The sequence below is a fragment of the Methylocella silvestris genome (genome assembly GCF_002891535.1).
Classification (GTDB): Bacteria; Pseudomonadota; Alphaproteobacteria; order Rhizobiales; family Beijerinckiaceae; genus Methylocapsa; species Methylocapsa silvestris_A.
The window spans coordinates 1-84492 of sequence record NZ_PDZR01000021.1 but is presented as its reverse complement, the minus strand read 5'-3'; the positions used below and the strand labels follow the sequence as shown (position 1 = coordinate 84492).

At 63.5% G+C, this 84492-nt stretch carries 80 protein-coding genes and 2 tRNA genes; 52 read left to right on the top strand and 30 right to left on the bottom strand.

Going from position 1 to position 84492, the window contains the following annotated elements:
• Positions 1-1464 (top strand): alpha/beta hydrolase (locus CR492_RS16085; RefSeq protein WP_102844748.1); only part of this gene is annotated, 1464 nt, incomplete at its 5' end.
• 102 nt (positions 1465-1566) lie between these two features.
• On the opposite strand, the gene CR492_RS16080 is transcribed toward CR492_RS16085, so the two are convergent.
• Positions 1567-2115, bottom strand: coding sequence for a DUF1269 domain-containing protein (locus CR492_RS16080; protein ID WP_102844747.1), 549 nt, complete (start codon positions 2113-2115; stop codon positions 1567-1569).
• Positions 2116-2224: 109 nt separating this feature from the next.
• Here CR492_RS16080 and CR492_RS16075 point away from each other — a divergent pair, with 109 nt between their 5' ends.
• The 3 genes from CR492_RS16075 (at position 2225) to CR492_RS16065 (ending at position 6043) form a co-directional block, all read left to right on the top strand.
• Complete coding sequence (locus CR492_RS16075) at positions 2225-3262, top strand: AI-2E family transporter (protein ID WP_102844746.1); 1038 nt, start codon at positions 2225-2227, stop codon at positions 3260-3262.
• A gap of 146 nt (positions 3263-3408) precedes the next feature.
• A complete protein-coding gene (locus CR492_RS16070) occupies positions 3409-4449 on the top strand; it encodes a patatin-like phospholipase family protein (protein ID WP_102844745.1) in 1041 nt (346 codons plus the stop codon).
• Between the two features lie 244 nt (positions 4450-4693).
• Entirely contained in the window at positions 4694-6043 is a 1350-nt protein-coding gene (locus CR492_RS16065; protein ID WP_102844744.1) for a hypothetical protein, read from the top strand.
• Positions 6044-6320: 277 nt separating this feature from the next.
• Here CR492_RS16065 and CR492_RS16055 read toward each other — a convergent pair whose 3' ends face one another.
• Positions 6321-9386: an efflux RND transporter permease subunit gene (locus tag CR492_RS16055; protein WP_102844742.1), complete on the bottom strand. Its 3066-nt coding sequence runs from the start codon at positions 9384-9386 to the stop codon at positions 6321-6323.
• On the bottom strand, positions 9383-10477 hold the full coding sequence (locus tag CR492_RS16050) for an efflux RND transporter periplasmic adaptor subunit (RefSeq protein ID WP_102844741.1): 1095 nt from the start codon (positions 10475-10477) through the stop codon (positions 9383-9385). The genes CR492_RS16055 and CR492_RS16050 overlap by 4 nt, the downstream gene beginning before the upstream one ends.
• Before the next feature lie 416 nt (positions 10478-10893).
• Here CR492_RS16050 and gltS point away from each other — a divergent pair, with 416 nt between their 5' ends.
• Positions 10894-12090 carry a sodium/glutamate symporter gene (gene gltS / locus CR492_RS16045; protein ID WP_102844740.1) on the top strand — a complete coding sequence of 399 codons (1197 nt, stop codon included), beginning with the start codon at positions 10894-10896 and terminating at the stop codon, positions 12088-12090.
• An 883-nt stretch (positions 12091-12973) separates the two neighbouring features.
• On the opposite strand, the gene CR492_RS16040 is transcribed toward gltS, so the two are convergent.
• Both CR492_RS16040 and CR492_RS16035 read right to left on the bottom strand, forming a co-directional pair.
• Positions 12974-13049: transfer RNA gene (locus tag CR492_RS16040), tRNA-Lys, on the bottom strand.
• A gap of 81 nt (positions 13050-13130) precedes the next feature.
• Positions 13131-13367 (bottom strand): DUF1467 family protein, encoded by a 237-nt coding sequence (locus CR492_RS16035; protein WP_102844757.1) that lies wholly within the window; start codon positions 13365-13367, stop codon positions 13131-13133.
• Positions 13368-13669: 302 nt separating this feature from the next.
• Between CR492_RS16035 and CR492_RS16030 the strand changes: the two genes are divergently transcribed.
• On the top strand, positions 13670-14257 hold the full coding sequence (locus tag CR492_RS16030; protein ID WP_102844739.1) for a L,D-transpeptidase: 588 nt from the start codon (positions 13670-13672) through the stop codon (positions 14255-14257).
• Positions 14258-14280: 23 nt separating this feature from the next.
• Here CR492_RS16030 and CR492_RS16025 read toward each other — a convergent pair whose 3' ends face one another.
• Positions 14281-14679, bottom strand: coding sequence for a gamma-butyrobetaine hydroxylase-like domain-containing protein (locus tag CR492_RS16025; RefSeq protein ID WP_102844738.1), 399 nt, complete (start codon positions 14677-14679; stop codon positions 14281-14283).
• A 67-nt stretch (positions 14680-14746) separates the two neighbouring features.
• Between CR492_RS16025 and moaA the strand changes: the two genes are divergently transcribed.
• The 8 genes from moaA (at position 14747) to CR492_RS15990 (ending at position 22181) form a co-directional block, all read left to right on the top strand.
• Positions 14747-15790, top strand: coding sequence for a GTP 3',8-cyclase MoaA (moaA, locus tag CR492_RS16020; protein WP_102844737.1), 1044 nt, complete (start codon positions 14747-14749; stop codon positions 15788-15790).
• Between the two features lie 312 nt (positions 15791-16102).
• Positions 16103-16315: a cold-shock protein gene (locus CR492_RS16015; RefSeq protein WP_012590095.1), complete on the top strand. Its 213-nt coding sequence runs from the start codon at positions 16103-16105 to the stop codon at positions 16313-16315.
• A gap of 262 nt (positions 16316-16577) precedes the next feature.
• Complete coding sequence (locus CR492_RS21385; RefSeq protein WP_280951549.1) at positions 16578-16709, top strand: hypothetical protein; 132 nt, start codon at positions 16578-16580, stop codon at positions 16707-16709.
• 147 nt (positions 16710-16856) lie between these two features.
• On the top strand, positions 16857-17162 hold the full coding sequence (locus tag CR492_RS16010) for a hypothetical protein (RefSeq protein WP_102844736.1): 306 nt from the start codon (positions 16857-16859) through the stop codon (positions 17160-17162).
• A gap of 52 nt (positions 17163-17214) precedes the next feature.
• Positions 17215-18159: a class I mannose-6-phosphate isomerase gene (locus CR492_RS16005; protein ID WP_102844735.1), complete on the top strand. Its 945-nt coding sequence runs from the start codon at positions 17215-17217 to the stop codon at positions 18157-18159.
• Positions 18156-20522, top strand: a complete 2367-nt coding sequence (locus CR492_RS16000; protein ID WP_102844734.1) for a glycosyltransferase family 4 protein — start codon at positions 18156-18158, stop codon at positions 20520-20522. The genes CR492_RS16005 and CR492_RS16000 overlap by 4 nt, the downstream gene beginning before the upstream one ends.
• Entirely contained in the window at positions 20473-21774 is a 1302-nt protein-coding gene (locus tag CR492_RS15995; RefSeq protein WP_102844733.1) for a glycoside hydrolase family 130 protein, read from the top strand. The genes CR492_RS16000 and CR492_RS15995 overlap by 50 nt, the downstream gene beginning before the upstream one ends.
• A 242-nt stretch (positions 21775-22016) precedes the next feature.
• The gene (locus tag CR492_RS15990) at positions 22017-22181 is read left to right on the top strand and encodes a DUF3309 family protein (protein WP_102844732.1); all 165 of its coding nucleotides are present in this window, start codon (positions 22017-22019) and stop codon (positions 22179-22181) included.
• 114 nt (positions 22182-22295) lie between these two features.
• Here CR492_RS15990 and CR492_RS15985 read toward each other — a convergent pair whose 3' ends face one another.
• The 4 genes from CR492_RS15985 to apbC all read right to left on the bottom strand — a co-directional run bounded on the left by CR492_RS15985 (position 22296) and on the right by apbC (position 25129).
• Positions 22296-23372, bottom strand: coding sequence for a sensor histidine kinase (locus CR492_RS15985; RefSeq protein ID WP_102844731.1), 1077 nt, complete (start codon positions 23370-23372; stop codon positions 22296-22298).
• 163 nt (positions 23373-23535) lie between these two features.
• The gene (locus CR492_RS20855) at positions 23536-23682 is read right to left on the bottom strand and encodes a hypothetical protein (RefSeq protein ID WP_180982579.1); all 147 of its coding nucleotides are present in this window, start codon (positions 23680-23682) and stop codon (positions 23536-23538) included.
• A gap of 29 nt (positions 23683-23711) precedes the next feature.
• Complete coding sequence (locus CR492_RS15975) at positions 23712-24005, bottom strand: GlsB/YeaQ/YmgE family stress response membrane protein (protein WP_102844729.1); 294 nt, start codon at positions 24003-24005, stop codon at positions 23712-23714.
• Positions 24006-24034: 29 nt separating this feature from the next.
• Positions 24035-25129: an iron-sulfur cluster carrier protein ApbC gene (gene apbC, locus CR492_RS15970; protein WP_102844728.1), complete on the bottom strand. Its 1095-nt coding sequence runs from the start codon at positions 25127-25129 to the stop codon at positions 24035-24037.
• Between the two features lie 83 nt (positions 25130-25212).
• On the opposite strand from apbC, the gene CR492_RS15960 reads away from it, so the two are divergent.
• From CR492_RS15960 to CR492_RS15945, 4 genes are all read left to right on the top strand, one after another.
• Complete coding sequence (locus tag CR492_RS15960) at positions 25213-26187, top strand: transporter substrate-binding domain-containing protein (protein WP_348626728.1); 975 nt, start codon at positions 25213-25215, stop codon at positions 26185-26187.
• A 191-nt stretch (positions 26188-26378) separates the two neighbouring features.
• On the top strand, positions 26379-27245 hold the full coding sequence (locus CR492_RS15955) for an NAD(P)-dependent oxidoreductase (RefSeq protein WP_102844725.1): 867 nt from the start codon (positions 26379-26381) through the stop codon (positions 27243-27245).
• A 142-nt stretch (positions 27246-27387) separates the two neighbouring features.
• Positions 27388-27678, top strand: coding sequence for a GlsB/YeaQ/YmgE family stress response membrane protein (locus CR492_RS15950; RefSeq protein WP_102844724.1), 291 nt, complete (start codon positions 27388-27390; stop codon positions 27676-27678).
• 264 nt (positions 27679-27942) lie between these two features.
• A complete protein-coding gene (locus CR492_RS15945) occupies positions 27943-28137 on the top strand; it encodes a hypothetical protein (protein ID WP_102844723.1) in 195 nt (64 codons plus the stop codon).
• Positions 28138-28320: 183 nt separating this feature from the next.
• Here CR492_RS15945 and CR492_RS15940 read toward each other — a convergent pair whose 3' ends face one another.
• The 4 genes from CR492_RS15940 to CR492_RS15925 all read right to left on the bottom strand — a co-directional run bounded on the left by CR492_RS15940 (position 28321) and on the right by CR492_RS15925 (position 35271).
• Complete coding sequence (locus CR492_RS15940; RefSeq protein WP_102844722.1) at positions 28321-31755, bottom strand: error-prone DNA polymerase; 3435 nt, start codon at positions 31753-31755, stop codon at positions 28321-28323.
• Positions 31752-33419 (bottom strand): Y-family DNA polymerase, encoded by a 1668-nt coding sequence (locus CR492_RS15935; protein WP_245412122.1) that lies wholly within the window; start codon positions 33417-33419, stop codon positions 31752-31754. The genes CR492_RS15940 and CR492_RS15935 overlap by 4 nt, the downstream gene beginning before the upstream one ends.
• The gene (locus CR492_RS15930) at positions 33304-34245 is read right to left on the bottom strand and encodes a hypothetical protein (RefSeq protein ID WP_102844721.1); all 942 of its coding nucleotides are present in this window, start codon (positions 34243-34245) and stop codon (positions 33304-33306) included. Before CR492_RS15930 ends, CR492_RS15935 begins: the two co-directional genes overlap by 116 nt.
• Before the next feature lie 180 nt (positions 34246-34425).
• Entirely contained in the window at positions 34426-35271 is an 846-nt protein-coding gene (locus CR492_RS15925; RefSeq protein ID WP_102844720.1) for a hypothetical protein, read from the bottom strand.
• A gap of 360 nt (positions 35272-35631) precedes the next feature.
• On the opposite strand from CR492_RS15925, the gene CR492_RS15920 reads away from it, so the two are divergent.
• Positions 35632-36867 (top strand): alpha/beta hydrolase, encoded by a 1236-nt coding sequence (locus CR492_RS15920; protein ID WP_102844755.1) that lies wholly within the window; start codon positions 35632-35634, stop codon positions 36865-36867.
• Positions 36868-37319: 452 nt separating this feature from the next.
• Entirely contained in the window at positions 37320-37622 is a 303-nt protein-coding gene (locus CR492_RS15915; protein WP_102844719.1) for a hypothetical protein, read from the top strand.
• A gap of 310 nt (positions 37623-37932) precedes the next feature.
• On the opposite strand, the gene CR492_RS15910 is transcribed toward CR492_RS15915, so the two are convergent.
• A complete protein-coding gene (locus CR492_RS15910) occupies positions 37933-38721 on the bottom strand; it encodes a phosphoadenylyl-sulfate reductase (protein ID WP_102844754.1) in 789 nt (262 codons plus the stop codon).
• Between the two features lie 237 nt (positions 38722-38958).
• Between CR492_RS15910 and cysT the strand changes: the two genes are divergently transcribed.
• From cysT to CR492_RS15875, 7 genes are all read left to right on the top strand, one after another.
• Positions 38959-39831, top strand: a complete 873-nt coding sequence (gene cysT / locus CR492_RS15905) for a sulfate ABC transporter permease subunit CysT (RefSeq protein ID WP_102844718.1) — start codon at positions 38959-38961, stop codon at positions 39829-39831.
• On the top strand, positions 39824-40750 hold the full coding sequence (gene cysW, locus CR492_RS15900) for a sulfate ABC transporter permease subunit CysW (RefSeq protein ID WP_245412121.1): 927 nt from the start codon (positions 39824-39826) through the stop codon (positions 40748-40750). The genes cysT and cysW overlap by 8 nt, the downstream gene beginning before the upstream one ends.
• Positions 40751-40807: 57 nt before the next feature.
• A complete protein-coding gene (locus tag CR492_RS15895) occupies positions 40808-41899 on the top strand; it encodes a sulfate/molybdate ABC transporter ATP-binding protein (protein ID WP_102844717.1) in 1092 nt (363 codons plus the stop codon).
• A 114-nt stretch (positions 41900-42013) separates the two neighbouring features.
• On the top strand, positions 42014-42667 hold the full coding sequence (locus CR492_RS15890; RefSeq protein WP_102844716.1) for a DedA family protein: 654 nt from the start codon (positions 42014-42016) through the stop codon (positions 42665-42667).
• Between the two features lie 35 nt (positions 42668-42702).
• Entirely contained in the window at positions 42703-43320 is a 618-nt protein-coding gene (locus CR492_RS15885) for a DedA family protein (protein WP_102844715.1), read from the top strand.
• A 65-nt stretch (positions 43321-43385) separates the two neighbouring features.
• Positions 43386-43673 carry a hypothetical protein gene (locus tag CR492_RS15880; RefSeq protein WP_102844714.1) on the top strand — a complete coding sequence of 96 codons (288 nt, stop codon included), beginning with the start codon at positions 43386-43388 and terminating at the stop codon, positions 43671-43673.
• 84 nt (positions 43674-43757) lie between these two features.
• Positions 43758-44666, top strand: a complete 909-nt coding sequence (locus CR492_RS15875) for an MBL fold metallo-hydrolase (RefSeq protein WP_102844713.1) — start codon at positions 43758-43760, stop codon at positions 44664-44666.
• 8 nt (positions 44667-44674) lie between these two features.
• On the opposite strand, the gene CR492_RS15870 is transcribed toward CR492_RS15875, so the two are convergent.
• From CR492_RS15870 to CR492_RS15860, 3 genes are all read right to left on the bottom strand, one after another.
• Entirely contained in the window at positions 44675-45448 is a 774-nt protein-coding gene (locus tag CR492_RS15870; protein ID WP_102844712.1) for a DUF1499 domain-containing protein, read from the bottom strand.
• 97 nt (positions 45449-45545) lie between these two features.
• A complete protein-coding gene (locus CR492_RS15865; RefSeq protein WP_102844711.1) occupies positions 45546-46514 on the bottom strand; it encodes a DnaJ C-terminal domain-containing protein in 969 nt (322 codons plus the stop codon).
• Positions 46515-46685: 171 nt separating this feature from the next.
• Positions 46686-47138, bottom strand: a complete 453-nt coding sequence (locus tag CR492_RS15860; RefSeq protein ID WP_245412120.1) for an RT0821/Lpp0805 family surface protein — start codon at positions 47136-47138, stop codon at positions 46686-46688.
• Between the two features lie 230 nt (positions 47139-47368).
• Here CR492_RS15860 and pdxH point away from each other — a divergent pair, with 230 nt between their 5' ends.
• From pdxH to CR492_RS15835, 5 genes are all read left to right on the top strand, one after another.
• The gene (pdxH, locus tag CR492_RS15855) at positions 47369-47983 is read left to right on the top strand and encodes a pyridoxamine 5'-phosphate oxidase (protein ID WP_102844710.1); all 615 of its coding nucleotides are present in this window, start codon (positions 47369-47371) and stop codon (positions 47981-47983) included.
• Positions 47980-48462 carry an NUDIX hydrolase gene (locus CR492_RS15850; RefSeq protein ID WP_102844709.1) on the top strand — a complete coding sequence of 161 codons (483 nt, stop codon included), beginning with the start codon at positions 47980-47982 and terminating at the stop codon, positions 48460-48462. Before pdxH ends, CR492_RS15850 begins: the two co-directional genes overlap by 4 nt.
• Positions 48463-48534: 72 nt before the next feature.
• Entirely contained in the window at positions 48535-49164 is a 630-nt protein-coding gene (locus CR492_RS15845; RefSeq protein ID WP_245412119.1) for a TIGR02301 family protein, read from the top strand.
• Between the two features lie 37 nt (positions 49165-49201).
• Positions 49202-50188, top strand: coding sequence for a P1 family peptidase (locus CR492_RS15840; RefSeq protein WP_102844707.1), 987 nt, complete (start codon positions 49202-49204; stop codon positions 50186-50188).
• A 31-nt stretch (positions 50189-50219) separates the two neighbouring features.
• Positions 50220-51221, top strand: a complete 1002-nt coding sequence (locus tag CR492_RS15835; protein WP_102844706.1) for a c-type cytochrome — start codon at positions 50220-50222, stop codon at positions 51219-51221.
• 221 nt (positions 51222-51442) lie between these two features.
• Here the strand turns inward: CR492_RS15835 and CR492_RS15830 are convergent, their stop codons facing one another.
• A complete protein-coding gene (locus tag CR492_RS15830; protein WP_180982578.1) occupies positions 51443-52771 on the bottom strand; it encodes a neprosin family prolyl endopeptidase in 1329 nt (442 codons plus the stop codon).
• A gap of 244 nt (positions 52772-53015) precedes the next feature.
• A complete protein-coding gene (locus CR492_RS15825; RefSeq protein WP_102844704.1) occupies positions 53016-53384 on the bottom strand; it encodes a zinc ribbon domain-containing protein in 369 nt (122 codons plus the stop codon).
• Between the two features lie 143 nt (positions 53385-53527).
• Between CR492_RS15825 and purB the strand changes: the two genes are divergently transcribed.
• The 4 genes from purB (at position 53528) to CR492_RS15805 (ending at position 57092) form a co-directional block, all read left to right on the top strand.
• Positions 53528-54835 carry an adenylosuccinate lyase gene (gene purB, locus CR492_RS15820; protein ID WP_102844703.1) on the top strand — a complete coding sequence of 436 codons (1308 nt, stop codon included), beginning with the start codon at positions 53528-53530 and terminating at the stop codon, positions 54833-54835.
• A gap of 47 nt (positions 54836-54882) precedes the next feature.
• Complete coding sequence (locus tag CR492_RS15815) at positions 54883-55536, top strand: hypothetical protein (protein WP_102844702.1); 654 nt, start codon at positions 54883-54885, stop codon at positions 55534-55536.
• A 3-nt stretch (positions 55537-55539) separates the two neighbouring features.
• Positions 55540-56091, top strand: a complete 552-nt coding sequence (locus tag CR492_RS15810) for an RBBP9/YdeN family alpha/beta hydrolase (RefSeq protein ID WP_102844701.1) — start codon at positions 55540-55542, stop codon at positions 56089-56091.
• A gap of 101 nt (positions 56092-56192) precedes the next feature.
• The gene (locus CR492_RS15805; protein WP_146030303.1) at positions 56193-57092 is read left to right on the top strand and encodes a hypothetical protein; all 900 of its coding nucleotides are present in this window, start codon (positions 56193-56195) and stop codon (positions 57090-57092) included.
• A 4-nt stretch (positions 57093-57096) separates the two neighbouring features.
• Here the strand turns inward: CR492_RS15805 and CR492_RS15800 are convergent, their stop codons facing one another.
• Entirely contained in the window at positions 57097-58425 is a 1329-nt protein-coding gene (locus CR492_RS15800) for a dihydroorotase (protein WP_102844699.1), read from the bottom strand.
• An 86-nt stretch (positions 58426-58511) separates the two neighbouring features.
• Between CR492_RS15800 and CR492_RS15795 the strand changes: the two genes are divergently transcribed.
• The 9 genes from CR492_RS15795 (at position 58512) to CR492_RS15755 (ending at position 65877) form a co-directional block, all read left to right on the top strand.
• Complete coding sequence (locus tag CR492_RS15795; protein WP_102844698.1) at positions 58512-59351, top strand: YgfZ/GcvT domain-containing protein; 840 nt, start codon at positions 58512-58514, stop codon at positions 59349-59351.
• Positions 59348-59944, top strand: coding sequence for a DNA-3-methyladenine glycosylase I (locus tag CR492_RS15790; RefSeq protein ID WP_102844697.1), 597 nt, complete (start codon positions 59348-59350; stop codon positions 59942-59944). The genes CR492_RS15795 and CR492_RS15790 overlap by 4 nt, the downstream gene beginning before the upstream one ends.
• The gene (locus tag CR492_RS15785; RefSeq protein ID WP_245412118.1) at positions 59917-60600 is read left to right on the top strand and encodes a phosphohydrolase; all 684 of its coding nucleotides are present in this window, start codon (positions 59917-59919) and stop codon (positions 60598-60600) included. Before CR492_RS15790 ends, CR492_RS15785 begins: the two co-directional genes overlap by 28 nt.
• A 110-nt stretch (positions 60601-60710) precedes the next feature.
• Positions 60711-61223 carry a tyrosine phosphatase family protein gene (locus CR492_RS15780; protein WP_102844695.1) on the top strand — a complete coding sequence of 171 codons (513 nt, stop codon included), beginning with the start codon at positions 60711-60713 and terminating at the stop codon, positions 61221-61223.
• 96 nt (positions 61224-61319) lie between these two features.
• Positions 61320-61577, top strand: a complete 258-nt coding sequence (locus CR492_RS15775; protein ID WP_102844694.1) for an exodeoxyribonuclease VII small subunit — start codon at positions 61320-61322, stop codon at positions 61575-61577.
• 93 nt (positions 61578-61670) lie between these two features.
• The gene (locus CR492_RS15770; RefSeq protein WP_146030302.1) at positions 61671-62204 is read left to right on the top strand and encodes a hypothetical protein; all 534 of its coding nucleotides are present in this window, start codon (positions 61671-61673) and stop codon (positions 62202-62204) included.
• A gap of 67 nt (positions 62205-62271) precedes the next feature.
• Positions 62272-62961 (top strand): fumarylacetoacetate hydrolase family protein, encoded by a 690-nt coding sequence (locus CR492_RS15765; RefSeq protein ID WP_102844692.1) that lies wholly within the window; start codon positions 62272-62274, stop codon positions 62959-62961.
• A gap of 301 nt (positions 62962-63262) precedes the next feature.
• Entirely contained in the window at positions 63263-65347 is a 2085-nt protein-coding gene (locus CR492_RS15760; RefSeq protein WP_102844691.1) for a hypothetical protein, read from the top strand.
• A gap of 119 nt (positions 65348-65466) precedes the next feature.
• Entirely contained in the window at positions 65467-65877 is a 411-nt protein-coding gene (locus CR492_RS15755) for a hypothetical protein (protein ID WP_146030301.1), read from the top strand.
• A 31-nt stretch (positions 65878-65908) separates the two neighbouring features.
• Here the strand turns inward: CR492_RS15755 and glyS are convergent, their stop codons facing one another.
• Entirely contained in the window at positions 65909-68095 is a 2187-nt protein-coding gene (gene glyS / locus CR492_RS15750) for a glycine--tRNA ligase subunit beta (RefSeq protein WP_102844689.1), read from the bottom strand.
• Between the two features lie 179 nt (positions 68096-68274).
• On the opposite strand from glyS, the gene CR492_RS15745 reads away from it, so the two are divergent.
• Positions 68275-68844 (top strand): hypothetical protein, encoded by a 570-nt coding sequence (locus CR492_RS15745; RefSeq protein WP_180982577.1) that lies wholly within the window; start codon positions 68275-68277, stop codon positions 68842-68844.
• Positions 68845-68853: 9 nt separating this feature from the next.
• On the opposite strand, the gene CR492_RS15740 is transcribed toward CR492_RS15745, so the two are convergent.
• Positions 68854-69801: a glycine--tRNA ligase subunit alpha gene (locus CR492_RS15740; protein WP_102844688.1), complete on the bottom strand. Its 948-nt coding sequence runs from the start codon at positions 69799-69801 to the stop codon at positions 68854-68856.
• A gap of 309 nt (positions 69802-70110) precedes the next feature.
• Here CR492_RS15740 and CR492_RS15735 point away from each other — a divergent pair, with 309 nt between their 5' ends.
• The gene (locus CR492_RS15735; RefSeq protein ID WP_102844687.1) at positions 70111-70392 is read left to right on the top strand and encodes a hypothetical protein; all 282 of its coding nucleotides are present in this window, start codon (positions 70111-70113) and stop codon (positions 70390-70392) included.
• 12 nt (positions 70393-70404) lie between these two features.
• Here CR492_RS15735 and CR492_RS15730 read toward each other — a convergent pair whose 3' ends face one another.
• Positions 70405-71178: a tRNA1(Val) (adenine(37)-N6)-methyltransferase gene (locus tag CR492_RS15730; RefSeq protein WP_102844686.1), complete on the bottom strand. Its 774-nt coding sequence runs from the start codon at positions 71176-71178 to the stop codon at positions 70405-70407.
• Positions 71171-71395, bottom strand: a complete 225-nt coding sequence (locus CR492_RS15725; RefSeq protein ID WP_102844685.1) for a DUF2007 domain-containing protein — start codon at positions 71393-71395, stop codon at positions 71171-71173. Before CR492_RS15725 ends, CR492_RS15730 begins: the two co-directional genes overlap by 8 nt.
• 153 nt (positions 71396-71548) lie before the next feature.
• Between CR492_RS15725 and CR492_RS15720 the strand changes: the two genes are divergently transcribed.
• From CR492_RS15720 to CR492_RS15700, 5 genes are all read left to right on the top strand, one after another.
• Positions 71549-72562 carry a polyprenyl synthetase family protein gene (locus tag CR492_RS15720; RefSeq protein ID WP_102844684.1) on the top strand — a complete coding sequence of 338 codons (1014 nt, stop codon included), beginning with the start codon at positions 71549-71551 and terminating at the stop codon, positions 72560-72562.
• A gap of 116 nt (positions 72563-72678) precedes the next feature.
• Positions 72679-73983 (top strand): cell wall hydrolase, encoded by a 1305-nt coding sequence (locus tag CR492_RS15715; protein ID WP_245412117.1) that lies wholly within the window; start codon positions 72679-72681, stop codon positions 73981-73983.
• A gap of 247 nt (positions 73984-74230) precedes the next feature.
• A complete protein-coding gene (locus CR492_RS15710; protein WP_245412116.1) occupies positions 74231-76138 on the top strand; it encodes a tetratricopeptide repeat protein in 1908 nt (635 codons plus the stop codon).
• A gap of 117 nt (positions 76139-76255) precedes the next feature.
• A complete protein-coding gene (locus tag CR492_RS15705) occupies positions 76256-77131 on the top strand; it encodes a 4-(cytidine 5'-diphospho)-2-C-methyl-D-erythritol kinase (protein ID WP_102844683.1) in 876 nt (291 codons plus the stop codon).
• Positions 77132-77248: 117 nt separating this feature from the next.
• Positions 77249-77322: transfer RNA gene (locus CR492_RS15700), tRNA-Gly, on the top strand.
• Positions 77323-77391: 69 nt separating this feature from the next.
• On the opposite strand, the gene CR492_RS15695 is transcribed toward CR492_RS15700, so the two are convergent.
• The 5 genes from CR492_RS15695 to zwf all read right to left on the bottom strand — a co-directional run bounded on the left by CR492_RS15695 (position 77392) and on the right by zwf (position 82756).
• Positions 77392-77661 carry a hypothetical protein gene (locus tag CR492_RS15695; RefSeq protein ID WP_146030300.1) on the bottom strand — a complete coding sequence of 90 codons (270 nt, stop codon included), beginning with the start codon at positions 77659-77661 and terminating at the stop codon, positions 77392-77394.
• A gap of 204 nt (positions 77662-77865) precedes the next feature.
• The gene (locus tag CR492_RS15690; RefSeq protein ID WP_245412115.1) at positions 77866-78531 is read right to left on the bottom strand and encodes a class II aldolase/adducin family protein; all 666 of its coding nucleotides are present in this window, start codon (positions 78529-78531) and stop codon (positions 77866-77868) included.
• 84 nt (positions 78532-78615) lie between these two features.
• Complete coding sequence (gene eda, locus CR492_RS15685; protein ID WP_102844680.1) at positions 78616-79260, bottom strand: bifunctional 4-hydroxy-2-oxoglutarate aldolase/2-dehydro-3-deoxy-phosphogluconate aldolase; 645 nt, start codon at positions 79258-79260, stop codon at positions 78616-78618.
• 88 nt (positions 79261-79348) lie between these two features.
• Positions 79349-81160, bottom strand: a complete 1812-nt coding sequence (gene edd, locus CR492_RS15680) for a phosphogluconate dehydratase (RefSeq protein WP_102844679.1) — start codon at positions 81158-81160, stop codon at positions 79349-79351.
• A gap of 123 nt (positions 81161-81283) precedes the next feature.
• Positions 81284-82756 (bottom strand): glucose-6-phosphate dehydrogenase, encoded by a 1473-nt coding sequence (zwf, locus tag CR492_RS15675; protein ID WP_102844678.1) that lies wholly within the window; start codon positions 82754-82756, stop codon positions 81284-81286.
• Positions 82757-84492 lie beyond the last annotated feature (1736 nt).

Sequence of the window (84492 nt, the reverse complement as noted above, 5' to 3'; positions counted from 1 at the left end):
ATGCCCGCCCGCTTCCTTAAATTTGCAAAACGCGCCGCGCTCGTCCTGACCATCATTGTGGCGACGCTGCTCGGCGTGCGGATCTATCAGGTCGAACGCGGGCCGGCGCTCAAACTCTGGCACACCCACGCGCCACATGAGATGGACGCCACGGCGCTCGATCATGCCGATTGGGCGCAATATCTGAAGGCGGAAGAAAAAATCTTCGCCGACGTGCGCCGGGAGGTGACCGACAAGCTCGATCCGCAGGACGATGTTCCGGTCAACCGCTATTTCGACGCCAGCCCGGTCTATCCGGGGCGCTTTGCGCAGGATTGGAACAGATCCTATGAGCTGGAGCCTGACGGCGCCGCGGCCGGCGCCGTCGTGCTGCTGCACGGGCTGACCGACTCGCCCTACAGCCTGCGCCACATCGCGCGGGCCTATCGCGATCATGGCTATGTGGCGGTGGCGATCCGCCTACCCGCGCATGGCACGACGCCAGCCGCCCTTGCGGATGTCGACTGGCCGGACTGGCTGGCGGCGACGCGCCTCGCCGTCCGGGAGGCGCGCTCGCGAATCGGCCCCTCGCTTCCGCTTCATATTGTGGGATTTTCCAACGGCGGCGCGCTCGCGCTGAAATACGCCCTTGACGCCATCGAGGATCCCAAGCTGACGCGGCCCGATCGGCTGGTGCTGATCTCGCCGATGGTCGGCATCACCCGCTTTGCCCGCTTTGCCGGACTGGCGGGACTTCCGGCCATTCTCCCGGCCTTCGCGAAGGCGGCGTGGCTCGGCATCGTGCCCGAATTCAATCCGTTCAAATACAACTCATTCCCGGTGAACGGCGCGCGCCAATCCTATTTGCTGACGCAGGCGCTGCAGCAGGAGATCGCGCGCCTCGCCGGCAGGGACCGCCTCGACGCGCTGGCGCCGATCCTGACCTTTCAATCCGTGATCGACTTTACCGTTTCGACGCGCGCGATCATCACATCCCTTTACGCGCAGCTGCCGCAGGGCGGTCACGAACTCGTGCTGTTCGATCTGAACCGCAGCGCCAAATTCGGGCAATTGCTTCGGCTCGCCTCCGATAATGCGCTGCAGCGCGTGATGCCGCCGGCGCCGCGCCGTTTCAGGACGGCTGTCATAACAAACGCCAATCCCAATACCAGCGAAGTCGTCGAGCAGGCGACCGAGGCGGGGGCGACGAATGGACAAACCCGTGCGCTGGGCCTTTCCTTCCCGCCGGGCGTGTTCTCACTCTCGCATGTCGCGCTGCCGTTTCCGCTGACGGATTCGCTCTATGGATTGCAGCCGGATCTCAGCGAGGATTTTGGCGTCAACCTCGGCGCGATCGCGCCGCGCGGGGAGCGGGGCGCGCTGATCGTCAGCCTCGACTCGCTGCTGCGCATGTCGTCGAACCCGTTCTTCCCTTATATGCTGGCGCGAATCGAGGAAGGATTTGGACCGCGACGCGCCCGATAGGGCTGCTGCCATGAGAAGCGCGCGGCCCGCACGAGCGGGACGAACGCCTCTGCTCTTTTACGCATCAATCCTGGCGGATGCGCGCCCGACGCTGCTACAGCTTTAAGACGCAGCGCCGCTCGGGGCCGGGGCGGCCTCGCTCGGCGCGGAGGCGCCGCCGCTGGCGATATGGCCGGCGAGCGCATTGCGCAGGCTCTGTTCCTTGCTCTCGTCGAGCGAGGTTTTCAGAACCACGCCGCCGTAACCCTGGATCGCGGCGACCACCTTGTCGGCGGTCATGCTCTCGATCAGGACGAACAGCGCGGCGTTGCCGGGCTGGATGCTCTCGGCCAGCTCCTTCATGAATTTATCATTGATGCCGACGTCGGTCAGCGCGCCGCCGAGCGCGCCGCTCGCCGCGCCAATCGCCGCGCCGAGCAGCGGATTAAGGAAGAGCACGCCGACGAGAAGTCCCCAGAAACTGCCGGATACGGCGCCGGCGGCGGTCGTGTTGATCACCTGATGCAGCTTGATCTGGCCATCCTCGGATTTGGTGGCGATCACAGCGTCCCCAAGCTTGATCAGATACTCTTTTTGAAGCTCGAAGAGCTCCTTGCGCACCTGTTCGGCCTTTTCTTCTGTCGGATAGACAATGACGACGAGATCGGACATTGAGTTTCTTCCCTTGGACGCCCTTACCGGCGCGGAGCGGCACCATGCGCCGCGATGCCCCGATTTTCAAGACGGGGGCGTCAAACAACCGAAGGAGCCTGTTGACGGCATGGACAGCAGCGTAACCCGCGTCGCCTCGGCGATGATCATCGCTTTTCTTGTCATCGGCGCGTTATATTTTGCCGATGCAGTGTTTGAACCCGTCGCTTTCGCGCTGTTTTTCATAGCCATCGTCTGGCCGCTGCAGAAGACCCTCGAAACGAAGATCCCCAGCGGGCTGGCGCTGATTGTCACGGTTCTCGTAACCCTTGTCGTCGTCATCAAGCTGACCTCCATGATCGCCTGGAGCGGCAGCCAGATCGGTCATTGGCTGAGCGTCAATTTCGATCGGCTCCAGGCGCTGTATTTCGCCTATGCGAAATGGCTCGAAGAGCATGACATTTACATCGCGACAGTGATCGCCGACCGGTTCAACGTTCTCTGGCTGCTGCGCCTGTTTCAGACCGTCGCCTTGCGCCTCAACAGCCTCATTGGTTTCTCGCTGCTGATCTTTATTTTTCTCGCGATGGGATTGCTGGAGGCGGAGGCCTTTTCCAAGAATCTGCGCGCCGTGGGCGGCGAGACGGGCGAAAGGCTAATCGCCGCCGGCAAGGCGACAGCGCGAAAATTCCGCCGCTACATGCTCGTGCGCACGGCGGCGAGCATTCTCACCGGCCTGATCGTGTGGGGCTTTGCGACGCTGGTCGGCCTCGAGCTTGCCGCCGCCTGGGGCGTCATCTCCTTTGCGCTGAACTATATTCCCTTCATCGGGCCGCTGATTGCGACCGTGCTGCCGACACTGTTTGGTTTTGCGCAGACGGGGTCGTGGGAGACGGCGGTTTTCATCCTCGTCGCGCTGACCGTCGTGCAATTCCTGATCGGCAGCTATTTCGAACCCCTGTTCACGGCCAAGACATTGTCGATCTCGCCCTTCGTCGTGATCTTCGCGGTCTTCTTGTGGGGCTTCATCTGGGGCCTGCCCGGAACCTTCATCGGAGTTCCCATTCTGATCGCCTGCCTTACGGTCTGCGAACAGTTTGCTTCGAGCCGCTGGCTCGCCGTTCTTTTGTCCGGTAAAGTTAAGGATGACGCGCCGGCGGCCGGCTGAGTTTCCGCCCCGTGGAACGCAAGGCGCAGGCGCGCGACACTGTGTAGACATTTCGGGCAAGAGAGCCAAAGCGACCACGGCCCTAGCCGCCCCAGCCGAAACGATCAGCCAGCGGCCCGTCTCCGCCAACCCCAAAGGCCCTGTCGATGGAACAAGCACCCACCACAATCGAGCGCGAGCCGATCCTTGTCGATCTGGCCCTGCAGGGCGGCGGCTCGCACGGCGCCTTTACCTGGGGGGTGCTCGATCGCCTGCTCGAAGAGCCCTGGCTTGAAATTGACGGCATCTCCGGCACCTCGGCCGGCGCGATGAACGCCGCCGTCCTGGTCGACGGACACGCCAAGGGCGGCGCGCCGGCCGCGCGCGAGGCGCTTGACGCGTTCTGGCGCGCGGTCGCCGAAGCCGCGCGCTTCAGCCCGCTGCGCCGTGGCCCGATCGACGTGTTGCTTGGCCGCTGGACGATGGAGTTTTCGCCCTTTTATGCGGGCGCCGAACTGATGTCGCGCATGTTTTCGCCCTACACCTTGAATCCCCAAGGGGCCAATCCGCTGCGCGACATTCTCGCCAAAGTGATCGATTTCGAGCGGCTCGCGCATTCGCCAATCAATCTCTTCGTCACCGCCACCAATGTGCGGACCGGGCGAGGCAAGGTCTTCAAGAACACCGCCGTCACGCCGGACGTCCTGCTCGCCTCGGCCTGTCTGCCGACGATGTTTCAGGCAATCGAGATCGACGGCGAATACTATTGGGACGGCGGCTATTCCGGCAATCCGACCATCACGCCGCTGATCCGCGAATGTAAATCGCAGGATACCATCCTCGTGCCGATCAATCCGGTCGAGCGCGAAGGCGTGCCGCGCACGACGACCGAGATCATGAACCGTCTGAACGAGGTGTCCTTCAACGCCGTCACCTTGAAGGAACTGCGCATGATGGCCCTCTTGCGGCGCGTCGCCGATCCCGGAAACAGTGAGGGCGCGCTATGGGCCAATATGCGCGTCCATATGATCAAGAACGAGATCATGACCAAGCTCGGCGCATCCTCGAAACTCAATGCGGAATGGGCGTTCCTCTCGCTTCTGCGCGACGAGGGACGCAAGGCGGCGCAGAATTTTCTCGACGAGCACGCAATGGATCTCGGGGCCCGCTCGAGCATGGATCTCGACGCGCTGCTGGAAGGCGTGTGAACGGGCGTTGTCGAACCTTGCGGCAGCTCCGCGAACTCCCGATTTTTCGTCGGCTCCCGGCAAATGAATCATTCGTTCGATCGCCGCAATTATCGACGACCCTCGCCGTCTTCTCCGGCGCGAATAATTACTATTAAATGTAACCAGTCATCAGATAATAATTATTGCAAAAGCTGGCTCGAGGCGTAAGCTTGACGGCGCAGCGCCGCCATCCAAGGCAAGCGCGCCGGGCCAGGGGAAAACAATGGACGCTCATCACCAGAATGGCGAAGCGTCCGCGCGATGGATTCGCCCCACCATGCTGTTGCTCTTTGCCGTCGCCGCCATCGTCACGATTTTTATCGGCGCCGCAAAAGCAGAATCGACGAAGTTCCGTTTCAATGATCTCAACACAACAATTTTCGGCCCCGCTTACGCCGATATTCTGGTCAAGGGCGAGAATTTCCTGACCTGCAAGCCGCCCGTCGGCCGCGCCTTCTCCTATGCCTTGTGTTATTTCTCAGGCCCCATGATCGGCTCGGCCGGTAATCCGCCGCTCCCGTGCAAACTGGCGAAGGACGGCAAGACGGCCGACTGCACATGCTATGGCCTCACCACCGAGCAATATCCGCCGATGGTGCCCTATTTCATCGATATCAACGCGATCCTTAACCTCGATCTCTATTTATCGACCGTCGCGGTCTGCGGCCATGACGGTGAGGCTTGCAACCCGCGCGAATTCATTCAAAATCAGACGCTATGGAACAGCGCCCCCGCCTGTACGGCGGCCAACAATAATGTGGTGATCCCCACCGCGCAGCTGATCTCCGTGTATACGCCCGTCAAGAACGCCGACTATGGCGGCGGGACGACAACCTGCAGCGCGGGCAAATATGCCGGATGCATGACGGCGCCATGTTACGAGACCGGGAAAGTTGATAGCGCGGGCAACAAGCTCGTCAGTTGCAAATGCCCCGTCTACGACGGCCCGTTCGAGATCGGCCAGGCCAACAGGCCCTGCGACGCCAACGTCCTGACGCCATGGAGCGCAAAGGACAAGGGACCTTATATATGGTCGGCCTCGCATAACCCGGCCCTCAACCCCGATCCCCCGGTCGACGGTTGTCTCGCCGACGCGCCGGGCGACAAGGGCTGTCCGCTCTATTCGGCAAGCACCGAATATCCGGTCGGCAAGGGAAGCGCGTTATGCAAGACCGTCTGTGAAAGCTACAAGACAGGCGTCCGCGAGAACACCAAGACCTTGTGGTCAAAGGGTCTTCAGGTCGCCTATAGCTGCGACTCCACGATTTGCACGACGCTGGGAATTGGACAAACCGGAGCCTCCACCGCCAAGCCGGCGCAGAAAGCGGCGCTTCTGAAGAAGGCGTGCGGCGGCCTCGCGCAACAGAGCGGCCTTGAGGCAATAATGGCCCTTGAGCAAATCAACAAATGCAGCTGCTGCGCCAGCCAGGTCTGCGGCTGCGCCAATCCGGGCACGGATATCAACGCCCGCACGCAGGCCGAAATCGCGCGGCTGAACGCCGAACAGGAGCAGCTGTCGATCACGCCGCAGTGTGAGATCAACGACACTTTGTGCGGCGCGCAGAAGCGGTAGGCGCGTTGACTTCGCGACTTGGGCAATTCTGATCGCGCCACGCCGAAAGCGGAACAGATCCGTCCGAGGCTGGCTCATTTTGAGCGCTCGGCGCGGCGATGCCCCTCTCCGCAAGAGAACAGCGCCACATTCATGCGTCGCGGCCCGCGCGGCGCATGGCCCGGAGACGACAAATCCAATCGCGTCGGCAGATTCGGGCGAACACATGCAGTCGCCTAACAGAGTTGGCGCGCATGTGATTTTGGACCGGCGACAATCCAACCGCCGGACACGAGGATCAAGCCGGAATCGGCTCCTTCACTTCGGCGGTCTCCTTGGCGCCATACAGCGTGATGTAGAACACCGGCAGCACAAGCAGCGTCAGCATCGTCGCGACAAACAACCCGCCCATGATGGCGAAGGCCATCGGCCCCCAAAACACCGTCGGCGCAATCGGTATCATGCCGAGAACGGTCGAGATCGCCGTCAGCATGATCGGCCGGAAACGCGACAGCGCCGCCTCGATGACGGCGTTCCAGATGTCGCGGCCCTGCGCCCGCTCCGTCTCGATCTGGTCGATCAGAATGACCGCATTGCGGGCGATCATGCCAACCAGCGCCAGAATGCCGAGAATTGCGACGAAGCCCAGCGGCCGGTTCGCCGCAAATAGGGCGAAGACAATGCCGATCAGGCCAAATGGCACGATCGCAACCACCAGGAACATCCGCCCAAAACTTTGCAGCTGCGCCATCAGGAAGAACAGCATCAGGATCGCCGCGAGCGGCAGCATGGCGAAGACCGAGGCCTGCGAGGCGGCGCTTTCCTCGACCGTGCCGCCGGTCGTGATTCGATATTGATCGGGCAGGCTTGCGCGCAGCTTGTCGATCGCCGGCGCCAACGCCGCAACGGCCGTCTCAGGCAAAGCGCCCTTGGCGGTCTCCGCCTGCACCGTCAGGGTCGGGATGCGGTCGCGCCGCCACAGAAGCGGCAGCTCCTGCTCGAAATCAAAGCTTGCGACCTGGCTCAGCGGCACGGTGCGTCCCCCCGCGACCGGCAGCTGCATGGCGCGCAGCGTGGACAGCGAAATCCGCTGTTCGTCGGTCGCTCTTGCAACGACATTGACGAGATAAATGTCGTCGCGCACCTGCGTGATCGGCAGGCCCGTCATCACCGCGTTGAGCGAACTCGCCAACGCCTGCGAACTGAGGCCGAGAAGACGCGCCTGATCCTGATCGATCTTGATGCGAACCTTGCGCGCGGGCTCCATCCAGTCGAAATTGACGTCGCGCACCGTCGCATTGCCGCCCATGACCTCGGCAAGCTTGAGGGCGATCTCGCGCACCTTGCCCGTGTCCGGCCCGCTGACCCGATATTGCACCGGCCAGCCGACCGGCGGTCCGAGTTCGAGCGGCGACACGCGGGCGACGACGCTTGGCAGCTGTTCGGCCAGCTCCTTTTCGAGCTTCGCCTGCAAGCGTTCGCGCGCGGCGACATCCTTGGCGACGACCACCGCCTGCGAGAAGAAATCATTGGCCAGCTGCACATTCAGCGGAAGATAGAAGCGGATCGCGCCACGGCCGACATAGGTGCTCCAGCTCGCAACGTCCGGATCCTCATTCAGCATGGCGTCGAGCTTCGCCGAGGCCGCCTCGCTGGCGTAGATTGAGGCGTTTTGCGGCAAGGTCAGATCGACGACGAGCTCCGGCCGGTCGGACGCTGGAAAGAACTGCCGTGGCACATAGGGCAGCACGATCAACGCCGCTATGAGGCAGCCGATCGCCGCGGCGATCGAGATCCAGCGCATCCGCATCATGCCGACAAGGACCGAGCGGAACAGCCGTAGCACGATATTGGGTTTTGCCGGCTCGGCTCCGGCGGCGGGCGCCTTCAAGAGCCAGACGCCAAGCAGCGGCGCGAATAGCACGGCGACGAACCAGGAGACGATCAGGGCGATCGCCACCACGGCGAAGATCGAGAATGTATATTCGCCGGCGGCGCTGCGGGCGAAGCCGATCGGCACGAAGCCGGCGATCGTGACGAAGGTGCCTGTCAGCATCGGGAAAGCCAATGCCTTGTAGGCGAAGCTCGCCGCCTTCTCCTTGCTGTCGCCGAGCGCCAGCCGCGTCGTCATGGCGTCGATCGTCGTCATCGCGTCATCGACGAGAAGGCTCAGCGAAATGATCAACGCGCCAAGCGAGATGCGTTGCAAATCGATGTGCAGAAACTCCATGATCGGAAAGACGATCGCGATCGTCAGCGGAATCGTCAGGGCGACGATCGCGCCGGGCCGCAGGCCAAGACTGAGCACGCTGATCGCCATGATGATGGCGACGGCCTGCCAGAGCGATTCCATGAATTCGCCGATCGCCGTCGTCACCACCTGCGGCTGATCCGACACCAGCGCCGCCTCGACGCCGATCGGCAGTTCGGCCACGGCTTTGTTGAGTTCGCTCCTGACATTGGCGCCGAGCGCGAGGATGTCGCCGCCATCGCGCATGGCGATAGCGAGTCCGATCGCCGGCTTGCCGTCGACCCGGAACAATGGCTGCGGCGGATCGGAATAGCCGCGCCGGACTTCGGCGATGTCGCGCAGCCGGATCAGCCGCCCGTTCGACAGGAAATTGACGTTGAGAATATCGTCCTCGGACCGGAACGCGCCGGAGACGCGCAGCGACAGTTTTTCGTCGCCCGTCTGGATCGATCCTGCCGGGCTCACCGCATTTTGCGCCTGCAGTGCGGCGAGCAGCGCCGCGCGGTCGATGCCGAGCCCGGCGAGTTGCTGGGTCGAGAATTCAACGAAGATCTGCTCGTCCTGCGCGCCGATGATCTCGATCTTCGAGACGTCCTTGACGTGCAGCAGCTTCGAGCGGACGTCTTCGACATAGTCGCGCAATTCGCGATGGGTGAAGCCGTCGGCGGTGAAGCCGTAGATGATGCCGAATGTGTCGCCGAAATCATCGTTGAAGCCGGGTCCGACCACGCCCTGCGGCAGCGTGGGGCGGATGTCGCCGACGTTCTTGCGCACCTGATACCAGATGTCCGGCACCTCCTTCGCCGTCGTGCTGCCTTTCAGCGTGACGAAGATGGTGGTGAGGCCCGCCGTCGTATAGCTGCGCAGAAAGTCGAGGCCGCGCGTCTCCTGCAGCTTGCGTTCGATCCGCTCGGTGACCTGCTTGACCGTGTCGTCAAGCGTCGCGCCGGGCCAGGCGGCCTGCACGATCATGGTGCGGAAGGTGAAGGGCGGATCCTCGCCGCGCCCCAGCCTGTAAAAGGAGAGCAGCCCGGCCGCCGTGAAGCCGACCATCAGGAAGATGATGAAAGAGCGGCTTTTCAGCGCCCATTCGGACAGATTGGGACCGGTCATGAGCGCGATCCGAGAATGCGCACGACCTGGCCGGGATGAAGCGCCTGCACGCCGGCGGTGACGACAACGTCGCCGTCGTCAAGCCCCTCGGAAACCAGCACGGAGCCCGGATCGAAGCGCGCGATCTCGACATTGCGCAGGGCGACCGTGGAACTTTTCGGATCGACGATCCACACGGCCGGCTGATTGTTGATTTTCGTCAGAGCGCTCGCCGGGATCTTGACGCCGGAGGTCCCTTCGAGCTGCACACGGCCGGTGACGGTCGCGCCAAGACGCATCGCGGGCGGCGAATCAATCAGTCCGACCCGCACGCGAAAGGTGCGCGTCACCGGATCGGCCTGAGGATCAACCGTGCGCACGCGCCCTTGCGCTTGCGTCGACGGATCATCCGTCAGATTGACCGCGATCTGGGCGTTCGCCGGCACGGAGCGCAGGAGATTGGCAGGAACGTCGAACACCGCATCGCGGCCGTCCTCGCGGGCGACCTGGAAGATGGTTTGGCCCGGTTGGACGACCTCGCCGGCCTCCGCGAGCCGCGCCGTGACCGATCCTGTCACATTGGCGCGAAGCTCCGTAAAGCCTAGCCGGTCTTCGGCCATTTGCAGCTGCGCCTGCGCGTCATCCACCGCCGATTGCGACGTGCGCAATTCCTGCTCGGCCTGATCGAACAGAACCCGCGTCGTGAAGCCGCGCTGCAGCAGCGTATTCTGGCGGTCAAAATTATTGCGCGCCTGAACGAGCCGTCCCTCGGCAGCCGAAAGGGCCGCCCTTGCCGAGCGCAGCGCATTTTCTTCATTCACCGGGTCGAGCTTGGCCAGCACCTTGTCTGGCGTCACCGCATCGCCGACGCCAACGGAACGCTCGATCATGCGCCCGCCGGTCCGAAACGCCAGCGCGGCCTCGTTTTCGGCGAGAATCTGGCCCGTGAGCTTGGCCGTTTCGCCGGCCTCGCTTCTTTCCGCGGTCACCGTGCGGACGGCGCGCGGCAGCGGCTCATGCGCCTCTTGCTGTTCCTTGCAGCCCGCAAGCAGCAGGGCAGCCGCGGCCAGGAAAGCAAAGCGAGGCCTTGCTGAAGAGGTGGTCGCGCGCATGGGTCACCTTGGAATTCTTGACGGAGCTTCGCCGGATGGCGGCGTCGTCGCCGGAAACGCCCGCTTATACAATCCCGCGCCGCAGCTGCCATCGGCAATTCATATTAAATCTGTGCGGAACATCCGCGAGCTGCCGCCAGCGCGCGTGCGCAGCCACATTGGTCAATGGACGTAGATCTTTGACAGACAATGAAAAATCAGGAAAAGCAGTCTTCAATCGAGCGTTTCGCCATCGCTCCGCGAGAGCTGTCATCCATGTTCAATTTCTCTCAATCTGCCCGCTTGCCGCTATACACGCGAAAAGCTTTGCCTTACATGCCGGACGCCCCATTTCTACGCTCTCCTGCTGGCGCGATGATCCAGCTACCTGCGCCGGGCGCCCTCCTTCTCCCCTCCCGCAAGACGACTGAGGTCCGATGAGAGTTATTGAAGCCTCAGGGCTCCTCACCTTCACCCTCGCGATCGTCGTGTTCTTTATCGGCGCCGGCCTCAATCATTTGATCGCGCCGCTGCGCCGCTGGAACATCCCCGAAGCGGTGACGGGCGGACTGACGGCCGCGCTCGCGACGCTCGTCGCCTATCGGATTTTCGGCGTCGAAATCCATTTCAGTCTCGACGCGCGCGACCTGCTGCTCTTGTATTTCTTCACCGGCATCGGCCTCAACGCCAAGCTTGGCGATCTTGTCGCCGGCGGGCGCCCGCTTCTCGTGCTGCTGGCGGTGACGCTCGTCTATCTGGTGATTCAGAATTTGATCGCGGCGGGCGCGGCCCGTGCGCTCGGCCTCCCCGAGGGAATTACGGTGCTGCTCGGCTCGGCCTCGCTGATCGGCGGCCATGGCACGACCATCGCCTGGGCGCCCCTGATCTCCGAGCGTTTCGGGCTCGCCAACGCCATGGAGATCGGCGTCGCCTCGGCGACGCTCGGCCTTGTCATCGCCAGCCTTATCGGCGGCCCGGTCGCCGGCCTCCTGATCGCGCGCTACAAGCTTGTCGGCCCGATGAACGAGGCGCCCTCCGTCGGCCTGCCCGACGATACGAAAATTGACGACCTCAACCACGTCAATCTGCTGCGGACGATTCTCGTTCTCAACATCGTGATATTGATCGGCTTCCTGGCGCATGAAGCGCTGGTCGAATGGGGCGTGCGCATGCCGCGCTTCGTGGTTTGCCTGCTGATTGCAATCTTGTTCACGAACACGATCCCGCGGCTCATGCCGCGTCTCGACTGGCCCTCGCGCGGCCGCTCGCTTGCGCTGATCTCCGACCTTTCCCTGAACGTCTTCCTCGTGATGTCCCTGATGAGCATGCAGCTCTGGACGCTCGGCGGCCTTGGCCCGGCGCTCGTCGCCGTGCTGGCCGCGCAGACGATCGTGGCGGTGATCTATATGTTGTTCGTCGTCTTCCCGGCGATGGGGCGCAATTATGAGGCGGCGGTCATCGCGGCGGGATTTGGCGGCATCAGCCTCGGCGCGACGCCGACCGCCATCGCCAATATGACGGCGATCACCAAAGTTCACGGCGCGGCGCCGACCGCCTTTATCATCCTGCCGCTGGTGTCGGCCTTTTTCATCGACATCGCCAATGCGGGCGCGATCGGCTTTCTGGTGCGTTAACTGCGGAGTCGCAGGCGGGCTGGCGTTTCGGCTCGATGCGGGCGTTCGCCAATTGTAGCCGAACGGGAGTCGGGAGTTGGTCGCCCAACTCCCGCTCGGTAATGGGACGGTGCTATTCGAAGAAATAACACCGCGCCCTCGTAACAGGCGCCATAGCGGCGGGCGCGCTTTTCAGAGGACAATGCGCGTTCAGGTCTTTTTGAGGCTTCGCCGCGGTCGACCAAAGGCCGAACGCAATACCCGTCTCAAAATAGAGCCAGAAAAAGAACGACATGCAATGCACCAAGATATAATATTCTAAATTATTTCATAGAAATATTTAGCATAATAATAAGTAACGTCATCAAATAATATCATATAATATATTGCTTACGACTCCAAATTTACTACAAAGGCAACGCGTCATGATCCCAATATTTACATAACTTTATCTAAGCTAATTGGTTCATTATTATTTCGTCCACGCTGACTTTTATTTAAAACTTGCTGAGAGGAAGATTTACGCCCGCGTAAGTTGTATTTTACACTATATCGCGTCAAGACAGCGCTCAACCTTGCGTCCCGTGGTCTGGACCGACGCCGATCGGCCCGGACGTCATCAACAGGTTGTAGGGGCGTCGCGGGGCGCGGAACGAAAAGAAGCCGGACAAATGGTCCGGCTTTCCAAGTCGCTTTGGGTAGGAATTAGCCGCAGCCCGCGCACCGATGGGAGGAACGTCGCAGCGCTGCCAGCTGAGCCAAGGTGACAGGTACCCCCCACCCTAGCTATAGCCCATACCGACTAACAGAACCTGGCGGACTGCAAGATTTGTTGCGTTAAACGTCGGCGGAGACGCCATACGCGGCGGCAAACACGCAGCTGACGCTCATGCATTGATTTATCTGGTGAGCGCGATGGGACTCGAACCCATGACCCTCTGATTAAAAGTCAGATGCTCTACCAACTGAGCTACGCGCTCCCTTGAGGAAGCACGCGTCAAGTAACCTTATCGGTCCCAAGCGTCAATAGAACGCGCGTTAATCGTGGCGAAACCGCGGTCTCAGGCGTTGACGAAATGTGCGAAGACCACCAACGCGGCGAAAGCGGCCGCGGCGATCACCGTCGTCCAGAGCGCCTTGGCGAGCAGCCGCGGCGCGACAGGAGCGCCGGGATCCGTGCCCTCGACAATTTCTCCGGCTTCGCTCTGCGAGGTGACGCCAAAGGGCAGCACGGCGAACAGAACGACAAACCAGGTCACGAAAAAAATCGCGATCGAAAGTGGCGTGGAGAAAGGCATGGCCCGGTCCCGGCAAGGGAATTTGAGACGGCCGCGGCTTCGGCTGCCGGGCCTTGCGCTTCCCATCCTGGCCGTTGCGGCCGAAACGGAGCTTTCGCGGCGCCGATCATAGCCCGCCGGCCGGCGTCGGGCAATCCGCATGGATGTTGCCGCGCGGTCACGGCGCTCGGGAAAAGAGGCAGGCCCCGCTGGCGGCGGCGACGGGCGTATTGCCTCGCGCCGCATTGACCGGAATATGGCGAGAATGCAGCGGCCGTCCCGCTTGTTTCGCTTCACGCGCTGATTTTTAGGATTCCCGATCGATGCATGGTCGCCTCGCAGCCATTGCCGGCGGATTGCTGGTGATTGCCCTCCCCTGCTGTCCCGCAACGCTTCGCGCCAATGAATCTCAACCCTCTGCCTCGACTGACGGCCACGACCCGGGCGAACTCGTGGCGCGTCCCCGACCGACCGCCCCGGCGCGGGAGCTCGTGCGCTATGAGGGAAGCGATACGCCGGGCGCCGTCGTCGTTTCGACGCAGGAACGGCGCCTTTATTACATTCTTCCCGGCAACCAGGCGATGCGATATGGGGTTGGCGTCGGTCGTCCGGGCTTCGCCTGGACGGGAGCGAAGACCATCGCCATGAAGAAGGAATGGCCGTCGTGGCGCCCGCCCGCGCAAATGCTGCGCCGGCGTCCCGACCTGCCGCGTTTCATGGAAGGCGGCCCCAGCAATCCGCTCGGCGCCCGCGCCATGTATCTCGGCGGCAGCCTCTATCGCATTCATGGCTCGAACGAACCGCAGACGATTGGACATGCGGTGTCGTCCGGCTGCATCCGCATGACCAATGACGACGTCGTCGATCTCTATGATCGCGTCCGGGTCGGAACGAAGGTCATCGTTCGATAGGGCGGCGCAAGGGGCGTTTGGCCTCAGGCCTGGCCGGGACGATCGCGATCGAGGCCCTTGGCCTTGAGCTCGGCTTCGTAAAGCGCCCATTTTTCCGAAAAATGAGCGCCGAGATCGAAGAGGTAATCCCAGGTGAAGATGCCGGTCGTGTGCATGTCGTCGAAGCTGAGGCGCACGCCATAGGATCCGACCGGATCGACGCCGATGACGGCGCAATCGCGCTTGCCGCCAATCGTGACGCGATCCTTGGCGCTATGACCCTGCACCTCCGCGCTTGGGCTCATCACGCGCAAATATTCGGCGCCGAGCGCATATTCGCCGCCGGTCTCGAAACGGACGTAAAGGATGCGGCCCTTCTCCCTGAGCCGCAATTCGCTTGGCCAATGACCCGACACTTTGACCCCTTTGGAAAGTTTTTTCATGCAACCGACTGACGGAGCTTTATATATGTTCCAGTCTGTCCGATTTCTCTTCAGCGCAAGCGTCTAGATGTCCGTTTTTACACCGATCGCCAAAGCCCCCGAAGCGTCCTCTCGATCGCCGCTCGTCGATCCGTTCGGGCGCATGATTTCCTATGTGCGCGTTTCCGTGACCGACCGCTGCGACATGCGCTGCGTCTATTGCATGTCGGAAGACATGAATTTTCTGCCGAAGCGCGACGTTCTCACCTTCGAGGAGCTGGACCGCCTGTGCTCGGCATTCGTCGCGCGCGGCGTGCGCCGGCTGCGCATCACGGGCGGCGAACCGCTGGTGCGGCGGGGCGTGATGGGTTTCTTCCGCTCCCTGTCCCGCCATCTCGAGTCCGGCGCTCTCGAAGAATTGACGCTCACCACGAACGGCTCGCAACTCGCCGGCTACGCCGCCGATCTCGCCGCCGCGGGCGTGCGGCGCCTCAATCTGTCGCTCGATACGCTCGATCCGGCAAAGTTCAAAAGCATTACGCGGTGGGGCGATTTCGCGCAGGTTTTGCGCGGCGCCGACGCCGCCCAGGACGCCGGCATCGCCCTGAAGATCAATATGGTCGCACTGGCGGGCGTCAATGACGATGAGATCCCGCGCATGCTGGAATGGGCGCATCGGCGCGGCGCCGATCTCACCCTGATCGAGGTGATGCCTCTCGGCAAGATTGAAGCGGAGCGCACGCATCAGTTTCTGCCTCTGAGTGCGGTCGAGCGGCGGCTGTCGGAGCTCTACACGCTGCTGCCGACCGACCATCGCACCGGCGGCCCGGCCCGTTATGTTCGCGTCGCAGAAACCGGCGGGCGCCTTGGCTTCATCACGCCGCACACTCATAATTTCTGCGAGAGCTGCAACCGGGTGCGCGTTACCTGCACCGGAACGCTGTATATGTGCCTCGGGCAGGAAGACGCGGCCGATCTCCGCGCGCCGCTGCGCGCCTCGCCGTCCGATGAATTGCTGAATGAGACGATCGCGGCGGCGATTGCGCGCAAACCCAAGGGGCATGATTTCATTATCAACCGTCGCAGCGCGAAACCGGCCGTGACGCGGCATATGAGCGTCACCGGGGGGTAGGAAGCTGCGCCATTTCCCCAGCCAGCCCGCCCTCCTGTGCTCGATTATCTCGGCGGGAAATATTTTCTCGGCAGCTAAATCCAAAAATTAGCGCGCTTTCTGAACCTATATCTCTTCTTTCAAATAAAAAAAGACATCGTGCTTGTAAATTTATAGCTGCGGGATCATATTAGGTAAATCGATCGACGGCCTGATACTTGGCCCTGAATGGGTCAAATCGGAGCCTCGCTGATAATTCTCAACCGAACATTCAGTTTTCGATTGCCCGCGCGAGCGGGTACACTTTATCTCTGTTTATGAAAGAGTTTCCTTGTGACTACGGGAACCGTTAAATGGTTTAACTCCCAGAAGGGCTTCGGCTTTATCGCGCCGGACGATGGCGGCAATGACGCCTTTGTTCACATCAGCGCCGTCGAGCGCGCGGGCATTGGCGATCTGCAAGAAGGCCAGAAAGTTGGCTTCGAGCTCGTCGCCGACCGCAAAAGCGGAAAAATGTCCGCGGACAATCTCAAGCTTCTGGGCTGAATGCGGCGCGCGGCCCTGGTTCGCCAGGTCCGCCGGACAAGCATCACCCCGCAATGGCGACCACGGATGCACTGGTCGGCGCGCGGGTGATCGGGGCGGCATGCCCACCCGATGAGGCGCCGGAGCGTTTTTTGACCGGATGATTCCATTCAGGTCGAAATAGGCTCTGGCCGCTTTGCTGGCCCCGCGCCTCACCAGGGCGGCGGGGCTTTTTGTTTGCCGACCCGTGGACAGCGGGGCGGATTTCTCTTGGGAGGGACGCATGGCGAAAGAGCAAAAGCGCAGCAATCGCGAGATTCGAAAGCCGAAAAAGGCGAAGGAAGCCGTCGCAGTTTCGCCTCTGCTGGCCAAAGGCATGACGGCTTCGATCGGACTTCCCAAGAAAAAGGGGTAAAGGGCGCATTCCCGCCGTCGAAACGGCGATCCTGCTCAGGCGCCGGCCGGCCGCAACCGGCGGGAGCGCGCCTCCCCCGTGCTCGCGCCAAACCGGAATATCTGGCGCGCGACTGGTCGTGCGCAGTTCTGAGAAAGGCGCCCGAACATGCTGTATCTTGGCGGCCTAAGCGGCGCCGGCGTTCTGACCTATGGCGGCGCGACAGCCGGTCCCGCCGAATATGATTTTGACGGATTTATGACGAAGAACGGCCAGGTCGCCGGCTCGGGTGAAATCCGCATGTCTTCGGAAGCGTTGCGCGGAGCATTCGGCCGCAAGGACCTGCAGCTACGCACCGCGGACGGCCGTGTTCTGAACCTCCTGTTTTCCGACAAGCAGCTGCGTTCGCAGGGCAACGCCGCTCACGTAGACGTCGCTGGCGAATTGCCGCCCGCCTCCAATTGGCCGCGCTGACGTCTCGGACGCTGCATGGCGCCGATCTGAGCCGACGCATCAGGAGAACATCATGACGATCGAATATGCGTCCGCTCGGATTGTTCATAAGCCCTGGGGCAGCACCGATCTGCGGCCGTGGAGCAAAATTCACGACGATAAAGCGGTCGGCGAACTGTGGTTTCAGCGCGCCAACCTGAACGCGCCCGATCCGGCGCTGCTTCTCAAACTCCTGTTTACCAAGGAGCCGCTGTCGATCCAGGTCCATCCGGATGACGCCTTCGCGCAATCGATCGGCCTCGCCAACGGCAAAAGCGAGGCCTGGTATATTCTCTCGGCCGCCCCCGGAGCAAAAGTCGCCATCGGGCTGAAGCGGCCGGTCAAGCCCGCGCAATTGCGCAGCGCGATCGAGGACGGCTCGATAGCGGGGCTCATTCAATGGCGCCGCGTCGCGGCCGACGAGATCGTTTTCGTTCCGGCCGGCGCCATTCACGCCATCGGAGCGGGGCTGGTGATTGCGGAAATTCAGCAAAGAAGCGAGGCCACATTCCGCCTGTTCGATTACGGCCGGGGCCGGGAGCTTCATTTGAACAATGCGGTGGCCGCCGCACATACGGGCCCGGCAGACCCTCAGCCCGCTCAAGAGCGCCTGTCCGACGCCCGCACGCTGCTCATATCCAGCCCGCATTTCATCGTCGAACGAATCGTTTTGGCGCCGAAATCGAGTTGGGATCTGCATGCGGAGAGCGAGGCATGGCTCTTCGCCGTCAAGGGCGACGCGCAGATCGGGCCAGTCAAGGCGATCGCCGGCGAAGCTGCTTTCATCGAGGAAGACGATGCCGAGATAAGGGTTGGCGCCAACGGCTTTACCGGCCTGTTGGCCTATCCAGGCCCGAAGCCGATCGGCGACATTCTGCACAATCTGACCGACAAGAGCGCCCTTGCCGCGGTTCGCGACGTTTCGCGGCCGCGCCAACCAGCCTTGCGTCCATCCAACGGGACGGGGGCGCGGCCATGACCCGCCTCAGTCGCGTCGCCTTTATCGGCAATTCGCTTCCGCGCCGCTGCGGCATCGCCACCTTCACGAATGATTTGCAGCGCGCGATCGCGTCCTCATTCCCGGATTTGAAGACACAGATCGTCGCCATGAACGATCGCGGTCATTCCTACGACTATCCGCCTGTCGTCGGCTTTGAGGTCAATGACGACAAGACGGACGACTACATCCGCGCCGCGGTCTTCCTGAATGCCGGCCAGTTCGATGTGGCGTCTCTCCAGCATGAATTCGGCATCTACGGCGACGAAGCGGGCAAGCGCGTCATGACGCTGCTGGCTCCTCTGACCATGCCGGTCGTGACAACGCTTCATACAATTCTGGCCGCGCCGACGCCGCTGCAACGCGGCGTCATGGATCGGATCATCGCGTCATCGGCAAAGCTCGTCGTCATGGCCGAGAAAGGCCGGGAGTTGCTCCGCGACGTCTACCAGGCGCCTGCGGACAAGATCGAGCTGATACCGCACGGGATCCCCGACGTCGCCTTTGCCCAGCCGGATCAGGCGAAGATCAAATTTGGCTTCGGCGGCAAAGCCGTCATTTTAACGTTTGGTCTGCTTTCCCCCAACAAGGGCGTCGAGGTGATGATCGACGCCATGCCCTGCGTCCTGAAAAGCTGCCCCGACGCCGTCTATGTCGTTCTTGGCGCGACGCATCCAAATCTTGTCCGCGACCACGGCGAAGTCTACCGCGAGAGCCTCATTGAACGCGCCCTGGCGCTTGGCGTCGAGGACCATGTCGTATTTCTCGACCAGTTCGTCGATCAATCGACGCTGCTCGAATTCATCTCGATGTGCGACGTCTATGTCACGCCCTATCTCAACGAGGCGCAGATGACGTCTGGCACATTGGCCAACAGCTTCGGGCTCGGAAAGGCGGTCGTTTCGACGCCCTACTGGCATGCGCGCGAGCTGCTCGCCGACGGTCGCGGGCTTCTCGTTCCATTCGGCGACGCCGGCGCGACTGGCAGCGCCGTAGCGGGATTGCTAACCGACGATGCGCGCCGGCAGGCCATGCGCAAGCGAGCCTATTCAAGCAGCCGATCGATGACATGGGAACGAACCGCGGAACGTTACGTCGAAGTGTTCAATTCCGCCCGCAAGGCGGATCGTCCGAAAATCGTCCTCCTGCCTGAACGCAGCGCGATCGAGCGCGAAGCTCAGCCGCACCCGGAGATGCAACTTAGCCATTTTCTCTCGATGTGCGACGATACCGGGCTGTTCCAGCATGCGGTCTTCGATGTGCCGGACCGCCTCCACGGCTATTGCGTCGACGACAATGCCCGCGCGCTGCTGGTGGCCTGCGCGCTCAATGCGCCGGGCGAGCGGCGTTTGCCGGAAGCATTGACGTCACGTTTCGCCGCTTTCGTGCAACACGCCTGGAATCCCGACACGAAGATGTTTCGCAATTTTATGAGCTTCGATCGGCGCTGGCTTGAAGACCGCGGCTCAGAGGATAGCCACGGCCGCACGCTTTGGTCTTTGGGGGAGTGCGCGCGAAGCGACGCCAGCCCGTCGCGCCGGCGTTGGGCTGCCGCCTTGTTCATGGAGGCGCTGCCGACCGTCGTCAGCTTCCGATCGCCCCGCGCCTGGGGCTTTGCCTTGCTCGGCCTCGAGGCCTATTGCGCCGTCGCACGGAATCCGACCGCGCTACGCATCCAGGGCGCCCTCGCTGACAGGCTGATGTCCATCATGTCATTAACGGAAACGGACGATTGGGTCTGGTTCGAAGATGGCCTTGCCTACGACAATGCACGCTTGTCGCAGGCGCTGATCGTCACCGGGCGTTCGATGGGCGCGCCTTCCTATGTCAAGGCTGGCCTCAGATCCTTGCGCTGGCTCATGACAATCCAGACGACGCCCGCGGGCGTGTTCAGACCGGTCGGTTCGAACAGTTTTGGCGACAAGCGCAAGCCGCCGAAGGCGTTCGATCAACAGCCGCTCGAAGCCGCAGCGACGATCTCGGCCTGTCTTGCGGCGTGGCGCGCGGATGGCGATCCCGAATGGACGGCCGGCGCGGCGCGAGCCTTCGCCTGGTTTCTTGGCCGCAATGATCTGTCCGCCGCTTTGGTCGACGTGGACACGGGGAGTTGCCGCGACGGCCTGCACCCTGACCGCCCGAACGAGAACAGGGGCGGCGAGTCTGTGGTATCCTACCTTCTCAGCCTCGCGGAAATCCGCCAGCTCGCCCGACTTAACGGGGATCGCGTCAAGCCTGCGCCGCTTCTGCCCTCTTCGTCGAAACTCGCCGAAATCTCTCAAACAAACCGAGGGCGCTTTGTCACAAGCCAAATTCCTCAATCGGCAGGCGCTGTATCTACGCCCTGACCCCGCGCGGGTGGTCGTGCGGCCGTTCAAGCCGGCGACCGAGCCGCGCGATCTCAATCCCACCGACAAGACGCGCGCCAACCATATCGTCGAACGCGTGCTGGCCCTCGATCTCGACACGGCCGCTCACCAGCTCGACGATGTCCTCGAGAATTTCAACGGCCGCCATCGCAACCTATTGGAAACTTTTGAAGCGCGAGCGGACGAAATGGAAGACGCATTCAGCGCGCATTCCACTTTCAGCAAGATACAGCGCCAACTGGTTGGAGCCTATTTTCTGCACGAATATTCCTTCGAGGCGGCCGCCTTATTCAACCCCAGCATCGTGTTGCATCCAGATCAGTCCGGGGCGCCGGAGGGCGGCAGCCGCTTTATCCTCAGCCTCCGCGGGGTAGGAGAAGGGCATATTTCGTCGCTGACGTTTCGATCGGGAACCATTGCGGCCGATGGCGCCGTGAGCGTCGATCCGCCAGCGCGGCTCGCATCAATTCCAAAAGTGACGAAGCGGATCCCGGGACCCTATGGCGATCGCGTTGACGTGATTTTCAAGCCGAACGAAGACATCAGCGAACGGGTTATCTTTCCGATTACCGAAACGCAGACGAACGGCATCGAAGACGCGCGCTTCGTTGAGTTCTTCGATGACGGAAAGAAGACATTTTACGCGACCTATACGGCCTATAGCGGCGCGGCGATAAGATCCGAATTACTGGAGACCTCGGACTTCGTATCGTTCCGGCTGTCACCTCTTAAGGGCTCCGCCGCGCGCAACAAGGGCATGGCCCTGTTCCCGAGGAAGATCAACGGCAAATACGCCATGATCGGGCGGCAGGATAATGAGAATCTCTACCTCATCTATTCGGACGATCTATACGCATGGGACGGCGGCCAGCCCTTTCTGAAGCCCCGGTTCCCCTGGGAATTTGTGCAGATCGGCAATTGCGGATCTCCGATCGAGCTTGACGAGGGCTGGCTGCTGTTGACCCACGGCGTTGGCCCGGTCCGAAAATATTCGATCGGCGCAGTCCTTCTTGATCGAAACGATCCCTCCAAGGTGTTGGCGCGTTCGCGCGAGCCGCTGGTCAGGCCCGATCCCTCCGAGCGTGAAGGCTACGTCCCCAACGTTGTCTATACATGCGGCGCAATACGTCACCACGATCAGATCATCCTGCCCTACGCGATCTCCGACACGTTCTCCAATTTCGCAACGATCAAGATTGCCGCCTTGCTGAAGACCCTGGACGGATCGTGATCTTCGGCCGGCTGTCGGTTCGTTCGCAGATTCTGAGGGGCGCGGAGCCCCAGCGCGTGGGATCAACTCGCGGCCGGCGTCCAGGCGAGTCTGGCCAGGGCGCCGTCGTGTCGGGAAATCCGGATAGTGGCGTGAGGCCTGTAGGCAAAAACCGCTGCTGAAGATGGATCGGAGATGGCGTCAGCGAGGAGATAGATGCTAATGTAGGGCGCACCGACGCCCTTGCTTGAAAGGCTAGCATCATGTCGCTCGGACTCATCCTCGTTATCATTCTCATTATCTTTTTGCTCGGCGGGTTCAGCGGCCGCTTCGGCGGCTACGGATACGGCTTCGGCAACGGCGGCGTTGGCGTCATCGGTATCATACTGATTATCGTCGTCGTTTTGCTTCTCACGGGGCGGCTTTAAGCCCGCTCCGCCCGCGTGGCTTCGCCTCCGCCGTTTAGGCCAGACGCCATTCCTCCGGCGCGGCAGCGCCGGCAGGACATTGGCGTGCGGAGGGCCTAGCAAAGTCGCCTACCTTCACGGCGCCGGCGCCGGACGCGACGTGAAAGTTGCGCGCGTGATTGATGCGCTCGTGCCGGTTGCGTCACTGACCACTGCAAATTTAGCGTCGAGTTGGTGAGTAAGAGCGCTGACGATGGCGGTTCCAAGCCCGCTATCGGCGCCGCGCGCCGTGCTCAGGCCTTTGCCAACCCCATTGTCTGCGACGGTCAGTTTCCAGTCCGAGCCTTTGATTTCATACGTCACAAGGACCCGCGCATCGACTTTATCAACGGGGAAGGCGTATTTAATCGCGTTGATTAAAAGTTCAGTCACGATCAGGCCGATACTGACCGCATTGGCCGAATCAATGGTGCCCTCATCCGCCTCCACCTTAACCTCGATGGGCTGATCGTCGCCGACCATGGAAGCCGCCAGACTGCCGCACAGCGTCGACAGATAGGAACTCACCTCGATCTCGCGCACGCCACTCGACGCATGGAGGTGTTTTTGCACCGCCGCGATCGACATGACGCGTTGATGCGCGTCCTGAAGATGCACCCGCGTTTCCTCGGACGTCACGGCGCGCGCCTTCAGAAGAAGTATGCTCGCGATCATCTGCAGGCTGTTGGCGACGCGATGCTCCATTTCCTCGAGAAGAACCTGTTTCTGCTGCAACAGCTCCTGGGTCTGCTCGAGAAGCTCCTCCTTCTCGCGTTCGTGCGCGCGCCGGGTCGTTATATCTGTGAAGGACAGCAGGATCGTCGCGTTGGCGCTGTCGCTGGAAAGCACCCTTCGCGCGCTCAGCACCAGGGTTTTACGGCCGAGGTTGGCAAAGTCGTGCGTGATCTCGAAGTCGTTCATTGTGGCGCGTTCGGGAAGAATTGTTTCCAAAAGCAGCCGAAGCTCGGGAAAGCCCCACTCGCCTTCGCCTAACCCGTAAAGCGGGCGGCCCAGGGTCCCCTCGGGATCAACTTGAAAAGTCTGGTAAAAAGCGCGGGTCGCTCCCACCACGCACAAGTGATCGTCGAGCACGACGAACGGCTCGGGGATTGTATCGATAATCGCTTGCGCAAGCGTCGGCGCGCCTGCCGAATTTTGAATTGAGTCGGCCATGGTATGAGCAACACTCGTCCTATTTGGCCTTCCGCGGACGGTTTGCGAGGGCGTGCGTACGCCGCATAACAAGCCTTCGACTAGATGACACGTGAGATTTTACCATACTCGCGCATCCTTCGCCGCCCCATTCTTCTGGCGATCGCAACCCGGGGCAATTGTTTCAATCAAAAGAGCGCGCCATGACCTGCAAAAAGAGACTGAGCGCGACAAGGCCAAGCCCCAGGCGCAAGGGACCTTTCAAGATCATTGCCGATCCTGTGATCCCGAGGACGCCCGAAATGAGATCGACCGCCGTCGAGAACGTCACGGCCCGGCTCTTCAACCCGTCGCCTTTTGCTACCAGCGTCGGCCCCACCGCCCCCGCCAGCCGCCTCCGCCGCGCAGGAGGCTGATAATGAGCAACAATATCAACGCGCCAATCGTGGCGTTAACAATTGCGGCGACAATGCCAGCGCCAAGATGGATCTTGAGCTGAGGCAGCAGCCAGCTGCCGATGAAGGCGCCGACGATGCCTATGATGAGATCGCCGATGACCCCGAATCCAGCGCCGCGGGCGATTTGACCCGCCAGCCAGCCAGCGACGACGCCAACCACCAATATAACCAGGAGACTTTCAGTCGACATATGCATGTTCGCTTTCTCCAGGTCCGATTAAAGGGTTACTCGATGATGATTTTCGGCGCGACCCGGGCCGCCCCTTTTTCCAGCTTGGCCTTGATTTGCGCTGCAAGCTCCCGGTAGACCTTGGCGTGGGCGCCCGCCGGATCGCTGACGACGATCGGGCGCCCTGCGTCCGATTGTTCGCGAATGTCCATGTGCAGAGGCACTTCGCCGAGAAAGGGCACGCCATAGCGCTCGGCCTCGCGCCGCGCGCCGCCGTGGCCGAAAATGTCCGACCGGCCGCCACAGTGCGGACAGACGAAATAGCTCATGTTCTCGACAATGCCGAGGATCGCGACGTCAACCTTGTTGAACATGGCGACGCCGCGCCGCGCGTCGATCAAAGCGAGATCCTGCGGCGTTGAAACGATCACCGCGCCGGCGAGCGCGACCGATTGCGCCATGGTCAGCTGCGCGTCCCCCGTGCCGGGCGGCATGTCGACAACGAGACAGTCGAGTTCGCCCCAGGCGACGTCGCGCAGCATTTGCTGCAGCGCGCCCATGACCATCGGCCCGCGCCAGATCATCGCCTCCTCGTCGCCGACGAGAAAGCCGATCGACATCGCCTTGACGCCATAGGCTTCCAGCGGAATGAGCGTGCGGCCCTCGCTGCGCGGCTTGTCCTTGAGGCCAAGCAGCCGGGGCAAGGACGGCCCATAGATGTCGGCGTCGAGAATGCCGATCCGCCAACCGAGGTCTTTGAGGCTCAGCGCCAGATTGACGGCGGTGGTCGATTTTCCGACCCCGCCCTTGCCGGAGGCGACGGCGATGATATTGGCGACGCCCGGAATCGCCAGATTGCGGCCGGCCTGCGGTTTCGCGGCAGCGGGCGGCGGCGGCCGCTGCTCTTTTCGGTCCGCGGTGAGGCTGACAAGCGCGCTCGATACCCCGCGTAGCCCGCGCAGCGCGGTCTCCGCAGCGACCCGCATCGGCTCCATCGCGGCGGAGCGCTGCGGGTCAATCGAAATCGAGACGTAAACCTTGCCGTCGCGGATCGATACGCCGGAGATCGCGCCCGATTGCGCCAGGGGGGTCTTGCCGTCCGGCCCAAGGACCGCCTCAAGCGCGGTGAGGACGTCTTGCTCACTGGCCATATGCCGCATCGACTCCGTTGCTAGGCGGCGGCGCCAAGGGCCGCCGAAGCATTTTTCTATAGGCGAATGAACGGGTCCGTTCAATCTGGCGCCTCAGTGAAGTAGAAGAATTCCAGACTGGCGCTGGACAGCTGCGGCCTTCCTGCCGCATATATCGCCGCGCTCCAAAGCTGCTTGACCAATGCGCCGCATGGGGCGGCCATCGATTTGTCCGGAGAGACGCCCTGTCTGCAAGCGACCGCCGCCCCTGCCCGGCCGCGCCTGGTCTCGCCGCCCTCGTTCGCTGTCTTGCGGCGATTGCGTGCGTCGTCTTCCTGGCCCCGCCGCTGCGGGCGCAAGCGCCGCAACAAGTTCCGCCGAAGGAACTCGTCATCGCCAGCGAGGGCGCCCGGCCGCCCTATAATTATCTCGATTCCAACAATGAACTCGCCGGCTTCGAGATCGACCTCGGCCGCCTTCTCTGCGCGCGGATGAAGCTGCAGTGCCGTTTCGTGACGCAGGACTGGGACGGCCTCACGCCGGGGCTGCTCAATCGTCAGTATGACGCGATCATGGCGGCGATGGAGATCACCGACGAGGCGAAAGAAAAGATCGCCTTCTCGAAACCCTATATCCGCATGCCGTCGGCTTTCGTCGCCTCGGCGCAAAGCGACATCAAGGATACGACGCCGGCCGGCCTCAAGGGCCGCAGCATCGGCGTCGAATCCGGCGGGGCGCATCAGAATTATCTCGACGACCTCTACAAGCAGTCGGAGATCCGGCCCTACGCCACCCTCGAGGAAGCCATTCTCGACCTCGCGGAAGGGCGGCTCGATCTCGTCATCGGCGATAAGGACGCTCTCTCCGATTTCCTGAAAACGCGCAAGGAGGGGCAGTGCTGCAAGATCGTCGCGGACGCGCCGCATGATGCGGCCTATTTCGGAAACGGCGTCGGCGTTGGTCTGCGCAAGGAAGATGTCGCGCTGACCATGATGTTCGACAAGGCGATTGACGAAACGATGGCCGACGGCTCCTTCGCAAAGCTCCAGTCGAAATATTTCGACTACAAGATCAACTGATCCTCGGCGCCGGCAGCCCGGCGCGCCTGCGGCGTATGCGTCGCTTGAGCCGGCGGCGGCGAAAGCGCTAAGCTCCCTCGAGCGCCGGGCGCGCGCTTCATTCTGCCGCTGTTCCGAACGACGCGGCGGCGCTTTCCCGGCCAATATCGATAACCCGCCGGCGATCGCCGGCCCAGCAAAGTCAGGCGGCAATGGCGAAGATCGCTTTCCTTGGTCTCGGCGTGATGGGCTTTCCCATGGCCGGACATCTGGCCCTGAAGGGCCACACCGTCACCGTCTACAATCGGTCAACCGCGAAGGCGCAAGCCTGGGCCGAAAAATATGGCGGCGTCTCGGCGCCGACCCCGCGCGAGGCGGCGCAAGGGCAGGAGTTCGTGATGGCCTGCGTCGGCAATGACGCCGACCTGCGCAGCGTGGCGTTTGGCGAGGATGGCGCCTTCGCGGGGCTCGCCGAGGGCGCGATTTTCGTCGATCACACGACGGCCTCGGCCGAGGTCGCGCGCGAACTGAATGCGGCTGCGGCGGAAAAGGGGCAGGGATTTATCGACGCGCCGGTGTCGGGCGGCCAGGCGGGGGCTGAGAATGGCGCGCTGTCGATCATGTGCGGCGGCGACCCCGAGCATTACGCCCGCGTCGAGCCGATCGTTGCGGCCTATGCCAAGGCTGTTCGCCTGATGGGCCCGGCCGGATCCGGCCAGCTCACCAAAATGGTCAATCAGATCTGCATCGCAGGTTTGGTCGAGGCGTTGGCCGAAGGGCTGCATTTTGCAAAATGCGCGGGGCTCGATCCGCTCGCGGTCGTCGAGGTCATCTCAAAGGGCGCCGCGCAATCCTGGCAGATGGAGAACCGCGCCAAAACGATGATCGAGGGCAAGTTCGACTTCGGCTTTGCGGTCGACTGGATGCGCAAGGATCTCGCCATCTGCATCGAGGAGGCGCGCCGCAATGGCGCAAGGCTCCCGGCGGCCGCGCTGATCGATCAGTTCTATGCCGAGGTTCAGGCCATGGGCGGAGCGCGATGGGACACCTCGAGCCTGATCGCCCGGCTTGAAAGATGAAATTGCCCGCAACCTAAGCACAGGTTTGGCGTTTCGCTCGCGATCGCGCTTGTTTCGGCTGGCGATAAGCCTGCCGACCGAAAGCGTTTGAAATCCATAGGTCGAGGCGCGGCAGCGCGGCGAGACGAATTGCGAGGGCGGCATGTCAATTATTTACATCATTCTGATTGGATTCATTGCGGGCCTGATCGCCCGTTTCCTGTCGCCCGGACCGTATAATCCCTCCGGCTTCATCATGACCGTTTTGCTCGGAATAGCCGGAGCCTTCGTCGCCACCTGGCTCGGCCAGACGATCGGCTGGTACCGATTGGATCAGGGCGCGGGGCTGATCGGAGCGACCGTCGGCGCCGTTCTGGTTCTATTCGTGTGGCGCATGATCAAGGGGAGGTCGACGCCGGTCGAGGGACCGACCGGCGGCCGACGCTGGTTGTAGATCATCCAGAATCGGAATGTGATCGGACCTCTCGCGCTTGGCGCGGGAGAGCGGACGGAGAAGCGTCGCTTCTTCTTCATTACGCGCGCGACTTCCACCAAATAGATCATTCGATTTGCGGCTTCAGCCTTGAGCCTTGCCCGAGGCGGCTGGGATAAAAACCGCCGCGTCGCAAGAATTTTATTTCTTTTTCGTCCGTTTGCGAAAACAATTCCCCTCAGCTGGGGCAGAAAAAGACCTCGGCGGTAGGGAAGGATAGCTTTGATGAAGAAAATCATACCTGCTTTGACGGCAGCTTTTTTCCTCGGCGGTTTGGCCGTGGCGGGGGCAGCGCCAATTCCGAGTTCGAGCGTCACGACGCTCACGAGCGTCGGCGACAGCGGCGTTGTGGCGCAGACCGCCTATCACAAAAAGAAGAATATGAAAAAAGTGCATAAGGCGCAGGGAAGGGGCCGCTAGGCCGTACTTATCTTGCTTCAAAGGCGCGCTCGGAGCCGAGGTTGGCGGCGCCGAGATTGGAAATGGCGGCGCGTCCCGTAATTCGATGTTTCCGCTAGCTGACTTGCGCCAAGATATTCCGGAAAATCTGGCAGATTTTCCGGAATTTGTTCGCCGAAAAGCGGCAAGAGTTTTCAGACCGCTCTAATGGAAATTCCGGCCCTTCGGCAGGACGCCGCGCCAATTCTCTTGCTGTGGCGCAGGCGATGGCGTCGCGGGTCTCGGCAGCGCGGGCGCGGCCGTTTCATGCGGAGCGCGGGAATCGCGAAGATTTGGCCGCCTGACTTCGTCCGCCGGGGCCAAAGACGAAACCGCGCCGCCATGATCCGACAAGAGAGTCAGCAGCGGGCTGAGATCCTCCGCGCGCTCCATCACAATATGGATGACGCCGGATTCTTTCTGCAAGCGGCCGGTCACGGCGAGGAAGCGGGCGCCGATGACGATCCGGCGCAGACGCTCGAAAATTTTCGGCCAGACGATGGCGTTGGCGATTCCCGTCTCATCCTCGATCGTCAGGAAGATGACGCCGCTCGCCGTGCCCGGACGCTGGCGCACGAGCACGAGGCCCGCCACGGTGACGCGCGAGCCTGGCGCCTGGTTCTGCAAATCATCGGCGCGCATGATCTTTTTTTGCGTCAGCCTCTCGCGCAGAAAAACAACAGGATGCGCCTTCAAGGAGAGAGACAGACGGCGATAATCCTCGACGACATGTTCGCCAGGCAGCATCGGCGGGAGCTTCGCGTCGGCCTCGGTCGCGCGCCAGCTGAGGCCCTTCAGCAAGGGCAGATCATCCTTGTCGCCAGCGCGGTTCAGGCCGCGCACGGCCCAAAGCGCCTCGCGTCGGTCTAATCCCAGCGAGCGGAAGGCGTCGGCGCCCGCGAGCAACTCAAGCACCGCCGCAGACAGGCCGGCGCGAAGCCAGAGATCGCGAATGGAATCATAGCCCCTGCCCCGCATGGCGACGAGCTGGTTCATGTCATGTTCGGCAAGGCCCTTGATCTGACGAAACCCCAGCCTGATCCCACAGGTCGAGAAGATCTCGCCCCGCATCGAGGCGTGGCGGGGATGCAGCGGACGACATTCAGCCGCTGGCGTCAGCGTCGAATCCCAATGCGAAAAATTGACGTCGGCCTCTTCGACTGCAACGCCATGTTCGCGCGCGTCGCGCAGGATTTGCGCGGGCGCATAAAATCCCATCGGCTGGGCGTTGAGAAGCGCGCAGGCGAAAGCGTCGGGATAGCGGCATTTCATCCAGGCCGAAGCGTAAACAAGAAGCGCGAAGGACGCGGCGTGGCTCTCCGGAAAACCATAAGAGCCGAAGCCCTCGATCTGCTTGAAGCAGCGCTCGGCGAAGTCGCGCGAATAGTTCCGGGCGACCATTCCTTCGATCATCTTCGTGCGAAACGCGCCGATCGTGCCGACATGTTTGAACGTCGCCATGGCCCGGCGCAATTGATCGGCCTCGGAGGGCGAGAAGCCGGCGGCGACGATGGCGATTTTCATCGCCTGTTCCTGGAACAGAGGCACGCCAAGCGTCTTGCCCAGCACCTCTTCGAGCTGCTTTGAAGGATAGGAGACGGGCTCCAATCCCTGCCGCCGCCGCAGATAGGGATGCACCATGTCGCCCTGGATCGGTCCTGGCCGCACGATCGCAACCTCGATGACGAGATCGTAGAATTCTTTCGGCCGCAGCCGCGGCAACATCGACATCTGCGCGCGGCTTTCGATCTGGAAAACGCCGATCGTGTCGGCGCGCGAGATCATCTCATAGACAGCGCCCTGTTCCGGCGGCAGGGTCGCGATGGTCAGCTCTTCGCCATAATGCTCCCTGATGAGGTCAAACCCCTTGCGCAGGCAGGTCAGCATGCCGAGCGCCAACACGTCGATCTTCAAAATGCCGAGCGCGTCGAGATCGTCCTTGTCCCATTCGATGGTGGTGCGATCCTCCATCGCCGCGTTCATGATCGGAACCACCTCGTCGAGCCGCGAACGTGTGATGACGAAGCCGCCTGTATGCTGCGACAGATGGCGCGGAAAGCCGATCAGCTCCTCGGCGAGCTTTAGCGCCTGCGCCAGCCGCGCCTCGGTCGGATCGAAGCCGGCCTTTTGGGCCTCCTTGGCTTCGACGCTCGACGACGACCGGCCCCAGATCGTCGCGGACAGGGCGGAGACGACATCATCGGAGAGGCCAAACGCCTTGCCGACCTCGCGGATCGCCGAACGGGCGCGATAGGTGATGACGCTCGCCGTCAAAGCGGCGCGGGCGCGGCCGTAACGCGCATAGATATATTGCATGACCTCTTCGCGCCGCTCATGCTCGAAATCGACGTCGATGTCGGGCGGCTCATTGCGGTCAGGCGAGATGAAACGCTCGAACAGAAGATCGTGAAAGACCGGATTGACCTCGGTCACGCCAAGACAATAGCAAAGCGTCGAATTCGCCGCCGAGCCGCGGCCCTGGCATAGAATCTTCTCTGTGCGGGCGAAGCGCACGATATCGTGGACAGTCAGGAAATAGGGCGCGTAATCAAGCTGTTCGACCAGCTTCAATTCATGCGTGATCGCCGTCTCGACAAAGGCAGGAACGCCGTCCGGATAGCGGAACTTCGCCCCTTCGCGCGCAAAAAAAACGAGCGCGGCTTGCGGCGTTGCAAACCCTTCGCGCAATTCCTCGGGATAGTCCCCGCGCAATTCATCGAGGCTGAAGTCGAGCCCGTCGAGAAAGCGCAGCGTCTCTTCCATCGCATGAGGAGCGCCGGCGAAAAGCCGCGCCATCTCCGCCGCGCTTTTCATATGACGCTCGGCATTGGCTTCAAGGGCGAGCCCCAAACGATCGAGGGTTTGTCCCGCGCGGATGGCGCTCAGCACATCCTGCAGCGGGCGTCGATCTGGGGTATGCATGATGACGTCATTGACAGCGATGATAGGGGTTCGCGTCTTTCTTGAAAGCGCGATGCGGCTTGCAAGATCGCGCCGCATCGAAACGCCATAGGTCATTCTGGCCGCGAGCAACAGCCGCCCGTTCGAGGCTTCGCGCAACTGTTCGATGAAAGGGATTTCCCTGCCGAAAGCCGGCGCATCGGCATCATTCAAAAGATCGGCATGATCCTTGTAATTATTATCATCATTAAATTCGGCGTAGACTTTCCTGGACCGCTTGAATTCGTCGCCCCTCTCCCATGTTGTTTCCGGCATGAGGATGAGTTGCTGTCCCTGCGCCGCCTCCATGAGGTCGCTCGAACGCAGAAGGGAGACGCCTTTTTGCGCGCGGGCGTTTGCGCGAGTCAAAAGCCGCGTCAGGCGCCCATAGGCGGCGCGGTCGCGCGGATAGCTGAGTATGTCTGGCGCGCCATCGCAGAAAACGAGCCGCGCGCCGATAGCGAGCCGAAAAGACGGACTCTTGTTGGCTTGCAAAAAACGATGGGCGCGGACGACGCCGGCAAGCGAATTGCGATCGGCGATCCCAAGGCCGGCAAGTCCGAGAGCCATCGCCGCGGCGACGAGTTCTTCCGGATGCGAGGCGCCGCGCAGAAAGGAGAAATTCGTCGTCGCCGCCAGTTCGGCGTAGCGCGGGCTCATGCGAAAAACCCGTGCATGAACCAGCGCGGGCGGGCCGTCTCCCTGTCAAAGAGCCCTTCGCGGAACAGCCAGAATCGGCGTCCCTCGCAATCCTCGGCGCGGAAATAATCGCGGGTGAGCGCGGCCGTTCCGCGCCACCATTCGGGCGCGATGCGCTCGGGGCCCTCGAAGGCCGCGACCTCATGCAGCACGCGCCGCCAGCGAAATTTTATGGGCGGTCCGTCAGGCGCGGCGGCGATCGCCTCGATCAGCTCCGGACGCTCCAGCAGCCGGATCGGACGAGCGGGCATAGGGTTTACCTCTTTCTCCTGCTGACGCCCTATAGCGGATGAGGCGGCAAAACGCGGCCATTCCGACTTCATATGATGAGAGTCATAGCGCGCCGCGGGAATGGCTATAACGGCGAATTCCGGCGCATGCGTCCCGTTGAAGGCAAGCCGCGTCACCCGCCGCAAGCCCAATCGCGCGCCAAGCCTGTCGATGAGTTCGGCAAGATCCCTCCCGCGATCTTGCGCGTGATCTTCAGCGCCATCCTGGCCGCTCCAGCCTGTCTGCTCGGGATCCTTGCGTTCGAGCGCAAGCGCCGCAAGGCGGATCACGTCAAACCCGAAGCCGGCGTCGAAGGCTTCGCCATCCTCGGCAAGGCTCAAAGCCTCGAAACGTTCGTGAAAAAGCCGTGCGATGAGAGCTGGATCGCGCAAGGGACGCATCGTCCCGACCGTATAATGCATAACCTTTCCATCGACGCGAAAGAGGCTCGCCTCGAGCCGCCGCGCGCCCTCGCCATGGCGCGCAAGCAGCACGCAAAGATCTTGCGCCAGCGCGGCGATCGAGGCCTCGACATCCTCACGCCGGCAAAGGCCGTCGAGGAATCGGCGCTCGGTCATGAAAGCGGGCGCCTCGAAGCGGGGCGATATCGGCGTTTTACCGCGGCCCATCAAACCGTCGAGACGCGCATAAAGAGCAAGGCCGCAGCGGGCGGCGATCGGCGCGCGCGGCCGCATCATCACATCGTGGACCCGGCGCAAGCCCGCTTCCGCCAATGCGCTGAGCGTTCCCGGCTCCAGCCGGAGAGCGGCGAGCGGCAACCCTCCGAGGCGGCGCTCCAGTTCCGCCGCATCAAGCGCCGGCGGCAAAATGCGCGCCGCAAAATCCGCCTCGCCATAACGCGCCAGGGCGAAAGCCGCTTCAGGCGTCGAAGCCAGCCCTCCTTGCGCATAAAAACCCTGGCGGCGAAGCCTTTCTTCGATTTCGGCAAGGAGACTGGCTTCGCCGCCAAAAAGATGCGCTGCGCCGCTGACGTCGAGCATCACCCCGTCCGGCGCGTCGAGAGCCGCGAGGGGGGTGAAACGACGACACCAGTCGGCGATATGGGCGAGCGTCTGCTGCTCTCCTTCAGGATCCGCCTCCGCGCAGATCAGCGCCGGATGCATGGCGCGCGCATCGGCCAGATTCATGCCGGGCCTGAGGCCGAGACGGCTCCCTTCCGCGTCAATCGCGGCGAGCTTTTGCGCGCCATTGATCCTGGCGAGCGTCGCCCGCGGCGGCTCAGGCGCTTTGCCTGAAACGGATCGTTTCGCCGCCCCCTCCCCTTCCTGCGCGCGCATGCGCCGGATCATCCGGTCGGTCGGAAGCGTCGGCAGAAAAACGGAGAGGAAACGCATCGCGAAAACAACCCTCGTCATGATCCCAGAGAATGGCGATGGGATCGGCTCCAGCGGCAGGGCCTGTCGCGCGCGCCTTGAGAATGCGGATCGACCATGCGGCGAGGCCTGGCTGCGGCAATTCTTGCCGGGCCGGAAGAGGAAGGCCCGACAATGGAGATCCGCGCGGCGCCCCGCCTGAGCGCGCGGAGGAAATCTCAAAGCGGGTATGGGCGCAGGAGGACAGCCGGCCGGCTCCGCCCGCCATGCCGGCGGCGAGCAGCAAGGCGCCGGCGCCGCCGGCCTGCGCCGCAAGAGCGAGACGGCGCGAGACGGCGAGGCCATAGAGTTTTTCGAGCGTCCAGATTTCGCCGATCACCGCCACGGCGGCGCGGCATTTCAAGGCTTCCTCCATCGTCCACAGACTGTCCCTTGCGCTCGCCGTGCGCACCAGAACGAGGCAAGCGGGGTCAAGGCCGTAAAGGGCGAGCCCCGGGCCATAGGGCGCGCCCCCTTCCCGGCCGGCGAAATCCTCGACGATCCAGATGATGGCGGAGCGGTCGGGGGCGGCCTCCGCTTTGAAGCGGGCGCAAAGGGCGAGCGCGAAGCCCGAAGCGGCCGCGCCGTCGCTGGCGGAGGCCGGGGCGATCTCGTGCAGGACGCCGCGACCAAGCCCATGCAGCGTCCGGTCGAGACGGCAATTGTCCCCGAAACGGATTTTTCCTGCGGGTGGCCCGCTGTTTTCGATGCAGCCGATTTTTTGGCGCAGAAAATCCAGCCGGTCCGATTGAGGGGCAAGCGGCGTCGGCAGTGGCATGGGGCCAAGCGGCATGGGCTCAAGCAGCAAGGGCTTGCTCCAGTCAACGGTCGGAATGTTCGCTATTTGTTCTAATAGATTCCCGCTTGAGGCAAAAGAGTCAAGGCGGATTCCGGCTAGATCTCGCAAGGGCAAGCTTCCCGCGAGCTTCAGGGTTTACGCTTCGCCAAGTCGCCAGCGCCGGCGCTGTCTCCGCTTCATTCGGTGGGCTCAGGGGCGGGATAATCGTCGCGCTTGAAGGTTTGGGATCAGCGCAAGAATGGCGAGGACGGCGGCGCGCACCGTCTCGTCAAGGGTTAGACGCTTAGGCCAGCTTGCCCCGGCCGGACCGTGCGGCCGGCGCGGCGAGGCGAGAGGACTTACGACCGCAGTCCTTCGCCCGGAGGGAAGCAAGAAGGGCTGAGGCCGGCGCGAGGCGAGCGGCGGCACATGGATGAAGCCGACCAGCGCGTCCGGATGGCGGCTCAACGATAAAAAAAGGGTTTGATTGCAGACATAATCGCCGGCGTCGATCGAAACGGCGGCGCGAAACCCGCCGCGGCGAAGTCTGGCGGCGATCAGAGCGGCGGGCGCGCTCGATTTCAGGCTTTGGGCGGCGCCCCCTGGGGACGGCCGCCGGGGGACGCGGTCCAATCGCTTCCTGCCGGCGAGCGCCTGGCTCTCGCTTGGGACGTGCTGGCTTTCGCCACTTTGGACCTGCGCGCCGTCGACGCCGATCTGATCCCCGCCCGTCAGAAGAACGCGCCTTTGCGGCAAAGCTCCGGCGGCGTCCGGCCGCAAAAGACTGATGCGGTTCAAGGCGCGCGTCTCGACGCAGAGCCCGCTTCGCCGGCTGGCGAGGCCGAAATGGAGGATCGCGTCGGGCGGCGTCTCCCGCGTCAAAGCCTCGAGGCGCGGCTCCAGAGCGGCATAGACGACCGGAAGCACGCTGAGATCGAGCTCGAGGCCGGCGCGGGCCAGACGCGGCCGATGGCGGGCCAGACTGGCGATGATCCGTTCGGTCGGATTGCGCGGAGAGCCGGGAAAGCCGCCAAAGCCCGTGACGAGAATACGCATGGAATATTCGCGGGGTTAGATCCCGAAGCGGCGCAGCGCCCGTGCAGACGGGTTTGCGCGATTTTAGGCGCGCGGACAAGGCTCACGGAGCCCGCCGACGCAGAACGCCAACGGCCTCCGCCGAGCGCGCGTCGCATTGCCGACACGATCGGGGGCCATTCAGAAGGCGCAGCCCTTTAAGCTTTCAGTAAGCGTCGCAGCGTTGAAAAGGGCCAATGCGCTAACGCATGATGCCGAAAAGTTGCAGACTTCTCGGGCCGACATCATGCTTTTAAAATTTGGCGTCGATCCCGTTTCATGGTTTTGGACCGGTCCAAAATCATCGTGATCGATGCGCGCGACGAATTTCGAGGCGAAGACATGCGGCTTACGCGCGCGGCGCGAACCATTTCCGCCCTTGCCCGGCCGGCGCTGCTGATCGCCGGCCTGCTGGCGCTTGCCGGCTGTGGCGGCGGAATGACCGATCTCGACGGCGCGGGCGCCGGGCCGCGCCCGACCTCACTCTTTGTCGTTTCGACGCGCAAGGGTGAAAGCGGACCCGCCAGCGAACTCGGCAATGACGGCAACGAGCGCTATTCGCTGCAGATGATCGGCGCGCCGCCCAATCACCAGATCGGGCAATTGGAGCGCCCTTCCATCGGCAGTCCCGATCCCGCGCGTCATTTTGCGCTTCAGACGCGTCGCTCGCTCGATGAGGACGCCTTTACGGCGGCGCTCGCCACGCATCTGTCGGGGCGCATCGGCTCCAACCGCGATATTCTCCTTTATGTGCACGGCTTCAACACGAGCTATGACGAGTCGCGGTTCCGGCTCGCCCAGATCGTCGCGGACGGCCGCTTCGGCGGCGTCCCCGTCCTGTTCACCTGGCCGTCCACGAATAATCTGCTCGATTATGGCGCGGCGAAAGAGAATGCGACGATCTCGCGGGACGCGCTGGCCAAGCTGATCCGGCAGCTGACCGAAGCGCCGGATGTCGGACGTGTTCACATCCTCGCCCATTCCATGGGGGCCTGGCTGACGATGGAGGCGCTGCGCCAGGATTTTATCGCGGGCGGCGCGCGCTTGAACGACAAGCTGGGCGACATCATGCTGGCCGCTCCCGACATCGATCTGAATGTATTCCGCCAGCAGATAAGCCGCCTCGACGCGTCGCACATCTTCGTGCTCGTCGCCGCCAATGATCGCGCCTTGTCGCTGTCGCGCACGCTGACCAGCGATCGGCCGCGCCTCGGCGCGCTCGATCCGAAGAACCCGGCCGACCGGACGGCGCTCGAGACGCTCGGCGTCAGGGTTTATGATCTGAGCCGGGAGGCCGATATTTTCATCGGCCACGGCGCCTATGCCGACGCGCCCGACGCGCTGCGCACCATTGGCGCGCAGATTGCCGCGCCGCGGCCGCAGGACGCCAATGTGCAGGCGGTTCTCGGCGAAAACCCGATCGACGACCGCATCCACGCCTCGCCCTTGGCGCCGCCTGCCGCCGCGGCGCCTGTTGCGCCTGCTTCCGCCCCCGCCCCCGCGGCGCCGATCGGCGCGTCGCCTCCGCTGCAGACGGCGACGCCAGGTTCGACGCCGGCGGCCCCGCCGACGCCCTGAGGATTGTCAAAAAAATAAATTTCTCCTGGAACTTTCGCGGGAGCCTCCGCGTTGTGGAAGAGGTTTATCGCAGCTGGGCCGATCGCCTGCGATCTAACCCTCGCTCGAGGATAGACAAGGATTTTGCGTGTTTCATGAAACGGTCGCAATTGCTTCAAAGTAGATTTGTTTAATCTGGGTCGGCGCAAAGCTGATAATGGCTATATCTTCAATTTAAACTGAACGCCGACCAGATTATTTTGAGGCTCTTCATAACTGATCCAAAATCCGGATAGTTGTGCTGCAAAGCAACATAAATTATTCACATTGACGCCTTAATATGATAGTATTAACTTATCCTATGTGGCGTAGGGGCGGAGCCGCCCAAGCCGCCATAACGTCTCCGCGAGCCTCCATCCATGCTGTCTCCCCTGCGAGCACGGGTAGAGGGCGAAGAGCGAAGCGAGGGTGTCATGTGCTTAATCGCTGAAGTCGTGCATTCCTGCTCCAACGAGAGAGTGGCTCATGCGGCTGTCGCATCGATCGGTACGGATTTCGCCGGCAAGGTGAAGGCGACCGCGAGCGTTTACGGCATGTCCATGGGCGCTTTTGCCGCCCGCACAGTCGTCCAGTTCGGCCGCACCTGCGGGGGCGAAGAAAAGCAAAATCTGCGGCGCCTCATGAAAGGGACGGATCAGCCGATCCTGATCGCTCTTGAACATATTTTGAAGCCTGTCGTCGAACATTCCACGACGCCGCAGAGCGCAGAGGCGTGAGCCTCCCTAGACCACAGCAATTGTGCGCCGCAGCCAAACTTCGGACTTGAAATGACAAGGAGCGCTTCTGGCGCTCCTTTTTCTTTCATATAAAGGAGCGTTTCTGCGCTCCCTTTTCGTACAGGGAGCGCTTCTGTGCTCCTTTTTCGTGAAGACAACCGGCGCTTCGCGCATAGCATTGCCTCAAAGAACGCCGAACTGAACCGGCGTCATGCGCTCTTCCATTTCACCTTTTCTTGACTAGACGCTCGCTTGTCCTCGGCTTTGCTGCAACGCGGCAAGTCTCTCTCAGCCTTGGCGTCGCCGCGCGTTACGCCCGGTTAAGAGGCGACGGGAATGAGGCGGCCTCGCCGCCGAACTCCCCCAGACGCGGCAAGGACTGCGTGTGCAGGCCGCATTCGACCTTGGCGCGGCCCCGCCAGCGTCCTGCGCGCGGATCCTCGCCGGGCCGCACCTTCGAGGTGCAGGGAATGCAGCCAATCGACGGATAGCCCTTGGCGACCAGTTCATGGCGCGGCAAATCATGGGCGCGCAGATAATTCAGGATCTGCGCCGCCGACCAGTTCGCCAGCGGATTGATCTTGGTGCGATTGTCTTCCGTCTCGAAAAGCGGCAGCGCCGCGCGCGTTGCGGCCTGGAAGCGCTTGCGGCCGCTGATCCAGGCGTCGAACCCTTCGAGCGCCCGCGCCAGCGGAATGACCTTGCGGATTTCACAGCAGCGATCGGGATGGCTCGACCACAAAAAGGTCTCGGGATCCTCGCTCTCAAGCGTCGCCGCGTCCGGGACCAGAGTGACGACCTCGGTCAGGCCGAGGCGCTCGATCAATCTGTCCCGATAGGCCAGTGTTTCCGGAAACAGGACGCCGGTGTCGAGAAAAAGGACAGGAAGCGACCGGTCGATCTCAGCGACCATATGCAGCAGCACCGCCGAATCCGCGCCGAAGCTCGAGACAAGCGCGAGCTTGCCCCGAAACAGATCTTCGATCGCAAAGCGCAACAGTTGCTGCGGGTTCAGCGCCCAAAACTTGTCGGCGATGCCGGCGATTGCCGCCTCATCGCCAAGCCGGGAAACCTGCGTTTCGCTTAACTCTGTCACAATCAACGACTCCGATCCGTTTTAGTCCGCAGCCGGGGGCTTGGAAGCCTATCCGGCGGCCGGGAAGCCATGACACAAGCTATCACGGCTCGGGCCTGCAAATATAGGATAAATCCACATGAAATGCGATAAATGAAATATTATACATAATTATATTGTTTAATAGGGGTTGCCGCAGCTGCAAATCTCGGCTAGCGTACAGTCCATAATCTCTGTAGATAATGTTCGATGAGCGGGCGAATGACGCCTCCCACCGAAAGGCCAACCGTGTCCCTGAGCGCCCTGCCCCTCAAGCGAAGCTCGATCCTGCCGGGGTTCGGTTTGTCACTTGGCTACACGCTGGTCTATCTCAGCATCATTGTGCTTCTCCCGCTGGCCGCGCTCGTCCTGAAGGCAAGCGGGCTCGGGCTTTCCGGCCTTTGGAGCATCGGCGTTCAGCCGCGCGTCTTCGCCGCATTGAAGACGAGTTTCACGCTGGCGCTTGCCGCTGCCGCGATTAATGTCGTGTTCGGCGTCATCGTCGCCTGGGTGCTGACCCGCTATGATTTCCCCGGCCGACGCCTGCTCGACGCGGCGGTGGACCTGCCTTTCGCGCTGCCGACCGCCGTCGCCGGCATCGCGCTGGCGGCGATCTATGCGCCAAATGGCTGGATCGGCGCCCTCATCGCCCCGCTTGGCTGGAAGATCGCCTTCACGCCGCTCGGCATCGTCGTCGCGCTGATCTTCATCGGGCTGCCGTTCATCGTGCGCACAGTCCAGCCGGTGATCGTCGATCTCGAACAGGACGTCGAGGAGGCCTCGGCCTCGCTCGGCGCAACGCGGCTTCAGACCCTGTCGCGGGTCATCCTGCCGGCCTTGACGCCGGCCCTCCTCACCGGCTTCGCCCTCGCTTTCGCCCGCGGCGTCGGCGAATATGGATCGGTGATCTTCATTGCCGGCAATCTGCCCTTCATTTCCGAGATCGCGCCGCTTCTGATCGTCGTCAAGCTCGAAGAATTCAACTACGAGGGGGCGACCGCGATCGCAATCTGGATGCTCGCGATCTCCTTCTTCATCCTGTTCGCAATCAATCTGATCCAGGCCTGGAGCCGCAGGAGATTTGGCAATGTCTGAGGCGGCGACGGGCTGGGCGGGCGCGCCCGCGGAGAGTATCTGGAGCGGTCCTGAAAAAAAGGCGGCGCGGCGGTCGCGCAGCCCCGTCACCGGCGAAAGCGATCTCCTGAAGGCGGTGCTGATCGGCGTCACCGTCGTCTTCCTCAGCCTGTTTCTCATCCTGCCGCTCGCCATCGTCTTCACCGAGGCGTTCAGCAAGGGCGTTGCCGCCTATTGGGGAGCGCTTATCTCGCCCGACGCCCGCTCGGCGATCGGCCTCACCCTGACCGTCGCCGCGATTGCGGTTCCCGCGAATATCATGTTCGGCCTCGCCGCGGCCTGGGCCATCGCCAAATTTCATTTCCCCGGCAAGAGCTTCCTGATCACGCTGATCGATCTGCCCTTTTCCGTCTCGCCCGTGGTCGCGGGGCTGATGTTCGTGCTGCTATTTGGCGCGCATGGCCTGCTCGGCCCCTGGCTCAAGGCGCATGATCTGGAAATCATCTTCGCCGTGCCGGGGATTGTGCTCGCGACCATCTTCGTCACCTTCCCCTTCGTCGCGCGCGAGCTGATCGCCCTGATGGAAGATCAGGGCACGGGCGACGAGGAAACGGCGCTGTCGCTCGGCGCGAGCGGCTTTTCGACCTTCATGCGGGTGACCCTGCCCAACATCAAATGGGCGCTGCTCTATGGCGTGCTACTCTGCAACGCCCGCGCGATGGGCGAATTCGGCGCCGTGTCGGTGGTCTCCGGCCATATCCGCGGCAAGACCAACACCATGCCGCTGCATGTCGAGATTCTCTACAATGAATACAACACCGCGGCCGCCTTCGCCGTCGCTTCCCTGCTGGCCCTGCTGGCGCTGATTACCCTCGTCCTCAAGACCCTGCTTGAAACGCGCTTCAACGACGCCCTGCCCGGCAAGGCGCGCGGCCATTGATCACAACGCTTTTTCGGCCGCACGCGGCGACGATCCAAGACTACGAAAGCACAATCGATGCAGATACGCGCTCAAGACATCGTTAAAAGCTTCCCTGGGGCCCGCCGTGCGGCGCTGGAAGGCGTCAGCCTCAACGTCGGCAGCGGCGAGCTTGTGGCTCTGCTTGGTCCCTCCGGCGGCGGCAAGACGACGCTGTTGCGGATCATCGCCGGGCTCGACCTTCCCGATTCCGGCAAGGTTTTTTTCGGCGACGAGGACGCGTCGGAAAAAAGCGTTCAGGATCGGCGCGTTGGCTTCGTCTTTCAGAACTACGCGCTGTTCAAACATCTGACCGTCGAGGACAATGTCGGCTTCGGACTAGACGTGCGCAACCGCGCGCAGCGCCCGCCCAAGGCCGAGATCCGCCGCCGCGCGCATGAGCTGCTCGATCTCGTGCAGCTGAGCGGCCTCGAAAAACGTCGCCCCTCGCAGCTCTCCGGCGGCCAGCGCCAGCGCGTCGCGCTCGCCAGAGCGCTGGCGGTCGAGCCGCGCGTGCTGCTTCTCGACGAGCCCTTCGGCGCGCTCGACGCCAAGGTCCGGCGTGAATTGCGCAGCTGGCTGCGCGAGCTTCACACGCGCACAGGTCATACGACAATCTTCGTCACCCATGATCAGGACGAGGCGCTCGAACTCGCCGACCGCGTCGCCGTCTTGAACGGCGGTCATATCGAGCAGATCGGCACGCCGGACGAAATCTACGACCATCCGGCGACAGCCTTCGTTCATGAATTCATCGGCGAATCGAGCGCCATCAGCGCGCAGCTGCGCGAGGGCGAGGTGTTTCTCGGCGACCACCGCCTCGATTTGCCCAAGGCGAACCGTCTTGCCACCTCGAACAATGGCGAAGGCCGACTGTTCGTCCGGCCGCAGGATATTCTGATCGGCGAGGAAGGGCCCGGCGCGCTCCAGGCCGAAGTTCTGTCAGTGCGGCGCAGCGGCCCGACGCGGCGCGCCGAAATCGCCCTTCCCTATGATCGCTCAAGCGTCGAGGTCGACGCGCCCGCCTCGGTCGCTCTTCAACCCGGCGCCTTCGTGCCGGTCCGCTTCCTGCGCGGCGCCTTCTTTCTGAAGGCGGACGCCGCCGGGGCCGCGGTTCACGCGCGAGGCTGAGCGCGCGAAAAAGCCCGGTCCAACGCGCGGCGCGCTCAAGATGAATTTGCGCCCTCGCGCGCCGTGATCCACGTTCTGGACGCGTTCCCTTCAAGGACACGTCGCAGGATCATCATGACCTTTGACCAAATTCCAGAGCTGCTGGCGCGCTACGGCTATGTCGCGATTTTCTGCGGCGTCGCCATCGAGAGCGCGGGCATCCCTTTTCCCGGCGAAACGCTTCTTGTCACCGGCGCAATCCTCTCGGGCCTTCATTCGAGCGGCGGCGAACTGCATATCGCAGGCGTGATCGCAGCCGCGGCGGCTGGCGCGATCGTTGGCGACAATCTCGGCTTCTGGGCCGGGCGCCGCTTCGGCTTTCCGCTGCTGGCGCGCTGCGGGCCGCTCATTCATCTCGATGAAGGGCGGCTCAAACTCGGGCAATATCTTTTCGAAAAACATGGCGGCAAAATTGTTTTCTTCGGCCGTTTCGTCGCCGTGCTGCGCGCCTTCGCCGCTTTTCTTGCCGGAGCGAACCGCTTCAGCCCCTCGCGCTTCTTTCTTTTCAACGCCGCCGGCGCGCTCGTCTGGGCAAGCCTGTTCGGCGCCATCGGCTTTGTGTTCGGCGCTGAAGCCCACCGCATCGCCGGGCCGATCGGCCTTGTCGGCCTTATCGCGGCGGCGGGCGTTTTTACTTTCTGCTGGCGATTCTATAAAAAGAACGAAGCCCGTTTGATTGCGGAGGCGGAAACTGCGTTGCCCGGCCCCGTTCAAACCCGATCCTTTTAAGATCGGCCGCGCGACGCCGTGCATCAGGAGCCTTCGTGTTCATTGAACAAATACAGCCGCTGATCGCCCAACATGGCTATTGGGCCGTTTTTTTTATTGTCATGCTCGAGAGCGCCGGCGTGCCTTTGCCCGGCGAAACCGTGCTGCTGCTCGCGGCGGGATACGCCGGGGCGACGGGAAATCTCGATATCGTCTGGGTTGTCATCGCGGCGGCGGCGGGCGCGATCATCGGCGACAATATCGGCTTCTGGGTCGGCCGCACTTTCGGCGCGAAGCTGCTGGTACGCTACGGCAAATTCATCCATCTGCCGGAATCGCGCCTGAAGCTCGGGCAGCATCTGTTTGAAAAGCACGGCGGCAAGATTGTCTTCTTCGGCCGCTTCGTCGCTTTTTTGCGCGTCCTCGCCGCTTTGCTGGCGGGCGTCAACAAATATAGCTGGGGCAAATTCCTGTTTTTCAACGCGACCGGCGGCGTGCTGTGGGCGATCCTCATGGGCGCCGGCGCCTTCTTCTTCGGCGACGCCATGCATCGCGTCAGCGGCCCGCTCGGCGTTCTGGCGCTCCTCTTTGTCGTCGCGGGCGTGGTTGTCGCCGCGATCCTGATGCGGCGCGAGGAGAAAAAGCTTGCCGAGGAACTGACGGACGTCAGGTAGAATCCCGGAACGAAGCGCTGCGGCAGGGCGTTGGCGAAGAAATGTCCCATTGAGGAGACTTCGCCATGTTGAGAAAAGTCGCGGCTGTTCTGGCGGCATTGACCACTCTGACGGCGCCATTCGCCATGGCGCAATCCGCGCCTGGCGCTCCTGGAACATCGCAAGTCATCCCGGAAAAACAGGGCGAGCCCTTGAACGCCGGCCGGAGCGAGAGTCTTAGCGGCAAGCTTGACGAAAGCGGCGGCGTCATCAAACCTAAGCCCGGCGTTGATCCCGGCATCGTCAAGCCCGCGCCTGTTCCCGAGCCCAATTCGACGCCGGTGATCCCGCCATCCGGACCGGAAGCGAAATAAGACCGACGCCCGCGAGTTGTGGCTTGGCGCGTTGTTAAGGTTTGGAAGGCGCCCGCGGGGCGCCTTTTTCATCCAGGAAGACGCATGAACGACGCCGAATCCGCCGCCAGCGAAGCGCTTGCCTTCAACCGCGCTTTCGATGCGACCGCCGGGGCGCCTGAATTTCTGTCGCCGCTGGTCCGCCGCATCGTCGCCGACAATCCCGGCCCTATGACCTTTACCGGAACATGCTCCTATATCGTCGGCAAGGGCGAGGTCGCGATCATCGATCCCGGTCCCGCAAGCGAAAGCCATCTGGCGGCGCTCACCCACGCCCTGCGGGGCGAAAAGGTCGCCGCCATCCTCGTCACCCATACGCATAAGGATCATGCGCCGGGCGCGCGTTTGCTGCAGGCCGCGACCGGCGCGCTTATCCTCGGCTGCGCGCCCTTTGCGCACGCCGCCGGGGGCGGCTCGCACGATCTTCTCCATGCGCCTGATCGAATCCTGCGCGAGGGCGATCGTTTTGAAGGGGATGGATTTTCGCTCGTTGCCGTCGAAACGCCGGGTCATACCTCAAATCATCTGGCCTTCGCCTTGCCGCAGGAGCAGGCGCTGTTTTCCGGCGACCATGTCATGGCCTGGTCAACCACGGTCGTTATTCCGCCCGACGGCTCAATGCGCGATTACATGAATTCGCTCGACAGGCTGCGCCAGCGCGACGACAGGATCTATTGGCCGGGCCATGGCGGCCCGGTGAGCGAGCCGCAACGCTTCGTCCGCGCGCTCGCGCATCACCGCCGCCAGCGCGAGCAGGCGATCCTGTCGCGGCTGGAAAAGGGCGACGCCACGGTCGAGGCGATCGTCGCCAATGTTTATGAAAATCTACCGGAAAATCTGCGTTTCGCAGCTGCCCTGTCGACGCTGGCGCATCTTCAGGACCTTGCCGACCGCGGGCTCGTCGCTTCCGAGAACGCGGCGGCGACGCTGGCCAGCCGTTTCACGCTGGCCTGAGGCGCCCGCTATTTCTTGTCGACCTGCGCCTCGAGCGAAGCCTCGAACACAGCGATGTTGCGCTGGTTGACGCCGAAATCGAACGGGCCGAAGCGAGAGGCCGAGCGAATGTCGACGCGCGTCTGGTCGGTCAACGGCCGCACCCGGATCGTGATGTCGGACGGAAAGCCCAAGATCATGCTGCGGGCGATGGCGTCGATATGGCCAATCCCCATGCGCCCGCCCGGCGGCGTCTGTTCGACGATCTTCCAGCCGCTGGCCGCCACCGCCTTGAGAACGGCGGCATAGGCTTCATTGCCTTCGAGATCGAGCAGGATCGGCAGGATCTTCGGAAAGGCCGCCGCCTGAGCGCGGCGCTTCGCCGTCGGCAGGCTTTGCGGCGTCGCGCCGCCCCGCGCGGCGAGGGCAGCGCGCGAGGTTGAAAATATGGGCGGATCGGCAAGATCAGTCGAAAAGTCGGTCAATCGTGGCGTGTGCGCCATTTTAGCAACGAGATAGGCAGGATAGGCGACGAGAAGCAGCGCCAGCAGGAGCCCGGCCGTCGCCTGCCCCGCGCCCTGACGGCCGGTGCGCCAGATGAAAACGAAGGCCAGCAGCGCGCAGACCACGGCAGCCGCCGCAAGGCCGATTGAGCCGCCGAGGACGGCAAGCGCCGCCGGCGGATCAAGCCCCGCCCGCGCCGCCGCAACGCCGATCAGCGCGACGGCCACGGCAAAAGCCGCAAGCCGGCGGCTCAGCAGCGCCGATCGCGAAAATGGCTCTTCGAGGATCAGCCGCCGCATGGCGCCCCTGCAGTCCCACGCAAACCACCCTGTCGCGGGCGGCACGTTTTTCATCGCATGGCGGACGAGCCCGTCGCAAGAGCGGCGTTCCAGAATGCTAGCCGAGGTCGCTGCGCGGATTGTAGGGCTTCTGGCTTTCCCATTTGCGCATCAGCGCGGCCAGTTCCTGATCTGTCTCGTCCGGCAGCACGACGCGCAGGGTTATCAACAGATCGCCCGCCGCGCCCTGCGGATTGGGCAGTCCCTTGCCGCGCAGCCGCAGGGTGCGGCCGCCGTTGGAGCCAGGCGGCACGGCGAGCTCCACGGCGCCGTCAAGGGTCGGCGCATTGATCTTGGCGCCCAGGACGGCCTCATAAAGCGCCACCGGCAGATCGAGACGCAGATCTCGACCGTCGACGCGGAAGAAAGGGTGTTTGGAAATTTTGACCGTGACGAGCGCGTCGCCCGGCTCGCCGCCGCCAAGGCTTGGGGCGCCCTGACGCTTCAGGCGGATTTGCTTGCCGTCCTCGATTCCAGCCGGAATGGTGACTTCGAGGGTGCGCCCGCTCGGCAAGGTCACGCGGGCGGCGCCGCCATGCACCGCATCGTTCAGGCTGACGCTGACGTTCGCCGTAACATCCTCGCCGCGCGGCGGCGGCGCACCTGCCCCGCGCGCGCCCCGACGCGCCGCTCCGGCGCCAAATAATTCGCTGAAAATATCGCTCGGGTCCGGTCCCGCGCCGGCGCGGCCGCCGCCGAAATTGAACTCGAACCCTTCAAAGCCCGCCCCCGCGCCTGCCTTGGCGCGGCGCCCGCCGCCAAATCCGCCCGCGCCGGCGCCAAAGCCCTCAAAGCCCGGATGACGCGGCTTGCCTTCGGCGTCGATTTCGCCGCGATCGAAGGCGGCGCGCTTTTTTTCGTCGCCGAGGATTTCATAAGCCGAACTGATTTCGGCGAATTTTTCCTTCGCCTTCACCTCTTTGCTTTGATCGGGATGGAATTTTTTGGCGAGCTTGCGGAAAGCCGCCTTGATCTCGGCCGCATCTGCGCCCTTTGCCACGCCAAGAACAGTATAAGGATCACGCATCGATTGAGCCCACTCCAAACGCTCGCCCAGACCCCGGCGCCAGCGCCCATGTCTCGTTTCGAAAATGGGGAATGTTTCGGCGACGCGCAAGGCTTGCGCCTTTAAAGCCGCGCTTGCGGTCCGCCAGGGTTTCGGCTGGCGCTAAGCCGGAGGGAAGCCGGCGAGGCCGGCTCAAGCCTTCTTCGCCGGGCGGACCTCGAGGATTCCCCAGTCGCCGCTCTTGTCGGCGCAGGCGACGCCTTCCATCGCATTCGTTGCGCCCTTGCGCTGCACGTCGGTGCGAAAGGCGCGGCAGATCTTGGCTTCTGACGGATAGGCTTTTCCAAGCGGGGCGAAAGAGCCCTTCGCGCCTGACTCGGGATTGTCCCAGCCGACCTCCGTGCCATTTCCCTGCGGGTCGAGAGCCGTCGAGAGGGCCGCTTTGGCCCGGCGCCAATCCTCGGCGTCGAGCAGGCGCTCGAGCGGCGAACTTTCGATCGAGCCCGTGACGTCGTCCCTTGAGCTCGTCAGCGTCGCGATCGGCAGGGAGACCGCGCAACCGGACAGGCAGGCGCCGGCCAGCATCAACGGCAACAGGCGAAGGGCGCTCCCCGCCAGCCCGTCAGGCGCTAGAAAGGCAGACAAAAGCAGGCCGGCGCGACGAATCCTGGAGAGCGACCTCAATTGATGATAATGGCGCACGAGCCGTCCTGTCACAACTTCAACCGCTCGCAAAAAGTGTTGCCCGCCGATCGCGACGATTTGGGATGAACCAATCCAAAATCATGAATCGCGATCGATTCCGAGAGTTTGGAGCATGATGTCGGTCCGAAGAGTCTACAACTTTTCGGCATCTGCCCTGGGGAGATTTAGCCTTGAACAAGTTAACGGGGGATGACCTTGCCGACGCGCTTGAGCCGTTCGATTTGTTCGACTCCTGGTTTGCCGAGGCGCGCAAGGCCGAGTTGAACGATCCGGAGGCGATGGCGCTGGCGAGCGTCGACGCCGACGGGCTTCCCGACGTCCGCATGGTGCTGCTCAAGGAGGCGGGCCCGGCGGGATTCGTTTTCTACAGCAACGCCGAAAGCGCGAAGGGGCGCGAACTTGCGGCAAATCCCGGGGCCGCCGCCGTCATGCACTGGAAATCGCTGCGCCGCCAGGTGCGCTTTCGCGGCGCCGTGACGCAAGTGTCAGGAGCCGAGGCCGACGCCTATTTCGCCTCAAGAGCCCGCGAAAGCCGGATCGGCGCCTGGGCGAGCCAGCAGTCCCGCCCGCTCGAAAGCCGCTTCGCGCTTGAAAAAGCCGTCGCCAAATATGCGCTGAAATACGCCATCGGCGAAATCCCGCGCCCGCCCTATTGGACCGGCTACCGGATCGCGCCGGTGCAGATCGAGTTCTGGTCGGACGGGGCCTTCCGCCTGCATGACCGCATCGTCTTCCGCCGCGATTCTGTCGGCGCGGCCTGGCGCAAGGAGCGACTCTACCCGTGAGCAGCCAGTCCACGGCCGAACCCGCGCCAGAATCGGCGCGGCTCTATCCGGCCTATCCGTTTCTCGCCGTCAGCATCGCCGTGTTCCGCGGCGGCGCGGTGCTGCTTGCAACCCGCACGCGGGCGCCCTTCGCGGGCGATTTCTCGCTGCCTGGCGGGCTGGTTGAGGCCGGCGAAACGCTTGAAGCCGCGGCCCTGCGCGAACTCGCCGAAGAGGTCCAGGTGGAGGCGCGCATATTCGGCTTCAATCGCCATGTCGAATCGATCGAACGCGACGCGAGCGGCAGGATCAAGCGTCATTTTGTCATCGCTTCCTTCATCGGCGAATGGATTTCCGGCGAGGGTACGCCGGGCCCCGAAGCCGGCCGGGTCTTATGGGCGCCTCCCGCCGCACTCGCGCGCCTGCCGTGCACGCCGCTGACAGCCGAGGTCGTCGAGGGCGCCGCCGCCAGATATTTTCGCGCCGCGACGCCGCGCTGACGGACCGCCGCTTTTCAAAGCTGCGCAAACATGGCTAGAGTTTCAGCATGTCATCGCAAGCCGGCCGGACCAATGACGCTTAGCGGCAGTAGACCGCAAACAAGAACCGCGCTCGTCCTTGCCGCGGCGCTTATGCTGCTTCCGGCGGCATTGCCGTCGGCAGCCGCGCAAAATTCGCAGCCAAACGGCCTCCCCTTTCCGATCCCCTGGTTTGCGCCTCCTGCGCCTGCTCCTGAGCCGGCCAAGGAGCCAAAGCATTCAAGACCCGCGCATACTAAGCCGAAGCGAGAGGCAAGGCCCGCCGCGCCCAAGACCGAAACCGCCAAGGGCGCGCCCGCCCCGGAGGCAGGCAAAGGAGCCAGCGCCAAAACCGATCCGGCTCCGGCAACGCCCGAAACGCCGCCGCCGCCGTATGAGCCGCAGATCCTGCGGCTCGCGGAAATTCTCGGCGCGCTCGCCTATCTCGACGACATTTGCGGCGCCAAGGATGATTGGCGCAAAAAGATGCAGGATTTTCTCGAGGCTGAAGCCCGGACCGTGGACCGCAAGGAACGGCTCGCCGGGGCGTTCAACCGCAGCTTCCATGATTATGAGCAATCCTATCAGGCCTGCTCGCCCAATGCGCAGATCGTCATCAGTCGCTTCCTGAGCGAAGGCGGCAAGCTTGCGCGCGATGTCGCGAACCGCTTCAGCGCCTCCTGATCCCGCCCCTTTAACCTCGCCCGCAGCAGACCCGCCCGTGAAGAACCTCATCACCGATGTCGCCGGCCTTCGCGTCGGCAACGCCCAGGACGCAAGGATCGCCTCTGGCGTCACGACGGTTTTGTTCGAGGCCCCGGCCGCGGCCTCGATCGCCATCCATGGCGGCGCGCCCGGCGGCCGCGACACCGCGCTGCTCGAGCCCGGCATGACGGTCGAGGCCGTCAATGCGCTCGTGCTGTCCGGCGGCTCTGTTTACGGCCTCGATGCGATGGGCGGCGTCACCGCCTTTTTGCGCGTGCAGGGCCAGGGCTTTTCAGTGGGCGCAGTCAAGGTGCCGATCGCCCCCGGCGCCGTGCTGTTCGATCTCCTCAACGGCGGCGACAAGGATTTTGGCCCCGAGCCGATCTATTGGCGGCTTGGTTTTGAAGCGGCGGCCGCGGCGGCCCTGGATTTTCCGCTCGGCACGGCAGGCGCCGGCTATGGCGCGACGACCGCCGATCTCAAGGGCGGCCTCGGCTCGGCGAGCGCAACGAGCGCTTCGGGGTTTACGGTGGGGGCGCTCGTCGCCGTCAATGCGATCGGCCGGGCGACCATCGGCGAGGGACCGCATTTCTGGGCGGCGCCCTATGAGCGCGGAGCGGAATTCGGCGGGCTCGGCTGGCCCGCCGTGTGGCCGGGCGCCGATTTCAAGATCAAGAGCGTCGAGCCGCAGAATACGACCATCGCGATCGTCGCCACCGACGCGGCGCTGACAAGGTCCGAGGCCAAGCGCCTCGCCGTGATGGCGCAGGACGGCATGGCGCGCGCGCTGCGCCCGGCTCATGCGGCGATGGACGGCGATACGGTTTTTTCGGCGGCGACCGGGCTCGCGCCCAAACCCGCCACGCTGACCGACAAGATCGAGATCGGCGCGCTCGCCGCCGATTGCCTGGCGCGGGCCATCGCCCGCGCGATTTATGAGGCGCGGGCGCTGCCCTTCGCGGCGAGCCCGCCAGATTGGCGCAAGCGATTTGGCAATAGTTAGACCTGGAATTCCGTGGGGGGATTTTTTTAAAATGGCGACATCTTTTGCAAGGCGCTTCTGCAGTTTCGCCGGCGCATTATGCGCGCTTGCCGCTCTTGCGATCGGCGCCGCCGGGGGCGCCTGCGCGCAAGACCCCGTCTGGCGCGTCCCGGACATCGGCGCCTTGCCCGATGATGCGCATGGCAGGCTTGTCAGACAGGGCCGCGAAATCATAACGCAAACCGCCGCTCTGATCGGACCCGGCGCTCCCGATCCGTCACAGCGCTTCGCCGGCAACAATCTGGCCTGTGCAGATTGTCACCTTTTGGCCGGAACAAAGAAATTCGGCCTGCCGCTGTTCGGCCTCATCGCCGATTTCCCCGCCTACAGCGCGCGGCGCGGCGCTGAGATTTCTCTGCCGCAGCGGATCGACTCCTGTTTGACCCGCAGCCTCAACGGCCGCGCCGCGCCGGCGGGTTCGCCGGCGATTGTCGCGCTTGTCGCCTATCTCGACTTTCTCTCGTCTGGCATGACGCCGGGCGAGCAACTAACCGGGCACGGCTCCGGCGCGATGCCCGAACTGGATCGCGCCGCCGATCCAAAGCGCGGCGAGCCGATCTACGCCGCGATTTGCGCCTCCTGCCACCGCGCCGACGGCGCCGGCTTGCCGCGCGATCCGGGCGCATTGCGCCTTGGCTACGCCGTCCCGCCGCTTTGGGGCGCGGACAGTTTTAACGACGGCGCGGGCATGGCGCGGCTGATCACAATGGCGAATTTCGCCCATTCGAACATGCCGGCGGGCGCCGATTATCTGAACCCGAAACTATCCGCCGAGGACGCCTGGGACGTCGCGGCGTTCGTCGAATCCCAGCCGCGGCCGCAAAAGCCTGGCCTCGACCATGATTTTCCTGATCTCATCGAAAAGCCGATCGACGCGCCCTATGGCCCTTACGCCGACGGTTTTGGCGCGGAGCAGCACAAATACGGGCCGTTCGCGCCGATGCGCGCCAAGATCGCGCGGCTGAAGGCGGAGCCGGGAGAAAAGGCCCGATAGAGGGTTAAGCATCCGCCCGAAAAACTGAAGGCTTCTTGGATGACGCGGATGCGTTGAACGACGGCGTTAGCGAAAAAGCCCGATCCAGTCAGATCGGCTTTTGCTCCCGTCGAGCGGGCTCCCCTCCCGGCCAAGGCCAGCGGCGGCATGAGCCAAACGAAGCGCCGGCTGCGTTTGCAAGCAAAGCCAGATGAACCAGACCGCGGTCAGCGGCCGGTCCGTCACCGCTTTCCGCCGGGTCCGCCGAAGAAGAGCGTCGAGAAGTTGGGTGAGTTGAGATAGCTGAACGAGGCCGTATAGGCCCAGGGCCAGTCCTGCGAAACCGTCAAATTGGCGGAAACAGACGGGCCGCTCGCGGGAATGTAAAATATGTCGCTCTGATAGGCCGCTTTACCGAAACCGAGGCTGGCGAATTTACCGCTGCCCATCGCCGGCCAGCTCTTCGTGCCGACAGTTTCGCCGCCATAGTCGATTTCCTCCGCCGCGATGCTCATCGCGCCACCGTTATAGAGCGAGGCGGGATAATAGCCGATCGCATTCGCGGCGGCCGTCCCGTTCACATAGAGCCACCATTTGCCTTGATACAGGAAATACATGAGCTCGAGCGCAACCTGCTTTTTCGGCGAGGTGCTCCACGGCTTGAGCGCGCCGCCGATCGCAAAGGTATTGCTGGTCTGCACGAAGGCGGCGCAGGTCAGATTGTAGCAGCCTTTGGTTGTATAGCCGTCCGACGTCCAATAGATGAAAAAGACGGGCTTCGCCGTTTTATAGAACTTCGGGTAGACCTGCCAGCCCGTCTCGGCGGTTTGCAGTCGGCTCCCGTTGCCTCCAACATACCAATGCTGCGACAAAGAAAAGATCTGACTCGCGGCGACAGGCGGCTTCCACAAGTTCAGAAAACTGTGACCGCCCACATTGCTGATTTCCTGGTAGGCGTGCGCGTAGCGATGCGTCGCCTGGACCGCGGATGACGAGCTTGCCGCTCGCCGCGGCAAGCCGCCCGCGCCGTCAGGACTCTTGCGAAAGAAATCCTGCAGGCTGGCGAATCGGCCGATTTGTTCGGGCGTGACGCGCGCCATCGGGATCGCGCCATCGGCGCAGGCCATGGCGTTGCCGAACCGGTCGGTCTCGGCGGCGCTGACATTGCTCGCCCTGGTTTGCCCGTCCGCAGACGCTGCCCGCAAGAGGCTTTTGGGTATGTCGGGGGGCGTCGGCAGCGGCTCTGTGGAGCCATGCAGCGCCGGCTGCTGCATGATCGGAATACAGTCGAACGCCGTGTCGTTGGCGTCGACGAAGCTGTGTTTCACAGCTTTCGCATCGACGCCCGCGTAGAGCGAAGCGAGATAGGATTGCGCTTGCGTCGGCGCGGAGCGGGCCGACGCGACGGCAGGCGTCGCGCTCGCTGCTGCGCCGGATTGCGAAGAGGCGATCCCGGCGAGGAATTCGGCGAAGGGCTGCAGGCTTTGCGCCGCCTGAGGAGCATCTTCGGCCATCACCGCCAGCGGCGAATAAAAGACTGACGCAACGGCAAGCGCCGTTATCCGAACCATCTTCATAAACGCCCTCCGGCAAGTTTTCATTGGGGATCGACAACTATTCATCGACCCTCTGCGCCACGGAGTAAGCGGCTTGTTGTCTTTTTATGAGACCTTGTGGCGCGCCACAAGCAGCGTTCCGCACATTCTTCGCGGAGGCTGAACGGATCGCCCCCCGATTTACAGAACGCCACGGCGTTGACACCCGCTTTGATCTGAAAATGTGCGCGTCCCTGCCCCGTTCTCGCCGTCCCGCCAGCTATTTCGGGGGCCCGCCCGTCCGCTCGAGCGGCGCACCGCATTTCGGGCATGATTTCGGCGGGTCGCGAAGAGCGCCGAGCCTGTGGACGCTCGCGCCGCAGGCGTCGCAAAAGCGGATCTGGCGCACCGTGAGGAACCCCCATAGCGCGAGCGCCGGGAAAACAACGATAAGGCTCTCCATCGTCCGGCTTCGGGCCGCGGCGAAAGTCGCAACGCCGCCGAGGACGAGGCCCAGCGCCGCCACATAGAGTGCGAACCAGCGCCGCTTCAGCGCCGCGTTCCGGGAGAAGGAGAAGAACAGAAATCCGGCCCACGCCGCCAGAAAGAGCAGGAATATTGCCTCTGTCGGGAGCGACGCCCCATTCATCTTTCGCCTCGCTGCGTGCGTAGGGCCGCCAGCCATGCGGCCTTTACCTATCCCGGCGCTGGCCTGCGGCGACGGTTCGCCGCGCAACGGCTTTGCCTTGCCCGACTTAGGCGTGCTACGCACCCCCGAAAGGAAGACCGCCGATGATCCCCCGCTATTCCCGCCCCGAAATGGTCGCCGTCTGGGACGCCCAGACGCGGTTCCGCATCTGGTTCGAGATCGAAGCCTATGCCTGCGACGCCCTCGCCGAGATCGGCGTCATCCCCAGGGAAGCCGCCGCGGCGATCTGGATAAAGGCCGGAGGGGTCAAATTCGACGTCGCACGCATCGACGAAATCGAGAAGGTGACCAAGCATGACGTCATCGCCTTTCTGACCCATCTTGGCGAGTTCATCGGCCCCGAGTCGCGCTTCGTGCATCAGGGCATGACGTCGTCCGACGTGCTCGACACCTGCCTCTCGGTGCAGTTGAAGCGGGCCGCCGATATCCTCATCGCGGACGTCGACGCCCTGCTCGCCGCGCTGAAGCGGCGCGCCTTCGAGCATAAGTTCACGCCGACGATCGGGCGCTCGCATGGCATCCATGCCGAGCCAATGACGTTCGGGCTGAAGCTCGCCCAGGCCTATGCCGAATTTTCCCGCGCCAGGGAGCGGCTGGTCCATGCGCGCAAGGAAATTGCGACCTGCGCCATCTCGGGGGCGGTCGGCACCTTCGCCAATATCGATCCGCGCGTCGAAGCCCATGTCGCCGAAAAGCTCGGCCTTGCCGTCGAGCCGGCCTCGACGCAGATCATCCCGCGCGATCGTCACGCCATGTTCTTTGCGACCCTCGCCGTCGTCGCCTCCTCGCTGGAGCGGCTCGCAATCGAGATCCGGCATTTGCAGCGCACCGAAGTGCTGGAGGTCGAGGAATTCTTCTCGGAGGGGCAAAAGGGCTCCTCCGCCATGCCGCACAAGCGCAATCCGGTGCTGACCGAAAATGTGACCGGCCTCGCCCGTCTCGTCCGCGGCATGGCGCTGCCGGCGATGGAGAATGTTGCGCTCTGGCATGAGCGCGACATTTCCCACTCCTCGGTCGAGCGGATGATCGGGCCCGACGCCACGATCACGCTCGACTTTGCGCTCGCGCGCATGACCGGCGTCATCGACAGGCTGCTGATCTATCCCGCCCATATGCAGAAGAATCTGGACCGGCTCGGCGGCCTCATCCATTCGCAGCGGGTTCTGCTGGCGCTGACCCAGAAAGGGATCAGCCGCGAGGATTCCTACGCCTATGTGCAGCGTAACGCGATGCCGGTCTGGCGCGGCGAGGGCGATTTTCTGACGCTGCTCAAAGCCGATCCCGACGTCTCGAAGGCGCTCAGCGACGCCGAACTCGAACAACTGTTCGATCTCGGCTATCATCTGAAAAACGTCGACGTGATTTTTGCGCGCGTCTTCGGCGAGGGTTGAGCCAGCCAAGGCTGGCTGCCCAGAGCCCAAAAACTGAAAGAGAGCCCATGCTTGCAACCAATCGCCTTGAAGCCTCGATCGCCGCTGTCGTCGCGGACGCAAATCTTCACGCGCGCTGGCTCAATACCTTCTCCTATCTCGAATATGTCGGCTTCCGCAAAATCGTCAAAAGCCAGCGCGCCGAGGCGCTGACGGCCGAGATCCTGACCCATGCGCTCGAGGAAGGCCGCCATGCGCTGGGCCTCAAAAAGCTCGCGCTCAAAGTTGGCGGCGACGCCTTTGCGGCCTATGCGCCCGAAAACATGCTCTGCGGCGAGGAGGCGGAGGATTATTTCCAAAGCCTCGACAAGAGCTGCGACGAGGTTTTTGCGGCGCTTCCCGACGCTGCGCGCGCAAAGCTCGTCTATTGCTATGTGACCTGGCTGATCGAGCGCCGCGCGCTTGACGTCTATGGCGTCTACAAGACCGCGCTCGGGGCCTCGCCCATCGCAGGACGCATCGCCGGCCTGCTGATGGAGGAGGAAAAGCACCTTTCCGACATCAGCGCCGAGATCGCCGCGAACGACCCTGAATTTGCAACGCGGGCGCCGCAGCTCGAGGCGGTGGAGGCCGCGCTTTACGAGACCTTCATCGACCGGCTGGTCGCCGAACTGTCGCGCTCGCGCGCATCTTCCGTGGCCCCTGCCGCGGTCACAGCTTAAGCGATGCGGACGGCCGACGCCGATATTCTCTTCGTCCCGGGCCTTGGCGGCTCGGGGCCCGATCACTGGCAAAGCCGCTGGGACGCCAAGCTGCCGACCTCGCGGATCGTCAGCCAGGATGATTTCGACCGGCCGCAGCTCGAAGCCTGGCGCGCGCGCCTCATTGAGGAAATTCGCCGCGCCGAACGCCCGGTCATTCTCGTCGCGCACAGTCTTGGCGCGCTCGCCGTCGCCCATTCCGCCGAGCAATTGCGCGGGCTGCCGGTTGCGGGCGCCTTTCTGGTGGCGCCGCCCGCTCCCGAAAGCGTCGCGGCCCTGCCCTCGGTTGACGCCGCCTTTGCCGCCGATCCGCTGGAAAAACTGCCCTTCCCTTCTCTTGTCATCGCCAGCCGCGACGATCTTTACGGCGCCTTCGAGGACGCCGAACGGCTTGCCAATGCGCTTGGCGCGGAACTTGTCGACGCCGGCAATTCAGGCCACATCAACAGCGAATCTGGGCATGGCCCCTGGCCGGAAGGGCTGATGCGCTTTGCCGGGTTTATAAAAACGCTGTAGCGCGAAAACGCGGCGCAAGGGCGCTCCGCTTCGTGCCTTTCGTCACGGCAAAGCGAGCGCCGCATCGCCATGGTGGCAAACAACCCGCCATGGAGCCAACAATGACCGACATCGACTCGGCCAAGCGACGCCTGCTGACTCAGTTCGGCGTCGACCAGATGAACAACAATCCGGCCGGCATCGGCAATGAATGCACGCATTGGGTCTATGCTGCGCTGTTCGAGGCGCGCGCGCTCGATCATGATCGTGCGCTGCATATCGCCCAAGGCGCCGTGCCCTACACCTGGGGCAAGCATGTTCCGCCGGCCTCCGCGCAACGCGGCGACATCGCGCAATTCCACAGTTTTCAAAACCGCTTTTTCATCTATCTTCCGGATAGCGCGGGCGGATGGCGCGTGCAGACCGCGACCAAGACGCGCGGCCCGAACCACACCGGCATGGTGTTCACGGCGCCGCGCGCGGGCGCCTATTATCAGCTTGAATCGCACATTCACCAATCGGGCGTGCCGCTGATGAAGATTCGCGGCGCTACGATCTTTTATGAGAGCTTCGCGGTGGGCCTGTCGACCTCGGACTTCCAGAGCGTGCAGGGGTCGCAAGCGTGGCCGAAAGGCATTGCGCCAAGCGACACCGACGATCTCATCGAGCGCGTGGACTGGACCGGGCTGCGCGCCGATCATGAAATCACCAACGGACAGGCCGAGCACGCGGTCGCACAGATCCGCCACAACAAGACGCCGACCGTCGACGGAACGGATCAGGCCGTGATCTTCCGCGTACAATCGGCCGGCCATCTGCGCTTCTATTGCCCGCAGGCGAGCGCCGCCCGGCTCGCCATGACGCCGGACCAGCTGCAAAAGGAAAAGGCCGACCTCATTCATCGCCTGATCGTCGGCGGCCGCAAGGGCCACAGCGCGAGCGAAGATCAATATGGCGGCGACAACAAGAAGCAGCGTCTACACGACCACCGCTTCGACTGGAGTTTTACGCCGGCGCCTTAGAACGCTACCCGAGCGCCTGCCAGAAGCGCACCGCCTCGCCCGTCGCGGGCGCGGCGATCTCGCCCTCCCACATCACGCGCGCGCCGCGCACGATTGTCCCGACCGGCCAGCCCAACACCTGCTTGCCGTCATACGGCGTCCAGCCGCAGCGCGAGCCAATCCAGCGATCCTCGATCACCGCCTCGCGTTTCAAATCGACAATCGTGAAATCGGCGTCATAGCCGACGGCGATGCGGCCTTTTCCCGCAATCCCAAACAACCGCGCCGGCCCGGCGCTGGTCAGATCGACGAAGCGTTCGATCGAAAGGCGCCCGGCCGCCACATGGTCGAGCATGATCGGCACGAGGGTCTGCACCCCGGTCATGCCGGACGGGCTCTGCGGATAGGGTTTGGCTTTTTCTTCCAGCGTATGCGGCGCGTGGTCGGAGCCCAAAATATCGGCGACGCTTTCTGCGACCCCCTGCCAGATTTTCTCGCGATGACGCTTGTCGCGCACCGGCGGATTCATCTGCAGTTTTGTCCCGAGCCGGGCGTAATCATCCGCCGACAGGGTCAGATGATGCGGCGTCACTTCGACGCTGGCGAGATCCTTATGGCCCGCGAGAAACTCGATTTCCTCGGCGGTCGAGACATGCAGCACATGCACCAGCGCGCTGCAGCCGCGCGCAATGCGGATCAGCCGCTGCGTCGACTTCAGCGCGGCGATCTCGTCGCGCCAGACCGGATGCGAGGCGGGATCGTTTTCGACGCGCAAATGCTTGCGCTCATTCAGCCGCGGCTCGTCCTCGCTGTGGAACGCCGCGCGCCTCCGCGTCCGGCGCAAGATTGCTTCGACGCCGGCGTCATCCTCGACCAGCAGCGAGCCGGTCGAGGAGCCCATGAACACCTTGATCCCTGCCGCGCCCGGCAGGCGCTCCAGTTCGGGAATCTGATCGACATTATCGGCCGTGCCGCCGACCCAGAAAGCAAAGTCGCAATGCATGCGATGATGCGCCCGCGAAACCTTGTCGGCGAGGGCCGTCGCGCTCGTCGTCAGCGGATTGGTGTTCGGCATTTCAAACACAGCGGTGACGCCGCCAAGCACGGCGGCGCGCGAGCCGGTCTCGAGATCTTCCTTATGCGTCAGGCCCGGCTCGCGAAAATGCACCTGCGTGTCGATGACGCCGGGCAGGATGGTCAGGCCAGCCACTTCGATCGTCTCGGCGGCGGAGGCGCCCCCGAGCTGACCGATCGCCGCTATCTTGCCGGCCGTGACGCCAATGTCGCGCATTCCGACGCCATTATGATCGACGACCGCGCCGCCTTTCAGGAGGAGATCAAATGTTTGCGGCATCCGTTCATCCGTGGTTAGAAATTATAAAAGGCGGCGGCGACGGCGACACTTAAGCGTCGGGCCAGTCCCCTGTCGAGGTTCTTGCCATGCAAAGTCGTTTAAGTTTTCTTGCCGACCGCGGCGTCGTCAGGCTTTTGGGAGCGGAAGCCGAAAAATTCCTGCAAAGGCTCATCACCAACAGCGTTCTTTCCATCGCTCCCGGTGAAAGCCGCTTTTCCGCGCTGCTTTCGCCTCAGGGCAAGCTGATGTTCGATTTTTTCGTGCTGCCGCTGCCTGAGGGCCCGGAGGCCGGATATTATTTCGATTGCGTGCGCGCGCAGGCCCCGGACCTCGTCAAGCGGCTCAACCTGCATAAGATGCGCGCCAAGATCGGCATCGAGGATCTGTCCGAATCGCTCGGCGTCGCGGCTCTCACCGAAGGTGAGGCGCCCTCCGGAATTGGCGCGCTCGCCTATCGCGACATGCGCGCGCCCGGCATGGGGGAGCGCGTCATAGCGTCGCGCGAGGCGCTGGCGCGGATCGCCGACAGCGATGAATCCACCTATGAGGCGCGGCGCATTGCGGCCGGCGTGCCGCGCGGCGGGCGCGATTTCGTCTATGGCGACGCCTTCGTGCAGGACGTCAATCTCGACTGGCTGAATGGCGTCGACTTCAAGAAGGGATGCTATGTCGGCCAGGAAGTCGTGGCGCGCGTGCATTACCGCAAGTCGGCCAAGAAGCGGATCGTGAAGTTCAGCTTTGAGGGGGAGCCGCCGGCGCCCGGCGTCGAGATCGCCGCGGGCGGCCCGCCGCTCGGCCAGGTCGGCTCGATTTCGGGCTCGGAAGGCCTCGCCATGATCCGGCTCGACCGGCTCGAGGACGCCAAGGCGGCGGGCGCCGTCGTGAAGGCGGGCGAGACGCCGATCGCGGTCGCAGCGCCGGAATGAGCAAGGGCGCCGACGCTCGCAGCCGCTGTCCTTGGCCCGGCTCCGATCCGCTGTACGTCGCTTATCATGACGAAGAATGGGGCGTTCCTGAATATGACAGCCGCGCCCTGTTCGAAAAGCTGATCCTCGACGGCTTTCAGGCCGGCCTCTCCTGGATCACGATTTTGCGCAAGCGCGAGGCCTTTCGCGAGGCTTTCGCGGGCTTCGACCCCGAAAAAATCGCTCGTTTCACGCCGGCCAAGGTCGAGGCGCTGATGCAGAACGCCGGCATCGTGCGCAATCGCGCCAAGATTCTGGCGGCGATCGCATCGGCCCGCGCTTTCAGCAAAATCGAGGAAACCTCCGGCTTTGCCGCCTATATCTGGGATTTCGTCGAGGGCGCGCCGGTGCAGAACGGATTTGCTTCGATGAGCGAAATTCCCGCGCATACGCCGCTTTCCGCGCGCATGTCGAAGGATCTGCGCGCCAGGGGCTTCAATTTCTGCGGCCCGACGATCATCTACGCCTTCTGTCAGGCCTGCGGCCTCGTCAATGATCATCTCTCGACCTGCTGGCGGCACAAGGAATGCGCTGCTCTCGCCCGCAAGCCATGAAACCCGGCGCGCCGCCGCGCGAGCCCGAGCGCCCGGCCCCGACCAGAGCCTGGGTGCGGCTCCTTTCCGGCAAGCGGCTCGACCTTCTCAATCCGACGCCTTTCGACTGGGAGGACAGCGACCTCGCCACGGGGCTTGCCCGCACCTATCGCTGGGGCGGACATTCGGCCTGGGATCTGCCGCTCTCCGTCGCCCAGCACTCGCTGCTGGTGCTGGCCCTGCGCCGGCTGTGGCATCCCGCCGTCGACGACCCGCGCGCGGACCTTCGCGAATTGCTCCATGACGCCGACGAGGGGCTCCTCGGCTTCGACTGCATTTCCGTCGTCAAGCCCTTCCTCGGCGAGACTTTTCGCCTTCTGACCGAAAGTCTTGAGCGCGCAGTCGCCCTGCGCTACGGCCTTGCGCCCTGGACGGCGTCCGAGTGGAAGCCGCACAAGCGGGCCGATCGCGTCGCCGCCGCCTCGGAGGCGGTTCATGTCGTCGGCTGGACCAATCGGGAAGTGCGCGCGACGCTCGGCATCGCCCACCAGCCGCTGACCGAGGATCCGCTGACCGCAACCTATGGCGGCGTCCCCTGGGAGCCATGGCCGCCGACGCTTGCGGCCGAACGCTTTCTCGCCGAGCTGCGCGTCTTGAGTTTGCGGCTGGAGCCATGAACTTTTCCGTTGCATCGCTGTTCGAATTAGCTGAATTTTTTATTGCGTTGCGGTATCAAAATCCGCGCAGCGCGGCGCGGCCCTTTCCGCGCTTTTAAGGAATGGGACATATGAGCCGCCTGCACGTCTGTTCGCTGGCAAGGGTGCCGGATTTGGCGCGGGAGACCGGCGCGCGCAGCCTCGTCACGCTGCTCGACAGGGGAACCCCTGTCGCGCGTCCGGCGACGATCGAGGCCGGCCGGCACCTCTATGTCTCCATGTCCGACATCGTGCTGGCGATTGAGGGCCATATTCTTCCCTGCGAAGACCATGTCGCGACGCTGCTCGACTTCATCCGGCAATGGGATCGCGCCGCGCCGATGTTGATTCACTGCTATGCCGGGGTCAGCCGCTCCACCGCGGCGGCCTTCATCGCCGCCTGCGCCCTGAGCCCGGAGCGCGATGAATTCGAGATTGCCGCGATTTTGCGCCACAAGTCGCCGACGGCGACCCCAAATGCGCGACTGGTCGCGCTCGCGGACGCCATTTTGCAGCGCGACGGGCGTATGACAGCGGCGATCGAAAAAATCGGCCGCGGCGCCGATTGTTATGAAGGCGTGCCTTTCGCGCTGGAGCTCCACTAAACACGACAGCTTCCATCTTTTGACGGCGCGCCGCTTGGGCAGGCGCCCGTTCGTGCTAATGTCCCTCAGCGAGATTGCGGAAAAATCGAGAGACGCATGGCGGCCGAGCCCATCAAAAACCAGGACGTTGCGAGCCTGCCTTTCGAAGCCGCCCTCGCGGAGCTCGAAAAAATCGTCGATCAACTCGAGAAAGGCGCTGTCGGCCTTGAAGAATCGATCGCGATCTATGAGCGCGGCGAGGCTTTGAAGGCGCATTGCGCCCGGCTGCTGACGAGCGCGGAGCAACGGATCGAGAAGATCACGCTCGGCCCCGACGGGCGCCCCACCGGAACCGAGCCGCTCGACGTCGAATAAAGGCTCTTGGCCTGTGGCGCTCCGGCGACGGGACGCCCATTGCGCCGACGCAGGCGCGCGGGCATGCTGCGTCGGCTCTGGGAGGAGACTGCGATGATTCCAACCGCTGCGGGTGGCGCAATCCGCCGTTATGGCGCTTTCGCGATCGGATTCTTCTTGCTCGCCGCCCCGGCGCGCGCAGAGCCGATGCAGGCAGAAATCGGCGCCATTCGCGCCTCATGCTCCGGCGACTATCGGGCCCATTGCGCCGATGTCCCGCCCGGCGGATCGGCAGCCCTCGCCTGCATGCGTAAAAACCTCGCCTCGCTTTCAGCGGGCTGTCAAAGCGCCGTCAATGCAGTCAGTTCCGCTCCGCCGCCCGGCGCCGCGGCTGAAGTCCCGACGGCGACGCCCGCCGCGCCCGCGGCGGCCACGGCAGCGCCCCAGCCGGCGCCGGCTCATCAGTCTTTCCGACATCTCAGCTTTCGCGAAGAATTTTCAGTGATCGGCGCTGAATGCGCGCCGGACTATCGCGCGCTCTGCCGCGGCGTGCCGCCCGGAGAGGGCCGCGTCGTCTCTTGCCTGCAAGACAACGCCGCTAAATTGTCTCAGGGCTGCAAGAGCGCGCTGATGGACGCGCGCCCCTAAAGAGCCACACAGGACGATCCACCCGCGCGTCGCGCCGCATTGATCAACCAACGGGGATTTTCGACCCATGGGCGACTATGTTTTCGATCCGCCGCCTGTCGTTGCGCTCGCTGTCGCGACGGGCGGGTTGTTTCCGGTGCGCCGCATTTTTTGCGTCGGCCAAAACTATTCCGAGCACGCGCGCGAGATGGGGAGCAACCCGGACGTCGATCCGCCGTTTTTCTTCACGAAGCCCGCCGACGCACTCATGCCCGATGGCGCGGCGATCCCCTACCCGCCCGCGACCGCCGATCTACAGCATGAGGTTGAACTCGTCGTTGCTTTCTCGGGCGGCGGCCGCGACATCCCGGCCGAGCGCGCCGAGGATCTTATTTTCGGCTATGCAGTCGGCCTCGACATGACGCGGCGCGACCTGCAGGCGGCGGCCAAAAAGAAAGGCCGCCCCTGGGATATGTCGAAGGCGTTCGACCATTCGGCGCCCTGCGCCGCCCTGACGCGCAAGGCGGACATCGGGACGCTGACCTCGGGCGCCATCGAATGCAAGGTGAATGGCGTCACACGCCAATCGGCTGACCTTTCCGACATGACCTGGAAAGTTCCGCAGATCGTGCAGTTCCTGTCAGGGCTGGTCGAACTCCGGCCGGGCGATCTCATTTTCACCGGCACCCCCTCGGGCGTCGGCCCGATCTTGAAGGGCGACGATATCGAGGCGACGATCGCCGGCCTCAGCCCGCTGACGGTCCGGATCAAAGAGTAGCGCGGCCGACAATGGATGTAGGCGATCCGACGCAACCGTCCGCGCGCGCCGGTTGTGATCGAGCCGAGGGTCGCACTCCTTAGTTCTTATGGCGCCGCAGCAAAGGCGCCGCGTTGTCTGGAAAGGCGGCGCCGCTGCAAAATAATGCCGGCGCCACGCCATCAGCCATTGCCCCGGATAAGCAACAGTGACAGGTTGCACTATCCTCTGCTTCATGACGTGTGTAGTATTGGATTCAATTATATCAATCTAATGTTTTCATCATTCAATAGTCGACAATTTTTCTCACGGTGGCAATGACATGAAAAAGATGGCCTTTTCCAGCGCTGTAGTTTTAGCGGGCGGCTTGTCGTTTCTTGGGGCAGAACCTCTCCTTGCCGCCGAAATCCCGGGGACTGTTTCAAAGACCCTGCCTCGCCCCTCCGCGGTCGCGCCGGACGCGAATAATGCGGCGCTCGCCGCATCCGGCCTCAAAGGATTTTATGAGAAATATGGCAAGTATCAGGTTTCGGCCGCGGCGGCCGGAAGCAACAACGCCAGCCACGTCGCAACTGTAACGAAACCCAGCAGGGACGCCGTTGTCGACAAGGCCTTTGTGATGGCGGCTTCGAATAATTTCGTGCCTATCGCCAATGGCGACATCACCATCGACGGCAATTCCATCAACTGGATCGAAGCCGTAACGAACGACATTATTGGTCTGCCAGGCTACTTCAATAACGTTCGCGCTGATGTGACGTCGTTCGTCAAGCCGAAGTTGGACGCGGCGGCGCCAGGCAGCGTTGACTTCAGTTTTTCGGAAATCCGCAACAACGCAAGTATTGACGGCGAGGTCCTCGTGGTCGTCTTCAAGGCGCCCTCGACAAAAGGTTCGCGGACGATTTCATTACTGTTCGGCGGCCAGAAATTGTCCGGCGACCGCTTCGAACTGGTGCTCGCAAATGCGATCGACCCGAAAAAGGCCGGCGTCGTCGCCAATATGGGCCTTGGAATCTCATACAGTTTCCAGTCCAACGGCATCCAGCAATATAGTTCGATCGACGTGAATGGAAAGCGCCTGTCAACTGCCGCCGGCGGAGAGGACGACGGCAAGCCGTTCAATGGCGGGCTGATCACCGTCGGAGGGGTTGGCGACGCGATCGACAATCCCGCCAACCCCTTGGCGACGCCCACCAACCCGCGCAGCGACGACGAGCTTTATTCTCTGCTCCCCTATCTCAAGAAGACCGACAAGATCATCAGGATCGACACGAAAAACCCCTCGAATGACGACAATATCTTCTTCGCTTATTTCGACCTTTCGGCCAACGCCAGCGTCAACAAGGATACCGACGAAGACGGACTGCTCGACGCGTGGGAGCTCTATGGATATGACGCCGACGGCGACGGCAAAATCGATGTCGACCTGCCCAAGCTTGGCGCCAATTACAAGAAGAAGGATATCTTCATCGGCTACGCCTGGATGAATGCGAGCGCGGCCGAAGCTTCCTCGCATCAGCCTTCCGCCGCCGTTCTTGCGGCGGTGCAAAAATCCTTCGCCGCCGCTCCTGTATTGAATCCCGGCGGACCAAAAGGCATTTCCGTCCACTTCGTCAGCAAAGGCGCTGTCCCTCACAAGGATAATCTGGATCCGGTGTGGACCGATTTTGATGCGATCATGGATCCGTTATTCACCAGCGCAGAGCGTCAGATTTTCCATCGCCTGTTGTGCGCCCATAAATATAGCGGCGGCAGCAGCAGCGGGCTTTCGCGCGGGATCCCCGAGAGCGATTTCATCGAGACTCTGGGCGGGTGGGGCTCCAACCCCGGGACGTTCAAAGAGCAGGCCGGCACCATCATGCATGAACTTGGGCACAATCTTGGCCTGCGTCACGGCGGCGTCGATCACGAGAACTACAAGCCCAATCATTTGAGCGTCATGAACTACAATTATCAGGTCAACTGGCTGTCCAAGTCCGGCAAGGATCTCTTGGATTACGAGCGCTTCGACCTTGGTCCGCTGGACGAAAACAAGCTGAAAGAAAAGAACGGCCTTGGCAGCCCCCTGGTCGCCGCCTATGGCCTGCGCTGGTTCAGTGGCGGCGTCGCGAAAATAAAGGCCAACGGCGCCAACAAGAATGTCAACTGGAACGGGAATGGCGGGATCGACAACAATGACGTTGCGGTCGATCTCAACAACTCCGGCGCAAAATCCGTCCTCAACGCGAATTTCGTCGAGTGGAGCGAAATCGTCTTTGACGGCGGCGCCATCGGCGACGGCGCCAACGCCACGCCAAACGCAGCCAGAGCGCGTAAATCCAATATCATCACCAAGCCACAGGATCTTCAGGAATTGACCTATGAAGAGTTCGTCAGAACGCAGGCAAATCCTGTCCTTGTGAAATGATCGCAGGAGCGCAAGGGGGCGACGACTTCCTTGCGCTCTGCACTGTCGGGGCGCCAAAAACATTGGCTGAATTGTCTTTTAGAAAAAGCTTCGCTCGGAAAAAGCAACGTGGCGAAGTGTTGATCGGGCTGCAGCTTATCGCCGTGGCGATTGTATTAACGTCTACGGGCGATGCGCGCGGCGAGGAGCCAGGCGCGTCCGGCGGCGGCATCAGCTATGAGGAGCAGTTGCGCTTTACGCCGCCGGCGCCGCTTCGGCCGACCGCTTCACGGAAGGGGTCGGGATTGCTGATCTGCTGGTCCCCGCCGCAGCCTCTCAAGGAGCATGTCTCCGCTTATGACCCCGCAGTGGTCCGCTATCGCGTCTATGCGCTCGACGCCAATCACGACCGGGTCGCAATCGGCGAAACGGAGCGCGCTTGCTTCCTCGACGAGAGGCCCGCGGCGAAAACCGTAACGTATGCGGTCACCGCCATTCAACGCTCTGGCCATGAAAGCGCGCTCTCAGCCGATGCGCTCGTCCCTCCCTGAGGACCATCGGCGCCGGAGCAAGGCGAACCGACTATCCCGCGATAGATGAGAAGTCGGCGACGCCATTGACGGCGCGGCGCAATCCGGCCAGCAGGCGCAGGCGGTTCAGCCGCAGCGCGGAATCGGGGACGTTGACCGTCACTTTTTCGAAGAAGGCGTCGACCGGCGCGCGAAGCTGCGCCAGAGCTTTCATCGCTGCCTCGAAATCCTCATCGCGGATCGCCGCCGCCCAGGGCGGCTCAGCGCCGTTGGGGGCGAGCGCGCCGGCCAGCGCCAGCTCTTCCGGCTCGGTCAGAAGGGATGGCGCGAAGGGCTGTTCGTAAGAAGCCGCCTCATCAGCCCCAAACTTCTTCTCCTCGGCGCGCAATATATTGGCGGCGCGGCGATAGCCGGCGAGCAGATTGGCGCCGTCCTCCGTCGCAAGAAAAGCGCCGAGCGCCTCGACGCGGCGCAGGATCAGCGTCAGGTCGTCCTGGCCCGGCAGAGCGAACACGGCGTCGATCAGATCGTGCCGGGCGCCGCGCTCGCGCAGATAGATTTTGAGGCGGTCCGCGAAGAAACCCAGCAGCTCGGCCGGTACTGTATTGGGGCCGACCTGGCCGGTCATGGCACGGCTATCGCCACCCTCACTCCGCGCCCGTTCCAGTTGAAGCTTACGCAGATCGTCGTCCACAATCTTCTTGTGGGACGCAAGAATGTCGAGGAGCCGCAGGCGCAACCCGTTTTCAAGGATGATCGCGATGACGCCGAGCGCAGCGCGGCGCAGCGCGTAGGGATCCTTGCTGCCTGTCGGCTTTTCGTCGATCGCCCAGAAGCCGGTGAGTATGTCGATCTTGTCGGCGAGCGCGACCGCGATCGTTACAGGCGCGGCTGGAACGCGGTCGGTCTGCCCCTGCGGCTTGTAGTGATCGCCGATGGCCGCGGCGACTTCCGGCGGCTCGCCTTGCGCGGCGGCGTAATAGCGCCCCATCAGCCCCTGCAATTCGGGAAATTCGCCGACCATTTCTGAAGGGAGATCGGCTTTCGCGAGTAGCGCGGCGCGGGCGGCAAGCTCCGGATCGGCGCCGACCTGCGGCGCCAGCGTTCGGGCCAAAGCGACCAGTCGGTCGATGCGGGCGCGCTGCGTTCCGAGCTTTTCATGGAACGTCACCGCCTCGAGCTTTTGCAGCCGGTCCACAAGCTGGACCTTGAGATCGGTCTCCCAAAAAAATTTGGCGTCGGACAGACGCGCGCGCACCACGCGGGCATTACCGGCGGCGATGGCGCGGCCGCCGTCCGGCGCGTCGATATTGGCGACCAGCGCGAATTTATTGGCGAGCTTTCCCGTCGCGGCGTCCGTCAGGACGAAGCATTTCTGATTGGCGCGGATGGTCGCGCGGATGACTTCCGGCGGAATGTCCAGAAAGCCTGCGTCGAATTCGCCGATCAGCACGACCGGCCATTCGACGAGGCCGGCGACTTCCTCAAGCAGCGCCGCATCCTCGATAAGGTCGAGCCCCTGCGCGAAGGCAAGATCGCGCAGATCGTGCAGGATGATGTCGCGCCGCCGCGCGGGGTCGAGCACCACCTTGGCCTTTTCGAGGGCGGGCGCGTAATCGTCGAAGCGCCTGACCCTGATCGGCCCCGGCGCCATGAAGCGATGGCCAAAGGTGACGTCGGAGGCTTCAATGCCGCCGACCGCAAAGGCCACGATCTCGGGGTCTTCTGTTTCAGGCCCAAACGTTGCGACGATCGCATGCAGCGGGCGCACCCAGCGCAGCGCCTCGGGGCTGACGGACGCCGCGCCCCAGCGCATCGATTTCGGCCAGGGGAAGCGCTTGATGACGGCGGGGAGGATTTCGGCGAGGACGTCAAGGCTCGCCTGCCCCTTACGCTCGACGACAGCGAGATAGAATTCCGTCTTCTTCTTCGGATCGACCTCGATCTTGGCTTCCGCCAGCGAGGCGAGCCCGGCGCTTTTCAAAAAGCCCTGCACTGCCGCCTCGGGCGAGCCAACGCGCGGGCCTTTCTTTTCCTCGCGCAGATCGGGCTGGCGCGCCGGCAGGCCGGCGACGTGAAGCGCAAGCCGGCGCGGCGTCGCAAAGCTTGCCGCGCCTTCATAGGAGAGGCCTTTTTCCGCCAGCGCCTCGGTGACGAGACGCTTCAGATCGTCGGCCGCCTGCGCCTGCATGCGGGCGGGAATTTCTTCAGAAAACAATTCGAGAAGCAGATCGGGCATGGGCTCAAAGGGTCTTGCCCGGCGCAGGGGCTCTCATGGCGTTTCAGACAGCCTCTAAGGGCTGATGCGTCCCACGCCAAGGAAAAACTGATTGTGACCGCGCCGAAGCCGCGCCCACGCCGGCGCGGCGGAACATCGCGACGCTCCCGACGTTAGCTGGGCCAAAGGGAGACACAGCCATGAACAGATTATCTCTCACCGCCGCATCAGGCGCCCTTGTTCTTGCCCTAACGTCGGCGGCCTCAGCGGGTCCGATGAGCGTCGCGCCAGCGGCGCTCATGACATCCGCGCCGTCTCAAGTCGAGACCATCGCCTATCGCGGCCATTACCATGGGCGCGGCGCTTACCACCATCGGGGGCGCGGCGCTTACCACAATAATCGCCACTATCGCTACAATGGCCACCGCCCTTATCGCCACTACGGCTACAATCCGGGCGCCGCAGCGGCGGCCGGGCTTGCCTTTGGCGCGCTATCACTGGGCGCAGCCGCGGCCGCGACGAATGATTGCGGCTATTATGGCTGCGGCTATGGTTATGGGGGCCCCTATTACGGCGGCGGCTATGCTTACGGCGCGCCCGCTTACGGCTACCGCCAAGGCAATTGGGGAGGCGGCCAGCGCTGGAACGGCGGAAATTATGCAGGCTACGCCAACGGCGGCGGCCTTCGCACCGGACGCAGCGTCGGCTTCGGGCACGCCGGCGGCGGCGGCTTTCATGGCGGCGGCATGCATGGCGGGATGCACCGCTAGCCGTTCGACTCAGTCTTCCGCGCCGCCGGCTCTTGTCTTCAGCCAGGCGGCGCCGCAGGCCTTGGCGAGTTCGCGCACCCGCAAAATATAGCTTTGCCGCTCGGTGACCGAGATCACGCCGCGCGCGTCGAGCAGATTGAACAGATGCGACGCCTTGAGACATTGATCATAGGCCGGCAGAACGATGAGGGCGCGTTCGCCGGCCTCTCCAGCCGTGAGCAGCGCCTTGCATTCGGCTTCGGCGTCGCGGAAATGGCGCGCCAATAGCGCGACGTCGGCGGCCTCGAAATTGAAGCGCGAATATTCCTGCTCGGCCTGCCGGAAGACGTCGCCATAGGTGACTTTCTCATCGCCTTCGCGTCCGTTGAAATTGAGGTCGAATACGCTTTCGACGCCCTGCACATACATGGCGAGGCGCTCAAGCCCGTAGGTCAGTTCGCCCGCCACCGGCGCGCATTCGACGCCCGCGACCTGCTGGAAATAGGTAAATTGCGAGACCTCCATGCCGTCGCACCAGCACTCCCAGCCCAGGCCCCAGGCCCCCAGGGTCGGGCTCTCCCAATCATCCTCGACGAAACGGATGTCGTGCAGTTTCAGGTCGACGCCAATCGCGGCCAGCGAGCGCAAATAGAGCGTCTGCAGATCGCGCGGCGAGGGCTTCAGGATGACCTGAAACTGGTAATAATGCTGCAGCCGGTTGGGATTTTCGCCGTAGCGTCCGTCCTTCGGCCGGCGTGAGGGCTGCACATAGGCCGCCTTCCACGGTTTCGGCCCCAGCGCGCGCAGCGTCGTCGCGGGATGAAAGGTGCCGGCTCCGACCTCCATGTCATAGGGCTGCAGAATGACGCAGCCCTGCTCCGCCCAAAAGCGCTGCAAAGTCATGATGAGCCCCTGGAAGGAGCGCGCCGGGTCGAGCAGGTTTGTCGGGGACGCCGGTTTGTCGAGAACTTCGGTCATGATGGCGGCTGCGTGGTTTGGTCGGGATCTCGCGCGGCCAAACAAGCGGCCGGCGCGCTGGAGCGTGATGCTCTAAAGCATGACGGCGAAAAGTGAAAACCCGGGCTTCCTTTTCATATTCGGAGTGGGTCCATGCGCGTCGCCTGCGAGCATCCGCGCTCATGTCATTGTCAGGGTCACGCTAGGGTTTACAAAAGCAGCAAAGTTTTCCGTTGCGCGAAATCATTATCGGATGCACGATTTTTTTTGTCGCCCTCTTCGATTGCTCCAATTGTTACTGAATTATATTAGAGTTATTGGGAGATACGGATGAATTTCAAGCAACGCTGGGTTGCCGCTGCGCTGACAGCGTCCATGGCGATGGCAGATCTCGCCGCAGCCGCGCCGACGTCAGGTTTTGTTGCAACCGCGCCGGCAATTCGCGCGCTAGCTGCTCCCGCTGAGCCGCAGGCCACCGAGAAAGCCTATTATTATCATCGCCGGCGTTATTATCGTCCTTACTATCACAGGCGCTATTATCGCAGATATTACTATCATCCGAGATATTATCACCCCTACTATCATCGTCGATACTGGCATCGCTATTGGTGAGGCAGCCAGATCTCACCAATCGAGACAAGCCTCGCCGCGATGAATGGCGTCCGACTGCGGGGTGAGCCCCGACTCATCATGAATGATCAGGCCGGGGACGATCGAAAACGGCGCGCGGCTGCCTTTGCGCGCCCGCAACAGGATGCGGATCGCGGCGGCGCCCGCGCGCGGATGGATCGGCATCAGGACCGCCCCGCCAGCGCGGCCTTCGAGGGCCGCCAGAAGCGCCGCAAGGCTGTCCGGCCGGTGGATCAAAATGCAGGATCCACCCGGTCGCGTCAGCGCGAGACAGGCGATCAGCCAGGCCGCAACGCCTGCCGGGCCGCCCTCCCGCATCACATGGGCGCGCCGTCGCCCCTCATCCGGCGAAGCGCGCGAACGCGCCGGATCGAGGAATGGCGGATTTGAGATCACGAGATCGGCGGATTCATCGGCCAGCTCTGCGGCGCGGCGGCTTGGCGGCGACAACGCATCGGCCTCGAACACGCGGCCGCGTTCGGCGAGCGCGTTGAGCCCGAGATTCTTTCGCGCGAGCTCGGCCGCCTCCGCGTCGATCTCGACAAGGCCGATATGCGCGCCAGGACGCGTCGCGGCAAGCGCGATCGAGGCCGCGCCAACGCCGGCGCCGATATCGAGAACGAACCCGGAGAAATCTGCCGGCGCAGCGGCGGCGAGCAGCGCCGCGTCGGTGCCGGCCCGGTGTCCGCGCGCGCTCTGGTACAACGTGACCTTGCCGCCCAAAAAAGCGTCGGCCCGAACGGGCTGCGCCCCGGCCGTCTCAGCCACGCTTCAATTCCTCGGCGAGCCCCGCCTCGGCGAGCGCCGCGCGCGCAGCCTCGATGTCCTCATCGATGACGAGGATGCGCCGCGGCAGAAATCCAAGCGAGCCTTCAAGCGCGCTCATATGTTCGTCGGCGACGAAAACGCCGATGCCGAGATCCAGCAGCAAAGCCTCGACGCGCGATATCAGCACAATATCATTGGTGCGCAACAGTTCGAGCACTTAAATTCCCTTGCGTGCCGCGCCGGCTTGGCCGGGCTTTTGAAACACCTTGCACGCGGCTTCGCGCCGGGCAAGGCCGCGCCGGCGGCGCGAACGAGTTGAAAAACCTGATGTCCGGCCCTAAGAAGCGAGGGCGGGCGCGGAGTATCCGAATTGGGCGTTGTCATTTCCCTTGAAGAGAACACGCCGGAACCCGGCATCGAGCCTCTCGTCGCTCTGGTCAGCGCCGACATGGAGCGCGTCAACCAGACGATTCTCAGCCGCACGGCCTCCGACGTCTCGATGATTCCCGAGGTCGCGAACCATCTCATCTCGTCCGGAGGCAAACGGCTTCGGCCGATGCTGACGCTCGCGACCGCGGGGCTTTGCAACTATCGCGGCGCGGGCCATGTCAAGCTTGCCGCTTCCGTCGAATTCATGCACACCGCAACGCTTCTGCATGACGACGTCGTCGATGAAAGCGACATGCGGCGCGGCAAGCTCGCGGCGCGGATGCTCTGGGGCAATGAGGCGAGCGTGCTCGTCGGTGATTTTCTCCTCGGTCAGGCTTTTAAAATGATGGTCGAGGTCGGCTCGCTGCCTTGCCTCGACGTGCTCGCCGCCGCCGCCGCGGTGATCGCCGAGGGCGAGGTGATGCAGCTTTCCGCCGCCAAGGACACCGAGACGAGCGAGGATGATTATCTCGCCGTGATCCGGGCCAAGACGGCGGCGCTGTTCGGCGCGGCGGCCGAGGTCGGCCCTCTGCTCGCCGGACGCCCGAAGGCGGAGATCGCCGCCTGCCGCGGCTATGGCCTCAACCTCGGCGTAGCCTTCCAGCTCATTGACGATGCGCTCGACTACGGCGGCGCTTCCGCCAAGCTCGGCAAGAATGTCGGCGATGATTTCCGCGAGGGCAAGATCACGCTTCCCGTCGTGCTGTCGTTCCGGCGCGGCACCGCGGAGCAGCGCGATTTCTGGCGGCGCACGCTCGAGCGTGGCGAGATTGCCGATTCCGATCTCGAAATCGCCATCGCCACCATGCACAAGCATCGCGCCCTCGAGGATACGGTCGAACGCGCGCGCCATTATGGCGCGATGGCCCGCGACGCGCTGGAGCTGTTTCCGGCCTCGCCATGGAAATTCGCCCTCGGCAATGTCGTCGATTTCTGCGTCAGCCGGGCGTTTTGATGAACGCCGCATCAGCGGCCCTTTAATCCAATTTAAAGCTTAACTGCCAATAGTTCCTTTGGCTGCTCGCGCCAACGTCTTCGTCGGCGGCGGCAGCGAGGGAGCGTAGTCAAGGCATGGGCAGGTCGCTATTGGGCAGGTCGCGATTTGGCTGGGCGGCAGGCGTAATCGCTCCCTGGTGGCTCGGGGCGGCGCTCGCTGTTTCGATCCCGGCCGACGCCGGCCAGGAAGCGGTGACCGGCGCCTCGCTCGCTCCGCTGTCGTTGCGGGCGCCCGCCGCGCCCGGCGATCTGATTCCGCAGGAGATCGCCAGCCTCGGCGGAGCGTTTGGAGCGACGGCCGGCGTCTCCGCCGATGAATCCTCAGCTTCCTGGGCCAATGCGCCGCGCTTCCTGCGCGAGGCCAGTCTTTTCGCGGAAAACGCCGGTCGCCACGAGCGGCTTGCGGACGAAATTGAGCCTCGCGCCGATCGCAAGCATAACGCCACGCCCGCGCCGACGATCGCGCGCGCCGGCAAGGGCGATCCCGCCGTGGGCCTCCGCCCGACATTTGACGCGCGTCTTCGGCGCGAGGGCGGCCTCGCCAATCTGCGCGCGCATGATCTCTTGTTCGAGCATGAAGACGCCTGGCCAGTGGGCGGCTTCGAGGCGTCGGAGTCCGGCTTCGCGGGACCTGACAGCGTCGCCGCCTTCGAGCCATGGCCGGACGGGGAAACGCCGACGACAACGCCGCCTCTTGCCGATTCCTCGCCGCGTCCGGAGCGTAGCGCCCTGACGATGCGCCCCGCCTCGGTCAATGAACGGCTGATGCAGGGGGCGACGCCGGCCGTGCGCCGCGCCGACGCGCTAAGCTCGACGACCCCTGCCGCGGCCGATTCGACGCCGATTGAAGTCGCCGCGGTCGAGCCGGAGCAGCCGGCGCAGAGCGCGCAGGATCAAACAAGCGCCGCGCCTCGCTCCAGCGCGCCCAATTCCGGGGCGCCTGCCTATGCCGCGCTCGCCGACCATAATTGGAGCGCACAGGAACAGCGCTGCCTCGCCGAGGCGATCTATTTTGAAGCGCGCAGCGAATCGGATGAGGGACAGGCGGCGGTCGCGCAAGTGGTGCTGAATCGGGTCTCGAGCGGCCTCTACCCGCCGACCATTTGCGGCGTCGTCTATCAGAACCGCCAGCGCCGCAACGCCTGCCAATTCTCTTTCGCCTGCGAAGGCCGGGCGCTACGCGTCTCCGAGCCGGAGGCCTGGCGCTCGGCGGTCCGCATCGCAAATGAGGTGACGACGGGCGCGACCTATGTCGCCGATGTCGGCGCCGCGACGCATTACCACGCGAATTACGCCCGCCCGCGCTGGGCGCGCCGTCTTGAAAAAATGGACGTAATCGGGCATCATATATTTTACAAACTGCGGCCGGGCCAGACATGAGGCCTTATATTGGCGAATTTACGCCGCCGCGGGAATCGGCCCTTGATCACGCGCATGGAAAGCGCGAAGATTTGATCGCATGAGGGCTGTAAAGAGCCAGCGAACCGGCCGATGAGTTGGTCGCAAGAATGCGCCTCGCTTGCAGCGTCGCCTGAGCTTGCCTCGCAGGCGCAAAACGGCCATGTTCGGCGCGCGAAAATCGCCGCCAATCCCTTCTAGACGAGCCACAGGCACGGAACAGCAACGCATGTCGCTTCAAGCCAACGCCGCGCGCCAGTCCCATATCGCGCGCCAGAACAAGATCGAGACAAGAGGCGCGAATTCTTCGGCCCTCGGTCTCGCCAAGCGCGCGAAAGGCTTGACGGATCGCCTTGTTCTGCCGGGACGGGGTCTGAGCTTGCCCCGGCTCGTGCTCGCCGCAGCGCTGATTGTGCTGACGCCGGCGACCTTCGCCTCGGCGCAAGCCCGATCGCGCGATAATTTCGCCATTGCGACGCCATTCGAGGTCGGCGAGAGCCCTGCCGGCAATTACCTTGCGGCGCTGGTCGCTGGAGCCGAACGCGACACGGTGGCGGCGGCGACCTTCTTTCGCGAGGCGCTGCGCTTTGATCCGAACAATCCCAAGCTGATCGAGCGCGCCTTCGTCGCCGCTGTATCGAACGGCAACATGCCGGAGGCGATCAGCCTCGCAGAGCGGCTCGTCGTGCGCGAGCCGGACAATACCCTCGCCCATCTCGTCCTTGGCGTGCAGGCCATCAAGAAAGGGCAATTCGCCGCCGCCCGCGCCCATTTCATGCGCGGCGGCCCGGGCCAGCAGCGCGACATTACGGCGACCCTCTTGACCGCCTGGGCCTATCTTGGCGAAGGCAATCAGAAAAAGGCGCTGGAGTTCGCCGACCGTCTGCGTGACGAGAATTTCGGCGTTTTCCGGGATTATCACGCAGGTCTCATCGCCAGCGTCGCGGGCAATACGCCAGAGGCCACGCGCCGGCTGAAGGCCGCCTATCAGGCCGACAAGAACACGTTGCGGCTCGCCGACGCCTACGCCCGCTTCCTGTCGCGGCGGGGCGATGTCGCGCAGGCGATGGCCGTCTATGTCGATTTCGACCAGGTCCTTCCGAGCCATCCGAGCATCGTCGCCGCGCTGGCCGATCTCAAGGCCGGCAAGCCGCTCGACCTCGTCGTCAAAACGCCAGAACAGGGCGCCGCGGAAGTGCTTTACGGGCTTGGCGCCGCCGGCGGACGCCAGGGCGACGAACTCGCAGCGATGATCTATCTGCGGCTGTCGCTCTATCTCGCGCCGCAAAACAGTCTCGCCATCATCACGCTCGCGGACCTCTATGAGCGCATCAAGCAGAATGAGCAGGCGATCGACGTCTATGCGCTCGTCCCCGAGAAGGACCCGCAGCGCATCACGGCCGACATCCAGACCGGCCTCATCCTTGAAACGCTCGGCCGTTCCGAGGATTCCTCAGCCTTTCTGAAGCGCATCGTCAGCGAGCATCCAAGCAATGGCGAGGCGCTGGCCGCGCTTGGCAATCTGCAGCGCACGCATAAGCAATATGCCGACGCCATTGCGACCTACACAAAGGCGATCGAAGAGGTCAACAAGACGGGCAAGGCCGGCTGGGCGCTCTATTATTTCCGCGGCATCTCCTATGAGCGCGACAAGCAATGGCCGCTCGCCGAAGCCGATTTCAAACAGGCGCTGGCGCTCGCTCCCGATCAGCCGCTGATCCTCAACTATCTCGGCTACAGCTGGGTCGACCAGGGCCTCAATCTCGACGAGGCCTTCGCCATGCTGCACAAGGCGGTCGATCTGCATCCGACCGACGGCTATATCGTCGACAGTCTCGGCTGGGCGAATTACAAGCTCGGCCGCTACGACGACGCGGTCAAGGAGCTTGAACGCGCCATCGACCTGAAGCCGGCCGATCCCGTCGTCAACGATCACCTCGGCGACGCCTACTGGAAAGTCGGGCGCAAGCTCGAAGCGCATTTCCAGTGGAACCACGCGCGCGACCTCGGGCCGGAGCCGGATGACAAGGTCAGGATTTTGCAAAAGATCCAGCAGGGCCTCAGTGACGATCCCCAGCCCGCCGCCGCCGAAGCCAATCCGAAGGATCAGGCGGCGTCGAAAGAAAATGGCGGCTGAACGGCCGCCCTTCGACGATCGCCGGCCGGCCTTCCCTAGCATCACCCCGCCTCGGTCGGCGCACAAGCGCGGCGTTCCGGCCCTTCGTCCCACCTCATTTCGACCCTGCGAAAACCCTTGCCTCTCGCTCTGTTTGAACGCGCCCCGGCCAAGATCAATCTCACTTTGCATATCCTCGGCCGCCGCGCCGACGGATGGCATGAGCTTGAGAGCCTTGTCGTCTTTTCGCGCACGGGCGACCAGCTCGCGCTGATCGAAGGCGAGAATTTGTCGCTGGCGATCGAGGGGCCGACGGCGCCCGCGGCGGGCGAGGTCGCCGACAATCTCGTGCTGCGCGCGGCGCGCCATTTCGCTGAGGCGATCCCGGATGCGCGGCTCGGCGCATTTCATCTCATAAAGCGCCTGCCGGTCGCGGCCGGGATCGGCGGCGGCTCATCCGACGCCGCCGCGGCGCTGCGTCTGCTCGCCCGCGCCAATGGCGTTGCGCTCGACGATGCAAGGCTCAAAGCCGCGGCGCGGAAAACCGGCGCCGATGTGCCGGTCTGCCTTGCCGCCCGGGGGCGCATGATGCGCGGCTTTGGCGACGAACTCGGCCCGGTCCTGAAACTGCCGCCGCTCGTCGCGCTCATCGTCAATCCGAATGAGCCGCTGGAGACGCGGCGCGTGTTCGAGCGAATGGATATCGCGCCGGGCGCGCGCACCGATTTCGGCGGCCATCCCAAGCTTGCGTCCGGCATGGGGCCGGAAGAATTGCTCGCAGCTCTCGCCAAGGGCCGCAACGACATGGAGCCGGCGGCCTGCCGGCTTGCGCCGATCATTGGCGACGTGCTCTCGATCCTCGGCTCCGCGCCCGGCGCAAAACTCGCGCGCATGTCGGGCTCGGGGGCAACCTGCTTCGCGCTGTTCAAGGATTGCCGATCCGCCGCCCGGGCGCGCAAGGCGATTTTGCGCGCGCACCCGCATTGGTGGGTCAAAAGCTGCGTCTTGAATTGATGCGCCCGGCGCCCGCATCTTCGCTGTTTCGTCGAGCGGTAAACGGGCGGCCGGGGCCGCAACGTGGCGTCGAAGCCATTGAATTGCGCCAGCCAACCGATTAAAGCTTTTCGGCGCGCGGGCGTAGTTCAATGGTAGAACGGAAGCTTCCCAAGCTTCATACGAGGGTTCGATTCCCTTCGCCCGCTCCACGCTTTTTGATCCGGCAGGTCGGGCAAAACTCCGCGATCGGCGCGAGTCCGCCTTGATCGGAACAGGCTTTAGCGGCGCGCCGGCGCTGTGTCAGGCGGGGCCATCAGCGAAGCCTGTTCGGCTGAGAGGCGACGCCCTTGCAGCCGAAAAATTGCCGAGCGCTGCGCGGGATCGACCGCATATCCTTCCGCCTTTGCAATGAAACGGACGGCCCCAATTCGCTCCAGCATGATTGCGTCTTCTGCAAACGCGCCGGTGATCGTACAGGCCAGAGACAACAGCGCCGCTAGCGAAAAACGCGAAAGCTGTCCCGCTTTTTCCATTCTGGATCGGATCATAACGAAGCCTCCTTCCGCGGCGGCCGCCACGCTTGCCGCCTTGCAGCGAGACGGCGCCCGCCGCTCGTTTGAGCGCGCTCCGGCGCGCCAGTCCAATCATCCTGCGCGCCTGAACTTATGCGTAGCTTGCAGCGCAACAATTTCTTCTGCAACGCACCAAATTGTCTCAGGGGAAACTTCTCTGCCTGTTCGGCGCTTTTCGGATCAACTGTCCCGACTGCTTCGCCGGCGCAGGCCGTAATCCTTGAATTTCTCGACCGTTCTGGCGATTTCCGCGTCGTCGAGGATGACCGGCGCGCCGATCTGCAGGGCTGCGGCATATTGGCGGGCGAGCGTTTCCGTCTCCACAGCGAGCCACAACGCTTCGGCAAGAGTCGGCCCTGTCGCGATCATGCCGTGATTGGCGAGAAGCGCGCAGGCGCGCCCCTCAAGCGCCTCGAGCGCTGCTTCGGACAGTTCCGGCGTGCCATAGCTCTCATAGCGAGCGCAGCGGATGGTTGGCCCGCCCGCCGCCGCAATCATGTAATGGACAGCCGGAATCTCCATCCGGCACATGGCGAAGGCCGTGCAAAAAACCGGATGGGCGTGGACGACCGCGCCGACTTCCGGCCGGCTGGCCAGAATATCCCGGTGAAACCGCCATTCGGACGAAGGCGCGAGCGGATGACGATACGATCCGTCCATCGCCATGAAGACGATATCGTCGGCGCCCATTTCGTCATAAGGCAGGCCGGAGGGCGTAATCAGCAGTCCGCCGTTCCAGCGGACCGAAATATTGCCGGCGGTTCCCTGATTGACGCCGAGCCGTGCGAGAGAGAGGCAGCCTTCGATGATCGCCAGCCGGACCGCAAATTCGCCGCGCTTTTCCAAGTAAAGCCCTCTCCGCATGATGCGGGCGTGTCATGGCCCGGCCCGGGCGGGCAGGCAAGCGCCGGAGAAAGCGTCTGCGCCGGATCAGGCCGCGCGCAGTTCCGCGGCTTCCCTGGCGAGCTGCTCGACGGCAGCATAGTCGCCCGCCTTGATCAGCGCGGGCGCGACCATCCAGGAGCCGCCGACGCAGGCGACGTTCTTCAGTGCGAGATAGGCCTTGGCCTTGACGATATCGATGCCGCCAGTCGGACAGAAGATGAGGTCGGGCAAGGGACCGCCGAGCGAGGACAGATATTTGGCGCCGCCGGCGGGCTCGGCCGGAAAGAATTTCATGCAGCGGAAACCCTTGTCGTGGAGCGTCATCGCCTCTGTGGCCGTCGCGACGCCGGGAAGAATCGGCACGGGCGATTTCTTGACGGCCTTGAGTAGCGCAGGCGGCATGCCGGGGCTGACGAGGAAGCGCGCTCCGGCGCCGACGGCCGCGAGGAGTTGATCCTCGTCCCGGATAGTGCCGGCGCCGATCATCGCCTCTGGAAACACGCGCGCAAGCATCTCGATCGATTTCAGCGCGGCAGGCGTCCGCAGGGTGATCTCAAGAACCATGAGGCCGCCCGAAATCAGCGCCTTGGCTTGCGCCATCGCGTCGGCGGCGTCCTCGACCTGAATGACCGGAATGACCGGCGCCATTTTCATCAGGGCGAGGGTTTGCTCCGTCAATTTATAGGCCATGGTCTGCGTCTTTCAAAAACAAGATGATGGGCGGGCGAGACGCGCCGCGAGGCGCGCGGGCGGAGGGCGGCGCGGCGCGAAAAGCGCTTCAGCTGATGCTGCTGGCGCCGAGTTCGGGGCCGCTCGCGACCATACGGAAAGTGTGGAACAGTTCGCGGCCATAGCCATGTTCATAGGCCTCGAGATCACAGGTCGCGAGTTCGCGGCGTTCGAATTCCTCCGGCGAAATCTCGACCATAAGCGTTCCCGCCGCGGCGTCGAGAGTGATCATGTCGCCCGCGCGGATCTTGCCGATCGGGCCGCCCGCCTGCGCCTCCGGCGAGACATGGATCGCCGCCGGCACCTTGCCGGACGCGCCCGACATGCGCCCGTCGGTCACCAGCGCCACCTGATGCCCGTGCGCCATCACCGAAGCGAGGATCGGCGTCAGCTTGTGCAATTCCGGCATGCCGATCGCCTTGACGCCCTGGAAGCGCACCACGGCGATGAAATCGCGGTTGAGTTCGCCCGCCTTGAACGCCGCCTCGACTTCCTCCTGCGCATGGAAGATCAGCGCCGGCGCGCGCACCAGATGGCGTTCGGGCGCAACCGCGCTGATCTTGATGACGGCGCTGCCGAGATTGCCGGAGAGCACCTTGAGCCCGCCATCGGCGGAGAAGGGCTCGCCGAACGGACGCAGCACGGAAGGATCGAGGCTGGCCGACGGCGCGTCGCGGAATTTTAATTCGCCATTGTCGAGATAGGGCTCCTTGGCGTAATCGGCGACCGGCGCGCCGGTCACGGTTTTGGCGTCCGGATTGAGCAGGCCCGCCTTCAAAAGCTCGCCGATCAGATAGCCGGTGCCGCCGGCCGCGGAGAAATGGTTCACGTCGGCCGAACCGTTCGGATAGATCCGCGTCAGCAGCGGAACGACCTGCGACAACTCGCCGAAATCGGCCAGCGTCAGGATGATTCCGCCGGCCCGCGCCATGGCGACGAGATGGATCACATGATTGGTCGAGCCGCCCGTCGCATGCAGCGCGACGACGCCATTGACGAAAGCGCGCTCGTCGAGGATCTGCGAGGCTGGCGTATATTCATTGCCAAGCGCCGTGATGGCGAGCGCGCGCTTGGCGGCGGCGGCGGTGAGCGCATCGCGCAGCGGCGTGTTTGGATTGACGAAAGAGGCGCCCGGCAGATGCAGGCCCATCGCCTCCATCAGCATCTGGTTCGAATTCGCCGTGCCATAGAAGGTGCAGGTGCCGGCTGAATGATAGGAGGCGGCTTCGGCCTCGAGAAGTTCGGCGCGGTCGACCTTTCCCTCGGCATAGAGCTGCCGCACCTTGGATTTCTGGTCATTCGAGATGCCGGAGGGCATCGGCCCCGCCGGAATGAAGACGGCGGGCAGATGGCCGTAGGCCTGCGCCGCGATAACAAGGCCGGGCACGATCTTGTCGCAAATGCCAAGGAACACCGCGGCGTCGAACATGTCATGCGACAGCGCGATTGAGGCCGACAGCGCGATGACGTCGCGCGAGAACAGCGACATCTCCATGCCGGCGCGGCCCTGCGTCACGCCATCGCACATGGCCGGCACGCCGCCGGCGACCTGCGCGACGCCGCCCGCCTCGCGCGCGGCCTGCTTGATGATGGCGGGAAAACCCTCATAGGGCTGATGCGCCGACAGCATGTCGTTGTAGGCGGTGACGATGCCGAGATTGGGCACGATATCGGCGCGCAGTTCGGCCTTGTCGTGGACGCCGCAAGCGGCGAAGCCATGGGCGAGATTGGCGCAGCCGAGCGCGCCGCGGCGCGGCCCCTTGCGGGCCATCGCCTCCATGCGCGAAAGATAGGCTTCGCGGGTCGGGCGGCTGCGCTCAATGATGCGGGCCGTCACGCGTGCGACTGTTTCCTGAACCATGAGGCCTCTCGATCTCCCTGGCGCGTGATCGCGCTGCGGCCGTGGCGCCGCTCGTCCCGAAGACTTAATGCATGATCCCGATGCGGAAAGTCTGCAATCTTTCGGGAGCCAAGCGCGGCGCGCTCAACTCGTCTCTTCGTACCAGCTGCGTCCGTCGCGCTCGACCAGCGCGGTGGCCGACGCCGGTCCCCACGTGCCCGCCAGATAGAAACGCGGCTCCAGGGGCGACTGGTTCCACGCCTCGCGGATCGGATCGACCCAGCGCCACGCGGCCTCGACCTCGTCGCGGCGCATGAACAGAGTGGCGTTGCCGCGTATGACGTCCATCAGCAAACGCTCATAGGCTTCCGGCGCATAAATCTGGAAGGCCTTGGCAAAATCCATGTCGAGCGGCACATGACGCATGCGCATGCCGCCGGCGCCCGGCTCCTTCAGCATGAGCCAGAGCTTGATGCCTTCATCCGGCTGAAGCCGCACGACGAGCCGCGTCGGCAGGATCTTGACGTCCGGCGCGAAAATCGAATGCGGCACATTGCGGAACGAGACGATCAGTTCGGAGACGCGTTTGGGCAATCGCTTGCCCGTGCGCAGATAAAACGGCGTGCCGGCCCAGCGCCAGTTGTTCACATTCACCTTCAAGGCGACGAAGGTCTCGACCTGCGTGCCCGGATTGCCGACGTCCTCCGGATAGCCGGCGACCGCGCCGGACGCGGAGGCTCCCGCGCGATACTGTCCGCGCACGGTGCACGCCTCATAATTGCCGGCATCGATCGGCGCCAGCGCCTTCAGCACCTTGAGCTTTTCGTCACGCACCGAATCCGCCTCGAACGCGGCCGGCGCCTCCATGGCGACGAGGCAGAGAAGCTGCAGCAAATGATTCTGCACCATATCGCGCAGCGCGCCGGAGGTCTCATAATAGGCGCCGCGTCCCTCGACGCCGATCGATTCGGCGACGGTGATCTCGACATGGTCGATATGGGCGGAATTCCACAAGGGCTCGAAGAGGGCGTTGGCGAAACGCAGCGCCATCAGATTTTGCACCGTCTCCTTGCCGAGATAATGATCGATCCGGTAGATCTGGCTCTCGGCGAAGACAGCGCCCAGCGCGTCATTGATTTTCGCGGCCGAGACGGCGTCCTTGCCGATCGGCTTTTCGACGATGATGCGCGCGCCGGGCGTGATCAGCCCATAGGCGGCGAGCTGCGCCGCGACGGCGCCGAAGCGGTCGGGCCCTGTCGCGAGATAGAAGGCGCGGACGAATGTGGCGTTTTCCGGGAATTTGGCGCCGAGCACGTCCCAGCCGGCGTCAGAGCCGATGTCGAGGCTGACGTAATCGACCATGGCTAAAAAAGCATCGACAGCGGAATCTTTCGTGGCCTCGGCCGAAAACTGCCGCAACGCCTTGTTGACGGTCTGCCTGAACGATTCGGCGTCGTAATCATGGCGCGACGCGCCAATGATGCGGGTGCCCTCCGAAAATTGCCCGTCAAGAAAGCGCCGGAACAGCGCCGGAAAGAGCTTCCGGTAGGCCAGATCGCCGGTGCCGCCGAAAACGACAATATCGAACGGATCGACTTTAACTATGCGAGAAACCATCGCCCGCCCGTTCCTTTCAACGCCTCAACCCTTTGTACCAGAACTTAGCAAGAAACGATCCGGTCCCACGTCCTTGAGCTACGCGGGCCATCATGCTCAAGCCTGGCGCGCCATTGCCCAAAGATCGTGCGATTTACTGGCGGCCCGCGCCGGACGGCAACAGCTTTTCCTTTGCAAGGAAGATGCGAAACGCTAACGCTCAGACAGCCGGCGCGCCGGATTTCATTGGTCTTGCGGCTTTGCGGAGTTTTTGATGTCTCGCCTGCATGAACCTTCCGAGGCGGCGTTGCCGATCTTTTTTGTCTCCGCCTCGACCTGGCCGCAGATTCGCGGCGCTCTGCCTCCCACTGCCGCGGCTTTTGCGCAAGCCTCGAATTTCGAGCCGAAGCCGGGATCGGCGCAGCTCTTGCCGGATGCGAGCGGCGCGGCCGCAGCCGTCATCTTCGCCATCGAGGAGGAATCCGCCGCCGGCAAGGATCTGCTTTTGCCGGGCAAACTCGCCGGCGCGCTGCCGCCGGGGCTCTACCGCTTCGCCAATGAGCCGCATGATGCAAGCCTTGCTGCACTGTCCTGGCTGCTGACCGCCTATAAATTCGGGCGCTACCGGCCGGCGTCAGCCAAGGACGCGCCGCAGCTTTGCGCGCCGGCCGGCGTCGACGCGGCGCGAATCGAGCGAATCGCCGCCGCCGTGACGCTCGGGCGCGACCTCATCAACACGCCGGCGAATGATCTTGGGCCCGCCGCGCTGGAGGCGGCCGCGCTCGCCGTCGCCGCGCAGCATCAGGCGGGCGCCGCGGTGACGCGGGGCGAAGCGCTGCTCGCGGCCGGCCTGCCGCTGATCCACGCCGTCGGACGCGCGTCGGCGGACGCGCCGCGCCTCGTCGATTTTTGCTGGGGCGATCCGGCGGCGCCAAAGCTCACCCTTGTCGGCAAGGGCGTGTGCTTCGATTCGGGCGGCCTCGACATCAAGCCGTCGGCCGGCATGCTGATGATGAAGAAAGACATGGGCGGCGCGGCAACCGCTCTTGCGCTCGCCTCCATGATCATGGACGCCGGCCTCAATGTGCGCCTGCGCGTGATCCTGCCGATCGTCGAAAACGCGATTTCCGGCGACGCCTTCCGGCCAGGCGACGTTTATGCCAGCCGCAAGGGCCTCACCGTCGAGATCGGCAATACCGACGCCGAGGGGAGGCTGATTCTCGCCGACGCGCTGGCGCTTGGCGATGAGGACGCGCCCGATCTCCTGATCGACTTCGCCACCCTGACCGGCGCGGCGCGGGTGGCGCTCGGCCCCGATCTGCCGCCCTTCTACACGGCGGATGAGGGACTCGCCGCCGAGATCGCCCGCTTCGCCGGCGCGGCGCAGGACCCGGTCTGGCGCATGCCGCTCTGGGACGCCTATGACAAGATGCTCGACAGCAAGATCGCCGACCTCAACAATGTCGGCGGCGGCCCGTTCGCCGGCTCGATCACCGCCGCGCTGTTTCTACGCCGCTTCGTCAGCCGCGCGAAAAGCTGGGCGCATTTCGACCTTTACGGCTGGACCCCCACGGCAAAGGCCGGCCGGCCGGAAGGCGGCGAGATCCAGGCGGCGCGGCTGGTCTATGATCTGATCGAGGCGCGTTACGGCGGCCCGGCGCCGGAAAGCCCGCGCGCCGTGCATCATATCGTGGCGCATATCGACGAGACCGAGGAGGAAGCTGTCTCTATACACATCTGACGCTGCCGACGACGGA

Bases quoted from the DNA above. Each gene is read 5' to 3' on its own strand.
- CR492_RS16080 (WP_102844747.1), bottom strand. From the start codon at position 2,115: ATGTCCGATCTCGTCGTCATTGTCTATCCGACAGAAGAAAAGGCCGAA.
- CR492_RS16075 (WP_102844746.1), top strand. From the start codon at position 2,225: ATGGACAGCAGCGTAACCCGCGTCGCCTCGGCGATGATCATCGCTTTT.
- CR492_RS16070 (WP_102844745.1), top strand. From the start codon at position 3,409: ATGGAACAAGCACCCACCACAATCGAGCGCGAGCCGATCCTTGTCGAT.
- CR492_RS16065 (WP_102844744.1), top strand. From the start codon at position 4,694: ATGGACGCTCATCACCAGAATGGCGAAGCGTCCGCGCGATGGATTCGC.
- CR492_RS16055 (WP_102844742.1), bottom strand. From the start codon at position 9,386: ATGACCGGTCCCAATCTGTCCGAATGGGCGCTGAAAAGCCGCTCTTTC.
- CR492_RS16050 (WP_102844741.1), bottom strand. From the start codon at position 10,477: ATGCGCGCGACCACCTCTTCAGCAAGGCCTCGCTTTGCTTTCCTGGCC.
- gltS (WP_102844740.1), top strand. From the start codon at position 10,894: ATGAGAGTTATTGAAGCCTCAGGGCTCCTCACCTTCACCCTCGCGATC.
- CR492_RS16035 (WP_102844757.1), bottom strand. From the start codon at position 13,367: ATGCCTTTCTCCACGCCACTTTCGATCGCGATTTTTTTCGTGACCTGG.
- CR492_RS16030 (WP_102844739.1), top strand. From the start codon at position 13,670: ATGCATGGTCGCCTCGCAGCCATTGCCGGCGGATTGCTGGTGATTGCC.
- CR492_RS16025 (WP_102844738.1), bottom strand. From the start codon at position 14,679: ATGAAAAAACTTTCCAAAGGGGTCAAAGTGTCGGGTCATTGGCCAAGC.
- moaA (WP_102844737.1), top strand. From the start codon at position 14,747: ATGTCCGTTTTTACACCGATCGCCAAAGCCCCCGAAGCGTCCTCTCGA.
- CR492_RS21385 (WP_280951549.1), top strand. From the start codon at position 16,578: ATGGCGAAAGAGCAAAAGCGCAGCAATCGCGAGATTCGAAAGCCGAAA.
- CR492_RS16010 (WP_102844736.1), top strand. From the start codon at position 16,857: ATGCTGTATCTTGGCGGCCTAAGCGGCGCCGGCGTTCTGACCTATGGC.
- CR492_RS16005 (WP_102844735.1), top strand. From the start codon at position 17,215: ATGACGATCGAATATGCGTCCGCTCGGATTGTTCATAAGCCCTGGGGC.
- CR492_RS16000 (WP_102844734.1), top strand. From the start codon at position 18,156: ATGACCCGCCTCAGTCGCGTCGCCTTTATCGGCAATTCGCTTCCGCGC.
- CR492_RS15990 (WP_102844732.1), top strand. From the start codon at position 22,017: ATGTCGCTCGGACTCATCCTCGTTATCATTCTCATTATCTTTTTGCTC.
- CR492_RS15985 (WP_102844731.1), bottom strand. From the start codon at position 23,372: ATGGCCGACTCAATTCAAAATTCGGCAGGCGCGCCGACGCTTGCGCAA.
- CR492_RS15975 (WP_102844729.1), bottom strand. From the start codon at position 24,005: ATGCATATGTCGACTGAAAGTCTCCTGGTTATATTGGTGGTTGGCGTC.
- apbC (WP_102844728.1), bottom strand. From the start codon at position 25,129: ATGGCCAGTGAGCAAGACGTCCTCACCGCGCTTGAGGCGGTCCTTGGG.
- CR492_RS15955 (WP_102844725.1), top strand. From the start codon at position 26,379: ATGGCGAAGATCGCTTTCCTTGGTCTCGGCGTGATGGGCTTTCCCATG.
- CR492_RS15950 (WP_102844724.1), top strand. From the start codon at position 27,388: ATGTCAATTATTTACATCATTCTGATTGGATTCATTGCGGGCCTGATC.
- CR492_RS15945 (WP_102844723.1), top strand. From the start codon at position 27,943: ATGAAGAAAATCATACCTGCTTTGACGGCAGCTTTTTTCCTCGGCGGT.
- CR492_RS15940 (WP_102844722.1), bottom strand. From the start codon at position 31,755: ATGAGCCCGCGCTACGCCGAACTGGCGGCGACGACGAATTTCTCCTTT.
- CR492_RS15935 (WP_245412122.1), bottom strand. From the start codon at position 33,419: ATGCGTTTCCTCTCCGTTTTTCTGCCGACGCTTCCGACCGACCGGATG.
- CR492_RS15925 (WP_102844720.1), bottom strand. From the start codon at position 35,271: ATGCGTATTCTCGTCACGGGCTTTGGCGGCTTTCCCGGCTCTCCGCGC.
- CR492_RS15920 (WP_102844755.1), top strand. From the start codon at position 35,632: ATGCGGCTTACGCGCGCGGCGCGAACCATTTCCGCCCTTGCCCGGCCG.
- CR492_RS15915 (WP_102844719.1), top strand. From the start codon at position 37,320: ATGTGCTTAATCGCTGAAGTCGTGCATTCCTGCTCCAACGAGAGAGTG.
- cysT (WP_102844718.1), top strand. From the start codon at position 38,959: ATGACGCCTCCCACCGAAAGGCCAACCGTGTCCCTGAGCGCCCTGCCC.
- cysW (WP_245412121.1), top strand. From the start codon at position 39,824: ATGTCTGAGGCGGCGACGGGCTGGGCGGGCGCGCCCGCGGAGAGTATC.
- CR492_RS15895 (WP_102844717.1), top strand. From the start codon at position 40,808: ATGCAGATACGCGCTCAAGACATCGTTAAAAGCTTCCCTGGGGCCCGC.
- CR492_RS15890 (WP_102844716.1), top strand. From the start codon at position 42,014: ATGACCTTTGACCAAATTCCAGAGCTGCTGGCGCGCTACGGCTATGTC.
- CR492_RS15880 (WP_102844714.1), top strand. From the start codon at position 43,386: ATGTTGAGAAAAGTCGCGGCTGTTCTGGCGGCATTGACCACTCTGACG.
- CR492_RS15875 (WP_102844713.1), top strand. From the start codon at position 43,758: ATGAACGACGCCGAATCCGCCGCCAGCGAAGCGCTTGCCTTCAACCGC.
- CR492_RS15870 (WP_102844712.1), bottom strand. From the start codon at position 45,448: ATGCGGCGGCTGATCCTCGAAGAGCCATTTTCGCGATCGGCGCTGCTG.
- CR492_RS15865 (WP_102844711.1), bottom strand. From the start codon at position 46,514: ATGCGTGATCCTTATACTGTTCTTGGCGTGGCAAAGGGCGCAGATGCG.
- CR492_RS15845 (WP_245412119.1), top strand. From the start codon at position 48,535: ATGACGCTTAGCGGCAGTAGACCGCAAACAAGAACCGCGCTCGTCCTT.
- CR492_RS15835 (WP_102844706.1), top strand. From the start codon at position 50,220: ATGGCGACATCTTTTGCAAGGCGCTTCTGCAGTTTCGCCGGCGCATTA.
- CR492_RS15830 (WP_180982578.1), bottom strand. From the start codon at position 52,771: ATGGTTCGGATAACGGCGCTTGCCGTTGCGTCAGTCTTTTATTCGCCG.
- CR492_RS15825 (WP_102844704.1), bottom strand. From the start codon at position 53,384: ATGAATGGGGCGTCGCTCCCGACAGAGGCAATATTCCTGCTCTTTCTG.
- purB (WP_102844703.1), top strand. From the start codon at position 53,528: ATGATCCCCCGCTATTCCCGCCCCGAAATGGTCGCCGTCTGGGACGCC.
- CR492_RS15815 (WP_102844702.1), top strand. From the start codon at position 54,883: ATGCTTGCAACCAATCGCCTTGAAGCCTCGATCGCCGCTGTCGTCGCG.
- CR492_RS15810 (WP_102844701.1), top strand. From the start codon at position 55,540: ATGCGGACGGCCGACGCCGATATTCTCTTCGTCCCGGGCCTTGGCGGC.
- CR492_RS15805 (WP_146030303.1), top strand. From the start codon at position 56,193: ATGACCGACATCGACTCGGCCAAGCGACGCCTGCTGACTCAGTTCGGC.
- CR492_RS15800 (WP_102844699.1), bottom strand. From the start codon at position 58,425: ATGCCGCAAACATTTGATCTCCTCCTGAAAGGCGGCGCGGTCGTCGAT.
- CR492_RS15795 (WP_102844698.1), top strand. From the start codon at position 58,512: ATGCAAAGTCGTTTAAGTTTTCTTGCCGACCGCGGCGTCGTCAGGCTT.
- CR492_RS15790 (WP_102844697.1), top strand. From the start codon at position 59,348: ATGAGCAAGGGCGCCGACGCTCGCAGCCGCTGTCCTTGGCCCGGCTCC.
- CR492_RS15785 (WP_245412118.1), top strand. From the start codon at position 59,917: ATGCGCTGCTCTCGCCCGCAAGCCATGAAACCCGGCGCGCCGCCGCGC.
- CR492_RS15780 (WP_102844695.1), top strand. From the start codon at position 60,711: ATGAGCCGCCTGCACGTCTGTTCGCTGGCAAGGGTGCCGGATTTGGCG.
- CR492_RS15775 (WP_102844694.1), top strand. From the start codon at position 61,320: ATGGCGGCCGAGCCCATCAAAAACCAGGACGTTGCGAGCCTGCCTTTC.
- CR492_RS15770 (WP_146030302.1), top strand. From the start codon at position 61,671: ATGATTCCAACCGCTGCGGGTGGCGCAATCCGCCGTTATGGCGCTTTC.
- CR492_RS15765 (WP_102844692.1), top strand. From the start codon at position 62,272: ATGGGCGACTATGTTTTCGATCCGCCGCCTGTCGTTGCGCTCGCTGTC.
- CR492_RS15760 (WP_102844691.1), top strand. From the start codon at position 63,263: ATGAAAAAGATGGCCTTTTCCAGCGCTGTAGTTTTAGCGGGCGGCTTG.
- glyS (WP_102844689.1), bottom strand. From the start codon at position 68,095: ATGCCCGATCTGCTTCTCGAATTGTTTTCTGAAGAAATTCCCGCCCGC.
- CR492_RS15745 (WP_180982577.1), top strand. From the start codon at position 68,275: ATGAACAGATTATCTCTCACCGCCGCATCAGGCGCCCTTGTTCTTGCC.
- CR492_RS15740 (WP_102844688.1), bottom strand. From the start codon at position 69,801: ATGACCGAAGTTCTCGACAAACCGGCGTCCCCGACAAACCTGCTCGAC.
- CR492_RS15735 (WP_102844687.1), top strand. From the start codon at position 70,111: ATGAATTTCAAGCAACGCTGGGTTGCCGCTGCGCTGACAGCGTCCATG.
- CR492_RS15715 (WP_245412117.1), top strand. From the start codon at position 72,679: ATGGGCAGGTCGCTATTGGGCAGGTCGCGATTTGGCTGGGCGGCAGGC.
- CR492_RS15710 (WP_245412116.1), top strand. From the start codon at position 74,231: ATGTCGCTTCAAGCCAACGCCGCGCGCCAGTCCCATATCGCGCGCCAG.
- CR492_RS15695 (WP_146030300.1), bottom strand. From the start codon at position 77,661: ATGATCCGATCCAGAATGGAAAAAGCGGGACAGCTTTCGCGTTTTTCG.
- eda (WP_102844680.1), bottom strand. From the start codon at position 79,260: ATGGCCTATAAATTGACGGAGCAAACCCTCGCCCTGATGAAAATGGCG.
- edd (WP_102844679.1), bottom strand. From the start codon at position 81,160: ATGGTTCAGGAAACAGTCGCACGCGTGACGGCCCGCATCATTGAGCGC.
- zwf (WP_102844678.1), bottom strand. From the start codon at position 82,756: ATGGTTTCTCGCATAGTTAAAGTCGATCCGTTCGATATTGTCGTTTTC.